The sequence below is a fragment of the Streptomyces sp. JNUCC 63 genome (assembly GCF_054366325.1).
The window spans coordinates 8,310,351-8,421,595 of record NZ_CM135963.1; the positions used below are offsets into that span (position 1 = coordinate 8,310,351).

Consider the following 111,245-nt stretch of genomic DNA (forward strand, 5'->3'; position numbering starts at 1 on the left):
TGGCGTGACGGTGACCTGCGTGTTCCTGGGTCGCTCGCCGCCCTTCCCCGGTGTTCCCCGCCGGTCGCCGCTCGGTCGGGCAGGCAAAGGGCACGATGCCCACCGGGGCTATTCGTAGACCCGAGCGGCAGTCAGGGCACGGGCGAAGAATGTCCAGTCACCTTCAGGCGGCAGGTCGTGCCCGAAGTTCCGGTACCACCCCGGAGACGCAACGCCCCAGGCTTCTAGGGTGCGTTTCAGAAGTGGATCTTTACACATCAAGATCCACTTCTGAAACGCACCCTAGTCGAGGGACCGAAACCCTGGCTTCCTAATGCTGTTGTCAAGCTGCCGCAGTCGTCGGTGGCGCCACTTCGTAGCACCGTCGGTCACGGATCAGGGCCCAGATGACGTTGACGCGTCGACGGGCGAGGGCGAGCACGGCCTGGACATGCTTCTTCCCTTCAGCGCGTTTGCGGTCGTAGAACTTCCGCGAGTTCGGGTCGTAGCGGACGCTGACCAGCGCAGAGGTGTAGAAGACGCGCTGGAGCCGTCGGTGATGGACGAGCGGCCGGTGCAGGTTGCCGCTGACCTTGCCCGAATCGCGTGGTCGGGGGGGCGACGCCGGCGAATGCCGCCAGGGCGTCCGGGGAGTCGAACTCGTCCAGGCTGCCGCCGACAGCGGCCAGGAACTCGGCACCCAGCACGGTGCCGATGCCGGGGACGCTCAGGATGATGTCGGCGAGCTCGTGCTCGCGAAACCGGCCCTCGATGAGCTTGTCCATCTCGGCGATCTGCTCGTTGAGGGCCATCACCTCCTCGGCCAGGGTGTGGACCAGCTTCGCGATGGTCTTCTCCCCGGGAATGGCGGTGTGCTGGCGCTCGGCGGCCTCGACCGCAGCCTCGGCCAGGGCTCTGGCATTGCGGACCTTGCGGTTGGCCAGCCACTTCGTCAGCCTCACGGTTCCCGCCCGGCGGATCGCGGCCGGGGTCTGGTAGCCGGTCAGCAGCTTGAGCGGTCCGGTGTTGGTGACCTCCAGGGCCCGTTCCAGGGCCGGGAACATGCTCAGCAGGGTGCCGCGCAGGCGGTTGACCACGCGGGTGCGGTCCTCGACGAGGTCGGCCCGGCGTCCGGTCAGCAGTTTGAGTTCGACGGCGGCTTCGTCGCCGGGGCGGATGGGCCGCAGGTCACGGCGCATCCTGGCCTGGTCGGCGATGACGTAGGCGTCGCGGGCGTCGGTCTTGCCCTCGCCGCGGTAGCCGTCGGATGCCCGGTTCACCAGCCGGCCGGGCATGTAGAGGACCTCCTGGCCGTGGTTGACCAGCAAGGCGGCAGCAACGCGGGCTCTCCGCCGGTCATATCGATGGCCCACGTGACCTCACGGCCGTCCGCCAGATCCAGGACGTCACCAATGAGCTTCAGCAGCTCGGGCTCGTCGTTGGCCACCCGCCGCGACAACAGCGTCTTGCCGTCCGCGTCCAGAACAAGGCCGTGATGGTGGCCCTTGCCGCTGTCGATCCCCGCCCATATCCGGCTCATCGTGCTCCTGACGTGCGTGTTCGTACTGCTCGTGCCACGGACGACTTCGCCGGCATTGCTCTGCACAGCGACTTGTTCGCACTTCCTAATCGGCGGCCGAGTCGTCGTGGGGCGCTGGGCGGCGAAGCCAGGGAAGCCACGAGACGGCAGCCGCCTGATAGCCACACCCAGCACCCCTGGGCGACCCAACCCTACGAATGGCTCGATCAACCCGATCAAGAAGGTAGAGCCGCCTGATGCCCCGCATCCCCGACCCCGACGAGGACGACCGCGATGACCCCGGACGCGCGGCCTGCGGCGGGCCTGGTCATCGCAGGGATGTCAGTGGCATGAGGTTGACTGCCGGCCGTGGGAACCAATGCATTCGTCGACAGCGTCTGGCGCCTCATCAACGGGAATCCCCCCAATCTGGATGAACCCGTCATCCTGAAGGCCCCGCAGGGCACGGACCTGCACGAACTCGTCGCGGAAATCGGCCAGTGGGCGGGGCAGCACCGGAACCTGGCAGCGGGTGGGTTCGTCGATCCGTCGCTCACCGAACGCACCGGCCTGCCTCTGGCCGAGCCCTTCGGGGCTGGGGAATTGCTGGAGATGCGGGGCTGGGGCTACCGGAACCGCTGGGTCGGGTGCGGCCTGGTCGCGTCCCCGGACGGCCCACGGGCTGTCGCCGTGATCACCCACCGCGAGGACCCGGCGGCTGCCGGTTTCCCGCAAGGCGCGTCCTGGGCCGAGAAGCTGCGCATCGTCACCGGCTGGGAACCGATACCCAAGCCGCGCGTGGACTGGCCCGCCATCGAGGCCGACCTCGGCACACGGCTACCCAGCGACTACAAGGAGGTCGTCGACCTGTTCGGCGCGGGCAGCTTCGACGAGTACTTCGAGCTCGCCGTGCCCGGCGGCCCCGGCGCCGACCGCAACCCGTGGAAAAGGTACGGCTACGGCCCCGACCTGGCATCCGGCGGACTCGTGCCTTGGGGCTGGTCAGAATACGAGCTCGGACTCATGTGGTCGACGGGCGCGACCGATCCTGACGAGTGGACCGTGGTCACGCAGTCGGAAGGCGACGACGAGCAGCAATTCGATTGCGGAGCTGGTGAGTTCATCCTGCGCATGCTCACAGATGTGCAGTTGGGATACCCCATGAGTCACGCCTCCGGGCACTTCTTCGTGAGCTATGGCCCGCTGCACTCCTGACAGCGATCCCGAGCCGGGTGTTGTTCCGGGATCGGCGGGGCGAACTATCCACAAGATTTGACTATTGCTCCCCAGTGCCCGCTGACATGAGAAGCCGTCCACATACCTTTCGACAGGTATGCAGACGGCTCTCAGTTGGCCACACCTCGTCTACGCCTGGATCCACCGCCTCAGCGCCTCGACCGTGTCCTCCGGCGTCGTGTTGAAGCACAGCCGGATCCCGGGTGCCGCCTCGGTGAGGAGGTTGACCAGCCGCTCGAACAACAGGGTGTTCCCCGGCAGCATCCGCACGCCACCACCGATCATCGCCAAGCCGAACGCGTGCTCCTGGAGCTGCTCCCGGACAGTCGCCTCGGCGCGGTCCGGAGAGATGTCGATCAGGCACGGAACAGCATCGAACCCCGCTTCGCGCAGCGTCGCGTTCGCCGCCTCGATCCGGGCAGTGAGCACCGCCTCGTCGACACCGTCGGGCATCCGGCTGTAGTCGAGCGCACTCGGGTGCAGACCGATGGACAGTACCTTCGTGTCGCCCGGCAGGGGAGTCGAGGTCGTCGGTCGGCCCATGGACGGTGTCCTCTCTGCTCACGTCACGCTGATCTTCCCGGTGTATCACGGAAGTTGGGCAGAGGGCCCGCTCGGTTCGAAATCGGTAGACGATCTCGGCTGGCTCCCGAGCGCAGCTCAGATCCACAGATCCTGACAATTGCTCTACTCCACTGGCTGAACTCAGCTTGCGGCCTCGGGCGCGAGTAGGTTCGAAGAGAACAGTGGCGCTCTACACCGACGGCCTGGTCGAGGTCCGTGACCAGGCCCTCGACACCCGGCTGGAGACGCTGCTCGGCCGGCTGGCCGGGCCCCAGCTCCCTCTGGAGGACAGCTGCGACCTGCCGCTGGACGCTTTGTACCATTCCGACGCCCACGACGACGTCGCGCTGCTGATCGCCCGCGTCCGCCAGGCCTCCCTCCAGTGAGCGCCACGGACAGGGCGTGCCCTCCGAGGCTTCTGTGAGGCTTCTGGCGGAGGCGACTCGGTCCGGCACGCGGCTCCGGACGAACCGGCGAATGCCCAGCTCAGGGGGCGCAGGGGTGGGGACAACCCCCTGATATGGAGGGGGCTCGGCCCCCCACGAGGCCTACGGCCGACAGGCTGGTGGCGGTGGGACGGCCGTAGCCAGACTCGCCTGCATGACGATTTCCTCCGATGCCACGGTCACGACCGCCCCGGCCGCCGTGCGGCCCCGCAGACCCCGCCCCGACGCCGGCAGCGACTTCGCCCGGCTGTCGCAGCGCATCACCGAGGCGGGTCTACTGCGACGGCGCCCCGGTTACTACACGGTGCGGCTCGGTCTGGTGACCGGACTGCTGGCGGCGGGCTGGGCGGCCTTCGTCGCGTTGGGCGACACCTGGTGGCAGCTGGCGGTCGCCGCCTTCATGGCCCTGATGTTCGGCCAGGTCGCTTTGGTGGCTCATGACTTGGCGCACCGGCAGGTGTTCCCAAAGCGCCGCGCGAGCGCGATCTGGGGCCGGCTCTTCGGCAACCTCGGCATCGGCATGAGTTACGGCTGGTGGATGAACAAGCACACCCGCCACCACGCCAACCCCAACCACGAGGAACTCGACCCCGATGTCGCCCCGGACATCCTGGTGTGGTCCACCGAGCAGGCCCGCAACAGCAATGGTCTGGCCCGATTCATCGGCGGCCACCAGGCGTTCTTGTTCTTCCCGCTGCTGACGCTGGAGGGCTTCAACCTGCACGTGGCGAGCGTGCGGGCGCTGCGCTCACCGTCGATGAAGAGCCGCCTGCTGGAGGGCACACTGCTTTTCCTGCACATGGCGGCCTACTTGTCCGCGCTGTTCCTGGTGCTCTCCCCCGGCAAGGCCGTGGCGTTCCTCGCCGTGCACCAGTGCCTGTTCGGTGTGTATCTCGGCTGCACGTTCGCCCCGAACCACAAGGGCATGCCCACCTTCACCGGCGACGACCGCCCCGACTTCCTGCGCCGCCAGGTACTCACCTCCCGCAACGTGCGGGGCGGCCGGCTCACCGACGTGATGCTCGGCGGGCTCAACTACCAGATCGAGCACCACCTGTTCCCGAGCATGCCCACTCCTCATCTACGGCGGGCCCAGGTCGTCGTACGCGCGTACTGCGCCGAAATCGACGTGCCGTACCACGAAACCAGCCTGATCCAGTCCTACCGCGAGGCACTCACCCACCTGCACCGAGTGGGCGAGCCCATCAGACGTCAACGCAAGGCATCGTGACGGCAGGACGACACGCGGCGCCGCGGGCACGGGCACCCCTGTGTCGACCAGGACTGAACCCGCCTACCCGTCGTCAGCACCGCTCCGCCTGCGCCGCCGCAGCGGTGCTGTCACCCACATCGTCAGCCCGACAAGGGACACGATCACCGCCCCTCCGACGACGGTGGGAACGGCCGCCATGAGAAAAAGGGTGAGCAGCATTTCAGCCCACGTCGGATCCTCACCCATCGTACTCCCACCTTGCGCCATGATCGTCATGACGCCGACGAGCAGCGATCAGTTCCCGAGGCCTCCGGCCGTCCGCCGTACGTGGGAGGCCGGAGGCCTTTCCACTCACGGCAGAGAGCAAGACATTCGTCCGTTGAGTAATAGTCAAGATCTGTGGATCGTTGAAGTTATCGTCTGATGCCCTGGTGCCATCGGATCTCGCCTTCGTGCCATTGGTCGGTGGGCGTGAGCCCGGCGGCAGTGGCGACGGCGGCGGATGCCCGATGTTCGGGGTGGATGTGGGCGATGACGGTGTGCACGGGCTGCCGGCTGAGCCAGGCGACGAGCCCTCGGGCTGCTTCGGTGGCGATGCCTCTTTGCTGCCACGGGGCCCCACCACCCAGGCGATCTCGGCGAGGAGGCCGTGGCCGGAGGGGTCGACCGTCGCCTGGACCGTGCCCGTCAGGCAGGACTCGTCACGGAGCCGGATCACCCAGTTCAGCCAGAACACGGCCGGGTCGGGAGAGCCTGCGGTCATGCGCTGGTAGCGCGAGCGCAGGGCTTGCGGGGTGTCCGGAGTGCCGCCGATGAAGGTGTGCAGGGCCGGATCGGACAGCACGGCGGCCATCTCCTCGGCGTGCTCGACGCCCAGCGGCAGCAGGTCCAGCCGCCTGGTGCTGATGGCCTGGGCTGCGATGGTGCTCACGCCGCGACCGCCTCGGTGCATTCGACGAGGTGGCCGCGTTCGAAGCGGGCTCCGGCACGGACGAGGGCGACAAGATGGGGCGCGTTCACCGCCCGCCACCGTTGCTGGGCGGACTCGACGAGTTTGAAGACCATGGCCAGGGCGGCGGTGCGCGAGCCGGCGCCGCGGGTGACCTTGGTCCGCAGCCGGACCGTGGCGAACGTGGACTCGATCGGATTCGTGGTCCGCAGATGGATCCAGTGCTCGGCCGGAAAGTCGTAGAACGTCAGCAGCTCGGCCTGGTCGTCGGTGATCCTCTTGACGGTCTTGGGGAACTTCGCGCCGTAGAGCTGCACGAACGTTGTGATCGCCGCCTCGGCGTGCTGCTTGCCCTCGGCGTTGTAGATGTCCTGGATGGCCTTCTTCGCGCCGGGCTGCGCGGACTTCGGCATGGAGTCGAGGACGCTTGCGGTTTTGCGAACCCAGCACCTTTGCTCGCGGGTGGTGGGGAACACCTCGGCCAGCGCCTTCCAGAAACCCAGGGCGCCGTCGCCGACCGCGAGGACCGGGGCGCGCATGCCCCGGCGGGCACAGTCCCGCAGCAGGTCAGCCCACGACTCGCCCGATTCACGGTAGCCGTCCTTGAGGACGACCAGCTCCTTGGAGCCATCGGCGCGGACCCCGATGAGCACCAGAACGCAGGCTCTGGCTTCCTCCAGGCGGACGTTGAGGTGGATGCCGTCGGCCCACACGTAGACGTAGTCGACCTCCGTGAGGTCGCGGTCCATGAAGGCGGCGTGGTCGGCCTGCCACTGCTGGGTCAGCCGGGTGACCGTGGCCGGGGAGAGCCCGGCGGAGGAGCCGAGGAACTGCTCCAGGGCGGGCACAAAGTCGCCGGAGGACAAGCCGTGCAGGTAGAGCAGTGGCAGCACCTCGCTGATCTTCGGGGACTTGCGGCACCACGGCGGCAGGATCGCAGAGGAGAACCGCTTGCGCTCGCCCGTGGCCTCGTCGACGCGCTTGTCGTTCACCCGTGGCGCCTTCACCTCGACCACGCCGGCCGCGGTGGTGACCTGGCGGGCTGGTGATAGCCGTTGCGGACCACCAGGCGGCGCCCCTTGTCGTCGCGCTCATCGGCCAACTCGGCTATATAGGCGTTGACTTCGGCCTCCAGCGCGGCGGCCGGCATCCGCCGTGCGCCTTCCCGGACGATCTCATCCAGCAGCGAACTGCCGCTTGGCGTGCTGCCGTCCTCGTTGACTACCGTAAGCACGGGCGTGCCTTCCCGACCGACGCGGCAACGTCGGCCTTGCTCGATGACCTATCGATCGATCCATCGGGAAGGTGCACCTCCTTCCGTCAGGAGTGATCCACAGGTACTGAGCATTGCTCCGCGGCCACTGCGGGCAGCGCACTGGCGGGGCGTGCCGGTGGAGGTGCTGGCGGCACGGATGCGGCTGTCGTCCGGCTGGGTGCGGCAGGTACTGAACGGGCGCAAGCCGGCCGTGGAGGAGGCGGCGTAGCCCCGCGTGCCGGACAAGGTGACGCGCGCCCGGCGAAACAGCAGAGGCCCTCACCCGGTTGGGCGGGGGCCTCTGCCCACTTCTCGTGGCCTGGCTCGCTCACTGTGCGCCTTGAACAGCTCGACGATTCCATCCAGCTCGTCGGGTTCGGCTCGATCGACGAGGATCTTGGCGACGGCTTCCCCGTCGTTGTAGGGCATCACAGCGTAGGTGACGTCCGGGGCGTTCGTAGTGCATGTCGTCGCTGATGAAGGCGATACCGCGCATGCCCGCTCAACGTTGCAGCGGGCCGCCCGTCACGCGGCGTTAGGCCGTTCGGCGAGCGGCGGCCGGATGGTCTCGAGGTGTAGCAGCGGGGCGGAACCGTCCGGCCGCCTTCTCGATCAGCGGGGCTCGGTCACGGTGCCTCACGGAGCTTGAAGCGAGCCGCAAGCTGATCGGCTTGGCGCACGCATAATTCCGAATCTGCATTGATCTCGGAGCCGCTGAACCGGATGAGCCGCCATCCGTGGAGATCAAGCTCGCGCTGGTACGCGACGGCCGCGGCTGGAACACCTGCCGCCTGGGCCACTGACCGGCACGGCCGGGTTCAACTGGCTGCGCAAGGCTGTGACCTGCTGTGGTCGGGGCCATGGTCGGGGTTTCGGGGCTGTGGTCGGCCCTGTGGTCGGGGTGGTGGGCAGCGGCTGCGCCAGGGCGTGTAGTGGCTGCGCGGGGTGTCTACAGCCGGGAGTGGCTCCAGCTCACGGTGCCGCCGGGGTCCCGGACCGGGCGCCACACGGGCTCGGCAGGGCCGCCTTGCAGCACGTCGACCAGCGGCGCCGCCAGGACGGGGACGTGTCGCGCAGGAAGCCGGCCAGCGCCGGGTCCGGCGATACTGGGCTGCTTTGAGGTCGTCGCCCTGGACGACGCCCTCGTCCGCGGCCGGCGGCGGTGTGCCGCCGGCCGCGGACGAGGGCCGGGGGCGGCCGGGAGGCGTGTTGCCGGGCCGGTGTCTCATTGCGGTGGGCGCCGGCCCGGGTCGGTTGCTTCCGGCGCCTTTGTGTTCAGCGGGTGCCGCCGTCGGGGTGCAGGACGACCTTGGTCCATCCGTTGTCACGGGCGTCGAAGTGCTGGTAGGCCTCGGGGGCCCGGTCCAGGGGGAGTTCGTGGGAGACGATCCAGGACGGTGTGGCCTTGCCCTGCTGGATCAGTTTGCACAGCTGGCGGTTGTAGTCCTTGATGTTGGCCTGCCCGTTGCCGACCGACTGGCCCTTGAACCAGAACAGGCCGTAGTCGAAGGCGAATTCACCCTGCTTGTACAGCTTGTCGGGGCTGCCGGGGTCCTGGGGGATGAACATGCCGACCACGCCGATGGTGCCGGTGAACTTCACCGACTCCACCAGGCTGTTCAGCGTCATGTTGGGGTGCTCATGGCCCTGGGGGTCGTGGGCCTGGTAGCCCACGCACTCGCAGCCCCGGTCCGCCCCGAGCCCGTTTGTGTGCTCGTTGACCTGGTCGACGGGCGAGGTCTTGGAGTCGTCGATGGCAATCGCCCCGATCTGCTCGGCCAGCGCGAGGCGGTCCGGGTGGCGGTCCACGACCATGACCTTGGATGCGCTCTTGAGGTTCGCCGACAGTGCGGCCATCAGGCCGACCGGACCGGCACCGTAGATCACCACGGTGTCGCCGGGCCGTACCCTGGCGAGCTCCGTGCAGTGCCAACCGGTGGGGAAGACGTCGGAGAGCATCACGTAGTCGGTCTGCCGCTCCCGGGCCTCTTCCGGCAGGACCAGGCAGTTGTGGTCACGGTAGGGCACCCTGAGCAGTTCGGCCTGCCCGCCGCTGTACGGACCCATATAGGCGAAGCCGTAGGCGGCACCGGCCGTCTTCGGGTTGTCGGCAGTGGTCAGGCAGAATGCGGTCAGCCCCTGCTCGCAGTTCTGGCAGAAGCCGCAGCTGATGTTGAACGGCAGGCAGACCAGGTCCCCGACCCTGACCTTGTCGACCCCGGAGCCGACCTCGGTCACCTCTCCGAGGTTCTCGTGGCCGAAGATCCGTCCTTGTTCGAAGTCGGTGCGGCCCTCGTACATGTGCAGGTCCGAACCGCAGATGTTGGTGCTGGTGATCCTCACCAGCACATCGGTGGGCCGTTCGATGCGCGCGTCGGGGACATCCTTCACGCTGACGGTGTGCGGTCCTTCATAGTGCTGCGTTCCTCAAGGTGGGCGTATGTTCGGTAGGGGGCGTGGGCAGGAGGGCGCCATGCCGAAGTTTCTGTATGCGCGACCGCCGGCCGATCCGGTCGAGGAGCGGAAGGTCCGCAAGCTGGCGGGGGCCCGGCATGCGCCGGGCGACTGGATCCTGCGGGCCCGGATGATCGAGGCCAGCTGGCGGGGGCTGCACACCACGGCGATCGCCGCCGAGCTGGGCTGCCACCCGCAGACGGTGCGGGAACGGCTGGCGCGGTTCAACGCCGAGGGCCTGGACGGGCTCGGCGACCGGCCGATCAGCGGGCGCCCGCGCCGGCTGACCGAGGCCGAGCGTTCGGCGATCATTGCCCTGGCCCGCGGCGACCCGCCCGGGCGCCCGGTGCCCGGCCCCGACGGCGCCCTTCAGGCCGCCGACGAGGCCGGGGCGCCGACCTGGACGCTGGATACGCTCACCGCGGCCGCCCGGGAGCGCGGTATCGACGTGCACCGCAGCCAGGTGCGCAGGATCCTGCTGGCCGAGCAGGTGCGCTGGCGCCGTACCCACTCCTGGGCGACCAGCAAGGACCCCGACTTCGCCCCAAAAGAACGGCGGTCGTCGGGCTCTACACCGACCCGCCGCCGTGCTCCACGGTGATCTGCGCCGACGAGCTCGGTCCGGTCATCCCGCGCACCTTCGCCCCCGCGCCGGGCTGGTCCGTGGGCGGGCACCGGATCAAGGCGCCGCTGGAGTACGCCCGTGGCCGGGAGAAGACCTGGGTGTACGGGGGCCTGCGCATCCGCGACGGCCAGGAGGTGACCTTCTGCGCGCCGCGGCGCAACACCGCCGGCTGGCTCCACCTGCTGCAGGAGATCGCCCGGGCCAACCCGCGGGGCCAGGTCTACGTCGTCGCCGACAATCTCTCCAGCCACACCAGCGGCCCCGTCCGCAGGTGGCTGAGGAAGCATCCGAGGGTCCATCAGGTCTTCATCCCCGTCGGCGCGTGCTGGCTGAACCTGGCCGAGGGGTGGTGGCGGATCTTCCGCAAGACCGCGCTGGCCGGGCAGACCTTCGCCGATCCCGACGAGATCGACCAGGCCACGGCCCTGGCCACCGCCCAGCTCAACGCCCGTGCCAAACCATGGGTTTGGGGACGCTCCCCGCCACCGCACCGCCGACTACGCCGGAAGTTCGTCTACCGGCTTTGAGGAACGCAGCAATAGACAACGGCCTTCATGGCTTCCCCTTGGATTGCTTCGCCGCACGATGGCCGGCATGCAGGTGCTGCGTGTGGGATCGGGGCACCCTGGTATGACTCAGGTGGCGGGAGACCCGCGCGCGGGCTCGTCCCGCTCGGGCGCCGGAAGAGTTCTGTGCCCCGTAACGCCCTCGGCCTTCGGTGACCACTGCCGCGCCACCGCTCTTCCACCCTCCCACCTCCATCAGGCCTGTCAACCTGTGGACGGAGCGCCCCGGGGGAGCCTGTCTGTGGGAGGCCCGGGAAGAAAGAGGCCCACTCGTGGCGGGGCGCCCCTGCCTGGTCTGCGCGGACGGAGCCGGGAAGCACGCGCCACCCTCCACGCCCGGTGTCAGTGCCCGGTGGTGGTGCGGGCGCGGGTCAGGGCGGCGAGCGGGTCGGGGTGGCGAGCGGGTCGGGGTGGGCGGGGGCGCAGGGCCGCCGGTCGGTGCGGCCCGCGAGGGCTTCGCGGGCGTAGGGGTGCCAGCGGCCGTCGGGGCCGTAGCGGAGGGATGCCTTCGGCGTCCGGGGCCAGGCGGTTGTACCGGGTCCTGACCGGCACCGGCTCGTCGGACTCCGCGAGCGCGGTGCGGGGCGCGGTGTGGGCGGTCGTGAACAACGTGGAGATCGCTTACACCCCCGACCCTCAACCATGGGGCCCTCGGGACAGCCCGGTGACCGGGCCTCGGCCGTGGTCTGTCCGCGGCTGCTCTCCGGCTTCGTCCCCGGCGGGCGGGCATCCGGTCTCCGGTCGCGGGCTCCCCGAGAGAGCGGCGGCGACCCCCTGTCGGCCTGCCGCCGCGGCCGCCCGGCCGGGCGGCCGCCGACGGTTGATCGTGCCACCAGGGACGTAGCGCCGCCGCCACTCCTCCTGCCCGGCCAGCCGGCGCCGTGCGACCGGCACCGGCGTGTAGTGGTACAGGCGGGCGTAGGCGCTGACCTTGGCGGCCAGGCGCTCGGGGCCCGTGGTGGCCTGGTCGACCTCCACGAACGCCCGCAGCATCGCCCCGCCGGCGCCGCCGTCACGGCCGCGCCGGTTACCGGGACTCTTGCAGAAAGCCCCGGCGTTCACGCCGGGGATGAATGCATCTCAAGACTGCTCTGACGTGCACCTTGGAGCGGGCGTTTTTGCTGCTCGATGTACTGGCGGACGATCGCCAATGGTGCTCCGCCGCACGATGCGGAGAAATACGAGGGCGACCACAGGTGCCCGTGCATGATGGCGCGATTGATCTGGCCGGTGAACTCCTGCCGTATCCGGCGAGCGGAGACACCCTTGAGACTGTTGACCAGCTTCGAGACGGCGACCTTGGGCGGGTAGTGCACCAGGAGGTGGACGTGATCGCGTTCGCCGTTGAACTCCTTCAGTTCCGCCTCGAAGTCCTCGCACACCTTCCGCATGATCTCTTCGCAGCGTGTCAGCATCTCGTCGTTGAACACCCCGCGCCGGTACTTCGTCACGAAGACCAAGTGCACATGCATCGCCGAAACAACGTGTCTGCCACGCCTGTAGTCGTTCTGTCCATCCATGAGACCAATCGTAGTAAAGTCTTGGGTGTGCAGCTCCGCTACAACTACCGGACCTACCCGGACGCCTCCCAGCGCCGTGCGCTGGCCCAGGCGTTCGGATGCGCCCGCGTGGTGTGGAACGACTGCCTGCGCGACCGCAAGGAAGCGCACGCGGCGGGACTGCCGTACGTGAAGTCGGCGGAGTTGTCCCGGCTGCGCATCACCCAGGCCAGGCGCACCGAGGAACGGGCCTGGCTCGCCGATGTGTCAGCGGTCGTCCTGCAGCAGTCCCTGCGGGACCTGGACACCGCCTACAAGAACTTCTTCGACTCGATCAAGGGCAAGCGACAGGGCCGCAAGGTCGGCCCTCCCCGCTACAAATCGAAGAAGGACACCCGGCAGTCGATCCGCCTCAACACCAACGCCTTCTCCCTCCAGGACGACGGCACGGTGTATGTGGCCAAGGTCGGCAACCTCAAGGTCAAGTGGTCCCGCCGGCTGCCGGCCGCGCCCACGTCCCTGACCGTCACCAAAGACAGCGCCGGCCGGTACTTCCTCAGCTTCGTCGTGGACACCGAGCCGGACATCCTCCCCGAGGCGGAGACGGAAGCCGGTATCGACCTCGGCCTGTCCGCCTTCGCCGTCCTGTCCGACGGCCACAAGATCGACAGCCCCCGCTTCCTGCGCCGGGCCGAGAAGAAACTCAAGCGCCTCCAGCGGGGCCTGTCCCGCAAAACCAAGGGATCGAAGAACCGGGCCAGGGCCCGCATCAAGGTCGCACGCCAGCACGCCAAGGTGGCCAACCGGCGCCGGGACTGGCACCACAAGGCTTCCACACAGATCATCCGCGATAACCAAGCGGTGTACGTGGAAGACCTCGCGGTGTCCGGCCTCGGTCGCACCCGGCTCGCCAAGTCCGTGCACGACGCGGGATGGTCCGCGTTCGTCGGCATGCTTCAGTACAAGGCGGTCAAGCACGGCCGCACCTTCGCCAAGGTGGGCCGGACCTTCCCGTCCTCTCAGGTCTGTTCGGCCTGCGGCTTCAGGGACGGTCCCAAGCCTCTGCACGTCAGGGAGTGGACGTGTGGCGAGTGTGGCACCGTGCACGACCGCGACCACAACGCAGCCCGCAACGTCCTGTTCGAAGGACGCCGAATCGTCGCCGCCGGACGGGTGGAGACGCTAAACGCCTGTGGAGTGCCGGTAAGACGGGCACACGTGCCCGCACAGCGCGTTGAAGCAGGAAGCCCCCGGAAGGGTCAGACGACCCGGGCCGGAATCCCTGGACTTTAGGCCAGGGAGCACGTCAATGGTCCTCGTCCGTGTCCTTGGACACGGCGCAGGTGGTGTCCTGCTCGGGGAGTGTGCCGGTGGCCAGATAGCCGGCGACGGTGTCGTCGACGCACCGATTACCACTGGGGTAGACGGCGTGGCCGGTCCCGCCTGCCGCCGTGAGCATCCGGGAGCCGTGCAGTGCCTTGTGCATGGCCTGCCCCTGGGGTAGCGGAGTGAAGCTGTCGAACTCGTTCTGCACGATGAGTGCGGAAAGGCGGTTGTTCACCTTCGTGGCCGGCTCCAAGGACCGGTCCCAGAAGGCGCACGGTTTGACGTTCGAGACGATGTCGCCTGTCAGCGGGTAGTGGCGCAGGCTCTCGGCGACGTCCTTGCGGTACTGCTCCGGCTCATGGGGCCACGCGGCGGAGTTGTCGTTGCACACCACAGCCGCGAAGCTCGCGGCGGAGTTGTCGAAAGGAACGTCCGTGCGTGCACTCGCGTCGCTCGGGGTGGCGACGGCTGTGCCGGAGGCCGCCTTGCCGGATGCCGCCTTCCTCAGTTCCACCACTGTCCTGGCGGTCAGTTCCGGTTCGTCGACGTGCAGTGCGCCGCGGATCTCGTCGGGGCCGTAACGGGTGCCGTCCAGCTCGACGGGCTCCTGACGTGCCTGCTCGACCAGGTCCCAGAACGTCTGCGCGACCTTCTCCGCAGTGGTGCCGAGCCCGTACGTCTCGTGGCGCGCCGCGGTCCATACCGCCCACCGGTCGAAGGCACGGTCCGCCTCTTCCGCCCATGACTGGATCATGCCTCGCCAGACATGGTTCGGGTCGACCGCGCTGTCGAGGACGAACCGGTCGGTGTGTCGGGGGAACATCTGGGCGTAGACGGCGCCCAGGTAGGTGCTGTAGGAGTACCCCAGGTAGGAGATCTTCTGCTCGCCCAGGACCGTGCGCAGCAGGTCCAGGTCGCGAGCGGTGTTGCGGGTCGTGATGTGCGGCAGGTTGCTGCCGCCGTTCTTCCGGCATGTGTCGGCGAAGTCGCGGGCCCAGGCGACATCCTGGTCGAAAGTTCTCTCGTGGTAGGGCCGCATCCACTCCTGGTCCGCGTCGGGCGTCAGGCCGCAACTGAGGGGAGCGGACCGGCCGACACCTCGTGGGTCGAAACCGATGAGGTCGTATTGCTCGGTGGCGAGTTCCGGCAGGGTGGCCGACATCGTCAGCGGCCTGCTGAGGCCGGATTCTCCAGGCCCTCCGGGGTTGGAGAGGAGCACGCCGTGCCGGCGGCCCGGTGCTGTGGCGGCGATCCTGGAGACCGCTATGCCGATCTGGTCTCCTTCGGCGTCTTGGTAGTCCAACGGCACCTGGAGCGTGGCGCAGCGGAAGGTGTCGGGTTTGTCGGGGGCGCAGCGCTTCCAGTTCAGCTTCTGGCCGGTGAGCCTCGCCGGGAGGGCGGTGGTCGTGCCGGCGCCGGTTGAGGTCTGCTGTGCGGTGGCGGGAGGGGCGACGGCCGGTACTGTCGGAACAAGGGGCAGGGCGGTGACCGCGGAGAGTGCGACGGCGGGAAGACGGTGTGTCATGGGAGGGATCATTCCTTTCCAGAACGGGACAGCCGATGGGCCCGTATGAGGTGGCGGTGGTGTGCGAGCCGGCTGTTGCCGGTGCGGGGGGCGGGCACTGGGAGGGTGGGCATCCGGTGTGGATGAGCGCCGTACCAGCGGCGGGTGGCGGTGAAGCCGAGTGCGAGACACACGAGACCGCCGACGGCATCGAGCCAGAAGTGGTTGCCGGTGGCGATGATTACGAGGAATGTGACAAGGGGGTACAGCGTCCCGAGGGTCTTGGCCCAGGAGGAGCGCGCCAGGAGCACCAGGACGCTGCCGCACCAGGCCGACCAGCCGATGTGCATGGACGGCATGGCCGCGTACTGGTTGGTCACTGCCGCCATGTCGCCGGATGCCAGGGAGCCCCAGGTGCCATGGGCGATGACGGTGTCGACGAACTCGGCGCCGTGGAAGAGCCGGGGCGGAGCGAGCGGGATGAAGTAGTAGCCGATGAGCGCGGTGGCCGTGGTCAGGAAGAGTGCGGTACGGACGGCCGCGTACCGTCCGGGTTGTGTGCGGTAGACCCACACGAGGACGCCGAGGGTGACGATGAAGTGAAGCGTGGCGTAGTAGTAGTTCATCGGCACGATGAGCCAGGTGATGCCGTTGAGCGCGTGGTTCACCGATGTCTCGAAGGCGAGGCCGAGTGAGTTCTGGAGGTCCCACACCCACTGGGAGTTGCGCTGAGCGGCCGTTGCCTGCTCGGGGACGGCGTTGCGGATCAGGGAGTAGATCCAGTAGCTGACCGCGATGAGCGCGACCTCCTGCAGGAGGTGGGGCCGGCGCGTCGTTCGCGCCCTCCTGAGCAGGGCGCGTACGACGGACGGTGCGGCGGTGCCCGGCGTCCCTGTGGTGACGAGGCCCTCCGTCCGGCTGTGCGGGCCATCCGGTGCGCCCGGCTTGTCACCTGGTGCGTGCCGGGCCTTCTTCCGGCCGAGAGGTGCCCCTGGGCACGCGTCGAGCGGTGCGTCGGAGTGGCGGTGTGCGTCCGCCGTCGTGTTACTGGGCATTGATCGCCCGCAGCATGTTCAGACGGGTCGCCCGCCGCGCGGGCCAGACCGCCGCCAGGACCCCTACCGTCAGGGCGAGCAGGAGGAACAGGCCGGTCAGGTGCCAGGGCAGCACGGTCTGGTACGTCGTCAGCGAGGACCGGGCGAGGCTGCCGCACGCCCAGGCGAGGAAGATTCCGGTGCCGATGCCCAGGACCGCGCCGAACAGGGAGATCACCACCGACTCCAGGCGCACCATCTGCTTGATGCCCCGGTTGTCGAGGCCGATCGCGCGCAGCAGTCCGATCTCCCGGGTGCGCTCGATGACCGACATCGCCAGGGTGTTGATGACGCCGAGTACGGCGATGACGACGGCCATGCCGAGCAGTCCGTACATCATGTTGAGCATGACGGCGATGGTGTCGGACTCCGCCTTGGTCAACTGTTCCTGGTTCTGCACCTGCAGCAGCGGACTGTTGCCGAGGGCCTGACGGATGTCCTGGTCGAGGCCGCCGGTGTTCCGGCCGGACGCGGCCTTGACCAGAATGCTGTCGAGCTTTCCGCCTTTGGTATGCGGAAGGATGTCGCCCATGGTGCCCAGGGCGTCGCCGACGACGCGGGTGTATTGGTAGACGCCGGCGACGGTGAGTTGTCTGTGCTGATCGTCGGGGAGCAGCATGCCTTCGAAGGTGTCGCCTTGTGACAGGCCCTTCTGCTCAGCCAGTTTGTCGGAGAGCAGGACCTTTCCGGGGGCGAGGTCCTTGAGCGAGCCGCTGCTGAATCGCAGGTCGGAGACCTTACTGAGCTGTTGCGGGTCCGCGCCGGTGATGCTGGTGAACGTGCCGTCCACTTCCAGCCCCGCGGAGGCGACGGATGCCTTTGCGGCGACGCCCGGGACTCCTGCGACCTTTGCGCCGAGTGCGGGATCGAGGCCTTCGAAAGCGGTGTTGGTCACCTTGTAGTCCGCGGTCATACCGCGGACCGCCTCGTCCTTGAGAGCGGCGTCCATGGAGTGGCCTGCCACGCTCAAGGCGGTGATCAGGGTGAGGCCGATCATCAGGGCCGAGGCGGTGGCGGCGGTGCGGCGCGGGTTGTGCAGCGCGTTCTCTTTGGCGAGCTTGCCGCTGACGCCGAAGGGCCGGGTGGTGAGCGCGCCGGCGAGCCGGACCAGTGGCCGGGACAGCAGCGGTGCGAGCACGATCATGCCCGTCAACGTGAGCACCGAGCCGAGCACGGCGGCCATGAGGTTGTCGTCGGCCCCGTCCTTCTGCGTGGAGACGTACAGCAGGATGAGGACACCCGCAGTGGTGAACAGCGCGCCGTGGCTGTTGCGGAGCACCATGCTGCGCTGTCGCGGCGTCTGGTCGACGTTGCTCAGCGCCTCGACCGGGGCGACCTTCGCGGCGTTGCGGGACGGCAGCCAGGCGGCCAGTACGGTCACGCCGACGCCGGTCACCAGGGACCACACGAGAGCGCTCGTGGAGATCACGAGGGGGCCGGCCGGCAGGCCCGCGCCGCTCGTGTTGAGAAGCGGCCTCAGAACGGTCGCGATACCCAGGCCGAGTACGAACCCGGCCGCGGAGGAGACGAGTCCGAGAAGCCCGGCCTCGATGAGAACCGCGCGGACGACCTGGCGACGCGAGGCCCCTACCGCGCGGAGCAGGGCGGTCTCCCGGCCGCGCTGCGCGACCAGCATGGTGAAGGTGTTGGCGATGAGGAAAGCGCCGACGAAGAGCGCGATCCCGGCGAAGACCATGAGTATCCAGGTGAATTCCTTGGTGCCCTCGGCGATTTCCTCCGCCTGGTCGCGGGCGAGTTGCGCTCCGTCGGTGACCGTGACGCCCGAGGTGGGCAGCAGTTCGCGGATCTTGTGGGTGAGCGCCCGGTTGTCGGTGCCGGGCGCCGAACCGATGGCCAGCTCGTCGACCTGGCCCGCCTGCAGGAAGAGCTGCTGTGCGGTCTTGGTGTCGAAGAGCGCGAGGCTGCCACCCGCGGTCACGCGGGGGTCATCGGTGTCGACGATGCCGACGAGCTTTTTGGACAGGGCGGGGCCGTCGATGGCGAAGCGGACGGTGTCACCGAGGGCGTAGCCGGCCTTCTCGGCGGTACGGCGGTCCAGAGCGATCTCTGCGCCGCCGCTGGGAACGCGTCCGGCACGGAGGGGGAAACGGCTGTCCTCTCCGCCGTGCCGGGTGTCCGGCACGTAGTTGGTCGCCAGGTTCTCCCAGCCGGTCTCGGCGTTCAACGGCCGGCCGTCCTTGGCGGCCAGGGTCACGCTGCCGTTGACGATGGGGCGCACGGACGTGACACCGGGGACAGCACGGACCTTGTCGACGACAGCGCTGGTGAGCGCCGTGGACCGGTCGTCGTCCGCCTCTGTGCCGGAGGAGGCCGGCTCGGACTCGGCCTGTACGGATACGTCGACGTCCTTGAGATTCCTGGTATAGGCGCCGCGGTAGGCACTGACGACGCTGTCGCTGAAGACGAGCGTGCCGGAGATGAAGGCGACGCCGAGCATGACCGCGAGAACCGTCATGCTCAGCCGGGTTTTGTGCGCGAAGACATTGCGCAGAGCTGTACGCAGCATAGGAAGTAAGTCCTGGAGAAGTGGCGGACGGCCGGACGGGGAGCGGGACGGACGGCTCAGTTCGCGGGCGCCTTGACGTCGAAGCGCCGCATCCGGTCCAGGACGTTCTCGGCGGTCGGTGTGAGGAGTTCATCGGTGATCCGACCGTCGGCGAGGAACACCACACGGTCGGCATAGGCGGCGGCCATCGGGTCGTGGGTGACCATCACGACGGTCTGGTGCATCTCCCGCACCGAATACCGCAGAAAGTCGAGGACCTCGGAGCCGGAGCGTGAGTCCAGGTTGCCGGTCGGTTCGTCCGCGAAAATGATCTCTGGTCGGGACGCGAGGGCGCGGGCCACAGCGACGCGTTGCTGCTGGCCGCCGGAGAGCTGAGAGGGGCGGTGGCTCAGTCGCCCGGAGAGGCCGACGGTCGCGACGACGGTGTCCAGCCACTGCTGATCGGGCCTGTTGCCCGCGATGGCCAGTGGCAGTGTGATGTTCTCCAGCGCCGTCAGCGTGGGCAGCAGGTTGAATGCCTGGAAGACGAAGCCGATGCTGTCCCGGCGCAACCGGGTGAGCTGCCGGTCGTTCAGGCCGGACAGCTCGGTGTCGCCGATCCTCACGGAGCCTGTGGAGACCGAGTCGAGGCCTGCCATGCAGTGCATCAGAGTCGACTTGCCGGAGCCGGACGGCCCCATGATCGCAGTGAACCGGCCGCGCCCGAATTCCACCGAGACCGAGTCCAGGGCGACGACCCGGGTCTCACCCTGCCCGTAGATCTTGCTCAGCCCTGTGGCCCGGGCGGCGGGGCCGGAGAAGGAGTGGGCGGGGGCGGATGCCTGCGTCGGCATGGCGGCTCCAGAAGAACGAGGAAGCGAGTGTGCGACTGCTTCTCATCCTCGATGCGCCGGACTGCCGTACCGTCGGCCTCAGGGTGTGGATCAGGCGCCTGTCGAATGTCGGGTGCGCAGGTGCGCGTACTACCCAGGGAGGGCGGCCGTCTCTGTCGTTCGGCAGAGACGGTAGGCGGAACCGCAGGTCAGGAGAGCAGACCCGACTGGTAGGCCAGGACCGCAGCCTGGACCCGGCTGTCGGTGCCCGTCTTCTCCAGGATGGCGCTGACGTGGGACTTCACCGTACCCACGCCGATGCCCAGGCGACGTCCGATCTCCAGGTTGGCGAGGCCCTGGCCCAGCAGCGCCAGGACGTCGCGTTCCCGTCCGGTGAGCGCGGCGAGCCGCTGTTCGGGGCCGGTATCGGATGCCGGCTGCGAGCCTCCCCTTCCCCCGGGCCTGCTGGAATCGCCGTGGAGCATGCGCTCGATGACGGAGCCGGTGACACCGGGGGAGAGGACCGCATCGCCTGCGGCGGCGGCTCGTACCGCGCTGATCAGCTCCTGCGGGCCTTCGTCCTTGAGCAGAAAACCGGTGGCGCCGGACCGGAGGGCACGCATGACGTTCTCCTCGTCGCCGAACGTGGTGAGCATGACGACCTGCGGCCGGGGACGGAGTGGGAGGAGTCGCTCGATCGCGGCGAGCCCGTCGAGCACCGGCATCCGGATGTCGATCAACGCCACGTCGGGACAGGCCTCGGTGGCGACGCGCACGGCCTCCTCGCCGTTCGCCGCCTCACCGACCACCTCGATTCCCTCGGCATGACGCAGGATCAGCCGGACACCGTGCCGGATCATCTCCTCGTCGTCAGCGAGCAGCACTCGGATCGGGCGGCTGCCGGAAGGGGGAATCTCAGTCATGTGAACTCTCATGCGACGCCTGCGACATCACCGGCACGGTGAAGCGATCGATGGCGGCCAACGTGTCGCCACGGAAACAGTAACGGGTGATCCTGAGATGCCCGGCGCCCTCCTCGGGCCACCGGACAGCGGACTTCGCCGTCCCCGAAGCCTTGCTCGACGGTGCGAAATCCTCGCCGTCCGACACCGGGGGGGTGCCTCTATGGGGTTCGTCAACCCTGTCGTGCCGGGTTTGAGGTGATTCGCCGGGGTGGGGTTCATGTGGCGAGGACGGTGGTCCTGGGATCGCGGGGTTCGTAGAAGGTGCCGTCGCGGAGCATGGCGAACAGGACGCTGATGCGGTGGCGGGCGAGGCGGAGGAGGGTCTGGGTGTGGGTCTTCCCGCGGGCTCGCTGGCGGTCGTAGTAGGTGCGGGAGGCGGGATCGGCGTTCATGCAGGCGAAGGCGGAGAGGAACATGGCCCGTTTGAGCTGCCGGTTGCCGCCTCGGGGTGCGTGTTCGCCGTGGATCGAGGTCCCCGAAGACTTCGTGGCCGGGGCGAGGCCGGCGTAGGAGGCGAGGTGGGCGGCGGTGGGGAAGCTGGTGCCGTCGCCGACGGTGACCAGCAGCACGGCGGCGGTCCTGACGCCGACGCCGGGCATCGAGGTCAGGACCGGGGAAAGAGGGTGTGCCTCCAGCAGGGCATTGATCTGGGCTTCCAGGGCCCGTCGCTGTTCGTGGACGGCTCCCAGCGAACGGGCCAGAGACGGGATCACGATGTCGAGGGTGCCGGTCCCGGGCACGATGACGGTCTGCTCGTCGAGGGCGTCGAAGACGTCGTCAATCAGCCGGACGGCCATGCGCGGGGCCTTGGGGCGGATGGCCTCGACGAGTCTGCGGCGGCCGGCTTTGCGCAGGGCGGCCGGGGAACCGTAACGCTCCAGGAGCCAGGTGACGGCCTGGTGGTCGAGGCGGGGGCCCAGGACGCGCTCCAGGCTGGGGTGGAACTGGGTGAGCAGGCCGCGTATCCGGTTGGAGGTGCGGGTGGCCTCGGCCGCGAGGTCCTGGTCGAAGCCGACGAGCACGGTCAGCTCGGCGGTGATCTCGTCGGTCAGCTCCAGCGAGCGCAGGGTGTGCGGCATGGTGCGGGCCGCGTCCGCGATGACCGCGGCGTCCTTCGCGTCGGTCTTCGCCTCGCCCGGGTACAGGTCGGCGATCCGGCGCATCGCCAGTCCGGGCAGGTAGGCGACCTTGCAGCCGGCGTCGCGGGCGACCGTGAGCGGGAGGGCGCCGATGGAAGCGGGCTGGTCCACGATCACCAGCACGGTGCCGAACTTGGCGATCAGTTTGTCGAAGACCGCCCGCAGTTTCGGCTCACTGTTGGGCATGGCCTTGTCGAAGACCTTCTTGCCGGCCGGGGTGAGCCCGTGCCCGTGGTGGGCGCTCTTCCCGACGTCCATGCCGAGGAAGACGCCCACGTTGCCGGTGTCGAACATCGCACCCTTCCAGGGGAGTTGACTTCGTCTGACCTCGGCTTCGGTGTCGTACGCGCGCATCCACGTTATGCAGACCTGCCGCCCGCGAGCTGCCCGGCATTGCGCCGGACCGGACGGTGGCCGGACCTCTCATCAGCGTCTCCGACGGCACCTCCCGGGCCCGGTGACACCACCCCCCAGGTCATCCGATCGACAGGGGGACACAGTCATGCCGGGCCCGGAGGCCAGCGGCCCTCTTGCAGGACCGCGAAAAACATAACGGGGTAGATACAGCTCGTCGCAGACTTCGGGCGGGCCGGCTCCCGGCCCGTCGCCGCCGCACGAACTTCCGTGGCGTCTCCAAAAATGGCGAGCTCCACCTTTTCGCGGGACATCCCGATCCGAGGCTGCTCCTGGACATCGGGGGTGTCGGGCTGCGGCTGCAAGCTGCTGACCAGGACGAGGCCAAGCAGCATCAGCCCGCCCACACCCGCGAGACCGAGGATTCCGGCCAGGGCGCTCACCACAGCGCGCAGGACGACGGCCGGGCGGCCGGAGCCCGCTTCGGCCGGCGCTTCGGCCGGTGAGGCGCCCGCGTCGGAGAGGACCGCTCCCGGGTTCGGCCGCGTCGGCATGCCCGCCGTCACCGCGAAGCCTCCGGCCGGCGTCGGGCCCGCCTTCAGAGTGCCGCCGAGCAGGCCCACCCGCTCCCGCAGCCCGACGAGGCCGCGCCCCGAACCCAGGCCGGCCGCGGCCTCCGGTGCCACGGGCGGAGGCTCGTTGCGCACGAGCACGTCCACACGGTCGTCGGTGTGCGTGACCGTCACGGTGACCTGCGCCCCGGTGGCGTACCGGTGCACATTGGTCAGTGACTCGCGCACCACACGGTGTACCGCACGCCGGACCTGGGCCGGGCGCTCATTCAGGTCGGGGCCGTCCCAAGTGAGATCGACCGGTATGCCGCCCCGGCGTGATTCCTCGGCCAACGCCTCGACATCGGGCCGGGTACCTGTGGCGTCGGTCAGGGCACCGGCGCCGGTGTCCCGCCCCAACGGGCCCAGGATCCCCAGCACTTCCCGGAGCTCACGCATCGCCTCTCCGGCGGCCTGGCGCACCAGCGACGCCTCGTCGCGCAGTTCGGGTGACTCCTTCTGCAGTGCCATCTCCAGGCCGCCCGAGTGCAGCGAGACCAGGCTGAGACGGTGGCCGACCAAGTCGTGCATCTCGGCGGCGATCCGGGACCGCTCATGAATCCGGGACTCGCTGTCGGCAAGCCGGTGGGCCGCCTCCGCGGCGGCGGCGCGTTCGCGCAGCGCCCACAGCAGCCGCTCCCGCTGTCTCTTCGAGATGCCGACGAGCCCCGGCACGACCAGCGTGGTGGCGGCGAGCACGCCTCCCACAGCGAGTCCGAACCTGTGACTGCCGAGCCCGATGAGCGGGGCGAAAACGGCGCCGGACAGCATCGTCGGAATCGCTGACGCCAGCAGCACAGCGGTCCGGTGCCGGTGGACCACCCACCTCCTAATGATGTTGTCAAGCCGCAGCAGTGACAGGGAGGTTGCTTTGGTAGCACTGTCCGTCACGGATGAGAGCCCACAGGACGTTCACGCGTCGCCGGGCCAGGGCGAGGACGGCCTGGGTGTGCCGCTTGCCTTCGGCGCGCTTGCGTTCGTAGAAACGACGCGACTGGTCGCAGCTGCGGATACTGATCAGCGCGGAGGTGTAGAAGACGCGTTGCAGCCCACGGTGATAGCGCTTGGGCCGGTGCAGGTTGCCGCTGATGTTGCCCGAGTCCCGGGGGACCGGAGCGACTCCGGCAAGGCTGGCCAAGCGGTCAGCGGTGCCGTAGCGGCTCATGTCGCCGGCGGTGGCGGCGAGGAACTCGGCGCCCAACAGCGGGCCGATGCCGGGCATGCTGGAGATCACTTCGGCGAGTTCGTGGTCGCGAAACCGGGCCGCAATGAGCTTGTCGATCTCGGTGATCTGCTCGTTGAGGCTCATCGCCTCCTTGGCTAGGGTGTGGATCACCTGCGCCGTGATCTTCTCCCCGGGGACGGCGGTGTGCTGGCGCTCAGCCGCTTCCAGGGCGACCTCGGCCAGGACTTCGGGACTGCGGGCGTTGCGGTTCCGCAGCCAGGTCTCCAGGCGCCTGCGGCCGGTTCGGCGCAGAGCGGCCGGCGTCTGATAGCCGGTCAGCAGAATCAGCGGCCCGACGTTGCCCAGGTCGAGGACTCGCTCCAAGGCCGGGAAGATGCTGGTGAGTTGGCCGCGCAGGCGGTTGATCCGACGGGTGCGGTCGGCGTTCAGGTCGGCCCGACGACTGGTGAGGATCCGCAGTTCGATGGCGTGCTCGTCGTCCGGCTTCAGGACGGTCAGGTCCCGGCGCATCCGGGCCTGGTCGGCGATGACGGTGGCGTCCTTCGCGTCGGTCTTGCCCATGCCCCGGTAGCCGGCCGAAGCCCGGTTAACCGCCAGGCCGGGTATGTAGACGAGGTGCTGGCCGTGGTTGAGCAAGAGGCTGATCCACAGTGCGGCCATGCCGTCGGCGACGTCGACCGCCCAGACCACGTCCTCGTCGAGGGCCAGCACATCGGCGAGCAGGGCCAGCAGCTCCGGCTCGTCGTTCAAGACCCGTCGCGACAGCAACCGTGCTCCCTCCGCGTTGAGGACCACGCAGTGGTGATGGGTCTTGCCGATGTCCGTACCCGCCCAGATCTGGGCCACCTGTTCCTCCGGTCGTTCGATGACGCTCTGTTCTCCCGGACGACCTCGCCGGCGTGGTCCTACTCAGCGATCCGCTCGGAGGCGTTCGCAGCTCCTAATCAGCGGCCGAGTCGTCGTGAGACACCGGGCGGCCAGGTGGATGGAACCATCGAGGGCAACCGCTTGGAAGCCATACCCGGTGTCTCTGGGTCTCTGGACCTTACGACGGCCCGTCCAACCCACGAACAAGGTAGGACCGCTTGGCGGTGGTGTACGCGATCACGGCAGCCGGCAACCCGGCGGCGCACAGCAGGCCCAGGACGGAGGCCACGCCCAGCAGGCTCACGACGGGGTAGCGACGGCGGACGGCGAACAGGGCGAGAACGACAGCACCGAGAGCAAACTGCATTCCACCGGGGAACGAGTCGTACAGGTCTCGCACGACCTGCTGGGTGAGGATCATCAGAAGCCCGCCACCGGCCACTTCCGCGAGCGCACGCCGTATTCCTCGGCTCTGCTCGCCGGGGGCCGCGAAAGGACTGCGGGAGGTGAGGGTCATCAGTCGATTGTGGGGGGAGAAGGTGCGTCCGCCACACCGTCCCCGGACGGTGTGGGGCCGGGACCAAGACCCGGGTGGTGCGGTTGTCGGCGAGCTCCGAGGTGTTCTTCTGGGCGATGGCCAGGCCGTCCGCGTGGGCGCGGGCGGACAGCAGCTTGATGAAGGCCTGTGCGTGGTCCGCGGTCAGGCGCTTCCCGGAGCGGGTGTAGCTGTCGTAGTTGTCGGGCTCGACGGCCTGGAAGCCCTTGTCCCGGCAGCTGTCGATCAGGGCCCCGATCTTGACGGCGATCCGCTCGCGCTTGGCGTCGGTGCTGATGTCGAGGAGGGCCTCTCCCCAGTCCTTGTCGTAGACGACCTTGCCCGCGGAGTCGCGCAGCAGCAGGTCCGAGGCCCATTCGCCCTCGGCTCCCGGCTGGGCCTGGAAGGCGTTGACATAGCAGATGTTGTACAGGCCCGCCGCCGGGGAGGCGGTGTGGTCACAGGTGACCACCGTGACTCCGGCCGGCGGGGTGTGGGCGTCTCCGAATCCCCCGGATCCACCACACCGGCCACAACGCCCAGTCAAGAAGCACCCAGAAAACCTGCACAATACGCAGATCAGAATCACCAACCCCAAAGGTGAAAAACATCCGGAAAGCCACCGCTTCGCTCCCCACCGGTGTACAGCGCCGCACACCCCCTGCCAGGCCGGCGCCCGCCGCGAGGCGGCGGCACGTCACGCCCTGCGTTCGGTCATGGAACGCCAGGTCACCGCACAGATTGCCTGCTCACCACCGGCGAACCAGCCCCCCCGGGGGTCATCCGCCATGTGCCAAGGAGTCGAGGTAGGCGGCCAGGCGCTGCTGCCACCCGGCGTGCCCTGTCGGACCGGGTGGCCCCCGATGTACGGGCCGACGAGGACGTGCCGCAGGTCCGGGGCAGCCGCGGCCAACTGGCCCGTGTCTTCGGCAACCTCCTGGACAACGCCCAGCGGCACACCGCCACCGCGATCACCGTGACCCTGGTCCGCGCGGGCGACGACGTCGTGCCCACCGTCGCCGACGACGGCCACGGCATCGCGCTCGCCGACCGCCCCCGGGTCTTCGAGCGCTTCGTCCGCCTCGACGAGGCGCGCAGCCGCGACGACGGCGGGGCCGGCCTCGGGCTGGCCATCGCACGGGACGTCGTACGCAACCACGGCGGGGACCTCACCGTCACCGGGGCGCCCGGAGGTGGCGCCGCCTTCCTGGTCACCCTGCCGCGGGCACCGCTCGGCGCCGGCGGCGGCCACACCTGACCGCGCCCCGCGCCGCCGCCGGACGCCCGCCGGCCCGGCCCGGCCCGGGGGCGGCGCAAATCGGTCGCGACGGCTTTGATATCGTCACGGTGTCGGACCGCCCAGCACCGTCGCGGTTCGCGGAACCATGGCATTCCCAGCCGGTAACACGTGCCTTCGAACCGTCAGCCCGGACCCAGTCGGCAGGACCACGCGCGTCCGAGGCGGGGCATGCTCTCCCGTCCAGAGGCAGACCGTCATGCGCAAGTCCCGGGCCGGCTCCCCCCGTGCCACCGTGCCCCTCTCCGTCGTCATCGCCGCGGCCTCCCTCGCCGCCGCCGCCGGCTGCTCCGGCACCGCCGGCACCGACGCCGACGCGGGCACCTCCCCGAAGACCTCGGCGGCGAAGGTGTCCGCGCCGCCCGTCCACGCCGGCATCGACTACCAACTCGGCGGCGCCTACACCCCGCCGAAGGGCGTCTCCGTGGTCTCCCGCGACCACACGGCGTCACCCGCCGCGGGCCTGTACAACATCTGCTATGTCAACGCGTTCCAGGCCCAGCCCGACGCGGAGGGGGAATGGGACGCCGACCTCCTGCTGCGGGATGGCTCCGGGAAGGTCGTCATGGACGAGGACTGGGGCGAGGCGATGCTCGACATCGGCACCCCGGGCAAGCGCGCGCGGATCGCCGAGAAGGTGGATGACTGGATCGACGCCTGCGCCGACAAGGGATTCGACGCCGTCGAGCCGGACAACTACGACAGCTACACCCGCGCCCCGCACGGACTGCTGACCGCCGCCGACGCCGAGGCGTTCCAGACCCTGCTCGCCCGCCACGCGCACGCCCGGCACCTCGCCATCGCTCAGAAGAACACCCTCGAACTCGCCAAGGACAGCAAGCGGGTCGGCCTCGACTTCGCGGTGGTGGAGGAATGCGGACAGTACGACGAATGCGGGTCCTACGTCGACGCGTTCGGCGACCACGTCATCGTCATCGAGTACACCGAGAGGGGCATGAAGAGGGCCTGCGCGGGCTGGGGCGACCGGATCAGCGTCGTCCGGCGGGACCTCGACGTCGTCCCGGTCGGCCACGACGGCTACGTGCGCGGGACCTGCGACCACTACTGACGACGGTTCTCAGGGGCGAGCTGGTCAGCAGGCCGAGTGCGCGCCAGGAGGGGGAGTCCGGTTCGGTGGTGTAGACGCACAGGCTGGTGTCGGGGTCCGTACCGCTTCAAAATGGCTTCACGGCTTCTGAACTGCGTCGGTCTCGGGTGGTCAGCTTGCCGGGCGGTACTCGTTGATGAGGCCGGCGACGGCTTGTCGGCGTTGGATTCGGGCCGTGGGGAAGGGGATGACCTTCGGGTCGTCGAGGGGAGCAAGCTGATCTCGGCCTTGGTGAGGCCGATGTCGGTTGAAGTGGGTCGCGTACTCGTGGAGGATCTTCTCGGCGTGGCCGTGGCCGTAGATCAGGAACCGGTCGGTGCACTCCTCCCGTGCGGAGCGGACGAAGCGTTCGGCGTGCGGGTTGCAGTCCGGGCTCCTCGGCGGGATCTTGGCAACGGTGATGTCCTCGCTGACGAAGACGGCGTCGAAGGCGGCAGTGAACTTCGCATCTCGGTCGCGGATCAGGTGGGTGAAGTCCGAGACTCGGTCGTCGAGTTGCCACAGGAGCTGTCTGGCCTGCCGGGTGGCCCGGGCGGCGGTGGGGTGGGCGGTGACGCCGAGGATGTGGACGGTGCGGGTGCGGACCTCCATGACGAACAGGGCGTACAGCCGCTGCAGGCCGATGGTGTCCACATGGAAAAAGTCGGTCGCGAGCAGGCCGTGGGCCTGGGTCTTGAGGAATGCGGTCCACTCTCGGCCGGCTGGTTGTCGTCGCGGTGCCGGGCCGAGGCCGGCTTCGCGCAGGACGCGGCGGATGGTCGCGGCGCTGACCTTGTGGCCAAGTCGGCGCAGCTCGCCGTGGACGCGGCGTGCGCCCCAGCGGGGGTCCTCGGTGCCAAGCCTGATGATCAGGTCGCGTAGCTCGTCGGGTATCGGTGGTCGACCCGGCGAGGGCGGCTGGCTCCATTTCTCCCTGACCAGCCGCTGATGCCAGGTCAGCAGGGTGCGCGGGGAGACGATCCGGTGCCCGCCCAGCAATCGGGGCAGCAGCCGGGCGAGTGCGGCAAGCAGTGCGCGGTCCGGCCAGGTGGGCTTCGGTGCGGCGACCTGGCGGCGGAGCACGGCGACCTCGTGCCGCAAGATCAATATCTCGACGTTCTTTGCGGCGGAGGATCGGCCCAGCAGGGCGAGCCACGCGAAGATCCGCGTAGCGAACAGGTAGATCATCCGTACGAGCACGAGACCCGATCATGCCGGATGGTCGTCCGGCCGGGCGCATCACCCGAGGTCAGCCGCTGTGAAGGGGTTTTGCAGCACTACGGGGCCAGTACCGCCAGCGCCTGCGGGTCTCGGTTGCCATGTGACCCAGCTTCATGGGCTCGGCCTGGAGGTTCCGGGGCGCGCAGTTCTCGCGGCTCATGAGCGTGGGCAGGTCTCATGGCTGCTTGGCTCTCACCGAGCCATGAGCGTGGGGGACCGGCTGATCGACCGGTACGAATAGGGTCAGGTGCCCAGGTCGTGATACATGACGTGCAGTCCGACCGGACCCAGCGTCGGATGCCGAAACGCACCCGGGACGGTGCCGATGATGGTGAACCCGAGGCGCTCGTACAGTCTGACGGCGGGCGTGTTCGAGGCCGCGACCGCGTTGAACTGGACGCCGGCAAAGCCGCAGGTCGAGGCCCAGTTGAGCAGATACTCGCCCAGTGCTTGACCGACACCTTGGCCGCGCGCTTCAGAGGCCACCATGAAGTTGCCGCTAGCGATGTGGGAACCGGGACCGGGCCGATTGGGATACATGTTCGAGGTGCCAAGCACTCGCTGGTCCTCTACGGCCACCACGACGTGTCCCGGGGACGGTACCACCCACATGTCGTGTGCCTGCGCTTCAGTCTGGAGGGGGTCGTAACAGAAGGTATCTCCCTTACGGACAATCTGCTCGATGATCGGCCAGACCTGCGGCCAGTCATGTTCCTCGAACGCCCGGATTTCCATCCGCCGTAGGCTAGCGACGGCGTTCAGCCCTTTCGATCGAATTTTTCTGTGGCGAAGCAATGGCTGCTCGCGATCACTGACAAGTTCATCAGCGGGTTGTGGCCGAGGCCATGCCGGGCCAGGGCCGGCCGGAGACCTACCCGTGGCACCTGACCCTGGAAGTGGCCGCGTCAGCCGTCAGCCGGCGCGATCACCGTGGGCCATGAGCTGCCCTCGGACAGGTTACTTGGCCTGCCCCCGTGCCGGCGGAGACCCGGGGGTTGCCGTGCTCGCTCTGGGAGCGGCAGCTCCTTCAGTGTTCGCGACGGACCATGGCCAACGGTCTCTCGCTGTGACGGTCGGCCTGGTAGCCGTATGGCTGCTCGGTCTGACAGTGACGGCCCTGCGCTGCCCGTTGTTGTGGCGAACGACCAAGTCCACCCGGCACCCGGACATCCCGCCGGGTCCACCTACCGGAACCGCGCCGTGAGCCGTTGCACGGATGGCTGAGAACTTGCCGCTACTCGACGTCGGGGACTGGGGCGATGCCTGTCGGGCAGGACGCCCCCAGTTCGTCTCAAACGAGGTACTTAGCTTGACCCCCGTCCCAGCCGATCGCCGCCGCCCGCGTCTACATCCGTCATCGCCCGTCCCGCTCCCGCATCCCTTCGGTGCGGCGCCGTCCTTCAGGTGCCGCGCGTAGGAGCCGGAGCAGCAGCCGAGGCCCCCGACCAGAGCACCGGCCACGACGGCCCGACCACGGTCACGAAGCGACAACACCCCCGCCGACCGGGCCGACAACCCAGCCGACAACCCCTCCCACAACACACCGCACCCCGGCCGCGCGTTGGCGTAGGAACCGCAGGTCACCACACCACAGTGGCCGTGGCCGGCAGGCCGACATTCCCCTCTGCACACCCCCGCGCTCGCCCCGGAACAGAAAAAGAACAGGTGACAGGGGACGGCGGGCGGAACGGGCGGGCGTGCCGCCGGGGGATCGGGGCGCGCCTGGCGTCCCTTGCGCGTCGGCGGCCGCCTCCGCGCAGCGCCGGGCGCCCCGGCGCATCGAGAGCCGGGGCAGGGGGCCGGCGGGCGCGGTGTCAGGGCGCAGCGCCCGCCGGCCCGGTGTCCTCTTGCTCGAGCAGGGTGCGGGCTTCGGTGACGGCGCGCCGCCCACCTCGCGCGACACCGCCGTGTTCACGCGCGAGGTGGGCGGCGAGCCCGCAGCGGTATCCGCCGGCCTCGCGCAGCGCTTCGAGAGCGAGTGCGACGGCCTGGTCGCGTAGTTCGCGCCCGGTCCCTGCCCAGCAGAGCGGTGTCCACGTCCTCGCGTCGTGCGGCCCAGAACGCCTCGATGGCCTGCTGGTCGAAGTAGTGCGTGTGACCCACCGTGCGCGCCACCTCCGGATGATGTTGCTCTGCGGGCTGTTCATGGCGCTGAGCGTACCAGCGGGCGACCGTTGCAGCCGACGCCCCGGTCAGATTCCTGATCCACGCCCGGCTGACCACCCACCGCCCCTCATGCACTCGACCCGGTGCGGCCCCTTGCGCCGACCTCGCCGCCCACGACCGCATCGCCGGCTTTCTGCCGCCCAAAGTCCTCGCCCGCGTGGCGCTGCTGTCCGCGCTCACCCATCTTGCCGCCGACATCGACGCCACCCAGATCATCGGCAACATCTCTTGCGCGATCTCCTGCGGCATCTGCTGCAGGATTTCTTGCGGCATCTCTTGCGCGAGTCTTCCCGCCGGTCTCGCAGCGCCGCAGGTCACCAGGCCTAAAACGGTGTGGTCGGCGAGCCGATCACCGTACGCCCGCAGCGGCTGGCAGCGCGGCCTCCCTGGAGTCGCTCCCAGATCCGCAGGGGTTTGTCCTGTGCTGCCGCGGCGAGCCGGCCGTCCGCGAGGTCCCCGACGAAGCGGAGTTCCTCGGCCGGGCAGGTGATCAGGTCGAGGTGGGTGGCGGCGACGTCCCACCCTGACCCCGAAGCGCCGAAGTCAGTAAGCGTGCAGGGATGCTGCGAACCGATGTTGCGCGGGCGTGCAACCCGCCGTGAGTGTTTGGGAGTACCTACGAGCGGATGTCCAAGCCGCGGCCACCGCTCCTGGTGGTCGCGGCAGGTCGGCACGCGGGCCCAGCGCGCCGGCCGTCGAGGACCGCCCGGCGTGGTGTCGGGCGGCAGCTTTGAAGGAGAAAAGCTCCGTGGCTCTCAGTTTTGCCAGGAAGGCAGCCATAGCGGCCGTCGCGGTCGCCGCGCTCGGAGGGATCTCGTTCGGTGCCTCCGCGGTCGCGACGGCGTCGGGCCCGACCGCCCACCCGGTGTCCGCACCCGTCTCCGTCGTTGCCAAGCGGTCTGCTTCCGCTCACCAGCAGGTGCCACAGGTGGTCACGCAGGTGATCGGCAAGGGCCGGGTGGACGGGCACCGTTGGTCGGTGGCGTTGGAGTTCCACCGGACGCTGCCCCAGGGCTACGCCCTGCCCACGCTTCCCGACGGGACCACGGCGCCGGGCACATCGCTGTTGTGCCAGCGCATGTTCATCGGCGGCGTCCGCATCGACCACCAAGGCGGCCCCTGGGCCGACTGCCAGCCCGTCACCGGCACACACGACCCCCGCCCCTCAGGGGGAATGGGGCTGTGGGGCTTGCACGACAAGGGCCTCAGCGGCAGCCGGCTGATGGTGTCCAACCCCGAGGCGAACGTCGCCTACGGCGTGGTCTCCCTCTCCGACGGCACCCGGGTGAAGGCCACCACGGTCACCGTCCCCGGCACCACCTACCGCGCCTGGGCCGCACCCATCCCGAACGGACAGACCATCACCGCGGTCGACCAGTACGACGCCCACCACCACCGCCTCAGCCACGACACCAACTGGCGCTGACCACCCAGACGAAGGACGGGCACCTCCTACCGTGCAGCCAAGTGACCGCAGGGCCGCGGACAACGGACCGGACTCGGAGTTCACCCGGTTCGTCGCCGCCCGCTGGCGGGCCCTGACCCACACCGCGTACCTGCTCACCGGCGACTTCCACGAGGCGGAAGACCTGGTGCAGACGACGCTGGCGAAGGTGTACCCGCACTGGCAGCGACTGGAGCCAGAGCGCGCCGAACACTACGTTCGGCGTGCACTGGTCAACACCAACCGCAGCCGGCATCGCCGCCGCAGGATCACCCACCTCCTTCTCCCATCACTGCCCGACACCCGCCCCACCCACGACGACGGGGCGGGTGTCGGGAGCGTGGACGTGTACGACGCCCTGGCCCGCGAGCTCGCCGACCTGCCCGAGCGACAGCGGGCGGTCGTAGTGCTGCGCTACTGCGAGGACCTGTCCGTCGAGGAAGTGGCAGACGTCCTTGGCTGTTCAGTCGGCACCGTGAAGAGCCAGGCGTCCCGGGCCTTGGCCAAACTGCGCAGCCGTTCGACTCTCGCCCGCAACTACCTACCCAGCCGCCCTGCAGAGGCACGATGACTCCCGACCACGACCAAGAAGACTGGCTACGCGCCGCCTTCGCCCGGTCACGCGACGCCTACCCCTCGTCCCAGGCCCCCGTCGACCAGATCCTGACCGCCGCGCGCGCCCGCAGGAAACGCCGCCGGGCCGCGGCTGCCGTGGCCAGTGCCACCTGCGTCCTCGCCCTCGGCCTGGCAATTCCGTTCCCAAAGCCACTGCCTAGTGCCGTCGGCCCTGCCCGCCAGCCCTCGCCCGCAGCGAGCCCCACCTTCACCCCAACTCCCAGCACGGTCAGTGTCCGGGTGGCCGAGGGGACGACAGACGGGCACCGTTGGTCGGTGGCGTTGGAGTTCCACCGGACGCTGCCCCAGGGCTACGCCCTGCCCACGCTTCCCGACGGGACCACGGCGCCGGGCACATCGCTGTTGTGCCAGCGCATGTTCATCGGCGGCGTCCGCATCGACCACCAAGGCGGCCCCTGGGCGGACTGCCAGCCCGTCACCGGCACACACGACCCCCGCCCCTCAGGGGGAATGGGGCTGTGGGGCTTGCACGACAAGGGCCTCAGCGGCAGCCGGCTGATGGTGTCCAACCCCGAGGCGAACGTCGCCTACGGCGTGGTCTCCCTCTCCGACGGCACCCGGGTGAAGGCCACCACGGTCACCGTCCCCGGCACCACCTACCGCGCCTGGGCCGCACCCATCCCGAACGGACAGACCATCACCGCGGTCGACCAGTACGACGCCCACCACCACCGCCTCAGCCACGACACCAACTGGCGCTGAGGTCGTCTGTGTTCTGCCGGCATCCTGGGCAGCCTTCGTGTGGTACGCAAAGCAGCAGCAGTAGATCCCAGGAAAGCCGGTCCTTGGTTATCTACCCCAGGGGTGTTCCGTCGAATCGAGCACCCTGGCCGACCGTCACGTGGCCCTTGCCGCCGACGCGGGGGTGTTCACACCTGCGGCTCGTGTGAGCTTGGTGCCTGCCAGCCGCGCGCTTGGAGGTGCGGCGATGGCCGGTCCGCGGCGGTGTGTGCTGCTGCGGGGTGTGGTGGCGGGCCATGCCGTGCCGGCCATCGCCTGCGGCATCCGGCCCGCAGGGGGCCGTCGAGCCCATGCCGGGTGCCGCGCTGTGGGGGCGGTGGGCGCCGGGGTGTGCACCGCCGGTTTCTACCTTCGGGGACTGCGTTGGGTGGCCTGTTCGAGGATGCGTCGGCGTGTCCAGCGTCGGCGGCCGCCCTTCTCGGTGAGTGCGTCGGGGGTTTGCAGCAGGGGCAGGTTGCCCTGGGAGAGGCTGCTGGAGAAGGAGTTGACGCTCTTGAAGCCGAGCAGGGCGGCCGCCTGTGTGGCGCCCAGGAGTTCGTCGGGGTCGCCGTCGGCGGGAACGTCGGGGAGGGCGGGGGCGGTGCGCTGGGTGCCGGTGCGTTTGCCGCGGCCGGGGCGGGTGGCCATCCAGTCCAGCAGCGTCTGCACCCGCCACAGCTGCCGCCGGTAGGGGTTGGCGGGGGTGCCGAGTTCCTCGACGGCGTCCGGGTCGGGGAAGTACCCGGGGTGGTCGCGCACATAGGTGGTGACCTGGTTGGGGTTCTTGTAGCCCAGGAACCTCGAGGCCTCCGCCGCGTTCAGCAGGTCCTCCGGATCGCGCTGGGGCGGCGTGTGCGTGCGCAGCCGGGCGCCCTGGCGGTTGGCGAACCAGGCGGTGACCTCGGCGTGGTCCCACAGGCGGGCGCGGCCGCGCGTGCCGGCGATCTCGGGGAAGCCGTTTGCGGCGCGGTCGTTGTAGAGCATGCTGATCCGCGCGGGGGAGAGGTCCTGCTCGGCCGCGATCTCGGCAGCGTCGGCCAGGCGCGGCTCACGGCGCGGGGTCATGGCGCACATCCGTCCTGTGGGGAGGAGAGCCGGCCTGCCCGGCCCCTACTTCTTATAATGGCAGGAGTTTGGGGGCGCGGCCCAGCCCGCCCGGCCGGGTTTTCCGGGCGGCGGGCTGTCTTCTCACGTCTCCGGGATGAGGCAGACACCGCGGCGGGCGGCGTCCTCGGCCATGTCCGAGTAGGCCATGGCGGCCGGGGTGAGCTCCCACTCGGCCAGGGTCAGCAGCAGGAGCAGCTCGCCGCGGTCCAGGCAAGCGTCGCCGGGCAGGACGGCCGCGGCCGTCGCCGCGACGAGGCCGGCGGTGGGCAGGTCGCCGAAGCGCGCTGTGACGGCCTGGCGCAGGTCCTCGAGGCCCTGCTGGTACAGCTCGTTGGCCTCGCGCAGGAGCGGCAGCAGGTCGGCGTCGTGGCTGGCCGGTGCGGCGGCGGCGAGGTCGAGGAGGCGCTGGGTGGTCGTCATCATGAGCAGTATGCCTCCCTGGGGGCGGTGAGAAAGAGGGGGCGGAAGGTGGTGGCCGGCTGCAGCCGTCACAGGCGGAGGCGTGGTGGGCGGCGAGGCCGGCCGCCTTGCGGGGCGGCTGCTGCAGGGCGCGGCGGACCCGCTGCTCCAGCAGGTCCATGTCGGGGCCGTCGTCGGGGTAGATGATGCCGGGCTCAGGCGCGGGGGGCCGGCGGCCGGCCTCGATCAGGTCGGTGATGCGCCAGTCGGTGCGGAAGGTGTCGCCCCGGCCGTGTTCGACCAGCGCATACGGGTCGGCGAGCCTGGGGCGCCGGGCGATGGCCGGCAGCAGGTCACGCTTCGAGGCGAGCACGCACAGCGAGCAGGAGCAGCTTTTCCGAACGGTGGGTCGCTACTGCGGCAGTTCTTCCGGTTTTCGTTGGGCGGCTGCGGTGAGCTGGTCGGCCAGGGTTTTGAGGGCCTGTCGTAGCTCGTCGGGGTGGTGGATGGTGAAGGGCCATTCCAGGGAGGCGAGCAGGTGTGCCATGCCGTCCAGCCGTTCCGCCCGTGCGTGCATGAGGACGCCGGTGGGCTGGGCGGTGAGGGTGACGGCTGAGCGGGGCAGCCGGCGGGCGATCGCATCGAGGGGGCCGTGGATCGTCACCTCGACCTGCCAGCGGTAGGGCCCCTTTGCCAGGGTCGAGGCCAGGTGGGTGACGGGGTCGAAGCCGTCCGGGGCGGTGAAGCGGTGGGTTCGGGGGGTGACGGAGGCGATGCGGTCGATGCGGAAGGTCCGCAGGCTGGCGCGGAGGTGGTCGTGGCCGACGACGTACCAGCGGCCGGTGTGGAAGACCACGCCGTAGGGGTCGATGTCGCGTTCGGTGCGCTCCTGGCGCCAGGACTGGTGGCTGATGCCGACGGTCGTGCGGGCGCGGGAGGCCTGGGCCAGGGCCAGCAGGACGCCGGTTCCGGGTGCCTGCCCGATGACGGCGTTGGCGGTGAACGAGAGGGTCTCCCGCATGGCGGCCAGCGGTTCGCGCAGGGCGTGCGGGAGCACCCGCTCGATCTTGGCCAAGGCACCGGCACTGGCCGGCGCGGCCGTGCCCATGCCCAGACGTTCCGCGGCCAGCAGGCCCAGGACGACGGCGAGAGCCTCGTCGTTGGTGAGGACCAGGGGCGGCATCCGGTAACCGCGGGCCAGTCGGTAGCCGCCGTAGCGGCCGCGTTCGGCCTCCACGGGGATGCCCAGTTCCCGCAGGTGGGCGATGTACCGGCGCACCGTGCGGACGTCGGTGCCCAGGCGGTCGGCCAGCTGCGCCCCGGTGAGCTGGGCGTGTGACTGGAGGAGTTCCAGCAGGGTCAGCACACGGGTCAGGGGATGCGACATGGATGACTCGGCATTTCAGGGCGGGATCTGTCCTGTATTGACTCTACGCTCCCCGCAGGACCTCACTTCTGGGAGATCACATGGCCACCTTCGTACTCGTTCCCGGCGCCTGGCTCGGGGCGTGGGCCTGGGAAGACACCGCCCGCGCTCTGCGGGAGCGCGGCCACAGGGCGCTGCCGCTGACGCTGACGGGTTTGGCCGAGCGCGCCGACCAGGGCGGACCCCTGACGGACCTGGACACGCACATCGCGGATATCACCGAATTCGTTGGGCGAAACGATCTGCGCGGCGTCACGCTGGTCGCCCACAGCTATGCGGCTGTCCCGGTGACCGGGGCAGCCGGACGTCTCGGCGACCGGCTGGAGCGCGTGGTCTATGTGGACAGCGCCCCGTTCGCCGTGGGCATGTGCATGCTGGACCTCATGCCACCAAAGGCAGCGGACCAGCTGCATCACCAGGTTGCCGCATCCGGCGACGGGTGGCGGCTGCCGATGCCGCCCTTCGAGGTCGTGGGCCTGTCCAGCAGCCTTGACGGGCTCGATGAGGGCCGGCGGGACGTTCTGCGCGCGCGTGCCACCCCTCAGCCGTTCGGCACCTACACTCAGCGCCTTGCCGGCCCGGCCGAGCTCGGTTCCGGTGTGGACCGTGTCCTGGTTGCCTGCCATGACTTCACGGGCCTGCTGGATGCCGGGGTGCCGATGCTGGCCTTCCTGAACCAGCCGCCGTGGCGGCGCTTCGACCTGCCCACCGGACACTGGCCGATGCTGTCGGCGCCCGCCGAACTCGCCGGCATCCTCGATGCGGCCGCCTCCTGACCGTGCAGGGACCATCCCCGCGGGTGCGGGGAGCAGCTGCACGAGGTGCGGATCGACTGCCTTCGCGAGGGACCATTCCCCGCGGGTGCGGGGTTACCGACGAAATACGGTTCGTGAGGTGACGGAAAGCCGGTCCCTGACCGTGCGAGCGTGCTGGAGTTCCCGGGTGTTCAATGACAGTGGGGGGGCGATAGATACCCGGAACCACGGAATCTGTCGTTTCCGCTGACTGGAGCCACAAAACGGGCGTTCCAGAAGTAGGCGATCCCAATGAACTTCGTATGCGGAAAGATCCTCTGCACAGCGGCCGGAGCGGAAGGACTCTTCCCGTGGTTCGCCATCATGTTCGCGATTCTGTTTGTGGCCCTCGTGGTCATGCTGCTGAAGACCAGGCACCGTTGACCTTCGCGGGACCCGCAGGAGCTGCTGCTTTGGTGTGTCCGCGCGCGGGTCCTGGTAGATGTGGTGGGTGGCTTCGTTCATCTTCAGTGACAGCGTTTGTCGACGAGTTCGAGCAGCAGTTGGCGATCACTGGAGCGATGAATGTTCACGAGTTTTGGTTCTGGCTCAACTTCTGTGGTGCGGTCACACAGTGTTCTCTGACGCAGGCCGGTGAGATGATCACTTCCCCATCTGTAGTTGGGAGTTGGCCGCAAAATGAGCAGTTGGTCATCAAAGGTGTGTAAGGTCTTGCAAGCGTCAGGCTGGACACCTGGACGGAAGGTGGACACGGGCCGCTGGCGAGTTATGTTCGAGCGCACCGGCTTGTCGATGCACGACGCTGCGGAGAGGTTTTTGCGCGAGTTCGGCGGTTTGACGGTGAACATCAGCGGGCCAGGGGTCAGCCGCGCGCGTGAGCCGTTCGAGCTGGATCCAGCGCTGGCATGGGACAGCGAGGAAGACCGGTTTCTGGAGTGGGGCGAGTCGATAGGTCGTCGGCTCTTTCCGCTTGGTGAGCTTGATCACGGCCGATTCTTCTTGGCTATCGACGAGGTAAGCGAGATCTACCTGGTCGAGACCTGGATAGCCAGCTTCGGACCGATGCCGCGAGCCCTCGAAAACTTGATTCTCGGCGTGGCTCCTAGCGTGATCGATGACGGGTACGAACCAAAGGAGTGAGACGAGACCCGCCAGTCACTTGTAGAGCAGGACACGCTTGCGCAGGAGAGAGAAGCCCGCGCGGCCGAACATCTGGCGCTTGAGCATCTTGATCCGGTTGACATGCCCTTCAACCGGACCCGAGTTCCAGGGCAAAGTGAGCCCGGCGATGACGGCGTCGCGGTCGCGGTCGATGCCTGCGGCGAGGGTGTGGAGGCTGGGCAGGTCGTCCTGCCGGACCGCGGCGAGCCATTCCGGCAGGCACTCACCCTTGCGGTCCGTGAGCATGGTCGCGAAAGACCGGACGTGAGAGGTGAGCGCGTCGAGTTCGGGGCAGTGCGTCCGGACGGTCTTGAGCTGGAGCTGCTCGGTCTCGGTGAGGTTTTCGGGGCGGCGGAGGATCCATCCGGTGACGGCCCGGGGCGAGGGCGCCCTGGCCGTCACCGGCCGCGGCGAGGTGCGCTTCTCATGCAGGTAGGCGCGAACGCGCTGGTAGCTGCCCCTGTAGCCGAGCGGAACAATCTCCTCCCACAGTTTCCAGTCGTTGGTGCAGCCCTTGCTCCAGCGGTCGTCAAGGTAGGTCTTGTACTCGTCGAGAACGGAGGGCCGGTTCTGCCACTGGCCCGTGAAGAGCTCTTCCGCGGTCTTGGCGTCGGCGAGCTGCTTGACGGTGCGGTAGGTCATGCCGAGCTGCCGCTGGATCGAGCGTCGGCTGTGCCCGGCCTCCAGCAGGGTGCGGACGGCGGCGTGCCGGGCCCGGGTGCGGTCGGCGAACCGATGCCCTCGCGGCCACGGCGAGCCGGACGGGTCCGCAGCCGGGGCGGGCTCGGACTCGGGTGCAGGAGCCGTGGGGACGAGGACGTGCAGTGGGCGACGCTCCGCTCGGCGGCCTCGCTGAGGTTGTGCCACAGGTGCCACCGGTCCGCGACCTGGATGGCCTGCGGGGCCCCGGCGGCGGCGCCTTCGGCGAAGAATGGGGCCCGGTCCCGGCACACGATCTCGACGCTGGACCGTTGGGCAAGCCAGGCGGCCAGGCTGGAGGCCTCCCGGTCGGGCAGCAGATCGAGGGGCTGGCGGGTTTCGACGTCCACGAGGACGGTGCCGTAGTGGCGGCCCTTGCGGGTGGCGTACTCGTCGACGCCGACCACGCGCGGCGTTGGTGCCTCCGGCTCGGGAAGGGCGTCGACCAGGCGCAGGACCGTGCTCGGGCTGACGGGCATCCCGACAATGCGGGACAAGCGGGCGCCGGCCCGGCCGGCCAGGGCGAGACCGACTGCGGCCAGGGTGGAGCGCTGCCGCTCGGTGCGCTGGCCGTGCCTGCGGGTCAGGCCGGGTATCTGCTCGACGAAGGTGCGTCGCGGGCACGAGGAGTTCTGACAGGTGAACCGGCGGACCTGCAGCCGCAGGACAACGCTTCGTCCGGCGGCGGGTACGTCAGCGGGAAACCGCAGGTAGGAGCCGTGAACCCGCCTTGACCATGTCCCACAACCCGGACACGCGGCGCCGTTCGCCGTGCACTGCACGTCAACGCGCACTATCTCGATGCTCACGTCCACCGACCGCACCACGACGTCCGCGATCGACGGGAACAACAGCTCCTTCAGCTGGAGCACGGCCTCTTCCACGGCCCCGAACTATCAGCCCACCACTTTGGCCACTAATTGTTTCCGGGCAACTTCCCGAGCCGCAATGAGGGCACCAGTCGTCACTCAGCGTGCGCGGTCCACAGAAGTTGAGCCAGAACCCGAGTTTTGACGGCGCTTCACGTCAGTGATCTTGACCTGCGGTCCATCCCGAGCAGATGTGTCCGTCGCCTGGCAGCCTCATCCGAAGCGGAGCCTGGCAGGAAGTCTGTCTCTGTCACCTGAGAGGAGACAGCCGGGCCGTATGTGGTCTGCCGCCCCGCGCATGCCCGTGGCGGGCGTCGCCCGCTTGGTCAAGCGGGCGGTGGGACCAGGACCGCGATGTCGCCGCCGAACCCCACCACCAGCTGCCCGTCGGGCGCCATGGTCACTGCGGTCACCTCCGAAGGGAACACCAAATCCGAGCCCACCTGGTGGTGGGAGACAAGGTCCCACATTCGTACCGTCCGGTCGTCGCCGCCGGTGACCACGAGCGGCCGGCCGTCGACCACGGCCGTGGCGACGGCCCACACCGGACCGGTGTGGCCGGTTAGGGGTGCACGACCCATCGCTCCCGTGCGCGTGGCCACATCCCACACCTGAATCCGGCCGTCCCAGCTGCTGGTGACGACGACCAAGCGGCCGTCCACCACGGCGGCGGTCAGCGACACCCGCTGGCGGCTGCCTCCAGTCGGAGGCAGAACCTGGCCCTCGTGGCGACGATCCGTCAGGTCCCATACGTGGGCAGTGCTGTCGTCGTGCAGAGTGATGGCCTTAGAGGTCCTAACAGAGTGCTCGTACGCGCCGGTACAGGATGAGGCAGGTAGCGAGCTGCAGGAAGGCCTCGTGGATGTCGTCGCGGTGCTCCCAGCGGATCCTGAGGTGGCGAAAGCCGTGCAGCCAGGCGAACCCGCGTTCAACTACCCAGCGGTGGATGCCCAGTCCGGATCCATGGGGCTGTCCGCGGCGGGCGATGACCGGGGTGATGCCCAGGGTGCGAACCTTGCGGCGGTAGCGGTCGTGGTCGTAGCCGCGGTCCGCGTACAGCCGCCGGGGCCGGTGCCGGGGCCGCCCGCGGCGCCCCCGCACCTCGGGGACCGCCTGCAGCAGCGGGACCAGCTGGGTGACGTCGTTGCGGTTGCCGCCGGTGAGCGTCACCGCCAGGGGAGTGCCGCGCCCGTCGCAGATCAGGTGGTGCTTCGAGCCCGGCCGGGCGCGGTCGACCGGACTCGGGCCCGTTTTGGGCCGCCCCGCAGGGCACGCACGTGGGAGGAGTCGATCGCGGCCCGGGAGAAGTCCAGCTGGTCGGCGCCGTGCAGCTTCGCCAGCAGGACCTCCTGCAACTGGTGCCAGACACCGGCCTCGTTCCAGTCCCGCAGCCGGCGCCAGCAGGTCATCCCGGAGCCGAAACCCAGCTCCTGCGGCAGCCACTCCCACTGGATATTGGTGTGCAGCACGAACAGGATGCCCTGCAGCACACGGCGGTCGTCCAGCCGCTTGCGGCCTGGATGATCGGAGCGGCGTTCGATCTTCGGCAGCAGCGGCTCGATCAGCGCCCACAGGGCGTCGTCGATCTCCCAGGGTTTGGGGCGAGACATCGCGCACCTCCTGGCCAGAGCGGATCCGCACCAGAATCTCCAGGTTAGCGCAAATGTTCCATTTTGTTAGAACCTCTTAGGGTGGCCATCCACCACGGCCGTCACCACCGCCCCCACAGCGCCGACGCGGCCCGTCGAGGGATCCCCCGCGAGGGCACCCAAGGGCTCGCCCGTGGCCGGGTCCCACATCTGCAGCCGCGGAGCGCTTCCGCCGGTGAGGACCACGGAACGACCGTCCACCACGGCCGTTGCTGCCGTCCACGCCCCGCCGACGAGTCCCGCCAGGGGCCGGCGTCCGGTCAGGTCCCACGACTGCGCCAGCGCGTACGGATCGGCGACAACGGCAACGGGGCGGCCGTCCACCATCGCCGTCACCACCGCCCACACCGAGCCGCGGGCGGGCAGGGCGTCGCCCATCTGCTCACCGGTTGCCAGGTCCCGAACCAGCACGGCTTCGTCGTCGCCGCCGGTGACGGCGACCGCGCGCCCGTTGACCACCGCCGTCGCGGCCGACCGCACCCAGTCGGCATGGCCGACCGCCCTGACGGCCCCACCGATCAGGCCGCCGGTGGCCCATTCCACCCGCCACCCCATCCCCGCGACCGCCGCCCGTGTCGCGGCCAGCTCGTCGCGGGCACCGTCCTCATGAACCGGGTCTGTCATGATCGGGAGGCTAACCGCTCCTCTCTCGGAGGAGATCCTGCGTGCCGTCAGTCGGATCCAACCTCACTGGTTGCCGCCTGAGCTGCAGCCTCTCACCAAGCAGCCGTCGCCTGTCGTATCCGGACCGGCGCCATCGGCGTCACCCACTGTCTTCCCGGCCCCGCAGCCTGAAGCGGTGTGGTCGGGGTGCTGACATCTCCCCTTTGGGCCTCCTCAGCCGCCTCATGGGAGCTGCCGGGTCGGAGAGACTCGGTTCCGTAGCCGCCAGGAAGACGGGAAGGGGTGGGCCGGGTGTCTGGCCGGGACCGTCACCAGATTCGTGCGGTCCGGTTCTTGTCCGGCCGGCCCGGAGCGTCTCGTAAGAGTCGATCGCTCGCCGCGGTCGATTGCCTGCCTGATCCCGATGTGTAGGGTGGGCACCAGGCAGGGAAGCGGGTGCTCAGGGGCAGGTATGGACGTGATCGTGGTCGGCCTGGGGGCGATGGGCAGTGCCGCGGTCCATCAACTCGCGCGGCGCGGGGTCGACGTGCTGGGCATCGACCGCTACAGCCCGCCGCACACCTTCGGTTCCAGCCACGGCGAGACACGGATCACCCGCCGGCTGACTCTGGAGGGCGCTGAGTACGCGCCGCTGGCGGTGCGCTCCCACGAGTGGTGGCGACGCATCGAGGCGGAGACCGGCGTGTCGGTGCTCACCGCGTGCGGCGTACTGAACCTGGCCGACCAGGCCGCCGACGCGGGGGCGTTCGCCGTCCACGAGCGGGCTGCGGCCGCCTACGGCATCGACTACGAGCTGCTGGACGCCGCCGCGCTGCGGGACCGCTTTCCGCAGTTCCGCGTGGAGGACACCCGCGTGGGCCTGCTGGAGCCCGGCGGCGGCTTCGTCCGTCCCGAGGCCGCGATCAGCGCCCAACTGGAGCTGGCAGAGCGGTACGGCGCGCAGCTGCACCGCGGGGAGCGGGTCCTCGCGGTCGAGGCCGCGGCGTCGGCCGTCACCGTCCGCACCGACGCGGCCACGTACACGGCCGACCAGGTCGTGCTGTGCGCGGGAGGCTGGCTGGCGGGCCTGCTCGACGATCCCGGCCTTGCCCGGCTCTTCGGTGTCTACCGTCAGGTCCTGCACTGGTTCGAGATCGAGGGCTCCAGGCAGGACTTCACCCCCGGGCGTTTCCCCACCTTCATCTGGGACGGGGTGAGCCGGGCGGATGAGTATTTCTACGGCTTCCCCTCCGTTGACGGCGCGACGGTCAAGGTGGCCACCGGACAGCTCGACCACCGCACCCCCGACCCGGACGCGCTCGATCGCACCGTCGCCCCGGACGAGGCGGCCGGCTTCCACCAGGCCATGATCAGCGGCCGGCTGCCGGGGGTATCCGCTCGCGCCGCGCGATCACAGGTGTGCATGTACACCGTCACGCCGGACGGAGCGTTCGTCATCGACCGCCTGCCGGGCCGTGAGCGCGTACTGGTCGCCTCTCCCTGCTCCGGCCACGGCTTCAAGCACTCTGCGGCGATCGGCGAGGCGCTCGCCGAACTGGTCACGGACGGCGCCACCACCCTCGACCTCACACCTTTCGCGCTCGGCCGCTTCACCCGGTAGGTCGGCCGGCGGCCGCGGTCATAGCCGGCCTCCGACGCCCGGCGAGTGGTTGAGGGAGGTCGGGAGTTCGGACTGGACGGTGCCGGGGACGGCGGGTGCGCTTTTGGACGGGTTCTTCACCTCGTCCTCGAACATGTTCGCGAGGCTGTCGCGGGAGTTGTACAGCCCGAGCGCGATCACCATCAGCAGCAGGGCGCCGATCCCCGCCTTCAACGAGAATTTTTGGATCATGATGACGACGACAACGAGCACGACCAGACCGGCCTGCAGCCCCTTGGTCGCCCACTCCTTGAACATGGTGATCCAGGAGTCGCCGAGGTCGTTGAGCTGCCCGGCGAGCACCAGGCTGTGCATCGTGTTCACCGGGCACCCCCGTCCCGAGCAGCCCCGGACTGAAGCGCGGCGACTTCCCACCGGCCCGAACGGGACGTGAGCGTGAGCTCGTACGCCAGCGGCCACCGGCCGCCGGTGTCCCGGGCTTCCACCCGGGCCAGGACGCGCACCTTCGTGCCGTCGGCCGGCACGTGTTCGGCGGCCGCGGCCTCCTCGATCGCGGACACCTGCTGGACGGTGACCGCCGTGTACGGGGCGGGGGAGACGGCGGTGAGCTTCACCCCCGGCGCGAGGTAGCGGTCGACCTCGCCGGCACCGGTCAGGTATGCATCGAGGAACTCCCCGACGGCGGAGGACAGATCACCCTCCGGGAGGGTCACGCCGTACGCCGACTTCGGCACCTCGGCCCGGGCGGGGCCGGCCACCACGCCAGGCGCACCGGTCACCGTGAACGAGGCCCCCGCCCGGTCGGCGGCCACCGGGACGGCGTAGTAGCGCACCGATCCGTCGGCGTACTGCGCAGCCACCGTCACCGACCACGCGCCGCCGTCGCGCTGCGCACTGCGCACCGCCGTCACGGACCGCGGCGCCGACTGCGCACCCGCTGCCGGGTCGGGCAGGTCGACCTCCGGCGCGAGTGACTGCGCAAGCCGCGCCTGCGCACTCGTCGCGTCGTCCGCGCTGCTGCGCAGCCAGACGCTGAGGAACAGCTTTGCATAGCCACCCGGGTCGGCGGCAGCTGCGGTGCGCACGACCGTGGGCTTGGCCGGGGTGGCTGCCTGGACCGTGGCCGGGGTGGAGGTGATGGCGACGCACAGGGCGACGGGGCCGGCCGCGATGGCGGTCAACACCGCCACACGCGAGAGCCGGACGCGGCGCCGCATCGACTCCAGCCGGGCACCGGCCGCCATCGGAGCAGCAGCCTCGCTCTGTGAGGCCTGCTTGCCAGGAGACATGGTCAAACTCCCAGGTCAGAACGGATGTTGCTGACCTTGAGGAAACCCGCCGGCCCCGACCCGACCACCGACCACGAGACCCCGACCATGGTCACGATGGGGACACGAAGTCCGTGGTCGGGGCCATGGTCGGCCCGACCACGACCCCGACCACGGCAGCTAGAAGGCCGCGTTGCCGGATCGTGACCGATGGTCGGGGCTGGTGGCCGTCAGCCTGGTCGGGGTCGGCGGATGAGCTGACGGCATGGAACGCACGTACGCCTCCGCCCCCGTGCCCACCGGCCGGCCCGCCCCGGCGGGCACGGTGCGCTGCCGTGGCCACCGTACGCCACCCAGGACGGCACGATGAGCGGCTTCGGATCCGGTGTCCGCCGCGGCGTGATGGCGGCCGATCAGTTCACGCAGATCGCCAACGGGTTGTTCCGCGACAGCCGCATCTCGTACCGGGCGAAGGGCTTGTTCGGCTACATCAGCACCCACCGCAACGGATGGCTGGTGACCATCGCCGCCCTCGTCGCCCTGGGCCCCGACGGGCGAGACGCGGTGCGGGCAGGACTGAACGAGCTGGAGAAGTCCGGCTACCTCGTGCGCGATCGCGTGCGCCGCCCCAACGGCACCCTCGGAGAGATCGTCTACAGCATCACCGATCGCTCCGCCGCCCCGGACGTCCCGCCGATCGACCCAGCATCCACCTTCCGGAAGCCCGGCAGCGACGCCGACTTCAGCGCGGGCATCCGCCGCGGGATCATGGCGGGAGACCAGTTCACGCAGATCGCCAACGCGCTGTTTAGGGACAGCCGGATCTCCTTCAAGGCGAAGGGACTGTTCGGCTACATCAGCACCCATCGGGACGGCTGGCAGATCACCATCGCCAACCTGGCCCGACACGGCCGCGAACGCATCGACGCCGTGACCACCGGCCTGGAGGAACTGGAGCATCACGGATTCCTGCTGCGCGAGCGCGACCGCAACCCCGACGGCACGCTCGGGCAGGCCCTGTACTTCATCACCGACCTGCCCACCCTGCAAAACCCCAGCTCACAACCAGAGTCGGATTATCCAGGATTGGCTGAGCCAGTGTTGGCTGATCCCGGCACTAAGAACACCATCGTTAAGAGGTCGCGCGGATAGGTGCGGTTGGGGACACCGGCAACAGGACGGGCACAGGTTCTGGTGATCATGGAGTTGCGACGCTCTGTGATCACTGAGGAGACCTGTGCCCGCGCTGCCATCATGGCTCACCGAACCGCTCTGGGACCAATTCGCGGCCCTGCTGCCCGAGCGGCCGGAGTACCACCCGGACCATCCACTTGGCTGCCACCGCCGACGTATCAGCGACCGGATCGTCTTCGACAAGATGCTGCAGCTCCTGCGCTTCGGCTGCTCCTACCAGGCGATCGCCGACACAACCTGCTCGGCCACCACGATCCGCAACCGCCGCGACGAGTGGATACAACTGGGCGTCTTCACCCGGCTCAAGCAGATCGCGCTGGAGTCCTACGACCGGATCGTGGGACTCGTCCTCGACCAGATCGCCGTGGACGGCTCTATCACCAAGGCTCCCGGAGGCGGCGAGGTGGCCGGGCGTTCCCCGGTCGACCGCGGCAAACAGGGCTTGAAACGCTCGGGCATGACGGACGGATACGGCATTCCGCTGGGCCGGGTCCTGGCCGGCGCCAACCGCCACGACTCCCCGCTGCTCGCCCCGACCCTGGACCGCCTGGACGACCTCGGACCGCTGCCCGACGACATCACCGTCCATCTGGACGCCGGCTACGACTCGGACAAGACCCGCGCTGTGCTCGACGATCGCGGCTTCCACGGCCGTATCGCGCACAAAGGCGAGAAGGCACCCATCCAGGCCAGTCGGCGGTGGCACGTGGAACGTACCCACGCCTGGCAGAACGCCTTCCACCGGCTCGCCCGCTGCTACGAGCGGCGCGCCACCGTCGTCGACGCCTTCTTCGACCTCGCCGACGCGGTTATCACCGTGCGCAGCCTGATCCGGCAGGCATGGGCGACTCACCGCTGGGACGAACGCCCAAACCGCCGACCATGACAGCACCCTCATCCGCGCCGCATCTAAACGTCGCGCACCGCGAGCAGTTCGACCGCTGCCCCAGACGACTCCAGCAGTGGTGCAGCGGCAGAACGCCGGGGATCCGCCCGGTAGGCAGCGAGATCCTCGCTGGTGGGAAAGGCTATGAGGTGGGCCTCGACCTGATCGTCCAGAGTGCGCAGTCGGCGCTCAAGACGCCCTCCATACTCGGCAAGGAGGGGCAGGACAGCGCTCTCATAAGCGTCGAAGGTGCCCAAGCCGCCTTCAGGTAGCCGCGCGAGCATCAAGTAGGTGACGGCCATGGCTCCCTCATAGCGGTCTGTAACCGGTGATCTTCTGAGCCTAGCTGGCGTACACGCCTTCAACGCCGCCCCAGCGGCCGTCTATCTGCGCGACCTCTAAGAAGACCAACAAGAAGAAGACCAACCCCCTCCGTCCGTGCGACCGCGGCGACGCCGTGCGCACGAACGCATGGACGGCCCCCTCGCACGCGACAACGTCGCCGAAGCCGCCGCCTGCGGCAGACGAGGTGCACGCGGGTATCCGGCTGCTGCTTCAGATCGGGGCGAGCCGTCCCGAACTGCTGCTGACCGGACCGGCGCTGACCGATCAAGGCCGCGTGGCGACCGTGATGCTGGAGGCCGGCTGGAGCGCCGAGCAGCTGCGCCACGTCATCACCGGCCGACCGCTGCCGAACCCGGTGCGCACCTCCATCGGCGCGATCATCGCCGCCCGGCTCCGCGCCGCCCAGGCCTATCCGCCGTCCGGCACTGCCGCCACCCGCCACGACGTGGCCCCACTGGACGAACCGTTCGCGGAGGCGACCAGGGAGCGGTCATCGACAGCGGCCGCCGCCCGTTCCGTGGTTCTGGATCACTTTCCGTGCCGGGGCCACGCAGGGTCACCACAATCGCGATCATGAACGGCCGTGGGTGATGTGTTCCTCCAGGATCTGTGGTTCCACCGGGTCGGACGAAGCCACAGCTCGCAGCCGGTGAAGCCATTCTGGAGAGCTACGACCGGGTCGCGAACACGGCCACCCGCCCGGGCCCCGCCAGTCCGACGCGGCCCCGGCGCCGCTCCGTGTCCCCCTGCCTCCACGGACCGCATCACCCCACCCCGGGCCGTCCCGAGCGAAACAGAGATGCTGGAGTACGATTCCCGTTCGATTCATCGAACGGCTCTGGAAGGACGGGCCTTGAGTGCCCAACTGAGAGAAACCGCAGTGCAGTTGGCAGGCATGCTCTGGCGTCGGCACACCGTGTACCGGGACCGGGCCGGGGGTGTGGTCATCCGGGGAGAGCATGTGCAGCGCTGGATCAGTCTCGCCCCCTCGGGGCGCAGGGACGAAATCCTGCTCCGTGCGGGCCGTATCCTCGACGGCGGCACCACCGCTCCGGCGCGTTCGGAGACGGTCGTGCCGCTCTGTGCCGGCACCGGCGAGCTCGCCACGGCCTGCCGCCGCCTGCTCGCCGAGACCGCCGCCGACGCCGCACCGCCCGCCCCGGCGGCTCCCGGCCGGACCAGGCGGTCCGAGGAACCGAAACGGCCCGGGCGGAAGGGGAAACGGATGATCCTCGCCTCCTGGACGATCCTCGCCTGTGTGGTCGGCGTCGTCGCCCTGTACGCCTACAGCACAGCGACGACCGGCACGCGCTGAGGAAAGCCCGCAGGAGAGCCTGCTCTCTCACGCGCCCCAGAGCGTGACGTACACCGGGGGCCGGAATCGGGAGGGCGGGACGCCCGCGCCGGGTGCGCGCATGATGCGGGTCGCTGCGGGCGTGTGCAGGAAGCGCAGGAACGCGTCGGTGGCCGGGGAACGATGCTCGGCCTGCAGGACGGTGGCGTGCCATGTGGCATCCGATGGCGTGGCCGGAGTCTCCAGTACGCGCAGCTCGTCACGCCGGATGCGGGGCGACACCAGATGGGCCAACGCTGGTGCCACCCCCGCGCCCTCGGCGGCAGCCGCCCAGGTCGCGGCCTGGTTGGGGAACACCCACACGTGTCCTTCGGCCACTCCGAGCCGACGTAGCAGCCGCCCGGAGTCCGCGTCCGGATCGGTCCCGGAGGAATCGACCAGCCACGACCACTGCGGCGGCGGACCGGGCGGCCGCGGCGACCCGGCGCCGATCACCACGACCAGCTGGGTGCGGAACAGTGGCTCGCTGACCAGTTCGCCCCCATGATTGGCGCCGAGATACGGCCCGAGCGCGATGTCGGCCAGCCGGTTCTCGACCAGCACACGTATCTCGTTGCTGGCGACCACCCCGAAGGAGGTCTCGGCCCTGCGTCCTGAGCGGTCGGCGAAAGCCTCCACGAGCGAGGGGAGCACGAACTCGGCCAGCGTGCTCGTGGCGACGACCCGCAGCTCGTCGCGCGCACCCCGTGCCGCCCGTACCGCCGCCTCGGCATCCGCGCTCAGCGCGACCATCTGCGACGCGACCGGCAGCAGCCGCGCGCCCGCGGGCGTCAGACGCATCCCACCGCCGCCGGTGCGCCGGATGAGCGGATCGCTGTAGTGGGCGCGCAGCGCGGTGAGCGCCTGCGACACGGCGGACTCGCTCACGCCCAGGGCTCGCGCCGCGGCGCCGACCGAACCGAGCCGGGCGACCAGCACGAAGGTGCTGAGCTGTGTGACGGTCATTACCTGATTTTCCTGCGTTCGGACGGATAAGTGAATGCTTATCGACCCATTGCATGGCCGGTGCGGAAGGGCGCAGCCTGAAGGGCACAGCGCTTCGGGAGGGCCCGATGCAGGTTCCAGCTGCCTTCCAGTACGAGACGGCCACCAGCGTTGAGCACGCGATCGAGCTGCTCACACGCTACGGCCCCGAGGCCCGGGTGGTGGCGGGCGGACACAGCCTGCTGCCGATGATGAAGCTGCGGCTGGCTCAGCCCGAAGCCCTGATCGACATCAACGGCCTCGGCGAGCTGGCGCTGATCCGGGTGGACGGGCACGACCTGGCCGTCGGAGCGATGGTCCGCCACGCGGAGCTGCTCGCCTCGCCGGTCGTCGGCGAGCACTTCCCCATCCTGCGGGACGCGGAACGGGTCATCGCCGATCCGCTCGTACGCAACCGCGGCACCGTGGGCGGCTCGCTGTGCCAGGCCGATCCGTCGGAGGACCTGTCCGCGGCGTTCTCGGCACTGCGGGCGACTCTTGTCGCTCAGGGCCTCGGCGGCAGGCGCACCATCGGGATCAGGGAGTTCTTCCTCGGTCCGTACGAGACCGCGCTGAACGAAGCGGAGCTCCTGGTGGAGATCCGCGTGCCCATCCGTTCGCACGCCAGCGCCTACCGCAAGGTCGAGCGCCGGGTCGGCGACTGGGCGGTCGTCGCCGCGGGAGCGGTGCTGGAGATCTCCGACGGGGTCATCACCGAGGCCGGGATCGGGCTGACCGCGGTGGGTGCCCCACGGTTCGTGTCCGAGCAGGCCGAGGACCTCCTGCGCGGCGGACGGCCGGACGACGAGGGCTTCGCGGAGGCAGGCCGGATCGCCGCGCAGGAGTGCAGGCCGACGGCCGACCAGCGCGGCCCGGTCGACTACAAGCGGCATCTGGCCGGGGAGCTCACCACGCGGGCGCTGCGCGTCGCCGCCGCACGTGCCCAGGGGCAGGAGGCGTGACATGCGGATCACCGTGACCGTGAACGGTGAGCAGCGCACGAGGGACGTGGAGCCCAGGCTGCTGCTCGTGCACTTCCTGCGCGACGAACTCGGGCTCACCGGTACCCACTGGGGCTGTGACACCTCCAACTGCGGGGTGTGCGCCGTCTGGCTGGACGGGACGCCGGTCAAGTCCTGCACCGTGCTCGCGGTGATGGCCGACGGCCATGAGGTGCGGACCGTCGAGGGACTGGCGCACGGGACCGAACTCGACCCGGTGCAACAGGGATTCATCGCCTGCCACGGGCTGCAGTGCGGCTTCTGCACGCCGGGGATGATGATGACCGCCCGCTGGCTGCTCGACCACAACACGGATCCGTCCGAGGAGGACATCCGGGAGGCCATCTCCGGACAGATGTGCCGCTGCACCGGTTACGAGAACATCGTGCGTTCCATCCGCTGGGCTGCCGAGCATGGAGGCGGGGCGCGGACCTCGGACGCGGCCACCGAACCGGCGCCCGGCCGCGAGGAGGTGCGGGCATGACGACCGTCGAGGAACGGCCGGTCGGTTTCGGACGGATGCCCCGCAAGGAGGACGCGCGGTTCGTCCGCGGCCACGGGACCTACGTCGACGACGTACGGCTGCCCGGGATGCTGTACGGCGCGATCCTGCGCAGCCCGCTGGCGCACGCCCGGATCGTGTCCGTCGACACCAGCGCCGCCGAGGCGCACCCGAAAGTCAAGGCCGTGATCACCGGGGAGACCCTGGCCGGTCTCGGGCTGGCGTGGATGCCCACGCTCTCGTACGACACGCAGGCGGTGCTCGCCACCGACAAGGTGCGCTTCCAGGGCCAGGAGGTCGCCTTCGTCGTCGCCGAGGACCGCTACGCCGCCCAGGACGCCCTCGAGCTGATCGACGTGGAGTACGAACCGCTCCCCGCGGTCGTCGATGCCCGCCGGGCGCTCGACCCGGACGCGCCGGTGATCCGCGACGACAAGGACCAGCAGAGGGACAACCACATCTTCGACTGGTCGGCGGGCGACAAGGAGCGAACCGACGAGGTCTTCGCGGCCGCCGACGTCGTGGTGGAGCAGGACATGCTCTACCCGCGGGTGCACCCGGCGCCGCTGGAGACCTGCGGCACCGTGGCGGACATGGACGCCATCACCGGGAAGCTGACGGTGTGGTCCACCACCCAGGCCCCGCACGCCCACCGCACGATCTACGCGATGGTGGCCGGCATCCCGGAGCACAAGATTCGGATCATCTCCCCGGACATCGGGGGCGGCTTCGGCAACAAGGTCGGCATCTACCCCGGTTACGTGTGCGCGGTCGTCGGCTCGATCGTCACCGGCAAGCCGGTGAAGTGGGTGGAGGACCGCTCGGAGAACCTCATGAGCACCTCCTTCGCTCGTGACTACCACATGCACGGCGAGATCGCGGCGACGAAGGACGGGAAGATCCTGGGCCTGCGCGTCCATGTCATCGCCGATCACGGCGCGTTCAACGCCACCGCACAGCCGACGCAGTTCCCGGCCGGCTTCTTCGGCGTCTTCACCGGCTCGTACGACCTGGCCGCCGCGCACTGCGCCGTGACCGGCGTCTACACCAACAAGGCCCCCGGCGGCGTCGCCTACGCCTGCTCGTTCCGCGTCACCGAAGCCGCGTACCTGGTCGAGCGGATGGTCGACGTGCTCGCGGGCAGGCTCGGCACGGACCCGGCCGAGCTGCGGATGCGCAACCTGCTGCGGCCCGGGCAGTTCCCGTACAAGACACAGACGGGGTGGGAGTACGACTCCGGCGACTACCCGCGCGCCCTGCGGCTGGCCATGGACATCGCGCACTACGAGGACCTGCGCCGGGAGCAGGCCGAAAAACGCCGGCGCGGCGAGCTGATGGGCATCGGGGTCAGCTTCTTCACCGAGGCTGTCGGCGCGGGCCCGCGCAAGCACATGGACATCCTGGGACTGGGCATGGCCGACGGTGCCGAGCTGCGGGTCCACCCGACCGGCAAGGCCGTCCTGCGCATCTCCGTGCAGACCCAGGGGCAGGGCCACGAGACGACGTTCGCGCAGATCGTCGCCGAAGAACTGGGCATCCCGCCCGAGGACGTCGAGGTAGTGCACGGCGACACCGACCAGACCCCGTTCGGGCTCGGCACCTACGGATCCCGCTCGACGCCGGTGTCCGGAGCCGCGGCCGCGATGGTCGCCCGCAAGGTACGCGAACGCGCGAAGATCGTCGCCTCCGCGATGCTCGAAGTGAGCCCGGACGACCTGGAATGGGAGAAGGGCCGCTGGTACGTCACGGGCGACCCCGACCAAGGACGGACCATGGCCGAGATCGCGCTCGCCGCACACTCCAACCTGGAACTCCCGGAGGGCGTCGAGGGCCACCTGGACGCGACCTGTGTCTACAACCCGCCGAACCTGACCTTCCCGTTCGGCGCATACATATGCGTCGCCGACGTGGACGCGGACACCGGCCAGGTGAAGGTCCGCCGGTTCATCGCCGTGGACGACTGCGGCAACCGGATCAACCCCATGATCGTCGAGGGTCAGGTGCACGGCGGACTCGCCGACGGCCTCGGCATGGCGCTCATGCAGGTGATCGCCTTTGACGAGGACGGCAACTGCCTCGGCGGGTCGTTCATGGACTACCTCCTGCCCACCTCGGTCGAATGCCCCTCGTGGGAGCTCGGCGAGACCGTCACCCCCTCCCCGCACCACCCCCTCGGAGCCAAGGGCGTCGGCGAGTCCGCCACGGTGGGCTCGCCCGCCGCGGTGGTCAACGCCGTGGTCGACGCGCTGAAGCCGCTTGGCGTACGCCATGTCGACATGCCGCTGACGCCCGCCGCGGTGTGGCGGGCCGCCCAGGGTCGGCCGCTGCGCACCGACATGGCCATCACCTGAGGCCCCGTGATGACGAACACCGAACTGCTGACCCGCGCGGACGCGCTCCGGCACGGCCGTACCCCGTTCGTCCTGGCCACCGTCGTCCACGCGGAACGGCCCACGAGCGCCAAGCCCGGGGACAGTGCACTGGTGCTGCCCGACGGCACCGTCGAGGGCTTCGTGGGCGGCAGCTGCGCCGAGACGACGGTGCAACTGCAGGGCCTGCGCGTGCTGCAGACCGGCGAGTCGCTGCTGCTGAGAATCACGCCCGGCGCGGACACTGGCACTGAAGGCCCGCAGGAGCCTGTCGAAGGCCTGGTCACGGTGGCCAATCCCTGCCTGTCGGGCGGGACGCTCGACATCTTCCTGGAGGCCAATCTCCCGCCGGCGCTGGCGTACGTCTACGGACACGCCCCCATCGCCCGCGCTCTGCTTGACCTCGGTCGTGTGCTCGGCCTCGACGCCCGACCGGCCTCGCCCGGGGAGCCGCTGCCGCCCGATCTGGACGTCGTCGTCATCGCCACGCACGGCCGCGACGAGGAGACCGTACTGATCGAGGCCGCACGCGCCGGGGTCCCATACATCGGGCTCGTGGCCAGCCCGAAGCGCGGCGCGGCGGTGCTCACCGCACTGGGTCTCACCGAGGAACAACGCGCGCGCATTCACACCCCGGCCGGGCTGGACATCGGCGCGCGGACCCCGGCGGAGATCGCGCTGTCGGTGTACGCCGAGATCATCGCACTGCGGCCGCAGGCGGCCCGAGCCGCGCGCCCCGGAGCCGAATCCGCCGCGCCGCAGACCGTGGCCGAGGACGTGGATCCCGTGTGCGGGATGACCGTGGCGATCACGCCCGACACCCTCTGGCTGGACCGGGCCGGCAGCAGGGTGTACTTCTGCGGGCCGGGGTGCCGGCACGCCTTCGCCGACGACCCCTCCCGTTACGCGCATGTCTGACCTCGACCCCCTCGTACCCGATGTCCCCGCCCTGCGCTCGCGTCTCGACACAGTCGGCTACCTGGCCGACGACGCCCTGGTCACGGCGCTGCTGCTGGCCGTGCGCATGCGGCAGCCGATCCTGCTGGAGGGCGAGCCCGGCGTCGGCAAGACCGAGGCGGCCCGCGCGCTCGCCGCCGTGCTCGACACCCCACTGATCCGGCTGCAGTGCTACGAGGGACTGTCCTCGGCCGAGGCCCTCTACGAGTGGAACTACCCACGGCAACTACTGGCCATCCGGCTGGCCGAGTCCCGCGGGGAGCCCCTGCGGGACGCCGATCTGTTCACCGAGGACTACCTGCTGCCACGGCCGCTGCTCGCCGCGATCTGCCATCCGGGACCGCGGCCGGCGGTGCTGCTCATCGACGAGGTGGACCGCGCCGACGACGAGTTCGAGGCGTTCCTGCTGGAACTGCTCGCGGATGCCGCGGTCACCATCCCCGAACTCGGCACCCGGACGGCTGTGGTGCCGCCGGTGGCGGTCCTGACCTCCAACCGCACCCGTGATCTGCACGACGCGCTCAAACGCCGCTGCCTCTACCACTGGATCGACTACCCGGACACCGCACGAGTCGCCGCGATCATCCGCAGACGGGTACCGGAGTCGGCCGAGTGGCTGGCCGAACGCGTGGCGCGCGGAGTGGCGCGCCTGCGTGCCCGCCAGGAACTCACCAAGCCGCCCGGCATCGCCGAGGCCATCGACTGGGCGGGCGCGCTGCACACGCTGGGCTTCTCCGTTCTCGACGCCGACGCCGCCGACCGCACCCTGGGGGCGGTCCTCAAGTACGCCGAGGACCTGGAGGCCGTGCGCCGGGCCGGACTGGCGGAGCTGGTCGACGCGGAGGCCCGCTCCGATGCCTGACCTGCCTGAACTGGCCGCCTCGTTCACCGCCGCCCTGCACGACGCGGGGATCGCGGTGGGCCCCGACCGTACCCGGAGCTTCGCTCGGGCACTCACCCTGCTGGCACCGTCGACGACGCGCGAACTGCGGCACTGCGCGCTCGCCACCCTGGTGTCCGCCCCCGAGCAGATCGAGCTGTTCGACGAGGTCTTCCGCGAGGTCTTCGGCGACCCGGCCGACCGCGGGGCACAGCGCGGGCAACCCGGCGATCCGCCCCGATCGCTCCCGAACACCGTCCCCGGCACCCGGAAGGACACCGCGGACGGACGAGGCCGGGATGCCGACGCACAGCCGCGGATGGCTCCCGTGCCCCTCGCCGCCAGTCCGCTCGACCGTCTCGCGGGGCGCGACTTCGCGGACCTGTCCGCCGAGGAACTGGCGCGGCTCTCCGAGGTGATGCGCACCCTCGTGCTTCGCACTCCGACCCGGCCGTCCCGCCGGCGCCGCACAGCGCACCACGGTGCGCGCATCGACGTGCGCCGCACCCTCTCCGCCAGCCGGCGCACCGGCGGGTACCCGCTGCGGCTACGCCGCTTCGCGCCCCGCGCCCGCCCCCGCGACCTCATCGTGCTCTGCGACATCTCCGGATCGATGGAGCCCTATGCCCGCGCGATGCTCCAACTGCTCTACTGTGCCGCCCGCGCCACCCATGCCGAGGTCTTCACCTTCGCCACCCGGCTCACACGCCTCACGCCCGTCCTCCGGCGGGGCGGACCGGACGACGCCCTGGCACGGGCCGGACGGGCGGCTCCGGACTGGTCCGGGGGCACCCGGATAGCGGACTGCCTGGCGGAGTTCAACGAGCGGTTCGGCCGACGCGGCATGGCGCACGGCGCCGTGGTCACCCTCATCTCCGACGGCTGGGACACCGGCGCGCCCGCCGACCTCGCCACCCACATGGCACGGCTGTCCCGGGTCGCCTACCGCGTCGTATGGGTCAACCCGCGCACGGCAAGCCCGCGCTACCGTCCGCTCGTGGCCGGCATGGCTGCGGCACTGCCCTACTGCGACGCCGTCGTCAGCGCCCACAACCTCGCGGCCCTGGACGACTTCACCGCCGCCCTGCGCGCCCGGCGCCGCCGTCGATGACCCTGCCCGTCTCGTGCCCTTGCTCGGCCTGGTGGCCGGACAGCCGAGCACCGCTGTGGCGATCGTCACGAGGGTCTTTGAGGGCCGTTGCGTACGCTGATCTCCACCGTTCGTGAGGGGGCCGCCCGGGGCGAGGTCGATCCCGAGCACCCCTCACCGACGTCTGTCGCGCCGTCAGGAAAGTCGGCATCGGTCAGCATGAGTCCCGCGAAACCTGGGACGTGCTACCCGGGCACGCGACTGCCTGTAGGGTGTGGAAACAGCCCTTGACCTGCAAAAACGCAGGCAGGGAGCCTGATCTTGGGAGTGTCCAAGATCTAGCATCCGGACGTTTGCGCAGGTCAGGTGCATGGTGGCGCCCACCCAGGTCGGCAAAGGGCCAGCATGTGTCTCGGTGGGTGCGTTTCTTGTTGAGTGAGGTCGGTGAGAGCGCCGTGTCTGGCGTGGTGACCGTCTCGTTGCGGTAGCTGGGTTGATCAGCTGGCGTGAGGGGCAGGTCGGATGAGCTGCGACGAGGTGCTGCGGCTGCTGCGGGAGCGGGAGGCGGAGCGGATCACGGCTCTGCTGACGACGTGCGAGCGGGAGCCGGCCCGTATCACGACGGCGTGCCAGGTCGTGGGTGAACTGCCGTGCAGCGAGCCGGTGCCGGCCGCGCCTGCGGCTGTGGCCTCTGCCGTGGTCCCGGCTGCGCGCCGGGGTGGATGTCCGCCGGATGCTGAGGCTCGGGAGCAACTGCTTGCGGTGCTGGCGCGGTATGCGGGTCCGGTGCGCTGTCGGCAGGTGGTGGAGGATCTCGGCCTGGAGATGACGGTCCGCCAGGTGGAGGTGATCCGGCACCGGTTGAAGAAGGCCGTGGCCGCGGGGCTGATGGTGCAGACCCCGAACGGGTTGTTCACCCTGGCGCGTGGCACCGTCGCGGCGGGCGGGTGAGGGTGGGGCAGGAGGAAGGTCTTCTCCTCGTTGGCCGGGTTGATCCTGTGCCGCTCGAAAATACGATTCGGTGCTGTGAGCTGCGGCGGGGCCGTTCGGTCAGGCGGTCCTCTGGTACTGGTTGATCAGGCCGGCGAGGAGGGGTTGCCGTCGGATTCGGTGGGCCTGGAGGTCGGTGACGGTGGCTGGGGCGGGTGGTTTGGTGCTGTCCGGGGGCAGTTGCCGCCGGGACTGGTGGGGGCGGTGCTGGTTGTAGTGCCGGATGTACTCGGCCAGGACCGCTTGGGCGTGGGCTTCGTTCACGATCAGGATGTGGTCGAGGAGCTCGCGCCGGAGGGTGCCCACGGCTCTCTCGCAGATCGCGTTCGCTCTCGGTGCCTGCGGCGGGCTGAGCAGGATCTGCACGTCGTCGGCCTGGAAGACGGCGTCGAAGACGTCGTGTACTTCGCGTCCCGGTCCCGCAGCAGAAAGCGCAGCGAGTCCATCCGGCACCCCGACGTCATGGCGGGATTCCTCGCCTGCCGGACGGTCCACTGCGCGGTGGGGTGGGCGGTGACGCCGGCGAGGTGTAGCCGGCGAGTGCCGCGCTCGATGAAGATCAGGGCGTGCAGGCGCCCCGGCGCCACGGTGTCGAGGCGCGGGAAGTCGGCGGCGATGATGCCGTGGGCCTGGGTGGTGCGGAACTGGCGCCAGGTGGGGCCGGAGCGATGCGGGGCGGGGTCAACTCCCGCGGGCTGCGGGATCTCCCCTGCGGTGGACGGGGCGATGGAGTAGCCGAGGCGGGCGAGCTCGCCTTTGTATGCGGCGGTGGCCCCGGGTGCTGTTCTCGTGCGCCAGACGCAGGATGAGCTGCCTGACGGTGGGCGCGGTCGGGGGCCGTCCCGGGCGGCGGCGCTCGGTGAATGCCCACTTCCGAAAGACCAGGCGTCGGTGCCGGGCCGGCCACGTGGCCGGCGTGACCGCGAAGACCTGACGCCGGCGCTCCCGCGGGACCGGCCGGGAAAGGACGGTCGGCCAGATCCGGTCGGCGCACTCATGGCGGACCCGAGCGATCCGGCGGCGCAGCACCGCGTTCTCGTGCCGCAGCGCCGGCACCTCCGCGTCCTTGGCCACCCGGCTGCGCAGCACGGCGGCGGGCACCCTGATCAGATTCCGGACCGGTGCGGTGACGATCGACAGCGGCATCGAAGGATCATCCCAGGCGCCGTGGAGGCCGTTGCCCCACACGGAGAAGCTGCAGGCCAAACCCAGAATCGTATTTCCGAGCGGGACAGGAAGAAGTCGACGGCGATGATCCCTTCGGCCTGGTTGGTGAGGAACTCCCTCCACGTCGGGCCGACGCGGCGTGGGGCCGGGCCGATGCCCGCCGCGTGGAGGATCTCCCATACTGTGGAGACTCGATGGGATGACCGAGCCGGGCCAGCGCGCCCTGGATCCGCCTATGCCCCCACTTCGCGTTCTCCCGAGCGAGCTGCAGGACCAGCTTCTTGAGTGCTGCCTTGGTCGGTGGCCGTCCGGTGCGGGCGCGCCGGGCGCTGTGGTCCCACTTCGCGGCGATGAACCCGCGGTGCCAGGCCAGCAGGGTCCCGGGCGTGACCGGGAAGACCTCGTGCCGGCGGCGGCGGGGCATCAGGCTGGAGAGTGCAGCCAGCCAGAACCGATCTGCGGGTTCGTAGCGGACCGGGCCGGCGATCTGACGCCGTAGCACCGCATTCTCATGGCGGAGCACGAGTAACTCGGCGTCTTCGGAGGTGTCGCGGCGCAGCAGCACACCGGGGGCGGACAGCAGCTTGCGGACTACCTTGTACAGCATCGAGAGGATCACGGCGGACATGGTCCCAGCCGAGACCGCTCTACCGTCCCGACCTGCGGCGATGACTTTACGAGCCCCACAGGATCGTGTCCAGGCCTTTGCTGTCCGGCAGGGCGGAACAGGTGGTCGTGACGTTGGTGATCAGGTTCGGGCGGGTCGGCCGGTCGCCGTCGGCCTGTGGGTGGCAGGTCTCCGAGACGTGGACGACCGCATTGCAATAGGTAACCCGGGGTGGGGTCGGAACCGGTGGACGGGATCGAGTGCCGGATGGTGATCCGGTCGGCGCCGATGCGGACTTCCCTGACCACCGCGCGCAGGACGCGCTGGCGTTCGAGGACCGACGCGGTCCGGGCGTTCTCACGCAGCCGGGCGAGGAACCCCTCCAGGTTGTCGGCGAGCCTGAGGTAGGCCTGCTGGTCGACGAGCTGGGCGGCCAGGGCCTCCAGCCGGCCCTGCAGGTTCTGTCGCTGCGCGCGCAGCGCGGGCATCCGTGTCCTCGACGCCCCCACCACCAGGCAGCTCCACCCGCGCTGACCCCGTGTACTGCAGCGAATCTCCCAGCGCACGGTCGACAGGGCAAGACCCCCCGTCACACCGGGCCGCTCCGGCAGGGCGCGCCCGACGCACCCTGCGCTGGTAAGCCGGTAACTGCCCGATGACGTACGGATGGTGTCCATGGGCAGTGGACGCCCGGTGACGCCGGTGGAGCCGATGAGTACCTCGTCCTCCGGAATGCCCGGAATCTCGGCGACATGGCGGACGGCCCGGCCGCCCGCCCACCCGAGTCCACCGACTCCGCCGCGACCTCGGGCTGACGACCGTAGCCGCAGCCTGATCTCGACTTCGCCACCAGAGTCAGTGATCAGTACTTCGCCGGGATCGGGCGCCGTGCGGGCCGGGACTGGAGCTCAAGCACAAGGTGTGGTTCGTGCGCAAGTCGGCTGGGGGAATTCCGCCCGGCGGCCGGGCCGGTGGCTCAGAACTGCAAGAATGGCCGGGTCAGCCGTTTGGCGTACGGCGGCGCTATACAGGTGTGTCCCGACGCGTACGCCTCCGACGAGTGGGAAGCCCTCAGTCATGACCGCCCAGCGCAGCTCCGGGGAGCGCACTGCCTTCGTCCACCAGCTCAAGGTCGCTCTGGTGGGGATGAGACCTCCGGTGTGGCGGCGGCTGGTGGTGCCTTCGGACATCACCCTGGGCTCACTGCACGATGTGATCCAGGTGGCGTTCGGCTGGGAGGACATGCACCTGCACGCCTTCGAGGACCGCTCCGGTGGGCGGTACGCCCCTCCGGAGGACCTCGACATCCCGGTCTTCGACGAGGAGGAGGCCGCCCTCGCGGATGTCCTGCCGGGCACCGGCGACCGCATGGACTACACATACGATTTCGGCGACGACTGGCTGCACCGGATCACGGTGGAGGCGGTGCGCTCTCCCGCGGAGGGCGAGGGGAAGCACGCCGTGTGCGCGGGTGGGCGCAGGGCCATGCCCGACGCGGAGGACCTCGGCGGTGTGTGGGAGCTGGCCGGGCTGCTGGAGCGGTACGCGGACGGGGAGCGGCCGAGCCCCGCGGCCGTCCGGCACGGCGGTGAGGAGTGGGTGGAGTACGACGACGGCCTGCACGACGAGGTGCTGGCGGGCCTGTACGAGGAGGGCTTCGACCCGGCCGCCTTCGACCCCGCCGAGCTCACCGGGGAGCTCGCGCAGGTGCCGCTGCGTCGGGCGGTGGGCACAAAGCGGAAGAGGCACGGCGGGCCGGGCGGGCGCCAGGCTCCGCCGGGGATGTACCGGTGCGAGTGCGGTGGTCTGCACCCGCTGCCCGGAGGCGCGTGGCCGCTCGCCGAAGACGACGAGCCGGACGACGAGGTGTCGCTGTCCGATGTCCTGGGCGCCGTGGGCCTGCGGTTGCCGGCCGTGCGGCTGCCCGGTGAGGCGGAGCTGGCCCGCGCGGTGCACGAGGTGCCCGCCTTCATGGCGGCGGTGCGGCTCGGGCACTGGTGCGGCGGCGGTCGGGAGCTGACCCCGACGGGGGTGCTGCGGCCGAAGCTCGCCCGGCAGGCCGTGGAGGAGGCCGAGCTGTGGCGCGTCGACCCCTACGGGTGGGGTGATGCCGAGGAGCGGGCCGCGCGGCTGGCGAAGGTCCGCAGCGCGGCTGACATGGAGCCGCTGGCTCTGCCCTGGGACTGGGCGCTGAACTGTGGCTTCGTCGAGGTGGAGGGCAACCGGGCGTACGCCGGCGACGAACTGCCGGACCGGGACGACGACGCGGCGCTGCTGGCTGTCTGGCAGGAAGCGGTGGCGGGCGCGGCGGTCGAACTCTCCCTCTCCTTCCCCGCGTTGGACGAGTTGCTGGGCGGGCTGCAGCCGCTGCGGGAGCTGGCCGAGGAAGCCCCGCCGCTGGTGTTCTTGATGCTGATCGCGGCGTACGGGCTGCCCGACGGGGAGTGGCTGGACGTCGACGGCTTCCTCACCGACGGCATGGAAGGGCTGTCCGAAGGCCCGGTCCGGCGGCTGGTCTCGGTGCTCCTCATCGACCAGTACCACGACACCGCCGGGACTCTGGAGCTGTTCGGCGCCGCCGAACGCGAGGGCCACGAACCTCCGCCGGCGGACGCCGTGCTCGCCCTGCTGCTTGACGGGCCCGACGGCGGCACGCGGGGCACGCCGCCCGCCGGCCGCTTCCGGCTCACCGCGCTGGGCCGCTCCGGCCTGCGCGCGCTGCTGGTGGCGGCAGGTGCCCAGGCACCGGTGATCGGCTCGTTCGCCCAGGCGGACGCCCGCGAACTGCTGGCCGTGCTCGGCTCGTATCCCTCCGAGACAGACGTGGCGGCGGAGGTGGCGGGCTGGCTGGCGGCTCGTTCCGCGGTGGACGCGGCTGTCCAGGTGGTGGACGCCTGCGACGGTACGGAGCCGGCCGACGCCCTGCGCCGGCTTCAGGCCCCGCGGGTGCTGGCCGCAGTACTGGAGGCAGAGCGCACCGGGCGGGCGAAGACGGTACTGCGCAAGGCCGCCCTCTCGAAGGTCACCGGCTGTGCTCACGCAGCGGCTTCCATGTTGCGCCGGATCGGCGAGCCTGCCGAGGGAGAGGCCGCGTGGGGCCTGGAGTGGATGCTGGTGGACGGCGCGCTGCCGTTCGCCGGGGCGGGGGAGCAGCTGCTGCGCGAACGGCTGCTGGCAGGCCCCGAGGAGGACAGGCGTCCGCTCGATCAGCTGGCCGAACACGCCGATGACCTGTGGCGGGCCGACCACCCGCACGCCGGCGAGGTGCTCGGCGCGCTGGCCGATGCCGTCAAGCCCGTCGACAAGGCCCTGGCCAAGCGACTGCGGAAGGCCGCGTTCAAGGCGGGGAGCGCCAAGTGAGTCTGCTCGTGAGGGGGACCAGTGCCGAAGCCGCACCGCTCGCCGATCCCGCTGCCACCGCCTGGGCCCGCGAGCACCTCGCCGGCGGCGGTTGGGCGGCCGTGTTCGTCCCTGCCGAGCCGGGACAGCCTGCCCGGCTCGGCCGTCTGATGCTCTACCGGTCCGCCGCCGACGCCCGCCGCGTGCCTGCCCAGGCCGCCGCGCCGGAGGCAGTGGAGCGGGTTCGGCTGGAGCTGGTCCTGCCGCACGGCGCCGGGGTGCGCACCCGCACCGTCGAAGGGTGGGCCCTCGGCCCAGGCGCCGCGCTCGCCCTCCTGCTCGACCTGCCCGGGAGCGGTGTCCATCCGTCGCTCGTCGCATGGGCAGCCGTCGCACGCCTCGCCCTTCGGTTGCTGGGCGAGGAACGCCTGTATCCGGCGCTGACCTCCGACACGTACACCACCTGGCGTTTCGGGCCGCCCGGTGCGAGGGGCAAGCGGGACCTGGACGCGCTGGCCGCCGCCCTGCCGCCGTACGCCCACAACCTTCCCGCGCCCCCGGCGGACGACAAGACCGTACGAATCGCCGAACCGGCCGCTCTGGTACGGGAGTTCTGCGACGCGCTCGCGGATGCCCTGCCGCGCACTCCGGCCGCCGGCCGGGCCGTGCCCGGCAACCCTTACGCCGACCGTGCGACCGCCCTGCATCCGCGCCTGGCCCAGTGGGCGGCCGAAACCGCGGCCGAGCGGACCGCACGGATCAGTGTGGAACTGCGGGTCGATCCCCCGGCCGGGCGGCGCCGCGCCTTCCACGCGGTGCTGCAGCTGCGGACCGCGGCCGATCCGTCCCTGGTCCTGGACGCTGCCGAGTTGTGGGCCGATCCGGTTCGCGCACAGCATCTGCTCGGTCCGCGCGCGGAGGCAGAGGCGCTGCTCGCGCTGCGCCGCGCCGCCCGTGCCTGGCAACCGCTGACCCGCCTGCTCGCCGAGGCCGCCCCCGGCACGCTGCGGCTCGACGACGAGGAGGCCATGGAGTTGCTGGGGGACGCCACCGACGCGCTGCGATCGGCGGGCGTGCGGGTGCACTGGCCGCGTGAGCTGGTCAAGTCCCTCGAAGCGCGGGCAGAGATCGGGGCGGCCACCGCACCCGGCGCGACCGTGGACACCCTGCTGGGCCGCGACGCCCTGCTCGACTTCTCCTGGCATGTCGCGCTCGGCGGCGAGAAGCTCACCGAGGCCGAGCTCGACCAACTCGCCGAGGCCCGCCGCCCGCTGGTCAAGCTGCGCGACCAGTGGGTGGTCGCCGATCCGAAGCTGGTGGCCCGCCTCAAGCGGCGGCGCGGCCGCGAACTCGCCCCGCTGGACGCACTCCAGGCGGTGCTGACCGGAGAAGTGGAATGGGACGGTGAGCGCGTCGCGGTGGAGGCGGCCGGTGCCTTCGGCGAGCTGGTCGCCCGGCTGCGCGCCCCCGAGGGCCGCGCCACCGTCCGGGCACCGGAGGGTCTGACCGCCACCCTGCGCGGCTATCAGCAGCGGGGCCTGGCCTGGCTGGCGGACATGACCCGCCTGGCCCTCGGCGGCGTCCTCGCCGACGACATGGGCCTCGGCAAGACCGTCACGCTGCTCGCCCTCCACCTGCACCGCCAGGAGCAGCCCGACACCGCGGGTCCCACCCTCGTGGTCTGCCCGGCCTCGCTGCTCGGCAACTGGCAGCGCGAGGCCGCCCGCTTCGCCCCCGCCGTGCCGGTACGCCGCTACCACGGCGGCGAGCGCACCCTGGACCACCTCGCCGGGAACGAACTCGTCCTGGTCACCTACGGTGTGCTGCGTCGCGACCGGGAGCGGCTCGCCGCCGTGAAGTGGTCGCTCGTCGCCGCCGACGAGGCCCAGCACGTCAAGAACCCGTACGCCACCACCGCCCGCGAACTGCGCGCCCTGCCCGCCCGCGCCCGCGTCGCGCTCACCGGCACCCCGGTGGAGAACAACCTCTCCGAGCTGTGGGCCCTGCTCGACTGGACCACACCCGGCCTGCTCGGCCCGCTGTCCGCCTTCCGTGACCGTTTCGCCAGAGCCATCGAGCGCGGCGCGCTGGGCATGGACGACGACGCGGAGACCGCCGAACAGGCCCGGCAGGCCGCCGAGCAACTCACCCGTCTCACCCGCCCGTTCCTGCTGCGCCGCCGCAAGTCCGACCCAGGGATCGCCCCCGAGTTGCCGGCCAAGACCGAGACCGACCACCCCGTCGCCCTCACCCGTGAGCAGGCCGCCCTGTACGAGGCGCAGGTGCGCGAGGCCATGGCCCGGATCGAGAAGGCGGACGGCATCGCCCGCCGCGGCCTGGTACTCAAACTCCTCACCGCGCTCAAACAGATCTGCAACCACCCCGCCCACTACCTGAGCGAGACCGGCCCGCTGCCCGGCCGCTCCGGCAAGCTGGAACTCCTCGACGAACTGCTCGACACGGTGGTCGCCGAAGGCGAGGGCGCCCTGGTCTTCACCCAGTACACGCAGATGGGCAAGCTCCTTCAGCGGCACTTCGCCGACCGCGGCGTCCGCGCCCGCTACCTGCACGGCGCCACCGCCGTCCCTCGGCGCGAAGAGATGGTCGCCGCCTTCCAACAGGGCGAGTTCCCCGTCTTCCTGCTCTCCCTGAAGGCCGCCGGCACCGGCCTCAACCTCACCCGCGCCACCCACGTGATCCACTACGACCGCTGGTGGAACCCCGCCGTCGAGGACCAGGCCACCGACCGTGCCTACCGCATCGGCCAGGACCGCCCCGTCCAGGTCCACCGGCTCACCACGCAGGGCACGGTCGAGGACAGGGTCGCCCGCCTGCTCGGCGCCAAGCGCGCCCTCGCGGACCAGGTCATCGCCTCCGGTGAGGCCGCCCTGACCGAACTCTCCGACGCCGACCTCGCTGAACTCGTCGCACTCTCCAAGGAGTTCGAGGCATGACCCCCGCCCGCAAGGCACCCCGTACCGGCAGTCGCGCCTTCGCCGCCACCTGGTGGGGGCAGGCCTGGGTGGACGCTCTGGAGGCCTCCACCCTCGACTCCGGCCGCCTCTCCCGCGGCCGCACCTACGCCCGCAAGGGCATGGTCGGCCCGGTCACCGTCACCCCCGGTGTGCTGCGCGCCGAGGTCGAGGGCAGCGCCCCCTGGCCGTACGACGCCGCGGTGCACCTGCGCGTCCTGACCGACGCCCAGTGGGACACCCTCCTCGACGCCATCGCCGCCCGGGCCGGCCGCACCGCCGCCCTCCTCGACGGCGAGATGCCCGCCGACCTCGTCGACGACGCCCGCACCGCCGGCGTTCCCCTGCTGCCGGAGGCGAGCGAACTCGACCCCGAGTGCTCCTGCCCCGACTGGGGCTATCCCTGCAAGCACGCCGCCGCCCTGTGCTACGCCACCGCCGCCCACCTCGACGACGACCCCTTCTGGCTCTTCACCCTCCGCGGCCGCACCAAGGACGTCGTCCTCGCCGCGCTGCGCACCCGCCGCCAGGCCCGCACAGGCGCCGCGCCAGAAACCGGCGGCACACCCCGCGGCCGGGGCGTGCCCGCCCGCGACGCGTTCGCCTCCTTCAGCGGCGTCTTCACCCCGCCCGCCCGGGAGGTCGAGGGAGCCGAGGGTGCGCCCGCCGACCCCGGGTCGGCACCCGAGCCCGAGCCGACGCCCTCCCCCCTCACGACCACGCCCCCGCCCGACGTCCCCTTCACCCTCGACGACCTCGAAACCCTCACCCGGGACACCGCTCAGCGCGCCCGTGCCCTTGCCGCCGGGCACACCGCCTCCCTCACCTGCACCCCACTCGACGACGCCGTACGCCTCGCCGCGAGCGGTGTCGGCGAGCACTGGTTCCACCAGCTCGTACGCGCCACCGGCCTGCCTCCGCTCGACTTCGCCCTCCTGGTCCGCGCTCAGCGCCACGGCGGCCCCGCCGGCGTCGCCGTCGCCCGCGCGCCCCTCACCCCCGACGCCGCTGCCATGGCCGCCGCCCGCACCGCCCTCTGCGACCCCGACAACCCCGACAACGCCGACAACACAGAGACCGAGGACGACACCGCGGGCACCGTGCGGGTACGCGTCTGGCGCAACCGTCTCACCGCCGATGACGAGGGCATCCAGATCCGCCTCGGCCCCGACAACCGATGGCATCCCTACACCCGCGAAGGCCGCGGCTCCACCACCCGATGGTGGCCCTGCGCCCCCGCCACGGCCGACCCCGTCGCCGCCCTCGTCGCAGCCCGTACCGCCGCCACGCGGAACTGACGGATTAAGCTGGCCGGGGCGCCCGAAGGAGGACACGATGACGACCGCATGGGACGCGCTCCCGCCCTGGATGCTGCCGCCTCGGCCGAGTGGTTGGGAGGCCGACGACCTCGACAACGCACCCGACCTCCCACGACACACCGAGCTGATCGATGGAGCGCTGATCTTCATGATGTCCCCGCAGCGGTCCTGGCACGCCCGCGTCGTCACCCGGCTTACGACCGCACTGGACGATCAAGCTCCCGAGGGATTCGTGATCGATCGGGAGATGACGGTCAAGCTGAACGAGAAGAACCGGCCCGAGCCTGACGTCCTCGCTGTCACGGTCCCATACGAACCGAACCGTACGTGCTACCTCTCCGACCAGGTCGCCCTCGCCGTCGAAGTCGTCTCAGACGAGTCCGCCGACCGCGACCGGTCGCTGAAGCCGTTCAAGTACGCGCAGGCGGGTATTCGGCACTACTGGCGTGTCGAGGAGGAAAACGGCCTCCCCGTCATCCACACGTACGAGCTGGACGACACCACCCGCGCCTACGTAGCCACCGGCATTAGCCGCGATCGCATGAAGACCGCGGTCCCTTTCGACATCGACATCGACTTGCCCCGTCTCGTCCGCTGACCACAATGCCGTTTAGCCCTGGGTATTCAGCGGAGTTGGGCTTCTGACGCCCGCGCCTCTGAGGCAGTCCGGGATCACCCTCCGCGAGCGTTCCCCAAGATCTGTGCCAGAAATGTTGACACACCCTGCCCTGGTGACAGGTCGCTGGAGTAGGTGTACGCGGAGCTTCAGCGGGCGCGACGTGGGCGCCACCGCTGGCAGGTGCATCAGATGATGTGATCGGCGTGGAGAGCCAGCCAGGCGATGACTCGGTCCTCGGTGGTGGTGACCGACAGACCGGTGAGCTCCTCGACCCGGGCCATGCGCTGGCGCAACGTGTGCCGGTGGATTCCGAGCTCCGACGAAGCAGCCTCCCAGTTGTTGTTCTCGCTGAGGAAGACCCGCAGGGAGCGGAGCGTAGGGAGGGGAGTTGGGGTCTCTTGCCACGTGTGGATGGCTGCGGGTGCCGAAAACCCCCGTCCATGGCCTGCGACGTGCAGGTTCTCGTGAACCGCCGTTGGCCGCAGGACGGGTGTGTCAGGCTGACCAATCGTGCTGCTGCGACTGCCCTACCTCGCCGTGTCGAGCGTGTTCGCCTTCATCCGGCTGCTGCCGATGAGCGATGTCGACAAGGACATCGAGATATTGACGCTGCGCCACCAACTGGCGGTCCTGCAGCGGCAGATCGACAGGCCCCGGGTCACCCCGGCGGACCGTGCTCTCCTTGCCGCACTCCTCCACCGGTTGCCTCGCGCCCGGCTGCGGCAGCTCCACCTGATCGTCTCCCCTGCGACGATCCTCCGGTGGCACCGCGACCTCATGCGCCGTCGCCACGCCGATGTCTCCCGACGTAAGCGTCCCGGCAGACCGCCCACCCGTCGCTCTATCCAGGCTCTCGTCCTGCGCCTGGCCCGGGAGAACGGCGGGTGGGGCTACAGACGGTGCGGGTGCCGAAAACCCCGTCCATGGCCTGCGACGTGCAGGTTCTCGTGAACCGCCGTTGGCCGCAGGACGGGTGTGTCAGGCTGACCAATCGTGCTGCTGCGACTGCCCTACCTCGCCGTGTCGAGCGTGTTCGCCTTCATCCGGCTGCTGCCGATGAGCGATGTCGACAAGGACATCGAGATATTGACGCTGCGCCACCAACTGGCGGTCCTGCAGCGGCAGACCGACAGGCCCCGGGTCACCCCGGCGGACCGTGCTCTCCTTGCCGCACTCCTCCACCGGTTGCCTCGCGCCCGGCTGCGGCAGCTCTACCTGATCGTCTCCCCTGCGACGATCCTCCGGTGGCACCGCGACCTCATGCGCCGTCGCCACGCCGATGTCTCCTGGCGTAAGCGTCCCGGCAGACCGCCCACCCGTCGCTCTATCCAGGCTCTCGTCCTGCGCCTGGCCCGGGAGAACGGCGGATGGGGCTACAGACGGATCCATGGCGAGCTCGCCGTGCCGGGCATCAAGGTCGCGCCCTCGACCGTGTGGGAGATTCTGCGCACGCATGGGATCCAGCCCGCACCCGAGCGCGACCGCCAGACCTGGGCTGCCTTCCTGCGCGGCCAGGCCCACGCGATCCTGGCCTGCGACTTCTTCACCGCCACCACCCTGAGCGGCGCGACCGTGTACGTCTTCGCCGTCATCGAGCACGCCGACCGCCGCATCCGCATCCTTGGTGCGACGGTGTGCGTGCCGACAATCGCATCCGTGTTGGTCAGGGGCATGTTGGTGGTCGCGGGTGAGGTCGTCGAGGCGGTTGCGGCGGTGTATGCCGCGGCAGGTGACTTGCTCGAGTTTGAGATCGGGGGTCGTGGAGCGCGCTTGGCGGCGGTCAGGAGGGGTCGGCGGGTGGCCCTGGTTGTAGTGGATCTCGTGATCATGCACGGGGTGTCCGCGGTGCATAGCACCGCGGTATAGCCATTGCTATACTCGGGGCGTGGATGGCGAGTGGGAGATCTTCATCGTCGACGAGGTGCGCGAGTGGATCGACAGCCTCGACGATGCGGCGCATGCGCGGGTCGTCCAGGCCCTGGACGCGCTGGCCGAGGGAGGCCCCGGGCTGGGGCGCCCACTCGTGGACACCATCTATGGTTCCTCGATGGCGAACCTGAAGGAGCTGCGCCCGGGGACGGTGCGGATCCTGTTCGCGTTCGACCCCTGGCGCTCCAGCATCCTCCTGGTGGCGGGGGACAAGGCGGGGCGGTGGACGGAGTGGTACCGGGAGGCGATTCCGCTCGCTGAGCAGCGCTACGAGACCTACGTGAAGGAACGCTCCGAAGAGGAAGGAGGAGGCTCATGAGCGGCTACGTGCGGTGGCGGGACATCCGCTCCGAGCATGTCGCCCGCGCCGGCGGTGAGGAGGCTGTGCGGGCGGGCAAGGAGGAGCTCCTGGCCGAGGTGACCGGGCGACGCTTGGCAGAGCTGCGCCGGGCCCGGGGGCTGACGCAGCAGCAGGTGGCCGAACGGATGGGGGTGACCAAGGGGCGTGTTTCGCAGATCGAGCGGGGGAACATCTCCGGCCAGGACGTGCTCGCGCGCTTTGCGGCGGCTCTGGGGGGGCGTCTGCACCAGGCGATCTACTTCGACGACGGGGATATCGCCGCCATCGCGTGAGCGGAGTGCTTGCCGATAACCTCATCCGCCCAGGTGGGAGCTGGCGTGCGGCTAGGGATGTCGACTGCCGCTGGTCTCTCCGGAGACCGGCAAGGGCCGGTGAAGCAGGAACCCTGTCCTTGCCGAAAACCTCATCCGTGCCGGTGGGAGGAGGTGGACGGCCTTCGCGATCGACGCCCACTCCAGGACGCTTCTTGCGCTGAAGCCGATCAGCCCGGCAACGTGATCGCCCATGCTGCTGCGACTGGCCTTGCCCTTGCCGAAAATCTCGCCCATGCAGGTCAGGCCGCATGGTGGTACTCGTGGAGGGTGCCGCCGAGGCGATCGCGGCGGCGTATGTCGAGGCGGGCGATCTCGTCCGGATCAGTGATCGGCGTGGGCAATGGATACAGCGGGCGGGCATTCGCGATGCCCTGATGCGGCCGGTGGGAGTTGTAGAACTGTTCGAACGCGCGCAAGGCGTGGAGCAGATGCCGCTGATTCCAGATCAACGTGCGGTCCAGCAGCTCGCCCCGGCAGCTCTGCACCCACCGCTCCATAATCGAGTTCATTCTCGGCATCCGGACGCCGCTGAGCACCACCTGGATGCCCGCGTCGTTCAGGACAGTGTCGAAGAGCTCGGGGAACTTGCCGTCCCGGTCCCGGATGAGGTAACGCACCCGGCACCCAACGTCCTCCAGGTCCATGACGAGATTCCTCGCGGCCTGAGCCACCCAGGACGCGGTCGGATGCGCCGTGGCGCCCAGGACATGGATCCGGCGGTTGGCATGCTCGATCGCGGCGAACACGTACAAGCGGGCCCCGGACAGGGTGACGGTTTCGAAAAAGTCGCAGGCCAGCAGGGCGTCGGCCTGGGAGCGCAGGAAGCCAGCCCAGGTACTGGAAGCTCGTTGGGGTGCCGGTTCGATCCCGGCCTCCTTCAAGATCTCCCATACCGTGGACGCGGCCACCTTCACCCCGAGCACGAGTAGTTCGCCATGCACCCTCCGGTAGCCCCAGTTGGGATTCTCCCTGGTCAGGCGCAGGACCAGCACGCGGATCGAGCGCACGGTGCGCGGCCGGCCGCCGCGCTTGGGCCGGGACCGTGCGGCGTGTCGGCGGACGATCAGGTCGCGGTGCCAGCGCAGGACCGTGTCCGGCCGGACCAGCAGTCGCACCCGGCGCAGCACTTCCCTTGGCAGACCGTGGAGCAGCGACGCCAGGAACGCCCGGTCGCCGGCGTCGAACCGGACCCGCTGCCCGTCCAGATGCCGCTCCAGGACGGCAATCTGATGACGCAGGGCCAGGATCTCGACATCCTTCTCCCGGTCGCTCATCGGCAGCAGTCGCAGCATCGCGAAGGCGTTCGTCATACCCAGGTACACCAGTCTCAACAGCACGGCCGATCATCATGCCGCCTCCACCGTCCCCCGAGCGAGAGCGCCGACGCGGGTGACCACGGTCGGCGCCGAAACCCACTCCCACCTGCATGGATGAGGTTATCGGCAGGGGCAAGGCCGCGGCCTTGCGCGGAGTCGACCGAGCGCTTCGCCCGACAGCCGACACCACCCGAGATACCCGGCCAGGTCTGGATCAACGACCCAGCCAAACGAGCGCAACTCGAACCACAAAGCTCATAGCGATGTAAACGTCTCATTTGACTTGACAACTACCGTTGTAGCGTTCTTACCGGGTCACCAGTCCTGCTGCGTGTTCACGCGGCTCTGGAGTTGCACGGTCAGCTCGTGGTCCTCGCCCAACACACGTTGGGCGTCGGCCAGGGCCTCCCTGTAGTACGCGAGCGCGCTGTCGAAGTCGCCGGCTCTCCGATAGGCGCCGCCGAGGGTGCCCCGGGAGGTGATTGAATGCGGATGATCGCGGCCCAGGACGTGGACGCGATCCTGAAGGACCGCGTGCAGGAGGGGGATCGCCGTGTCCAGGTCGCCGGCTTCCGCGAGGGCGCAGGCGAGGTTGTTGCGCGCCATCAGCGTGTCGGGGTTGTTCGAGCCCAGGACCCTTGTGCGGTCGCGAAGGACTTCCTCGTACAGGGCTATGGCCTTATCCGTGGCTCCAACCGCGTGGTAGCAGCTGGCGAGATTGTTGAGGGAGGTCAGAATGTCCGGGTGGTCAGTGCTCAGGACGCGCCGCCGGTCGGCGAGGACCGCTTCGGCCAGCGGGATCGCCCGCTCCCCGTCGCCGGCGTCCTGATACATGAGGGCGAGGTCGCTGCGGGAGGTCAAAGTGTCCGGGTGGTCCGGCCCCAGCACCCGTGCGCGGTCGTCGGCCGTCTTCTTGTACAGCTCCGTCGCCCGCTCCAGGTCGCCCAGTGACCTATAGGATGACGCCAGGTTGTTGCCGGTGCTGAGGGTCTGCGGGTGGTCCGGGCCGAGCACCCGTTTCATGTCCTCGATGAGTTCGGTGTACAGCAAGATCGCCAGGTCCGGTTGGCCTGCCTCGCCATGCGCGTACGCGAGGTTGTTGCGCGCGGTCAGCGTTTTCGGGTGATCTCGGCCCCGAACGTCCTCGTGATCGGCCAGGACCTTGATGTACAGCGGGATCGCCAGGTCCGGCCGGCCCGCCGAATCGAAGGCGTGGGCCAGGTTGTTGCGCGCCAGCAGGGTGCACGGGTGGTTACGGCCGAACACCCGCTCGGAGTCGTCAAGCGCCTGGCCGAGCTGCTCGATCGCCAGGTCGATTCTGCCCGCTGTCTCGTAGGCGCTGGCGAGGCAGACCCGGGACGTGTGGGTCTCCGGGTGGTCCGGGCCCAGCACGTCTCGGCGATCGGCGAAGGCCGTCTCGAATAGCGGGATTGCGTGCGCCAGGTCCCCGGACTCCTCGTAGGCCGAGGCGAGTGCGACGCGCATGGTCAGGGTTAAAGGATGCTTCGGTCCGAAGTCCCGTGCGCGGGCTTGCAGGGCGTGCACCAGGTAGGGTACCGCGCGGTGCTGCTGGCTCTGCTGGATCAGGTAGATGGCCGTGTTCATGAACAGGGCGTCCGCGAGAGGGAACGGATCCTCGTCGGCCGATTCCGCGAACAGTGCGTCGATGTGGGGCAGCAGCAGGCGCCAGGTGGCCGTGTCCGCCAGGGCATCCTCTGCGGGGAAGGCGGCGGACAGCAGTGCGACGGCGTTGGTCCACCCTTCGCGGACGGCCTCGGGGCTGCGATGCGGGTTCCCGGCTTCCGGCGTGCGGGTGACGGCCTGTACGAGGCGGTGCACCGAGATCCGGGCGCCGGCAGGGTCCCCGTCGTCGTTCTTCAGGGTGATCATGCTATAGGCGTTCAGTCGACCGACGGCGCGGTTCGCCGCGGCCTGGTCGGGCATCGGGTCCAGCAGGCGTCGCGGGATCCCGGTCGGCGCGAGCCATGCCAGAGCCTGCAGGAGTTCCACCGCGACCGGTTCCTGCTCGGCCAGACGGTCCAGCGTCACCGACCAGACTGCGGAAACGGTTCGGTCCCGGGCCGTGCCGTTCGCGGCGTCGCGCAGCGTGTTGGCGCGGTCGTTGGCCAGTAGATTGAGATATTTGCGGGCCTCGGTGCCGGTCTCCTCCAGATAGGCGCCGGCCTGATCCAGAGCCAGCGGCAGGTGTCCCAGCGCACGGCACAGCTCCTCGGCTGCGGCGTCGTCGAGCTCGGCACCTGCCCCGCGCAGCACTTCTGCGGCCGCCTCCGGCGCCAGCGTGCCCACGGCCAAGGTTTGGATTCCGCGCCAGCCGGTCGCCAGCCTTGTGGTGATCAGGAACCGGCCCTCGGGCAGTCGGGCCAGCAGGGGGGTGATGTGGCTTCGGTCGTTGACGTTGTCCAGGATCAGCAGCCACCCGCGATGCGCGCCCAGCCAGGCCGTGGCCCAAGCGGCCGCCAATGGCGGGGCGGTCTCCGCCCAGCGCGCGTCAAGCCGGGCGGCGAGACCCGCGAGGCCAGCCTCGATCTCGTCCGGGTTCTCCGCGCTCAGCCAGTGGATCAGGGCGTGGTCGCCCCGGTGGACGTCGGCGTAGTGGTTGGCCAGCGTCGACTTGCCCACGCCACCGAGCCCGGTCAGCGCCCTGACGATCAGGCCCGGGCCCGCAGCCTCCGACAGCGCCGCGTGTAGCTCGGCGATCTCCGCCTCACGTCCCACAACCGGCACCCCTGCCACGTGAGCCGGGGACAGCGAGACCAGCAGCGACGGAAACCCGGTGTCGACGGGGCTCGGTGGCGGCCCGTCGAAGATCACCAGAACGTTGGTGGCGTCGTCCCCGGTGGAGATAATGCCGTAGTTGTCTGCTCCGAGGGTCACGGCGCGAGCCGCGGCTCCCTCCGACTCGGTCATCCAGGGTTCGCGATGCTGTTGCGGCTGTTGTCTCCCAGCGACACGATGCCGTGGTTGGTCGTCATCCGCACCGACCGGTCCCCGGAGACCGTCGCTGGGCCGACGCCCGACTCGGCGAGCAGCGCAGCCAGGTCGCCGGCCAGACCATCCTCGCGACCGAGGGCCTTCTCGACCTTGGCTCGCAGTACGGCTGTGTAGTCCTCGTCCTCCGGATCGTCGGCAACTGCCAGGACCGCTCTGGAGATCTGCGCGTCGGAGTCGGGATTTCGCCGCAGCCGCTCCAGCAGCCGCCGCCCCAGTCGTACTGTGGCCTGTTCCGCAGCTACCTCGCCCTGGCCGAGAACGTTCCGACCGTAGGTCGCCGCAGCGGCGCTCACGGCCGCGACCACTCCGTCAATCATCGAGCTGTCCATCGAACCCCCCAATGGCCTCGGACACCGGCAGCACGCCGTGGTCGGAATATTAATGAAGAGCCCCGGCGGGAGGGGCGTTTTGGTGATTCCGGCGTCGGCCTGTTCCCGCCGGTTTTCGGGCCGGGGAGGGCGTGCAGTGCCTGGTGACCCGGTCCGGAGACTCGCTCACAATAATTGTGGTTGGCGGCGATGAGATGGCGTCCCGCCGGATGGTGTAGGGGATCAAGGCGCCGGAATCCGCAGGCCGGGAACGGTGACCGTGCCGGATCGGGTGCGCAACCCCGCCCGAGCGCGTCACCTTGAGCGCCGCCGCCTCCACGGAGATCGTCGGGGCTTCGTAGCGGAATGCGCCGCCCTTGATCCCTTACACCACGGCGTGGGACACGACCAGATGCGGGCGCGGGACTGCGTTCAGGACTACCCATGCTTCTACCCCGCCGGTTACGCCGTGGATGTGGTCATCCCTCTCATCAACGTTCACCAGGCGGAGAACTGGCGGCCCAACGGGGACGCCCCTTGGGGCTGGACCTTGTCTGCTGGCACTTGGGTCGCCACCGGGCTGGGCTGGGCCCTGTCTACCCTTGCCGTTGCCGGATACACCGGCCTGATCCGCAAAGATTGACCCTCGAACGCCTGGTCCTCGCAATTGCTTGCCCTTGCGGCAGATCCGGGTCCCGAGAGACAAACCAAGCCCAGCAGAGCCCCCTACCGACCGGTTACTTGTCCCCTGGTGTCTGAGGTAGGAGCACTGAGCCACGTAACCCGCCCACCGTGGCCGTGCCCTGGAAGCGTCCAGGAACCGATCGGTAGTTGAACAGAGGCCTCGCTCGCTCCTGCCGACTGCAGAGTGTGTGCAACAAGGGTGTTCAGCAGCACGGTGAGCTGGTCACGGATGAAGTTGCCCCGGTTTGATGGACAACCTTTCGCTTTGGGACACTGGGTCCCGCAAGGAGGAGTTCATCGTGCCGAGGACGCGTCCGGCCTACCCGCCGGAGTTCCGTCGCCAGATAGTCGAGCTGGTTCGAGCCGGCCGGTCGCCGGAGGAGCTGGCGAAGGAGTTCGAGCCGTCCGCGCAGACCATCCGGACCTGGGCCAACCAGGACCGCGTGGACGCCGGGGAACGCCCGGGACTGACCAGCGACGAAAGGGAGGAGCTCGCCCAACTCCGCCGTGAGGTGAAGCAGCTGCGCGAGGAAATGTCGGCGTACGGACTTTTCTCCCCGGTTGCGTACGGACGAATGTCCCCAGCTCTGACCGCGGGCAGCGGCAGTGCGGCAGAGGATCTCAATTGAGATCGATGCCCCGACCAGGGACACTCGCGCGATGAGCCACAGCACATCGTCTGAACCGATCGAGCGAGGATGGGACGAGCCCTGGTATCGGGTCCGCATGGAGGACTTCCAGGCGTCGTTCCTGCCGAGCGACGGTGAGGACTTGGACGAGGTCTGCAACGTCGATGTCTTCGTGACTCTGAAGGATGGATCTCGTTGGACCGCGACCGTGTTCACCGTCGCGGAAGTCGAGCGCCTGATGAAACTCTGGGCAGGGACCGACGAGGCTCTCGGGGGCCGGTACTTCTGGGTCTCGGGCGGCCTGATCGTCAGGGATCCTGGCATCGACAACATGACCGGCGTGATCGCCGGACTGGTCGAGAACGGCGAGTTCTCCGAGATCTTTCAGCAGGTGATCAACGACTGATCAAGTGCTGGGCCGCCGGAAACGACGTGGGGCGTCAGGCCACGTCTGTGTCCCGCTCGATGGCCTTGAGGCGGTTCTTGAGCCGGTAGCTGGGGCCGTTGATGGAGATCACTTCGCAGTGGTGGAGGAGGCGGTCGAGGATGGCGGTGGCGAGGACCTCGTCGCCGAAGACCTGGCCCCATTCGCTGAAGGTCTTGTTCGAGGTCAGGATGATCGAGCCCTTCTCGTAGCGCTTGGAGATGACCTGGAAGACCAGATTTGCCTCGGCTCGTTCGAGGGGCTGGTAGCCGACCTCGTCGATCACCAGGACGCTGGGCCGCAGGTAGGTGCCGAGCTTGTTCGTCAGACGGCCGGCGGCTTCGGCGGCTTTGAGGTTGCGGACCATGTCGTCGAGGCTGGTGAAGTAGATCGAGTAGCCGGCCCGGCAGGCCGCGACCGCAAGAGCGACGGCGATGTGCGTCTTGCCGACCCCGGGCGGCCCGAGCAGGGCGGCGTTCGCCTTTCCGTCGACGAACGAGAGGGTGGCGAGGTCCTTGACCTTGCGCGGGTCGAGGTCGGGCTGGAAGGAGAAGTCGTATTCGTCGAGCGTCTTGTGGTGCGGCAGCCGGGAGAGCCGCAGGCCCTGGCGGAAGCGGCGGTCGTCGCGGACGGCCAGTTCCTCGGAGAGGACCAGGTCGAGGAAGTCGAGGTAGCCCATCTTCCCTTCGTCGGCCCGCCGGGTGTACTCGTTGATCGTTTCGGCCAGGTGGGGCAGGCCGAGCTTGCCGGCCGTGTTGCGGATGCGGGTGGAGACCAGCTCGCTCAAGACGTTTCCCTCGTGCTCGGACGGGTGGTGAAGGGACGGGTGCCGGTCAGCTCGTCATAGACCGACAGCGGCCGGCGGCCGACCTCGATGCGGGTGGCCGCGGCCCGGTTCAGCAGGGCCTGCAAGGGTCCCGTCTCCTCGCCCAGAGGACGCTCCTGGCGGGGCCGGGGCGGGACATCGCCGGTCGTGGTGCGGCGTCCCTTGCCGGTGGGCAGACCGTCCCAGTGGGCCTCTTCGACGACGCGGGCCCCGCGGCCGATCGCCCGCGGGTGGGTGGCCAGCAGCGTCTCGCCACTTGAGTCAGCGATGGTGGAGTGCAGCAGGACCTGCGATTTCGTGGCCCTGATCTCCACCAGCTGACGCGGTCGGACCCTGCGGGCGGGCACTGAGTAGAGGTTGCCGCCGAAGGCGACCAGGCAGTCCTTGCCGACCGGCCGCAGATGTCGTTCGGCCACCAGATACGGAGTCGAAGGCAGCGGCTTGAGGGCCATGTGATCGCGGGCCGCCCGCTCTCCGATGATCTGCTGGTGAGTCCTGTGGGCCTGAGCCCGCCGCTGAGGGACCCAGGTGCTGAAGGCGGCGTCCATCTCCTCGACGGAGGAGAAGGACCGGCCGGACAGGACGTGGTCGCGGACGATGAGGACCTGCCGTTCGACGCGTCCCTTGCCGGTAGGGCGGTAGGCGGCCAGGACGTCGATGTCGAAGTCGTAATGGCCGGCGAACCCGACCGCTTCCGGATGCAGCGGGACCGCCTCACCCGGAGCGACGTGTCGGCGGACGACCGTCTTGGTCCGGTCGTAGACGATCGTCATCGGCACCCCGCCGAAATGGGCGAAGGCCCGGCGGTGGCAGTCGAAGAACGTCTGCAGGTCCTGGCTGGTGGTGAAGCAGCAGAACGGGTCGCGCGAGTACGACAGCGTCATGTGGAACGAGTAGACCTTCGGGATGCCCATGTGGGCGAGGATCTTGCCCTCGTCGCCCCAGTCCACCTGGGCCTGGGCGCCCGGGATAACCTCGAACCGACGGTGCATGCCGGCGAGTTCCTTCGGCGTGATGCCGAGTTCCTCGGCGATCCGAGGCCGAGCTTCCTGAACGTAGAGCTTGACGCGCTGATAGTTGCCGGTGAACCCGTACTCCGCCACCAGCCGCCCGTGGATCACCGCGGCCTTCATCAGGATCTCGGCCCGCAGCATCGAATCGACCAACGGCGCGAACTCGTCGATCACCCTCGCCCGCGACCGCCCGTTCGGCGACCGCCGTGGCGGGGTCGCCGGCCCCGGTGCCGACAGATACTTGCGGACCGTCTTCCGGTCCAGCCCCGTCTCCCGGGCCACCTCCGACAGGCTGATCGCCCCGGACTCCAACAGACCCCGGAAGCGACGCAATTCCAACCAACGATGCGGATCCAGGACCACCGCCGACCGCCTCCCGCCGCCTCTCACCGACCAAGCAGCAGAGTGTCGAGCAGCAGGTCTCAACGCATCAGCAACTGTCCCTTTTCATCCGTACGCGGGTGGGGACGTTCACGTGTACGCCGACAGGAAAAGGAGATCCTCCGCAAGGCCACGGTTTTCTTCGTCCGGGAGACCAGCCGGTGATCTGCTACCGGCTGATCGACGAGAACAGGGCACACCACGACGTCTCCCTCATGGCCCGGCTGCTGGGTGTGTCGCGGCAGGGCTACTACTCCTGGCGCGACCGCTGCCCGTCCCGCAGACGGCGCGAGGACGCCGAGATCACCGAGAAGATCCGCGGGCACCACGAGCGGTCCCACGGCACCTACGGCGCCCCGCGCATCCACGCCGACCTGCGCGAGATCGACGGCCTGAAGGTGGGCCGCAAGCGTGTCGCTCGCCTGATGCGCCAGGCCGGGCTGGTCGGCGTGCACCGCCGCACCGGCAGGGCATCACTGACCCGCCAGGACCGACGGGCCCAGCCGGCTCCCGACCTGATCGGCCGGGACTTCACCGCCAGCGCGCCGAACCTGCGCTGGACCGCCGACATCACCTACGTGCCCACCGACGAGGGCTGGCTCTACCTCGCCGTGATCATGGATCTGTTCTCCCGCCGCATCGTCGGCTGGGCGATGGCCGACCACATGCGAACCGAGCTGGTCACCGATGCCCTCGCCATGGCAGTCACGGCCCGCAGACCCCGCCCCGGCCTCGTGCACCACAGCGACAGTGAGTATGTGGAGTGCTGGATGTCCCCGGGCTTCCTGGCCCGCACAGCGACGGACGCGCGAGGATACCGGTGCCGGGATGCCCCGCGGCCTCCTGACCCGCACTCCGACCGACCGCGCTGTCCTTCCTCGGATCTGTCGGTGGCCCGGGGCATCCCGGCGAGGCACCCGCCTCGCCGACGGCCGTGACCTGAGGAGAGCCTGGCCAGAGGCGTCCCATCACTGTCGTGTCCGCCGCCTTCGACGAGCCCGTGCCGACCCCGGAACCAGTCGGACACAACCGTTCGGAGGCCGACATGGCCAGCATCCCACTCACGTCCCCTCTCGTCATCGGGGGCGTCGACACCCACAAGGACCTGCACGTCGGCGCGGTCGTCGACACCGACGACCGCGTCCTGGGCACCGCCTCCTTCTCCACCACCCGGGCCGGCTACCGGGCCCTGCTCGCCTGGATGCGCACCTTCGGGGACGTGCGGCGCATCGGGGTGGAGGGCACCGGCTCCTACGGCGCCGGGCTCCTGCGCCACCTGGACCAGGCCGGCGTCCAGGTCCTCGAGGTCGACCGGCCCGACCGCTCGGACCGCCGTCGCCGGGGCAAGGACGACACCCTCGACGCGGAGAACGCCGCCCACGCGGCCCTGGCCGAACGGCGCACGGTCACTCCCAAGACCCGCACCGGCATGGTCGAGTCGCTGCGGGTGCTGCGGGTGGCCCGCAGCACGGCGGTCAAGTCCCGCCGCGTCGCCCTGCAGATGCTGCGCTGCCAGATCGTCTCCGCCCCCGAGGAACTGCGCGACCAGGTCCGCAACCTGACCCGGATGCAGCTGATCCGCACCTGCGCGGCCTGGCGGCCGGACGAGAGTGCCTTCCGCGATCCGGTCGCCGCCACCCGGATCGCGCTGAAATCCCTGGCCCGGCGCTACCTCGAACTCGACGACGAGGTCGCCGACCTGGACGAGATGGTCGCCCCGCTGGTCCGCGAGCTCGCTCCCGGCCTGCTGGCGGCGGTCGGGTTCGGCATCGAGAACACCGCCCAACTGCTGGTCACTGCGGGCGACAACCCCGACCGCTGCAGCAGCGAGGCCCGCTTCGCCAAGCTCTGCGGAGTGGCCCCGCTGCCGGCCTCCTCGGGCCTGCACCAGCGCCACCGGCTCAACCGCGGCGGTGACCGGCAGGCGAACTCCGCCCTGCACCTGGCCGTGGTCACCCGCATGCGCGTCGACGACCGGACGCGCAAGTACGTGGAGCGCCGGACGGCCGGGGGAAAGTCGAAGATGGAGATCATCCGCTGTCTCAAGCGGTACACCGCCCGCGAGGCGTACTACCTGATCAAACAGGACGCCAGTCGGCGGGCCACCACCGGACGCCGCACCTACCGGACCGCCCGATAGCCAGCCCCTCCCGGGCCGGAGGCCGGTGCTGTCCAGGGTGGGCGAAGCCCATCGCGCAGCGACGCCGCAGGCGCCCTTGACAGCCCAGCCCGGCCCGGCATCCTTCAGGCTCGGGCGCTCCCGGCAATGGGCCGATCCCAGGAGGTTGACACACAGGAGAGCATCAAGGGCTCCCAATACACGAGTCTGACGTTCAGTCAGCGATGCGAGGAAGCAGGCATCCGGCCCTCCACCGGCCGCACCGGATCGTGCTTCAACGCCGTCACCGAGAGCTTCTTCGCCTCCCTGGAAACCGAACTCATCGACCGGACCGCCTTCCCCACCCGACACCACGCCGAGCAGGCCCTCTTCGCCTACATCGAAGGCTTCTACAATCCCCGGCGCCGCCATTCGGCGAACGGCCAGCTCAGCCCGGCCGAGTACGAACGTCGTCACGCCGCGAAGACACCACATAGAGTGCTCTACGCAGCCGCATAGCGCGCAAGCCCATCAGTGTCTGTCAGACCGGGGCAACTCCACCGGCACGGGTGAGCGCCAAGCGCTACTACTACCGGGGAACACGTATCCCGACAGGGCCTGTCCAGTGAACGGTGTTTCTGGAGTTGATAGGGATTCAGTGGCGGGCGGCGGAGAGCCGTCCGTCGAAGGTGATCTCGAAGGCGTTGAGGGCGGCCTTCCAGCGCTGTGACCAGCGTTTGCGGCCCTGCCCGGTGGGGTCCAGGCTCATGATGGCCATGTAGACGCACTTGAGAGCGGCCTGCTCGTTCGGGAAGTGCCCGCGGGCGCGGACGGCCTTGCGGATGCGCGCGTTCACCGACTCGATGGCGTTGGTCGTGCAGACAACTCGCCTTATCTCGGTGTCGAATTGAAGGAAGGGGACGAACTCGGCCCAGGCGTTCTCCCACAGCTTCACGATCGCGGGGTACTTGCTGCCCCAGGCGTCGCAGAACTCCAGGAACTTCTCCTCGGCGACGTCCTGGGTCGGGGCGGTGTAGACGGGCTTGAGCGCCTTCGAGATCTTGTCCCAGTCCTGGCGGGCCGCGTAGCGGAACGAGGCCCGCAGCAGGTGAACGACGCACGTTTGGGTGATCGCCTGCGGCCAGACCGCCTCGATCGCGTCGGGCAGGCCCTTCAGCCCGTCGCAGACGACCATGCAGACGTCTTCCGTGCCCCTGTTCTTGATCTCGGTGAGGACCTGGAGCCAGTACTTGGCGCCCTCGCCGCCGTCGCCGGCCCACAGGCCGAGGATCTCGCGGGTGCCCTCGACGGTGACCGCGAGCACGACGTAGATCGGACGGTTGGCGACCTGGCCGTCCCGCAGCTTTACGTGCACACAGTCGATGAACAGAACCGGATAGACCGGGTCGAGCGGGCGGCTCTGCCATTCGTGCATGCCGTCGATCACCTTGTCGGTGATCGTGGAGATCGTGGTCTTCGACACCTCGGCGCCGTAGACCTCCTTCAGGTGGGCGGAGATCTCGCCGTGGGTCAGGCCGCGGGCGGACAGCGACAGGACCATCTCGTCGACGCCGGTCAGCCGGCGCTGCCGCTTCTTGACGATCTGCGGCTCGAACGAGCCCGCCCGATCGCGCGGGACGTCGATCTCGACCGGGCCGACATCGGTGAGCACGGTCTTGGAGCGGGTGCCGTTGCGGGTGTTGCCGCCGGCCGTCTTCTCGTGCTTCTCGTGCCCGAGGTGGTCGGTGATCTCGCCCTCGAGGGCGGACTCGAGGATCTTCTTCGTGAGCTGCTGCAGCAGTCCGCCCTCGCCGGTCAGCTTGATCCCGCCCGCCTTGGCCCGGTCCACCAGCCGGCTGATCAACTGGTCGTCCAGCGCGTCAGGCTTCAGCCCCGCCGGCCGTACTTCCTCCACGGCCTCAGCCGACACGGTCACGTCTGTCATCAGGTGTCACTTCCTGTTCGAAGATCCACCGTTGACCGTACAGACCCTCCCGACACCGTGGCCGAGCACAGCGTGAAGTGAACACGAGCCCAAGGGACTTGTGGAGAGCCCGGTGCGCTTAGCGGTGCACGCCGGGTTCGGGAGGCGACCCGGAGAAACGGGCTGGTCGCGAGGCCAGAACCGCGCTCCGGGTCGACCTCACTGCCGTATCCCCGGCCAGGCGTGATGCGTGCTCATCCCGTGAGACCGAGTTCGCGTAGGGCGTCGGCGGGGTGGTTGCGGTAGTGGTCGTGGGCGGCGGCGTTGTTGGTCCATCCGGCGAGGTGGGCGAGGCTGATCGCCAGGCTGCGGAAGGTCGCCAGCGCGCGGGGCAGGTTGCCGGTGCGGGCCCGGCAGGCGTCCTCGCCGAAGGTCACATCTCGTACGAAGTGCTGGGCCTCGATGGCCCATTGGCCGCGTACGCAGCGGGCGAGGGTGGCCGCGTCGGCGGTCTGGGCGGGGGCGGTGGTGATGCCGAGTTCGGCGTCCGCGTGGATCTTCCCGTCGCCGCGGCCTGTGGTGTATCGCTCCACGAGCAGGGCTCGGGTGGCGTGGGGGAAGTTCACTTGTCCCGGGGCCAGGGGCTGGACGCGGACGATGCGGATCTCGTGACGGCCGCTGTTGGTCTCCTCGGTGCGGACCACGGTGATGTGCGGGTTGGTGCGCTCGTCCCAGTCGAGCGCGTCGAGCTGGGCGAACAGGGTGGAGCGGTTCTCCTTGACCGGGAAGAGCCCGAAGGCGCCGCGGGAGTGCAGATAGTGGGCGTGGTCGGCGACGGTGTGCAGGGCATCGGCGGTGACGATCGCGCCGGTGATGTCGGCGATCAGGTCCAGGGCGGCAGGGAAGTGAAGGGTCTCGTGCGGCTTGTGGCGCATTTCGCGCTGGGCGAGCATCACCCCGGGATCGACCTGGTAGACGCCGAGCAGATGCAGCTGCAGGCCCGCCTCGTCGCGGGCGCCGCGGACCGTCTTGCCGTCGGCGGCCAGCTGCAGCACGGGCGGCTCGCCGGCGATGCCCGCGAGCGGGTCGGCCGCGTGGGCCTGCACGAAGGCGCCGACAGCCGCATCCAGTGCATCGGCGTCGACCCGGGCGAGCGTGCGGGTGAGGGTAGTGGCCACCGGCAGCCGGCCGGGGTCGCCGCCGGGGACCTCGAGCGCGGCCAGGACGCCGGCGCCCTGGCCATTCGCCCAGCGGATCACACCGCGCACCGAGCGCACCCCGCACAGCGTGGCGCAGGCGAGAAGGCCGAGCAGCATCGGCCAGGCGTGCGTGACCAGGTGCGGCGTGCGTGGGTCGGGCACCGCCCGGACCGCCTCCAGCAGCGACGGGAGTCGTTCCGGCGTGCACAACTCCTCGCCGATGAGGTCGAGTTGCTCGGCGAGTTGGCGGGAGGCGGGCAGGGTCGGGCAGGATGGCATGCGGGCGCGGCCTTCACGATCATGCTGAGTGGTATCAACGTGATCATGGACGGTCGCGCCCTTCGCCGTTCACCCAGCCCCTGTCCAAGACCCGAGCACGCATCACGCCTGTATCCCCGGCTCAGCCGGGAGGAATTGGAGGGAGGTTCCTGGGTTCGATGGCTTACCTGACGCCGAAAGGCTTAACTCGATTTCAACGCCAGCTGGACCGCTTCCTCACGGAACTCCGGCGAGTACGGACTTGGACGTGCCACTTGCTTCTTCCCTCGATTCCTTACATGACAACCCTATTGGGTCCCTGTCCGGGATCTTCGGGGCCCCTCACGGGGCCGTCGCTGGGGGAAAGGAACGTGTGTGGAGCCGCCTTCGAGTAGCGCGATCGCCAGCATGCCGGTCCGGAGCGGGCGTCCGCCAGCGACGTCGCGGGCGGATCTGGAACGGTTTGGTTTTGAGCTGTTCGCGCGGCGGGGGTTTGAGGACACCACGGTCAACGACATTGCCAGGGCAGCTGGCATCGGCCGACGGACCTTTTTCCGCTACTTCTCGTCGAAGAACGACCTGGTGTGGGGCGACTTCGAGGAGCATCTGGTCAGGTTTCGCGAGCTGTTGGATGCGGCGGACCCGAGCACTCCGGTGATGGACGCGCTGCGGGAGGCCGTCGTCGAGTTCAACCGGTTCGACGCCGCCGTGGTGCCGTGGCATCGGCAGCGCATGGAGCTCATCCTGACCGTGCCCACCCTCCAGGCCGATGCCACACTGCGGTACGCCTCCTGGCGGGCGATCGTCACCGAGTTCGTGGCGCGGCGCACGGGTCTGTCGCCTTCGGATGATCGCATCCCGCCAGGTGGTGTAGCCGATCAAGTACTCGGAATGCGCAGGTCACCGCCGCATCGACGCGGTTCAGGGGCCGCCAATGGCGCTGACAGCAGGTCAACCGCGCGCGATGCGGGAGCCGTGTCCCATGGGGTGGCCGGCGTGCGGCTTACCGGAACGCGTCGAGCAAGGTCGCTTACACCACGAGGCGGGACACGACCCTTCGGACGTGTTGCCCCGGCTCTTTGGGTGCACCGTGCTTGCCACGGCGATCGCTGCGTATGAACACTGGCTGGCCGAGGAGGAAGCCAGCTTGAGTGACCTGCTCGACCTGGCCATGCGGCAGCTGGCCGACGGCCTCGGCACGGTGTAGCCGGGGGCTACGGGGCCGCGGGTTCCTGGAGCCCGGTAAGGGCGGTGACGTGGAAGGCGAGCGGCCGGACCCCGATGTGCGTCTTGTGGCCCTGGGCACGGAGTATGAAGAACTTCCTGCGGAGACGGTCTGACCACGCGCGCACTCCAGCCATGCCACGGCCGTCCAGGAAGACGGCGCCCTCCGGCATGCAGTGCCCATACCAGACCAGCGAAGCGGTCTCCCTCCTTCGCGGTGAGCTGCCGGCAGGCTCAGCTCCACGCCTTGCCGGGCACCGAACAGGCTCAGCCGGGGCGGTCGACGAGGAAGGGGGCAGGTGGTCGATGAGTGCTGCACGCTCAAGGACACCAGCGTGGTCATGGAAGGTCGTGGCGGATGGCGTAGGCGATGAGTTCGCCGATCAGGACAGCGGTCGCCGCAGGTCCTCGCTGCGGGGTGTCCGGCAGGATCGAGGTGTCGGCGACGCGCAGGGCCCGCACGCCGTGGACGCGCCCGAACTGGTCGACGGCGCCACGTCCGGGATCGTCTGCGGGCCCCATCGGCACTGTGCCGCAGGTGTGCTGGGCGGTGCCGAGGTGTTCGCGAATCCAGCGGTCCAGGGCTCGGTCGTCGTCCAGGACCCCGGGACCGGGGTCGAGCAGGCCGTGGGAGATGTCGGCGAACGGTGGGGTGTCGATCAGGGCCGCGGTGACGCGGACGACCTCGCGCAGGCGGCGGAAGTCGTCGGCAGTGCTGAGGAAGTTGTAGTCGGTGTCCGGTGGTATGTCGGGGTCGGCTGACCGGATGCGCAGGCGGCCGGTCGGCCGGGGTGCCTGGGCGGACGCGAGGAATGACAGGGGTGCTCCGGGGACGCTCACGGCACCGCTGACGAGTCCCGCCATGGGGACCAGGGACTGGAGGATTTCCAGGTCTCCTGGGGTGCCGGGTCCGTCGAACCCGCCTGCCACGCAGGTGAGGTGGAGGCAGCCGCCGAGCCAGGACTCGGCCGGCTCGCCCAGGTCTTCGCGGGGCGTCCAGTCCAGGACGACTTGCGGGTGGTCGCTGAAGCGGGCGCCGACGGCGGGGGCGTCGCGGACGACGGGTATGCCGAGTCGTTCGAGGTCGGCGCGTGGTCCGATACCCGAGAGTTGCAGCAGATGCGGGGTGGAGAGGGCGCCGGTGCTGAGTACGACGCTGCCGGCTTCGACGGTGGCGCGTCCGCCGTCGCGTTCGACGACGACGCCGGTGGCACGGCCGTCCTCGATGACGACCCGGCGGGCCTGCCAGCCGCCGAGGACGGTGAGATTGGGGCGGTCGAGAACCTCGGGCGGCAGATAGTTGAGCCCGGTGTTGTGACGTACCCCGTCGATCGCGTTGGACGGTACAGGACCGAAGCCGGGCGGTGCCTGGTCGTTCTTGTCGGAGTCGGCGAGGAAACCGAGGTGGTGGGCGGCGTCGCGGAAGGCCACGGCGGCCGGATGCTCGATGCAGCTGCGCCGGATCCGCATCGGCCCCTGACCGCCGTGCAGTTCGCTCGGACCGAAGTCGAGATCGTTCTCCAGAGTGCGCAGGAGCGGCAGCATTTCGTCGTAGGCCCAGGCTGGATTGCCTGCTGCGGCCCAGCGGTCGAAGTCCTCACGCCGGGCCCGTACGAAGTAGCCGCCGTTGACGGTGGTCGAACCGCCGAGGACGCGTCCGCGCGTGACCAGCCACGGCCGCTGAGGTGTGAGACGTACCGGATGAGCCGTTGTGGCGGGATGGTTCGGCTGTGCACCCGGAACCAGTCGGGCGTCCAGCAGGGCGGGGCCGAATCCGCCCTTGCCGCGCGGTATGGGTCCCGCGTCCAGGAGCAGCACGTTCCGGTCGGAATCCTCGGTCAGTCGCGCCGCGAGTACCGCACCGGAGGCTCCGGCACCGACCACGACGACATCCGGTCGGCGGCTCACGAAAGCCGTGCCGCGGCGATGTGGAAGGAAAGGCGGACCTGTTCCATGGGCACGGGATCTTAAGTCGTTCCCGGCGGCGGAGCGCAAGCCCCGCGATCGTCGCGAGACGGACTTCAGCGACTGCCGCTGCACGGGCATCGTTTGGGTTTTCGCAGTTCGGACGGGGTGGCAGACGGGCGCGCACACGGTTCTTGCCGCAGTCCGTGAAATTGCCGCCGACAGACACCTTCCTTTTGGCACCCCATGTCAATATTCTCGCCGGTGTCTGAACGACGGGGTCGGCGATGCTCCTGATCCCGAGCGGGCTCGGCTGTCCTGCCCGCAGTCCGCTCCACGCACGCGGATCGTGCGCACCCAGGTGTCCACGATTACTTCCATCCGCGTACCCCAAGATCGGCATTCACCAGCACACTTCCGTACTCCGAGGGAGAACCGCATGAACGAGTTCAACTCCGCCGAGGCCGAGCAGAACCACGCCGACGAGATCACGTCCCCCGATGCGCTCATCGAGGGCGACGCCCTGATCGAGGAGGTCTCGATCGACGGCATGTGCGGCGTCTACTAGGCCGCGCACATGGCCACATTGAACCTGGACCGTGCCTGGGACCTGCATTCGCAGGTCTCGGTACGGCCGGAACCCTTCGGTGCGCTGCTGTACCACTTCGGTACCCGCAAGCTCTCCTTCCTCAAGGACCGCCGCCTGCTCGCGGTCGTCCAGGCGCTCGCAACGGCCCCCACCGCGCGAGCGGCCTGCCTGGCCGCCGGCGTCGACGACCGGGACGTGCCCCGGTACGGGCAGGCCCTGGCCGCACTCGTCCAGTCGTCGATGGTCGTCGAAAGGGCAACTCCATGACCACAACTCCGCAGATGTCGAGGCCCGCGCCGGCTGCGTCGCGCCTGGTGGACCTCTTCGAGTACGGCCTGGACGCGCCGATCTGCCTGACCTGGGAACTCACCTACGCCTGCAACCTGTCCTGCGCGCACTGCCTGTCCAGTTCCGGTCGGCGCGACCCGCGCGAGCTGAGCACGGCGGAGGCCAAGGCCGTCATCGACGAGCTGGAGGCCATGCAGGTCTTCTACGTCAACATCGGCGGAGGTGAGCCCACAGTCCGCCCCGACTTCTTCGAACTGATCGACTACGCCACCGCCCACCACGTCGGTGTCAAGTTCTCCACGAACGGCGTGCGGATCACGCCCGAGGTCGCCCGGCGGCTGGCCGGCAACGACTACGTGGACGTCCAGATCTCGCTGGACGGGGCGACGGCCGAGGTCAACGACGCGGTGCGCGGCCCGGGTTCGTACGACACGGCGCTGCGCGCGCTGCGCAACCTGGCCGATGCCGGAATGAAGAACTTCAAGCTCTCCGTCGTGTGCACCCGCCACAACATCCCGCAGATGGACGAGTTCAAGGCCCTCGCCGACCGCTACGGTGCGCAGCTGCGGCTGACCCGGCTGCGCCCCTCCGGACGTGGCGCGGATGTGTGGGACGAACTGCATCCGCTGCCGGGGCAGCAGCGGCAGCTGTACGACTGGCTGGTGGCCCACGGCGACAGTGTGCTCACGGGTGACTCCTTCTTCCACCTGTCGGCGTACGGGAAGGCGTTGCCGGGGCTGAACCTGTGCGGGGCCGGACGCGTGGTGTGTCTGATCGATCCGGTCGGGGACGTGTACGCGTGCCCGTTCGCGATCCACGACGAGTTTCTCGCCGGGAACATTCGCCGGCCGGGCGGCTTCGCCGGGGTGTGGCGGGAGTCGGAGCTGTTCCGGAGCCTGCGCGAGCCGCAGAGCAGTGGGGCGTGCGCCTCGTGCGCGTTCTACGACACCTGCAAGGGCGGCTGTATGGCGGCGAAGTTCTTCACCGGGCTGCCGCTGGACGGCCCCGATCCCGAATGCGTTCAGGGGTATGGCGAGCAGCTGCTGGCTCAACGCCCGAAGGACCGCGGCCACCTTCCGAAGCCGTCCGGCGACCACTCGCACTGCACCGCGCCCAAGCGGCGCCCCGGCACTGTGGATCTGGTGCTGACGCGCCGCCCGGACCTGGACCGGCCGCCGGTCAGCGCCTGCGCCGAGGACCCACTGGCCGGCACGAGCTTCGCCTAGCGCGGCACACCCGCGGCGCTGTCGTCACCCAGGCCGCCCGCCACTGCCCCCGCACACCCCTTACCGAGAAAGAGCCGCATCATGGGCCGTAATCCCTGGTTCGAGACCGTCGCGGAGGCTCAGCGCCGCGCCAAGAAGTATCTGCCGAGCACCGTCTACGGGGCGCTGGTGGCCGGCTCGGAACGGGGCCGTACCCTCGACGACAACACCGGCGCCTTCGCCGAACTCGGCTTCGCCCCACGCGTCGTGGGCCACCACGCACAGCGGGACCTTTCCACGACCGTGCTCGGGGTGGAGTCCGCGATCCCGGTGGTGATCTCGCCGACCGGCGTGCAGGCCGTCCACCCCGACGGCGAGGTCGCGGTCGCCCGCGCCGCGGCGAACCGGGGCGTGATCATGGGCCTGAGCTCCTTCGCCAGCAAGCCGGTCGAAGAGGTCGCCGAGGCCAATCCGAACACCTTCTACCAGATGTACTGGACCGGCACCAGGGATGCCATGGCGCAGCGCATGGAACGTGCGCGGGCCGCGGGGGCGAAGGCGCTGATCGCCACGCTGGACTGGTCCTTCTCCCATGGCCGCGACTGGGGCAGCCCGGCCATCCCGGAGAAGATCGACCTCAAGACGATGGTCAAGCTGGCGCCGAACGTCCTGCCCCACCCGCGCTGGCTGTGGACGTATCTCAAGTCCGGCCGGATCCCGGACCTGACCACGCCGAACCTCCAGCCGCCCGGAGGGAAGGCGCCCACGTTCTTCGGCGCTTACGGCGAGTGGATGCAGACGACGCCGCCCACGTGGGAGGACGTCAAGTGGATGCGTGCGGAGTGGGGCGGTCCGTTCCTGCTCAAGGGCGTGTCCCGGGTCGACGACGCCAAGCGGGCCGTCGACGTCGGCGTGTCCGGCATATCGGTGTCGAACCACGGCGGCAACAACCTGGACACCACGCCGGCGTCCATCCGCCTGCTGCCCTCCATCGTCGAGGCGGTCGGCGACGAGATCGAGGTCCTCCTCGACGGCGGTGTCCGCCGCGGCGGCGATGTGGCGAAGGCACTGGCCCTGGGCGCGCGTGCGGTCCTGATCGGCCGCGCCTACCTGTGGGGCCTGGCCGCGAACGGGCAGGCGGGCGTGGAGAACGTCCTGGACATCCTGCGCGGCGGACTCGACTCCGCCGTACTCGGCCTCGGGCACTCCTCGGTCCACGAGTTGTCGCCGGACGACCTGGTCGTCCCGGACGGCTTCACGCGTACGGCCGGCACTCCGCGTACCGCCGGCTCCGTGAGCTAGCAATGCCGTCACACCGGAAACCGCCGGAAGAGTCGAGGCACTTGGCACGCTCGGTATGGCCGGCCGTCCCAGCAGACGCGCTGGTGCTGGTCCCCGTCGGCTCGACCGAGCAACACGGGCCGCACCTGCCGTTGAACACCGACAGCGTCATCGCCCAGTCCGTGGCGCAGGTGACGGCGGAGCGGCTGACGGCCGACCGAGCGGACCGCCCCGTGCTGTCGGCACCGACCATCGCCTACGGCGCCAGCGGCGAGCACGGGGACTTCCCGGGAACGGTTTCCATCGGGCACGACGCGCTGCGCGTCGTCCTGGTGGAGACCGTGCGGTCGCTGTCCCTGTGGGCAGGCCGCATCGTCTTCGTCAACGGCCATGGAGGGAACGTCCCCACACTGGACGCGGCCGTCGGCCAACTCCGCGACGAGGGCCACGACGTGGCGTGGCTCGGCTGCGAGACACCGGGCAGTGACGCGCACGCAGGCCGTACGGAGACCTCCGTGATGCTGCACCTGGCACCCGGCGACGTCCTTCTTCCCGAAGCGGTCGTCGGCGACACCCGCCCTCTGGCGGTCCTCATGCCGGAGCTGATGACCCGTGGCGTCCGTGCCGTTTCCCCCTCCGGAGTCCTCGGAGACCCGACCGGCGCCACGGCCGATGAGGGCCGCGCCTTGTTCGAGTCGATGGCGACCACCGCCGTACGCCGGATCGCCGCAGGCCGAACGGACACCCGGGGCCGGCTCACCGACCCCGCGTCCCCCCGCACACCGCCTTGCGCTCCGGCCTCACGCACCCCCGCACCACCCGCTCCTCGCACGAAAGCGGCGCGTCCATGACACTTCCGCACGGCTTTGTGGTCGTCCTCGACCGGCACGCCCGTGTGCTCGACGACGGCCGGGCCCTCCTCGGTGGAAACCCGACCCGGCTGCTCCGGCTCAGCCCCCGAGCGCGACCGCTGCTGACCGGGCGTACGGTGCGCGTGCGGGACGCGGCAAGCGCGGTCCTCGCCGACCGCCTGCTGGAGGCCGGCCTGGCCCACCCGGTTGTCCGAGCCCTGCCGTGGCACCCCGCACACGGCAACGGCCACGATCCGAACTGCACGTATGTGATCCCGGTACGCGACCGCCCCCGCGAACTCGCCCGACTTCTGGAAAGCATCCCTGCGGGCAGCCCGGTCATCGTCGTGGACGACGCCTCACGTCGTCCCGACCTGGTCACCGCCGTCGCCGCACAGCACGGCGCACGCCTGGTTCCGCTGGCGGTGAACGTGGGACCGGCGGGTGCCCGCAACGCGGGGCTCCGTCTCGTCACCACCCCCTATGTGGCCTTCATCGACTCCGACATCGTGCTGACGGCCGATACCGTGTCCACCTTGCTGCGGCACTTCGCCGACCCCCAGGTCGCCATGGCGGTACCCAGAATCACGGGGCTGGCCACCAGCGAAGCATCCGGCTGGCTCGGCCGCTACGAGAGCACCCGGTCATCCCTCGACCTGGGGGCACATCCGGCCGCTGTCCGTCCGGGCACGCCGGTCTCCTGGGCACCCAGCGCCTGCGTGGTCGCGCAGGTCGACGTACTCACCAAGAGCGGCGGCTTCGACGAACGCATGCGCGTCGGGGAAGACGTCGACCTGTGCTGGCGCCTGGTCCGGGACGGCTGGCGCATCCGGTACGAGCCATCCGTGGAAGCCGCTCACGAGCATCGGGCGGGCCTGGGCGACTGGTTCACGCGGAAGGCCGTCTACGGCACCGGCGCCCACCCCCTCGCCCAGCGCCATCCCCGGAACATCGCCCCCGCCGTGCTCGCCCCATGGAGCACCGCACTGGTACTCGCCCTGCTCGCCCAGCGCCGCTGGTCCATCCCCGTCGCCGGATCCATCTGGGCCGTCGCCACCGCCCGCATCGCCGGGAAGCTGAAAGACACCGACCATCCGGTCCGTCACGCCACACGGCTCACCGCCGGCGGCGCCGTGTCCGCCCTGGCCCAGGGATCGGCGCTGCTCACCCGCCACTGGTGGCCACTCACCGCCATCGGCTGCCTGGCCTCACGCCGCATGCGCCGCGCCACAGCCCTGGCGGCCATCACCGACATCGCGCTCGAATACCGCCGCGACACGACCTGCCTCGACCCGATCCGCTACGGCATCGCCCGCCGCCTCGACGACCTCGCCTACGGAACCGGCGTCTGGATCTCCGCCCTCAAGGGACGCTCCACAGCCGCCCTGCGCCCCCGCATGGTCCTGAGCCCCAGGTCGCCGCAACGGCAGCCCGCGCGGAAGGCTCTTCTCCCGTGGGTGAAGGGCGGAGGGGCGCGGCGCAAGGCCTGACAGTACGCCGGCTCACATCGGCTGACTCCGGCTCGCGAGCAGGTCAGGCTCGGTAAGCTCGCCCTGCCGGGCTTACCTCCCGTCGGTGGCCGGGAGACACCACCAGGTCCCGACCGCGGCCGCCACGGCGGCGGCCGGGACGCAGGGCGAGGCGTGGGCGGTCATGGGACGCCTTCGGGAGGGGCCACCCAGCTGAGAGAATGACAGCGGTTGCCGGATGTAAAAATGCCGGGCGGAACGTGGCCAGAGGGGAAGAGTCGGGATGGTTGCGTCACATCCGACCACGAGGGCAGGCTCACCCAGGGCGCGGGTCGGACGGCCGTCCGCTACGTCGCGTGACCGGCTCGAGGGCCTGGCGTTCGAGCTGTTCGCGAGCAAGGGATTCGAGCAGACCACCATCGACGACATCGCGGCAGCGGCCGGGATCAGCCGCCGTACCTTCTTCCGGTACCACGCGTCGAAGAACGACCTGGTGTGGGGCGACTTCGACGGCCAACTGGTGCGCCTGCGCGAACTGCTCGCCGCCTGTCCGCGGGAAGTTCCGATGATGGACGCCCTGCGCGAGGCGGTGGTCTCCTTCAACCGGTTCAACCCGGCCGACGTGCCCTGGCATCGCCGGCGCATGGAACTCATCCTGCGCGTACCGGCACTCCAAGCCGACTCCACGCTCCGGTACGCGTCCTGGCGGCGCGTCGTCGCCGCCTTCATCGCTGACCGGACCGGCCAGCCACAGGACGCGCTGCTGCCGCGTCAGGTCGGGTACGCCACCCTGGCCACCTGCATCGCGGCCTACGAGCAGTGGCTCGCCGACCAGAGCGCTGACCTGACCGAGCTGCTGGACACCGCCATGCGGGAACTCCAAGGCGGCTTCGGCGGCCACGAGCCGGCGGGCGGCTCCGCCGGTGGTGCAGCAGTCGCCAGGTCCGGTCGTGCAGGACAAGCCCCGACGTCCTGAGCAGAATCACAGGAAGCTTCGCGCTTCGCTGCGGTGAGTCGAGTCGATTTCGACGTCCCACCCACCGAGCGCAGATCGTCTCCGTCGGCGCTTCCCGGTCGACACGCCACCCGCCCGCATCACTCTCGACCAACGCCAGAAACATCATGGCCAGGGTCTACCAGCTACCCCTGACAGGGCGCTGGTCGACGTCAGCCTGAAGTTGGAATGGGCTCACTGTCACCAGATACAGGAACTCGCTATTGCCCACCGGCAAATATGTGATGTTCCCGATGTACTTGGCGTTCGGTACGTCGGTGGTGAAGTCGCGCCGCAACAGATCCGGCACGGGCGTAGCGGACGGCTCGGGCATCGTGGTGACCTGGCGTCTGCGCAGCCGCAGTCCAGCGATCCCCGTCTCTCGTATCACGCGTTCGACGCGCTTCTGAGGTTGGCTTCTCGGGGTGACATCGATCTCTACGGCGGCGCGAGGGCCAGTCCGGTCTCGGCGATGAACCCGTCGAGGAGCTCGGGCCGGTACTGCATCTTCTTCAACCGGGTCCGGGCGAAGGCCGCGAGCTGGTCGGTGGTGCACGCTGCCAGGTTGCCCAGACTCCCCTTCAGGTTCGCCCACACGCCCTCATCCGGATTCAACTCCGGGCTGTACGGCGGGAAGTGGAACACCGTCAGCCAGGATCGTGCGGCGAGCAGGTCACGCATCGCGCGGTCGGTGTGCTGCGTGGAGTTGTCCCATACCAGCACGATTTCCGCACCGAGCTCGGCGTGCGCCGCGTCCAGAAGCGCCGCGAGGTCCGGCTCCTTGAAGCCCTTCTTCTCCTTTTTCCGCCCGGCGTGCTGAACCAGCATCCGGTAGATCAGCCGGGTGCGGGTGCCGGGCTTGGTGCACAGCATCGAGGCCAGGGAGATCCGCCCGGAGCCCTTGCCGCTGACCCTGACCACCGGCGGATGGCCGCGTCGGGACCAGGTACGCGCCTTGGGCGGCCTGATGCTCTGCCCTGCTTCGTCCTCGAAGCACAGCCAGGCATCCCGGTTCCTCACGGTTTTCCCACGCGGGGCCAGGCCTCCTTGACCCAGGTCGCTACGGCCTGCTCGTCGCGTTCGGCGGCCCGGTGCACGGGGCTCTGCACGGTCCAGCCCATCTGGTGCAGGATGCGCGAGACATGCTTGAGGCTGAACCGGACGTGGAACCGGCGGGCGATCACGGTCGCCACGCGGGCCAGGGTCCAGCGCTGGTCCTCGGTCCAGCCGTGAGCGGCGGGACCGCGGTCCAGCTCCGCTTCCAGCCAGGCCCGCCACTGCGGTCGCATCCGGCTGGGGAAGCCGCTGGGCCCCTTGGAGGCAAGGCTGTCCGGTCCTTTCTCGCGCCAGCGTGCGTGCCAGGCGTAGGCCGACTTCCGGGAGACCCTCAACCGCTTGGCCACCTCGGGCGGCGGGACCCCCTGGGCGAACATCTCGGCGGCCTCGAACCGCAGCCGCTCCCGCTGGGCACGTTGCTTCGCGGTCAGGCCGCCACCATCGGGGTACCGCATACCTCCGGAATACACCCATATACACTATTCGTCACCCCGAGAAGCCAAACTCAGTTGCGTGTGAATCTGACTGAGCAGTCGCGGTGGCGGTAGAGGAAGGTACGGTCGACGCCCGCGCGGCGGGCGATCGCAGCGACGCTGGCCTCGGAGCCGTCCTTCGCGACCTTCGCCAAGTACCACGACGGAATCATGCTCATGGGTGACCTGGTCGTCACCAAGGACGAACTACCTAAGGTCACCGACGCGCTGCAGGCCGCCGGGATCGAACAGACCGCCCTGCACAAGCACCTGCTGCAGCAGTCCCCGGCGATCTGGTGGGCACACGTCCACGCCATGGGCAACCCGGTCACCCTGGCCAAGGGCCTGAAGTCCGCACTCGTCGCCACCGCCACCCCGCCCGCCTCGCCGCCCCCGGCCACCCAGCCGTCCATCGCCCTGGACACCGCCGGCATCGACAAGGCGCTCGGCCGCAAGGGCACCGCCGACGGCGGCATCTGCAAGTTCTCCATCGCCCGCAAGGACACCGTCACCGACGGCACGCACGTGCTGCCGCCCGCGCTCGGCATCACCACCGGCATCAACTTCCAGCCCCTGGGGGGCAACAAGGCGGCCATCAACGGCGACTTCGTCATGACCGCCCCCGAGGTGCAGAAGGTCATCCAGGCGCTGCGCAGGGGAGGCATCGACATCGTCGAGGTCCACAACCACCTGCTGGACGACCAGCCGCGCCTGTTCTACCTGCACTTCTGGGCCACCGGCGACGGCACACGCCTCGCCAAGGCCATCCGCCCGGCCCTCGACGCGACCGCGCTGGCCCCCATGTCGTGATCGGCTGGGGCCAGATCGTCTACGGCGCCGTGCTGTCGGCCGTCGTCGCCGCCGTCCTGATCGCCCTTCCCCGGGGCCGCAGCCGTGCCGCCGTCGCGACCGGTGCGCTGGCTGCGGCCGTCGGGCCCCTGGCCTGGAACGGGATCCTGCGTGCCGCCCACGGAGATCAGTTCTTCACCGACGCACCCGTGATCGTCTTCCCCGTCAGCCGGCAGGACACCGGCTCCGGCGTCTTCACCCTGGCCGCCGCCTCCCTCGGCTACGGCCTGGGCCCGCTGCGCACCGAGCCTGCCCGCCGCACCAGCCTGTACGCGCTGCTGGCCGCCGTTGCGGCCCTGCTCGTCGACGTCTACCTGTACTGACCAACTGATCGCCAACGTGGCGGATGGCAGAGCCGCACCGGAGGAGTGGAACGGATTGGCGCACAAACCCGCTGGCATCGCCGCGCACCTCCCAGAGGTCCAGCGGCGGAGAACGAACAGACGTCCGGCGACGAGTCGGCGCCGTGCCGATCAGACCGACGCTCGCATTGCTGCCGCCAACCGGGCTGAGCGTCACGGTCGTCGCGCGTTACCGGCGAACCACGACGGCCCCCGACCGCCGGGCGCGGACGTCGGGGGCCGTCTGGCACCTCCGTGAGCGGAGCGCGGTCAGACCTGTGCGATCAGGGCGTAGCGTTCGTCGGTCACCTGGCCGCCCCACAGAGCGGCATCGGCGCTGAGCGGTTCGATGCGCAGGTCGCTGACGAGCGGGCGCACCGCGTCGGCCAGGTCGTCGGCGGCGATGCCCCGGTGCCACGGCAGTGTGTCGGCGCCGACGACGTACGGAACTCCGCTCTGCCCTGCCTCGCGCCAGCGGCCCTCGATCAGGACGAGGAGGCCGCCGGGGCGGATGCGGCCGACCCACTCGTTCAAGGCGGCGTGCGGGTCGGGCAGGGTCCACACCAGGTGGCGGGAGAGCAGGACGTCGAACTGCTCCTGGCCGGTGGGCGGCAGGCGGCGTCGCCGACCAGGAACCAGCCCTGCAGGCCGGCGGCCGTGAGCTTGGCCCGGGCCTGCTCGACCATCCGCGGAGCCAGGTCCACGCCGGTGACCCGGTGCCCGGCCTCGGCGATCAGCTCGCAGAGCGATCCGGTGCCGCAGCCGATGTCCAGCACCTCCACCGGGTGGGGCGGGAGCCAGGCGGTCAGGAGGTTCGCCCACGCGGAGCGGGTGTCCGCGGCGCGCAGGCCGTGGTCCGGCTCGTCGTCGAAGTCGTCGGCGGCGGCGTCCCAGTAGGCGGTGATGGCAGCAGCAGGGTGTGTCATCCGGTGATCCTTTCAGCCGCCACCGACAATCGCCCGGGGCCGATCGCCGTGGTGGGCGAGGGCGGCGTGCGGGTCCTGGCCGCCGGCGGGGGCATGGTCGGTGTGGACGGTCGCGGACGTCAGCCTGGGGACCGCGTGGATGAGGGCGTGTTCGGCGGCGACGGCCAGCTCGTGGGCCTTCACGACGGTCAGGCGCGCGTCGACGACGATGTCGGCCTCGGCCCGCAGAGCGTGGCCGATCCACCGCATCCGCACCTGCCCGATGTCCAGCACTCCCCCCACGCCGCGCAGCGCTCTTTCCGCGGCGTCGACCAGGGCCGGGTCGACGCTGTCCATCAGGCGCCGGTAGACCTCACGGGCGGCATCCTTGAGGACCAGCAGAATGGCGGCGGTGATCAGCAGACCGACGACCGGGTCCGCCATCGGCCGGCCGAGCGCGGCCCCGCCGGCGCCCAGCAGGACGGCCAGGGAGGTGAAGCCGTCGGTGCGGGCGTGCAGCCCGTCCGCGACCAGCGCAGCAGAACCGATCCTCTTACCCGTGCGGATGCGGTAGCGGGCCACCCACTCGTTGCCGACGAACCCGGTCAGCGCCGCCGCGGAGACGGCCCACAGGTGGGTGATGTCGCGGGGGTTGAGCAACCGGTCGACGGCCACCCCGGCGGCCAGGGCCGCGGACGCGGCGATGGTCGCCACGATGAGGATGCCGGCCAGGTCCTCGGCACGGCCGTAGCCGTAGGTGTAGCGGCGGTTCGCCGCCCGGCGCCCGAGCACGAACGCGATCCCGAGCGGCACGGCGGTCAGCGCGTCGGCGGCGTTGTGGATGGTGTCGCCGAGCAGCGCCACCGACCCGGACAGGACGACGATCACGGCCTGGACGACGGTGGTGAGCCCCAGGGCGGCCAGGGAGATCCACAGCGTGCGCATCCCCTCCCGGGAGGTCTCCATCGCCGCGTCGACCCTGTCACCGGCCTCGTGACTGTGCGGCCGGGCCAGGTGGGCGAACCGGTGCCGCACCCGGGCCGGCCGCGACCCCCCGTGCCGGTGCTCCGCGCTCGCGTGCCCATGCCCATGCCCGTGCCCGTGACCGTGGTGGTGGCCGCGTGTACGGGTGTGCTGATTCCCCTCCATGCACCTCACCGTGGCACACGGATTCGATTGCAGCTACAGCCGTCATACGCCGCCTGACCAGGTGCGATGCCCTCGCAACAGCGCCTTTGGAGCAGCTGGTCAACGGCTGGCGCGTCCCCGCCCGGCGTGACCAGTGCCTCACGGCGTTTCCAAGGCACCGAGCAGCTCGGCAACCAAGATCATCTCTTGGCGCCAACGGTTGTTCCAGTCCCACGGCCGTCGTGTAGGGTCTCGCCGCTCGTGGCATGTCGATCTTGCGTGACCTGGGCGTTCTTGGCTGTCTCACGGCCTTGTCACCCATGATCAGTCTCAAATCCGTGGCATTTCCTTGCGAGGGCGAGGTCGAGATCAGGCGGCTTGCCCGGGTTGGCCGAGTACACCACGCTGAGCCCCGAGCACGAGGACTACCGGCGAGTTCAGATCGCGCACCGATGAGTTTCCCGCGCCGCGCCGGTCTGTACGCGTGAGACCGACTCACGGAAGGCTGGCGCCATGCGGAAACTGATCTACGGCATGAACCTGACCCTGGACGGCTACATCGCCGCGCCCGGCGACGACATCGGCTGGAGCGTGCCGAGCGACGAGCTGTTCCAGTTTTGGTCCGACCAGTTGCAGGCGACCGACCTGACGCTGTACGGGCGCAAGCTGTGGCAGACGATGAGCTCCTACTGGCCGACCGGCGACCAGCAGCCCAATGCCACCCCGGCGGAGATCGAGTTCGCGCGCCGCTGGCGGGACATGTCGAAGGTGGTGTTCTCCTCGACGATCGACAAGGTCGACTGGAACACCCGCCTGGTCACCGGCGACGCGGTCGCCGAGATTACCCGGCTCAAGGCCGAGGACGGCGGCCCGATGGACATCGGCGGCGCGACGCTCGCCGGGGCGGCCATGCGGGCCGGGCTGATCGACGAGTACGTGCTGGCTACCGCGCCGGTCCTGGTGGGCGGCGGCACGCCGTTCTTCACCGCGCTGGACAACTGGGTGAACCTGAACCTGGTGGAGACGCGGACGTTTCCCGGCGGCGTGGTCCTGACCAGGTACGAGACGAGGCGCTGAGCAGCTTCCCGCTGTCTCACGGCTTGGATGGGTGTTTCCTCTCACCGTCGTGGCATTTCCTCAGCCGGGATCGTCTGGGCGGCTGCGGCGACGCGTTTCCCGAATCGGGTCAGCTTCATGGCCCTGCCGCGCTCTGCCCGCTCGAAGAGGGGCTGTCCGAGGTCCTCTTCGAGACGGTTGATCTGGGTCACCAGAGCGGACCACGAAATCTGAGACCCTACACGTCGAAACCGCAAGAACCCGGCGGGGTATTCGCGGAGGTATTCATGGGTGCATACTATGGGCATGGCTGACACCACTGTGAAGATCGACTCGGAGACCCGTGACCGGTTCGCAGCCCTCGCCGCGGCGCGCGGCATGAGCGTGCGTGCGTACCTGGCCGAGCTGGCCATCGAGGAGGAGAACCAGGCCAAGCTGGGCCGGGCGACCGAAGCCTTCCGTGCGGCCGTCCGGCGACCTGGCTTCGCCGAGGCATTCGACCGTGACTTCGGCGGTCTGCCCGCCCCCGTCCACCACCGGGCGGCCTGAGGGTGGACCTGCACGTTGACATCCGGTGGCTCCTGGACCGGCAAGAGGAGCTGCTCGGCAAGGACCTGGGCGTCAGCGACTACTCGGCCCTGGTAGCCGCAGTGGCCCGGCACCGGGTGAACACCCCCCACTTGGACGAGAGTTCGCCGGACGCCTACTGGCGGGCCGCGGCCCTGATGGAGCAGATCGTGCTGCTGCGGCCGCTGCCGGCACGCAACGAGTTCTACGCCTACGGCGTGACCGTGGCCTACATTCAGGCCTCCGGGGAGACCGTGGACGCCGGCTACGAGCAGTGGCGCGACCTGATCACTGACATTCGAGCCCTGCGCATAACCGTCTACGACATCGCCGACCGACTCCGGTCATGGCGTTAGACCCGCAGGACGATTGTCCGGCTGCGGTCCCGCCGAAACAACCGGAACAGGCGGCTCTACTGAGAGCCGCCGCGTACGAGCTTCACGAGCAAGTCGGTGCCGCGCAGGTCGGAGGGGGTGTTGTCAAGTGGCTGTTGTGGTAGGCGAGTTGATGTGTGCTGGAGGTGCGTTCGGCCGGGCCGGGGGCATCCTGGTCAGGCGGCCGTGAGGGCTTTGGTGACGGTCTTCCGGATGCGGAACCGTTCGGTCATCCCGATGCGGTAGCCACTCGCTGTGATCAGATGGCACCGGGCCGGGAGTGGCCGGAGAGCCGGCTGAAGGCGGCACGGAACCTTCCGGGCCGCTTTGCTGGAGCGGAAGCCCTGCATGGCGCGCTCGCGCCGCCTCGTGGGCTGATGACTGTTCGCGGCCCTGTTGTTCAAGTACGTCGAACCGCGGTGCCCGACCGGCGGCATGACCGCGCGGTGGGCGGCACCGTAGCTGCGGAGCCTGTCCGTGACGATCACGCGGGGTACGTACTCGAGGTCCTTGAGAAGCTTGCGAAAGAAGCGCCCGGCTGCGGCCGTATCGCGGCGGTCCTGGACGAGAATGACGTCCGTGTCCTTGGTGGTGCCGAGCGGGCGCATGCTGCGGACGGCGCGGTAGGCGCCCAGGACGGTGTCCAGGGCTTGCCCGGGTATTCACCACACGTTCGTGCCCAGCAGCCCGGCGGCCCCGCGCAGCCGTGGTCTTCCGGTGTCGGGCCGGGCTGTGCGCGGCGTTGCTGGGTTCAGGTGGCCGCGCCGGTCAGGGCGAGGAATTCGCTGCGGGACCGGGCGTCGGAGCGCAGCAGGCCGAGCAGGGTGGAGGTCATGGTGCTGGAGCCGGTGGCCTGGACGCCGCGCAGGGTCATGCAGGTGTGCTCGGCCTCGATCACCACCCCGACGCCCTTGGGTTCCAGGTGGTTCTGCAGCCAGTCGGCGACCTGTTTGGTCAGGCGTTCCTGGACCTGCGGCCGGCAGGCGAAGTGCTCGACGACACGGGCCAGCTTCGACAGGCCCAGGATCCGGGCGCCGGGCAGGTAGCCGACGTGGGCGGTGCCGACGAACGGCAGCAGATGGTGCTCGCAGACGCTTCGGACCGGAATGCGGCGGGCCAGGACGAGTTCGTCGTAGCCCTCGTCGTTGGGGAAGGTGGTCAGGTCGAAGGGGCGCGGGCTGAACAGTTCGGCGTACGCGCGGGCCATCCGGCCCGGTGTGCCGCGCAGGCTCTCCGAGGCGGTGGAGATGCCGAGTGCGTCGAGGAACCGGCTGGCCGCGGCTTCCGCGGCGGCCGGGTCGATGCCTCCGGGCTCGTGGACCACCCGCAGGGCGGGCCGTGCGGGTGCCGTTCCCTCCCTGTCGTGCGGGTCCGTTCGGGCGGTGCCGCGGTGCGGGCGCTCGGTCATGTCGGCCGCCGCCGATGCCCAGGGCGGTGAGCAGGACCAGGGCGAGGGTGACCGCGGCGAGCAGGCCGTGTGCCGGCACCACCGTGAGCGGGAAGTGCCGTTCGGCGGGGACGGCCCCCTCGGCTCCTGGAGCGGTTGCGGCCGCCGGTGCCGGCCCGGCGGTGGCGCGGTCGCGGTGGACGGGGACCCATCGGGCCAGCATCACGAATCCCAGCAGGGCGACCGGCAGCAGCAGGCCGAACGCGGTCCAGGCCAGGGCGGTCTTGTCGGCCACGACATAGATGATCCAGACGATGAGGCCGATCGCGGCCAGGGCGAAGTGCCCGAAGACGGCCGGTGCGGGCAGACGGCTGGTGCCGGATCGCTGCTGCCGGATCCCGCCGCGTCGGATCCAGGTGCCGAGCAGGTAGAAGCCGCCGAGGGCGGTGACCACCCAGGTGATCAGTGCGGCGATGTCCATGGGGAACTCCCGAGTGATGAGCATGCCGGAGGCAGCCGGACGGCACCGGCCGCCGCGGGGGAGGGGGCGGGCCGGGTCACACGACGGAGCGGGCGCCCCTCGCGCCGCGGCCGGGCGTGTATCCCTCGGCCTGGGTGCTCTCGTCGGCGACCCGCACGCCGTAGCGGTAGGCGAGCCTGCCGCCCAGGAATCCCGAGACGCCCAGGACCGCCAGGCTGACCGCGGACAGCACGAGCTGGCCGAGGCCGACCCTCCCGCCATTGGTGTAGGTGCTGTACCGCCACAGAAAGTTGCCCGCGTAGGCGGCGGTGACCAGCAGGTTCAGCGCCATGTGGACCAGGGCGGTGCGAAAGGCCGGGGTGCCGGCGGGAATGGCGAACAGGTCGAGGAACCCGGCGATCGCCGCCAGCAGGGCTCCGATCACGCCTGTGGCGATCAACCACTGCGAGCCCTGGGTCAGAAAGCCCGGACGGTGCACGAGGTGGGAAGCGATGTCGAACACCAGGCCGGCCACCCAGGCACCGATCGGCACGGTCACCAGGATCGGGTGGAACGGGTGGCCGTACGGGCCGGCGAGCGAGGCGCTGACCGGGCGCTTCGCCTGAAGCTGAGACTCACGGGCCATCGCAACCTCCCACTGATTCCACCAATCAGTCTTGGTCTTATTGAGGGGCGACGTCAAGAGGCGCAGCAGAGCGCGGCTAGGAGAACACTTGCGCCCACGCAGATGGGAGCTACCGTGGTCTTGTGGCTTCCGACCCGACCCGGCAGCAGGCCGACGCGGTGAACACCGCCCTCGACTCCGTCGGCGTGCTGAGCGAGGACTCACGGCGGCGCATGTTCGCCTTCGTCCGGCGCGCCGGCCGCGCCGTCACCCGCGACGAGGCCGCCGCCAGCGTCGGCATCTCGCGCAAGCTCGCCGCCTTCCACCTCGACAAGCTCGTCGACGCCGGCCTGCTGCGCGCCCGCTACGAATCGCCCGGCGGGATCCGCAGGGTCGGCAGGCGGCCGAAGGTGTACGAACCCACCGACGCCCAGATCACCATCAGCATCCCCGAGCGGCGCCACGAGCTCCTGGCGGACCTGCTGCTGGACGCCGTTCTGACCGAGGGCGCCGACGAGAACGCCGCGCAGGCAGCCGTGCGGTCCGCCGAGCGGCGGGGCCGGCGGCTGGGCGAGGCCGCACGGGAGGAGACCCGGCCGGGCCGGCTGGGCCCCGAGCGCGGACTGACCGTCTGCGAGCAACTGCTGGACCGGTACGGCTACGAGCCGGTCCGGGAGACCCCCACCCGGCTGCGGCTGCGCAACTGCCCCTTCCACCCGCTGGCCGCGAAGGCCCCCGACCTGGTGTGCGGCATGAACCAGGCCCTCCTCGGCGGCTTCCTCGAAGGCCTCCGGGTCAACGGAGTCCAGGCCGTCCTGGCCCCCGAGCCCGGCGAGTGCTGCGTCCGGCTCGAGCCCGGCGGCACCGATGGCGATGACCCCATGGCGCGCGACCGCTGACCGGACGCCGCCCTGCCCGCGCGGGCCGCCGCCCGGGCCCGACCCTGCCCGCCGCGCAAGGCCCGGGTGAGAAGGGGCGCGCTCCGCGACCCTGCGCAGGGCTCGCTCACCCGTGACCGTCGCTCGGCGCCTGTCTGCCGAGCTGGGGGAAAACACCCGTTCCGGCATTCCAACCGGAGCATTGCCATGTTGACCAAGCGCATCCTGAATCGTCCTGCTTCCTCCACCGAAGCGGCAGCGCCTGCGGCCGCCGCGCCGGTCGTGACTGCCGCCGACTGCGGTCTGCTGCTCATCCGCTTGACCTTCGGGCTGCTGATGGCCGGCCACGGCGCCCAGAAACTCTTCGGGCTCTTCGGGGGTGGCGGGCTGACCGCGACCGGCAAGGGCTTTGCGGCCCTGGGCTACCACCCGGGAAAGCTGTTCGCCGCGATCGGAGGCCTGTCCGAGATGCTGGGCGGCCTCGGCCTGGCCCTCGGCCTGCTCACGCCGCTCGCGGCCGCCGCACTGATCGGCGTGATGATCAATGCGATGGCCACGGTCACCGGCGCCCACGGCCTGTGGGAGACCGACGGCGGCGTGGAGTACAGCGTGTGCATCGCCGTCGTCGCCCTGGCCGTCGCTGCCATCGGTCCGGGCCGGCTGGCTGTCGACCGTTTCTTCCGCTGGGGTGTCGGCGGCTGGAAAGAGGCCGCCTTCGCCCTCGGCCTGGGCGGCGTCGCCGCTGCGATCACCCTGAGTCTCTAGACCAAGAGCAGCCGGCCCACCAGGTGAGCCGACGCCTGCTGCGCGGGGACCCCTTCTTCGGTACGGGGTCCCCGGGCCTTGGGGGCGTCGGCTCACCGTGTATCGTTGACGGCTGCGAAGGGGAGTAGTCCCGCAATACCGCTGGTCGACACGCTGGACAGGGCGCCTGTCCCGGCCACCGGGCCTCGGCAACTGCCGTGGTGGACGAGACCTTCGGCCAACGCATGACCTGCGCCCGCACCGACCGTGCGGGCGGCTCCGTCGTGCCGGGCCGAGAAGGTTCCCCGTCGCCCGCCTGGGTGTCGTACGAGCTCGCGGCCCGGCCCCAGCAGAAAGCACTTCGATGACCTTCGACCCCCTGGCGATCATCACCGCCTTCGGGCTGATCTTCCTCGCCGAACTCCCCGACAAGACGATGTTCGCCTCGCTGGCCATGGGCACCCGCATGCGGCCCCTGTACGTGTGGTTCGGCACCTCCACCGCGTTCCTCGTCCACGTCGCCATCGCCGTCGGCGCCGGCAGTCTCCTCGGCCTGCTGCCCGACCTGGCCGTCAAACTCGTCTCGGCCGCCCTGTTCGCCTTCGGCGCCTTCGTTCTCCTGCGCAGCGGAAGCGACGACGGGGACGACGAAGCCGGCACCAGGACCGTCACCGGCTTCTGGCCCGTCTACACCACCGCCTTCACGGCCGTCTTCATCAGCGAATGGGGCGACCTCACCCAGATCACCACCGCCAACCTCGCCGCCACCAACGGCTGGCTCCCCACCGCCGTCGGCTCCGCCGCCGCCCTGATGTCCGTCTCCGCCCTCGCCCTCCTCGTCGGCCGGTTCATCGCCAAGCGCGTACCCCTGAAGACCGTGCAGCGCATCGGCGGCGCCTGCATGGCCGCACTGGCCATCTGGACCCTCATCGAGGCCTTCACCGGCTGACCCGGCCGGCCGGTGCCCCACCGGGACACGCGGTGCGGCCCCGACGGCGGACAACGGACAAGAGTCAGATCCTGTCCGTGACTTCGGCTCACCGGTTCACCGAGGCCGCTCTCTCCAGGCCACGAGGGAGATCGGCTTCGACGGCGTCCACCGGTACGAGGACTTCCAGAGGCCGCTGGACCAGCGGCGGATCCACATCGAACAGATCCACCCGGAGAGGGGCGCGGAGGCCTGCGCGGCCCGGACGGGGAGGCGGGACCGGCACGCCTGCTGGTCTTCTACGACACGGGGGGCGCGCCCGCGATGGGCGCGCCCCCCTTGGGTTTCTGCGGCGACCGCTCCTAGCGCACGACGATCACGACGGGGCCGTGGTCGAAGTCGTGATCGAAGTCGTGGTGGAAGCGGTGGTGGAAGCGGAACCCGTCGTGGTCGAAGTCGTGATCGAAGCGGTGGTGGAAGCGGAACCCGCCGTGGTCGAAGTCGCGATCGAAGCGGAACCCGCCGTGGTCGAAGCAGCGCCAGTCGTCGCCGAAGCACCGGCTGGTGGTCACATGGGTGTGCACGGCTGGGGCTGCTGCCGCGGCCGTGCCGGCTGCGCCGATCGCGGCGCCGCCGGCCATCAAAACGGCGGCCGACGTCGCGACGAGACGCCTGGCGCCTTTTGCTCGCATGGTGAATGCACTTGTCCTTCTGCCGCGTCGGCCCGTGTGGGGCCGGGCCGGCGCGGTCTTGGCGGCACGAAAGGGGTGACCGCGGCCGCGAGGGAGCGGCACGGTCGGGGGCGTCGCCCCGCGTGTTCGAGGAGCACGTCTGGCCTCCAGGATCCTCGCTGCACGGGAACCAGCCGACCAGGGATGTAGCCCCGGGGTGCAGTTGTACTTCGGTTACGTAAGCGGCGCCCTTTTGGATTGCCGTTTTGGCGAAAAAACCGTGTGGCACGGCCTGCCGGAATGCCGTCGGAGACTCGGCGTGACGGCGGCACCGATGCCGCCGAGGCCGAGGACCACGGCGGCCTCTCCTCGATCCTTCCTTTGCAGCGGTCGCTGCCGGGACATCACGGTGCTCCGGGTCACCGTGACCGGCTGAGATCCCTGTCGGGTCCGGGGCGGTCCGGGGGGCCGATGTGGTCGCCGGCCGTGGCCCGGCTGGGGGGGGCGAAGGCGACGGGGGTGTTCAGGGCGAGGAAGTTCTTCCCCTCTGCCGTTCGGGCGCGCAGGTGGATGCGGTGCCTGGCCACCGGCACCGCCCGGGGGATCTGCAGGTCCCAGGTCTGCCGCCACGGCCCGGCCGGCGGCCGGGGGTCGCCCGACAGGCGCGTGCCCATGCGGGTCAGTAGATCGGGCAGCCGGTAGCTCTTGTCCAGTATTTTCAGCGGGCCGATCTTCATGATCACCCGGTAGGTGACCCGGGTCAGGTCGACCGTCTCCCTGAGGTGGCCGTCCAGCTCCCAGCGGAGTCGGTGTCCCAGGCGCGGCGCTGCGGGGGTCAGGGTGAGGTCGAGGATGTCCAGGACGTAGCCGGCGTCGCTCGCGTCCTCCACCGGGTGATTGCTCATGTCGCTCATCCCGTGGGGTGGTGGGCGGGGGAGGGTCGCGTGGCTCGTCGCTCCGTCCCGGGCCCGTGCGCTTGCGGTCCCGGGCCGGGTGGGCGGCGTGCGTTTTCGTCACCCGGTCGGGCCCGCCCGGTCGCCGCGCAGGAGGCCGGTGGCCGTTGCCCGGGAACGACGCCAACGGCCGGTGTACCAGCGGGAATCCGTCGGCGGGCGAGCCGGTGAGGCAGGGGGGCGTCGGCGCGGCCGGGCCCGCGGCGCCTTCGGTCCGGTTTAGCATGGCGGGGCAGGCGCGTGGACCGTCGGGCGGTGGCCGGGGGCGGGCGCCACGGGCGGGGTGCCCGCAGGGGTGGGGGCTGAGACCGGAACCCCGGCCCGATTACGGCGGGCCGGGGTTCTCCATGGTTTGCCTCACGCGGCCGGCTCAGTCGTCGAACCCGTCGAACCCGTCGAACCCGTCGAACTTGTTGAACTCGTCGAAGTCGAACTTGTCGTGGTGGCGCTTGATGACGCGGAAGCTGCCCACCACTCCGTTCTTGACCTTGACGCCGTCCTCCATCTCCTCGTGGTGCTTCTTGTGGTGCTCTCCCTTCTCGTGCTCGCCCTTCTCGAAGTTCTCGTCCTCGTCCTTGAACTTCGGGCGGACGTTGTTGGCCTCGCTGTGGGGGCCGACGGTGGCGATGGGGGCGCCGTTGTCGCAGGTCGCCCCGCGGAAGAACTCGACGGTCCGCTTGCTGTCGTTGCGGATGTTGAAGCTCTTGGCGCCCAGGCCGCTCACCACGGTGATGCAGCCGTCCGGGCGGGCGGAGAACGACCGCTCGTTGATGAAAATCCGGCCCACCCTGTGGTGGCGGCGCTCCTTCTTCTCGTGGCCGCGCTCGCCGCGCTCGTTGCCCCCGTTGCCCTTTCCGCCTTCGTCACCCATGGGCGCCTGGGCGGGAACGGGCGCCTGCTGGACAACGGCCGGGGCCGCCTGGGGCGCCGGGGCGGCCGTGGCGTAGGTGATGCCGGTCGCGGTCAGGGCCGCGGCGGCCGCGACGCCCGCGGTGATGGCGGAGGAACGGGTCATGATCATGCCGTTTTTACTCCTGTCTCTGAGCCTGAGAGGCCGGCTTTGACGGCCGGCGTGTGATTGAACGTACCGACGCCCCCCAGAGCCGTCATTTCGGGCATATCGGCAGGGTCGGCGCCGGGGAGCCGAACGGGGTACTCCCCAGCTGCTGATGGGGCGTCAAATAGCCCAATGGAACAGGAGAATCGATGATCGATTAGGCCTTCAAGGTGATCTCTGACGCCTGCTCACCCATGCGGCAGCGAGTCGCCTGGAACTGCCGGCGCGATGGGCTCCGGCATACCGGGGCAGGCGGGTCACCGACCGGACCACGGCAGCCACCCTGCCCCGCCGGGGCCTTGCGCCCATGCCGTCCGCCATCCGGCGCTAACCAGGACGCCGTACTGCGGTCAGGGAGTGAAACCCTCAGCCCGGGCCCACGACGACCACCTCACCCGGCCGGCCTGCCTGCACAGGATTTCTGAATTCACGTGAGGCCTGCTCAGCGCGCGGGCACCGGTGCCGGTCAGGCCGCCACGCAGCTGACAAGCTCGCCCGCGGTCCACACTGTTGCGCGCCATGACCTTCATGATCGTCGCCTCGCCCTGTGCGGTCGTGCCGGCCACCATGCCGCCGCTGCTGTCCGCCATCGCCAACGCCGCACGCCACGGCGTGCTGGTGAAGTCCGCCGTGGTCATGGAACGCCTCGGGCAGGTGGACGCGGTCGCCCTGGACAAGACCGGCACGCTCACCGGGGCACCCCGCGGGTGACCGACATCCGCCCGCCGGCCGCCTCCGGCCCGACCGGGGACGAGCTGCTGCGGCCGGCGGCGGCGGCCGAGCACCCCAGCGAGCACCCGCCGGCCCGCGCGATCGTGGACGCCGCCCGCGCCCGGAACCTGGACATCCCGCTGGTGGAGACCCCGTGGACGTAGGCCTCCGTGACGACCGTGTGGAGGGCCTAGGCGATGCGGCGCCGGCGTTTCAGCAGGCTGGGGGAGAAGCTCCCGGCCCGCAGTGTCGGGATCGCGAGTTCCAGGTCGCCGGCCTGTGTGGTCACCGTCTTGTCCCGGTGCCCGTTGCGGTAGGCGGTGCGGGCGTCGGTGCGTTCGCCCCACTCGGCGCCGATCCGGGCGGTGGCCTCGGCCTCGATCAGCTCCGGCAGCGGCCGCTCGGCGACTTCGCGGACGAGTTCAAGACCATCTACCGAACGCAGTGACTCAAGCAGGCGAATAGGCCATGCCGGGACAAGGCCACCGTGCGCCCCCTTGGTTCGAACTGGCCGTTCACCAAGGACAGTTGCACGGTGGCCCTGTCCCGTTTTCAGGGAGCATTCACCGGCAGTCGATGCACGCGAGGGTACGCAAGCGGCGCACTTCCCGGCCAAGACCAGCTACACCACACCGTGGGACGCCATCCGCGGTCGCCGCTGCGGCCTTCCGGCGGGGCGATCACATCGTGCGGGCGTCGCTGGGCGGGCCGGGCGTCGAGGACGCGAGGCCCCGGTGGCCATCCGCCTGCGGTGCGGCTTCTCGCCCGGTGCCGGGCGGGTGCGTCAGGCGTTCGGCGCGGGATCATCGATCACGCGCGTGGGTGTGCTCGATGCGGACGGGCCCACGTCCGTGGGCCGGCGGGTGCCTACGCGTGGCACACGCCGTGGTTGACCATCTGGGTGTGGCGTGCGACCACCGGGCGCGCGCTCTTGGCCAGGGACTTCACCAGCGGGTTGGTGCCCGAGGCGATCTGCTTGTCGATGAGTGCGAGGGTCTGCACGTGGGCGGGGTACTGGGCCTTGAGCCACGCGGCATCGTAGGCGGGCGTCCCGGCGAGGGACTTGAGGTGGGCGGTCTGCCTCAGCTGCGCGCCCGTCTGCCCGGACGGCAGGGCCACGCCGAGTTGTGCCGCGGTCTTGACGACACCGGCATCGAGGGCGCGGTGGTCGCGGATGAAGTCGGCGCCGACCCGTTTGACGCAGGCGGTGGTCGCGGCGCTTTGGGCCTGCTGACTGGTCGTGATCTCCCACAGGTTTCCCTGGTGGGCCGCGGTCAGGAGCTGCCTGTCCAGGGGGGAGACCGCCGACGGCGAGGACGACGACGAAGCGAGGGCCGGGAACGACGCGGCGCCCGTGACGCACAGGGTGGCGGCGCAGACGGCGGCAAAGCGGACACGGGATCGAGTCGTGTACATGAGTCCTCCACGGGTCGCACGTGCAAGCCTCGGCGAAGACCCCTTCCTCATTGCTCGAAGCGTGAGAAGCCGTACCTGTGCCATGGTCCACCCGGTTGAGGTCCCCGGCAACCGAGGACCCGGGCGCCGCTGTCGGCTTCGGTGGGTGGTCGGGCGTCGATCCTCGGCGGCCGGCCGGACGACCTTTGGCACACCTGCATCACCACATGGTCGACCGCAGGGATGCCCGCGCCTGAGGCGCCACGGCGAGGCTTCGCCCTTGGCCTTGGCGAGCTGT

103 protein-coding genes and 12 pseudogenes are annotated in these 111,245 nt (G+C 69.9%); 57 read left to right on the forward strand and 58 right to left on the reverse strand.

Translation table 11 applies throughout. The features are described from left to right. Window positions 1-108: 108 nt before the first annotated feature. The gene (locus ACX25U_RS38745; RefSeq protein ID WP_454387056.1) at window positions 109-258 is read right to left on the reverse strand and encodes a DUF7660 family protein; all 150 of its coding nucleotides are present in this window, start codon (window positions 256-258) and stop codon (window positions 109-111) included. Window positions 259-322: 64 nt separating this feature from the next. After that, a pseudogene (locus tag ACX25U_RS38750) lies at window positions 323-1,519 on the reverse strand (IS110 family RNA-guided transposase). A gap of 348 nt (window positions 1,520-1,867) precedes the next feature. On the opposite strand from ACX25U_RS38750, the gene ACX25U_RS38755 reads away from it, so the two are divergent. Then, window positions 1,868-2,713, forward strand: coding sequence for a hypothetical protein (locus tag ACX25U_RS38755; protein ID WP_454387058.1), 846 nt, complete (start codon window positions 1,868-1,870; stop codon window positions 2,711-2,713). A 150-nt stretch (window positions 2,714-2,863) separates the two neighbouring features. Here the strand turns inward: ACX25U_RS38755 and ACX25U_RS38760 are convergent, their stop codons facing one another. After that, the gene (locus ACX25U_RS38760) at window positions 2,864-3,277 is read right to left on the reverse strand and encodes a hypothetical protein (protein ID WP_454387060.1); all 414 of its coding nucleotides are present in this window, start codon (window positions 3,275-3,277) and stop codon (window positions 2,864-2,866) included. Window positions 3,278-3,480: 203 nt separating this feature from the next. Here ACX25U_RS38760 and ACX25U_RS38765 point away from each other — a divergent pair, with 203 nt between their 5' ends. Together ACX25U_RS38765 and ACX25U_RS38770 are read left to right on the forward strand one after the other, a co-directional pair. After that, window positions 3,481-3,684, forward strand: a complete 204-nt coding sequence (locus tag ACX25U_RS38765) for a SpoIIE family protein phosphatase (RefSeq protein ID WP_454387061.1) — start codon at window positions 3,481-3,483, stop codon at window positions 3,682-3,684. A gap of 214 nt (window positions 3,685-3,898) precedes the next feature. Next, window positions 3,899-4,975 carry a fatty acid desaturase family protein gene (locus tag ACX25U_RS38770; protein ID WP_454387063.1) on the forward strand — a complete coding sequence of 359 codons (1,077 nt, stop codon included), beginning with the start codon at window positions 3,899-3,901 and terminating at the stop codon, window positions 4,973-4,975. 395 nt (window positions 4,976-5,370) lie between these two features. Here the strand turns inward: ACX25U_RS38770 and ACX25U_RS38775 are convergent. The 3 genes and pseudogenes from ACX25U_RS38775 to ACX25U_RS38785 all read right to left on the reverse strand — a co-directional run bounded on the left by ACX25U_RS38775 (window position 5,371) and on the right by ACX25U_RS38785 (window position 9,552). Next, a pseudogene (locus ACX25U_RS38775) lies at window positions 5,371-5,909 on the reverse strand (GNAT family N-acetyltransferase). Further along, window positions 5,885-7,140 (reverse strand): annotated as a pseudogene (locus ACX25U_RS38780) (IS256 family transposase). Before ACX25U_RS38780 ends, ACX25U_RS38775 begins: the two co-directional pseudogenes overlap by 25 nt. Window positions 7,141-8,436: 1,296 nt before the next feature. After that, complete coding sequence (locus tag ACX25U_RS38785; RefSeq protein WP_454387065.1) at window positions 8,437-9,552, reverse strand: glutathione-independent formaldehyde dehydrogenase; 1,116 nt, start codon at window positions 9,550-9,552, stop codon at window positions 8,437-8,439. Window positions 9,553-9,634: 82 nt separating this feature from the next. On the opposite strand from ACX25U_RS38785, the gene ACX25U_RS38790 reads away from it, so the two are divergent. Further along, window positions 9,635-10,216, forward strand: coding sequence for a helix-turn-helix domain-containing protein (locus ACX25U_RS38790; RefSeq protein ID WP_454387067.1), 582 nt, complete (start codon window positions 9,635-9,637; stop codon window positions 10,214-10,216). Beyond that, window positions 10,213-10,767, forward strand: a complete 555-nt coding sequence (locus ACX25U_RS38795; protein ID WP_454387069.1) for a transposase — start codon at window positions 10,213-10,215, stop codon at window positions 10,765-10,767. Before ACX25U_RS38790 ends, ACX25U_RS38795 begins: the two co-directional genes overlap by 4 nt. Window positions 10,768-11,442: 675 nt before the next feature. Here ACX25U_RS38795 and ACX25U_RS38800 read toward each other — a convergent pair. Together ACX25U_RS38800 and tnpA are read right to left on the reverse strand one after the other, a co-directional pair. After that, on the reverse strand, window positions 11,443-11,868 hold the full coding sequence (locus ACX25U_RS38800; RefSeq protein WP_454387071.1) for a hypothetical protein: 426 nt from the start codon (window positions 11,866-11,868) through the stop codon (window positions 11,443-11,445). Beyond that, entirely contained in the window at window positions 11,865-12,326 is a 462-nt protein-coding gene (gene tnpA, locus ACX25U_RS38805; protein ID WP_454386451.1) for an IS200/IS605 family transposase, read from the reverse strand. Before tnpA ends, ACX25U_RS38800 begins: the two co-directional genes overlap by 4 nt. A 27-nt stretch (window positions 12,327-12,353) precedes the next feature. Here tnpA and ACX25U_RS38810 point away from each other — a divergent pair, with 27 nt between their 5' ends. After that, window positions 12,354-13,598 (forward strand): RNA-guided endonuclease InsQ/TnpB family protein, encoded by a 1,245-nt coding sequence (locus ACX25U_RS38810; RefSeq protein WP_454386380.1) that lies wholly within the window; start codon window positions 12,354-12,356, stop codon window positions 13,596-13,598. A 13-nt stretch (window positions 13,599-13,611) separates the two neighbouring features. On the opposite strand, the gene ACX25U_RS38815 is transcribed toward ACX25U_RS38810, so the two are convergent. The 11 genes and pseudogenes from ACX25U_RS38815 to ACX25U_RS38865 all read right to left on the reverse strand — a co-directional run. Continuing rightward, a complete protein-coding gene (locus tag ACX25U_RS38815) occupies window positions 13,612-15,156 on the reverse strand; it encodes an alpha/beta hydrolase (RefSeq protein WP_454387073.1) in 1,545 nt (514 codons plus the stop codon). 8 nt (window positions 15,157-15,164) lie between these two features. Then, on the reverse strand, window positions 15,165-16,190 hold the full coding sequence (locus tag ACX25U_RS38820; protein WP_454387075.1) for a phosphatase PAP2 family protein: 1,026 nt from the start codon (window positions 16,188-16,190) through the stop codon (window positions 15,165-15,167). Then, the gene (locus tag ACX25U_RS38825; RefSeq protein ID WP_454387077.1) at window positions 16,180-18,756 is read right to left on the reverse strand and encodes an ABC transporter permease; all 2,577 of its coding nucleotides are present in this window, start codon (window positions 18,754-18,756) and stop codon (window positions 16,180-16,182) included. The genes ACX25U_RS38820 and ACX25U_RS38825 overlap by 11 nt, the downstream gene beginning before the upstream one ends. Before the next feature lie 56 nt (window positions 18,757-18,812). After that, a complete protein-coding gene (locus tag ACX25U_RS38830; protein ID WP_454387078.1) occupies window positions 18,813-19,589 on the reverse strand; it encodes an ABC transporter ATP-binding protein in 777 nt (258 codons plus the stop codon). A 188-nt stretch (window positions 19,590-19,777) separates the two neighbouring features. Then, complete coding sequence (locus tag ACX25U_RS38835) at window positions 19,778-20,491, reverse strand: response regulator (protein ID WP_454387080.1); 714 nt, start codon at window positions 20,489-20,491, stop codon at window positions 19,778-19,780. Then, a complete protein-coding gene (locus ACX25U_RS38840; RefSeq protein ID WP_454387082.1) occupies window positions 20,484-20,678 on the reverse strand; it encodes a hypothetical protein in 195 nt (64 codons plus the stop codon). Before ACX25U_RS38840 ends, ACX25U_RS38835 begins: the two co-directional genes overlap by 8 nt. Window positions 20,679-20,748: 70 nt before the next feature. Further along, window positions 20,749-21,966, reverse strand: a complete 1,218-nt coding sequence (locus ACX25U_RS38845) for an IS110 family RNA-guided transposase (protein ID WP_454394707.1) — start codon at window positions 21,964-21,966, stop codon at window positions 20,749-20,751. A 206-nt stretch (window positions 21,967-22,172) separates the two neighbouring features. After that, window positions 22,173-23,459 (reverse strand): sensor histidine kinase, encoded by a 1,287-nt coding sequence (locus tag ACX25U_RS38850; RefSeq protein ID WP_454387083.1) that lies wholly within the window; start codon window positions 23,457-23,459, stop codon window positions 22,173-22,175. A 19-nt stretch (window positions 23,460-23,478) separates the two neighbouring features. Next, window positions 23,479-24,669 carry an IS110 family RNA-guided transposase gene (locus ACX25U_RS38855; protein ID WP_454386071.1) on the reverse strand — a complete coding sequence of 397 codons (1,191 nt, stop codon included), beginning with the start codon at window positions 24,667-24,669 and terminating at the stop codon, window positions 23,479-23,481. A gap of 199 nt (window positions 24,670-24,868) precedes the next feature. Continuing rightward, window positions 24,869-25,207: a hypothetical protein gene (locus tag ACX25U_RS38860; protein ID WP_454394859.1), complete on the reverse strand. Its 339-nt coding sequence runs from the start codon at window positions 25,205-25,207 to the stop codon at window positions 24,869-24,871. A 79-nt stretch (window positions 25,208-25,286) separates the two neighbouring features. Next, window positions 25,287-25,730: pseudogene (locus tag ACX25U_RS38865) on the reverse strand (endo alpha-1,4 polygalactosaminidase); the annotation flags it as partial. A 330-nt stretch (window positions 25,731-26,060) separates the two neighbouring features. On the opposite strand from ACX25U_RS38865, the pseudogene ACX25U_RS38870 reads away from it, so the two are divergent. Together ACX25U_RS38870 and ACX25U_RS38875 are read left to right on the forward strand one after the other, a co-directional pair. Further along, a pseudogene (locus ACX25U_RS38870) lies at window positions 26,061-26,483 on the forward strand (sensor histidine kinase); the annotation flags it as partial. Window positions 26,484-26,721: 238 nt separating this feature from the next. Then, complete coding sequence (locus tag ACX25U_RS38875) at window positions 26,722-27,591, forward strand: endo alpha-1,4 polygalactosaminidase (RefSeq protein ID WP_454387085.1); 870 nt, start codon at window positions 26,722-26,724, stop codon at window positions 27,589-27,591. Window positions 27,592-27,741: 150 nt separating this feature from the next. Here ACX25U_RS38875 and ACX25U_RS38880 read toward each other — a convergent pair whose 3' ends face one another. After that, window positions 27,742-28,809: an integrase core domain-containing protein gene (locus ACX25U_RS38880; protein ID WP_454387086.1), complete on the reverse strand. Its 1,068-nt coding sequence runs from the start codon at window positions 28,807-28,809 to the stop codon at window positions 27,742-27,744. Between the two features lie 264 nt (window positions 28,810-29,073). After that, on the reverse strand, window positions 29,074-29,565 hold the full coding sequence (locus ACX25U_RS38885; protein WP_454387088.1) for an N-acetyltransferase family protein: 492 nt from the start codon (window positions 29,563-29,565) through the stop codon (window positions 29,074-29,076). Window positions 29,566-30,677: 1,112 nt separating this feature from the next. On the opposite strand from ACX25U_RS38885, the gene ACX25U_RS38890 reads away from it, so the two are divergent. From ACX25U_RS38890 to ACX25U_RS38905, 4 genes are all read left to right on the forward strand, one after another. After that, window positions 30,678-30,830 carry a hypothetical protein gene (locus tag ACX25U_RS38890; RefSeq protein ID WP_454387089.1) on the forward strand — a complete coding sequence of 51 codons (153 nt, stop codon included), beginning with the start codon at window positions 30,678-30,680 and terminating at the stop codon, window positions 30,828-30,830. A 914-nt stretch (window positions 30,831-31,744) separates the two neighbouring features. Then, window positions 31,745-32,422, forward strand: a complete 678-nt coding sequence (locus ACX25U_RS38895; RefSeq protein ID WP_454387091.1) for a hypothetical protein — start codon at window positions 31,745-31,747, stop codon at window positions 32,420-32,422. A gap of 31 nt (window positions 32,423-32,453) precedes the next feature. Then, complete coding sequence (locus ACX25U_RS38900) at window positions 32,454-33,011, forward strand: SigE family RNA polymerase sigma factor (protein WP_454387093.1); 558 nt, start codon at window positions 32,454-32,456, stop codon at window positions 33,009-33,011. Beyond that, window positions 33,008-33,778 (forward strand): hypothetical protein, encoded by a 771-nt coding sequence (locus ACX25U_RS38905; RefSeq protein ID WP_454387095.1) that lies wholly within the window; start codon window positions 33,008-33,010, stop codon window positions 33,776-33,778. Before ACX25U_RS38900 ends, ACX25U_RS38905 begins: the two co-directional genes overlap by 4 nt. Before the next feature lie 384 nt (window positions 33,779-34,162). Here ACX25U_RS38905 and ACX25U_RS38910 read toward each other — a convergent pair whose 3' ends face one another. From ACX25U_RS38910 to ACX25U_RS38920, 3 genes are all read right to left on the reverse strand, one after another. Further along, on the reverse strand, window positions 34,163-34,861 hold the full coding sequence (locus tag ACX25U_RS38910; protein WP_454387096.1) for a hypothetical protein: 699 nt from the start codon (window positions 34,859-34,861) through the stop codon (window positions 34,163-34,165). Window positions 34,862-34,984: 123 nt separating this feature from the next. Beyond that, complete coding sequence (locus tag ACX25U_RS38915; protein WP_454387098.1) at window positions 34,985-35,326, reverse strand: hypothetical protein; 342 nt, start codon at window positions 35,324-35,326, stop codon at window positions 34,985-34,987. A gap of 388 nt (window positions 35,327-35,714) precedes the next feature. Further along, complete coding sequence (locus ACX25U_RS38920) at window positions 35,715-36,689, reverse strand: helix-turn-helix transcriptional regulator (protein ID WP_454387100.1); 975 nt, start codon at window positions 36,687-36,689, stop codon at window positions 35,715-35,717. Between the two features lie 80 nt (window positions 36,690-36,769). On the opposite strand from ACX25U_RS38920, the gene ACX25U_RS38925 reads away from it, so the two are divergent. Next, complete coding sequence (locus ACX25U_RS38925) at window positions 36,770-37,504, forward strand: alpha/beta fold hydrolase (protein ID WP_454387101.1); 735 nt, start codon at window positions 36,770-36,772, stop codon at window positions 37,502-37,504. A gap of 657 nt (window positions 37,505-38,161) precedes the next feature. Then, window positions 38,162-38,623 (forward strand): SUKH-3 domain-containing protein, encoded by a 462-nt coding sequence (locus ACX25U_RS38930; protein ID WP_454387103.1) that lies wholly within the window; start codon window positions 38,162-38,164, stop codon window positions 38,621-38,623. A 15-nt stretch (window positions 38,624-38,638) separates the two neighbouring features. Here the strand turns inward: ACX25U_RS38930 and ACX25U_RS38935 are convergent, their stop codons facing one another. The 5 genes from ACX25U_RS38935 to ACX25U_RS38955 all read right to left on the reverse strand — a co-directional run bounded on the left by ACX25U_RS38935 (window position 38,639) and on the right by ACX25U_RS38955 (window position 42,485). Next, window positions 38,639-39,286, reverse strand: coding sequence for a transposase (locus ACX25U_RS38935; RefSeq protein WP_454387105.1), 648 nt, complete (start codon window positions 39,284-39,286; stop codon window positions 38,639-38,641). Then, entirely contained in the window at window positions 39,283-40,227 is a 945-nt protein-coding gene (locus ACX25U_RS38940) for an ISL3 family transposase (RefSeq protein WP_454387107.1), read from the reverse strand. Before ACX25U_RS38940 ends, ACX25U_RS38935 begins: the two co-directional genes overlap by 4 nt. Before the next feature lie 311 nt (window positions 40,228-40,538). Continuing rightward, complete coding sequence (locus tag ACX25U_RS38945) at window positions 40,539-40,895, reverse strand: WD40 repeat domain-containing protein (RefSeq protein ID WP_454387109.1); 357 nt, start codon at window positions 40,893-40,895, stop codon at window positions 40,539-40,541. A 112-nt stretch (window positions 40,896-41,007) separates the two neighbouring features. Then, window positions 41,008-41,822 (reverse strand): IS5 family transposase gene (locus tag ACX25U_RS38950; protein WP_454382190.1). Its coding sequence is split into 2 segments (ribosomal slippage): window positions 41,008-41,465 and window positions 41,465-41,822, totalling 816 coding nucleotides; the frame shifts between segments, so codons are not numbered across the junction. Window positions 41,823-41,888: 66 nt separating this feature from the next. Further along, a complete protein-coding gene (locus tag ACX25U_RS38955; protein WP_454387111.1) occupies window positions 41,889-42,485 on the reverse strand; it encodes a hypothetical protein in 597 nt (198 codons plus the stop codon). A gap of 451 nt (window positions 42,486-42,936) precedes the next feature. Here ACX25U_RS38955 and solA point away from each other — a divergent pair, with 451 nt between their 5' ends. After that, window positions 42,937-44,085, forward strand: a complete 1,149-nt coding sequence (gene solA, locus ACX25U_RS38960) for an N-methyl-L-tryptophan oxidase (protein WP_454387113.1) — start codon at window positions 42,937-42,939, stop codon at window positions 44,083-44,085. Window positions 44,086-44,103: 18 nt separating this feature from the next. Here the strand turns inward: solA and ACX25U_RS38965 are convergent, their stop codons facing one another. Continuing rightward, the gene (locus ACX25U_RS38965; RefSeq protein ID WP_454387115.1) at window positions 44,104-44,448 is read right to left on the reverse strand and encodes a hypothetical protein; all 345 of its coding nucleotides are present in this window, start codon (window positions 44,446-44,448) and stop codon (window positions 44,104-44,106) included. Beyond that, entirely contained in the window at window positions 44,445-45,374 is a 930-nt protein-coding gene (locus ACX25U_RS38970; protein WP_454387117.1) for a conjugal transfer protein, read from the reverse strand. Before ACX25U_RS38970 ends, ACX25U_RS38965 begins: the two co-directional genes overlap by 4 nt. Window positions 45,375-45,719: 345 nt before the next feature. On the opposite strand from ACX25U_RS38970, the pseudogene ACX25U_RS38975 reads away from it, so the two are divergent. Beyond that, window positions 45,720-46,496: pseudogene (locus ACX25U_RS38975) on the forward strand (hypothetical protein); the annotation flags it as partial. A 94-nt stretch (window positions 46,497-46,590) separates the two neighbouring features. Further along, window positions 46,591-47,433 carry an IS5 family transposase gene (locus ACX25U_RS38980; protein ID WP_454387119.1) on the forward strand — a complete coding sequence of 281 codons (843 nt, stop codon included), beginning with the start codon at window positions 46,591-46,593 and terminating at the stop codon, window positions 47,431-47,433. Window positions 47,434-47,456: 23 nt separating this feature from the next. On the opposite strand, the gene ACX25U_RS38985 is transcribed toward ACX25U_RS38980, so the two are convergent. Then, window positions 47,457-47,735, reverse strand: a complete 279-nt coding sequence (locus tag ACX25U_RS38985; RefSeq protein WP_454387120.1) for a hypothetical protein — start codon at window positions 47,733-47,735, stop codon at window positions 47,457-47,459. Window positions 47,736-47,962: 227 nt separating this feature from the next. Between ACX25U_RS38985 and ACX25U_RS38990 the strand changes: the two genes are divergently transcribed. Next, window positions 47,963-48,355: a hypothetical protein gene (locus tag ACX25U_RS38990; protein WP_454387121.1), complete on the forward strand. Its 393-nt coding sequence runs from the start codon at window positions 47,963-47,965 to the stop codon at window positions 48,353-48,355. A 318-nt stretch (window positions 48,356-48,673) separates the two neighbouring features. Then, window positions 48,674-49,093 carry a hypothetical protein gene (locus ACX25U_RS38995; RefSeq protein ID WP_454387123.1) on the forward strand — a complete coding sequence of 140 codons (420 nt, stop codon included), beginning with the start codon at window positions 48,674-48,676 and terminating at the stop codon, window positions 49,091-49,093. Between the two features lie 27 nt (window positions 49,094-49,120). Here ACX25U_RS38995 and ACX25U_RS39000 read toward each other — a convergent pair whose 3' ends face one another. Next, window positions 49,121-50,077, reverse strand: coding sequence for a LysR family transcriptional regulator (locus ACX25U_RS39000; RefSeq protein WP_454387124.1), 957 nt, complete (start codon window positions 50,075-50,077; stop codon window positions 49,121-49,123). A 107-nt stretch (window positions 50,078-50,184) separates the two neighbouring features. On the opposite strand from ACX25U_RS39000, the gene ACX25U_RS39005 reads away from it, so the two are divergent. The 7 genes from ACX25U_RS39005 to ACX25U_RS39035 all read left to right on the forward strand — a co-directional run bounded on the left by ACX25U_RS39005 (window position 50,185) and on the right by ACX25U_RS39035 (window position 57,845). Further along, window positions 50,185-51,057, forward strand: coding sequence for an FAD binding domain-containing protein (locus ACX25U_RS39005; protein WP_454387125.1), 873 nt, complete (start codon window positions 50,185-50,187; stop codon window positions 51,055-51,057). A gap of 1 nt (window position 51,058) precedes the next feature. Then, complete coding sequence (locus tag ACX25U_RS39010) at window positions 51,059-51,580, forward strand: (2Fe-2S)-binding protein (protein ID WP_454387127.1); 522 nt, start codon at window positions 51,059-51,061, stop codon at window positions 51,578-51,580. Then, entirely contained in the window at window positions 51,577-53,949 is a 2,373-nt protein-coding gene (locus tag ACX25U_RS39015; protein ID WP_454387129.1) for an aerobic carbon-monoxide dehydrogenase large subunit, read from the forward strand. The genes ACX25U_RS39010 and ACX25U_RS39015 overlap by 4 nt, the downstream gene beginning before the upstream one ends. A 9-nt stretch (window positions 53,950-53,958) precedes the next feature. Next, entirely contained in the window at window positions 53,959-54,885 is a 927-nt protein-coding gene (locus tag ACX25U_RS39020; RefSeq protein ID WP_454387131.1) for an XdhC family protein, read from the forward strand. Next, window positions 54,878-55,786: an AAA family ATPase gene (locus ACX25U_RS39025; protein WP_454387133.1), complete on the forward strand. Its 909-nt coding sequence runs from the start codon at window positions 54,878-54,880 to the stop codon at window positions 55,784-55,786. Before ACX25U_RS39020 ends, ACX25U_RS39025 begins: the two co-directional genes overlap by 8 nt. After that, a complete protein-coding gene (locus ACX25U_RS39030) occupies window positions 55,779-56,915 on the forward strand; it encodes a vWA domain-containing protein (RefSeq protein ID WP_454387134.1) in 1,137 nt (378 codons plus the stop codon). The genes ACX25U_RS39025 and ACX25U_RS39030 overlap by 8 nt, the downstream gene beginning before the upstream one ends. 501 nt (window positions 56,916-57,416) lie before the next feature. After that, entirely contained in the window at window positions 57,417-57,845 is a 429-nt protein-coding gene (locus ACX25U_RS39035; protein ID WP_454387136.1) for a hypothetical protein, read from the forward strand. 99 nt (window positions 57,846-57,944) lie between these two features. Here the strand turns inward: ACX25U_RS39035 and ACX25U_RS39040 are convergent, their stop codons facing one another. The 3 genes from ACX25U_RS39040 to ACX25U_RS39050 all read right to left on the reverse strand — a co-directional run bounded on the left by ACX25U_RS39040 (window position 57,945) and on the right by ACX25U_RS39050 (window position 60,146). Beyond that, a complete protein-coding gene (locus tag ACX25U_RS39040; protein WP_454387137.1) occupies window positions 57,945-58,337 on the reverse strand; it encodes an integrase core domain-containing protein in 393 nt (130 codons plus the stop codon). A 228-nt stretch (window positions 58,338-58,565) separates the two neighbouring features. Next, on the reverse strand, window positions 58,566-59,030 hold the full coding sequence (locus ACX25U_RS39045) for an integrase (RefSeq protein WP_454387139.1): 465 nt from the start codon (window positions 59,028-59,030) through the stop codon (window positions 58,566-58,568). Between the two features lie 636 nt (window positions 59,031-59,666). Further along, window positions 59,667-60,146, reverse strand: coding sequence for a hypothetical protein (locus ACX25U_RS39050; RefSeq protein WP_454387140.1), 480 nt, complete (start codon window positions 60,144-60,146; stop codon window positions 59,667-59,669). 589 nt (window positions 60,147-60,735) lie between these two features. On the opposite strand from ACX25U_RS39050, the gene ACX25U_RS39055 reads away from it, so the two are divergent. Genes ACX25U_RS39055 through ACX25U_RS39070 form a run of 4 tightly spaced genes read left to right on the forward strand, consistent with a single transcriptional unit; the run spans window position 60,736 to window position 67,886 of the window. Further along, window positions 60,736-63,018, forward strand: coding sequence for a plasmid pRiA4b ORF-3 family protein (locus tag ACX25U_RS39055; protein WP_454387142.1), 2,283 nt, complete (start codon window positions 60,736-60,738; stop codon window positions 63,016-63,018). Beyond that, window positions 63,015-65,951 carry a DEAD/DEAH box helicase gene (locus ACX25U_RS39060; RefSeq protein ID WP_454387144.1) on the forward strand — a complete coding sequence of 979 codons (2,937 nt, stop codon included), beginning with the start codon at window positions 63,015-63,017 and terminating at the stop codon, window positions 65,949-65,951. Before ACX25U_RS39055 ends, ACX25U_RS39060 begins: the two co-directional genes overlap by 4 nt. Further along, on the forward strand, window positions 65,948-67,267 hold the full coding sequence (locus ACX25U_RS39065; RefSeq protein WP_454387146.1) for an SWIM zinc finger family protein: 1,320 nt from the start codon (window positions 65,948-65,950) through the stop codon (window positions 67,265-67,267). Before ACX25U_RS39060 ends, ACX25U_RS39065 begins: the two co-directional genes overlap by 4 nt. 37 nt (window positions 67,268-67,304) lie before the next feature. Further along, on the forward strand, window positions 67,305-67,886 hold the full coding sequence (locus ACX25U_RS39070) for a Uma2 family endonuclease (RefSeq protein WP_454387148.1): 582 nt from the start codon (window positions 67,305-67,307) through the stop codon (window positions 67,884-67,886). A gap of 206 nt (window positions 67,887-68,092) precedes the next feature. On the opposite strand, the gene ACX25U_RS39075 is transcribed toward ACX25U_RS39070, so the two are convergent. Continuing rightward, window positions 68,093-68,416 (reverse strand): helix-turn-helix domain-containing protein, encoded by a 324-nt coding sequence (locus ACX25U_RS39075; RefSeq protein WP_454394708.1) that lies wholly within the window; start codon window positions 68,414-68,416, stop codon window positions 68,093-68,095. Between the two features lies 1 nt (window position 68,417). Between ACX25U_RS39075 and ACX25U_RS39080 the strand changes: the two are divergent. From ACX25U_RS39080 to ACX25U_RS39095, 4 genes and pseudogenes are all read left to right on the forward strand, one after another. Beyond that, a pseudogene (locus ACX25U_RS39080) lies at window positions 68,418-68,807 on the forward strand (integrase); the annotation flags it as partial. A 93-nt stretch (window positions 68,808-68,900) separates the two neighbouring features. Then, entirely contained in the window at window positions 68,901-69,773 is an 873-nt protein-coding gene (locus ACX25U_RS39085) for a helix-turn-helix domain-containing protein (protein WP_454387150.1), read from the forward strand. Window positions 69,774-69,792: 19 nt separating this feature from the next. Continuing rightward, on the forward strand, window positions 69,793-70,155 hold the full coding sequence (locus tag ACX25U_RS39090; protein ID WP_454387152.1) for a type II toxin-antitoxin system RelE/ParE family toxin: 363 nt from the start codon (window positions 69,793-69,795) through the stop codon (window positions 70,153-70,155). Further along, window positions 70,152-70,469, forward strand: a complete 318-nt coding sequence (locus ACX25U_RS39095; protein ID WP_454387154.1) for a helix-turn-helix domain-containing protein — start codon at window positions 70,152-70,154, stop codon at window positions 70,467-70,469. The genes ACX25U_RS39090 and ACX25U_RS39095 overlap by 4 nt, the downstream gene beginning before the upstream one ends. A 281-nt stretch (window positions 70,470-70,750) precedes the next feature. On the opposite strand, the gene ACX25U_RS39100 is transcribed toward ACX25U_RS39095, so the two are convergent. The 3 genes from ACX25U_RS39100 to ACX25U_RS39110 all read right to left on the reverse strand — a co-directional run bounded on the left by ACX25U_RS39100 (window position 70,751) and on the right by ACX25U_RS39110 (window position 75,168). After that, entirely contained in the window at window positions 70,751-71,848 is a 1,098-nt protein-coding gene (locus ACX25U_RS39100; protein ID WP_454387156.1) for an integrase core domain-containing protein, read from the reverse strand. A 294-nt stretch (window positions 71,849-72,142) separates the two neighbouring features. Further along, entirely contained in the window at window positions 72,143-74,722 is a 2,580-nt protein-coding gene (locus tag ACX25U_RS39105; protein WP_454387158.1) for a tetratricopeptide repeat protein, read from the reverse strand. Between the two features lie 29 nt (window positions 74,723-74,751). Next, entirely contained in the window at window positions 74,752-75,168 is a 417-nt protein-coding gene (locus ACX25U_RS39110) for a hypothetical protein (protein ID WP_458633794.1), read from the reverse strand. Between the two features lie 962 nt (window positions 75,169-76,130). Here ACX25U_RS39110 and ACX25U_RS39115 point away from each other — a divergent pair. Next, window positions 76,131-76,460, forward strand: coding sequence for a transposase (locus ACX25U_RS39115; protein ID WP_454387161.1), 330 nt, complete (start codon window positions 76,131-76,133; stop codon window positions 76,458-76,460). Between the two features lie 31 nt (window positions 76,461-76,491). After that, window positions 76,492-76,866, forward strand: coding sequence for a hypothetical protein (locus ACX25U_RS39120; RefSeq protein WP_454387163.1), 375 nt, complete (start codon window positions 76,492-76,494; stop codon window positions 76,864-76,866). 34 nt (window positions 76,867-76,900) lie between these two features. On the opposite strand, the gene istB is transcribed toward ACX25U_RS39120, so the two are convergent. Continuing rightward, entirely contained in the window at window positions 76,901-77,671 is a 771-nt protein-coding gene (istB, locus tag ACX25U_RS39125) for an IS21-like element helper ATPase IstB (protein WP_454387165.1), read from the reverse strand. After that, complete coding sequence (gene istA, locus ACX25U_RS39130) at window positions 77,668-79,062, reverse strand: IS21 family transposase (RefSeq protein ID WP_454387167.1); 1,395 nt, start codon at window positions 79,060-79,062, stop codon at window positions 77,668-77,670. Before istA ends, istB begins: the two co-directional genes overlap by 4 nt. Window positions 79,063-79,265: 203 nt before the next feature. Here istA and ACX25U_RS39135 point away from each other — a divergent pair, with 203 nt between their 5' ends. The 3 genes from ACX25U_RS39135 (at window position 79,266) to ACX25U_RS39145 (ending at window position 81,721) form a co-directional block, all read left to right on the forward strand. Continuing rightward, window positions 79,266-80,042 (forward strand): IS3 family transposase, encoded by a 777-nt coding sequence (locus ACX25U_RS39135; protein WP_454387169.1) that lies wholly within the window; start codon window positions 79,266-79,268, stop codon window positions 80,040-80,042. Between the two features lie 107 nt (window positions 80,043-80,149). Beyond that, window positions 80,150-81,244: an IS110 family RNA-guided transposase gene (locus ACX25U_RS39140; protein ID WP_454386658.1), complete on the forward strand. Its 1,095-nt coding sequence runs from the start codon at window positions 80,150-80,152 to the stop codon at window positions 81,242-81,244. A gap of 126 nt (window positions 81,245-81,370) precedes the next feature. After that, entirely contained in the window at window positions 81,371-81,721 is a 351-nt protein-coding gene (locus ACX25U_RS39145; protein ID WP_454387170.1) for an IS3 family transposase, read from the forward strand. 136 nt (window positions 81,722-81,857) lie between these two features. Here the strand turns inward: ACX25U_RS39145 and ACX25U_RS39150 are convergent, their stop codons facing one another. Together ACX25U_RS39150 and ACX25U_RS39155 are read right to left on the reverse strand one after the other, a co-directional pair. Beyond that, entirely contained in the window at window positions 81,858-83,147 is a 1,290-nt protein-coding gene (locus ACX25U_RS39150; protein ID WP_454387172.1) for an IS256 family transposase, read from the reverse strand. 233 nt (window positions 83,148-83,380) lie between these two features. Further along, window positions 83,381-84,604 carry an ISAs1 family transposase gene (locus ACX25U_RS39155; RefSeq protein WP_454387174.1) on the reverse strand — a complete coding sequence of 408 codons (1,224 nt, stop codon included), beginning with the start codon at window positions 84,602-84,604 and terminating at the stop codon, window positions 83,381-83,383. A gap of 354 nt (window positions 84,605-84,958) precedes the next feature. On the opposite strand from ACX25U_RS39155, the gene ACX25U_RS39160 reads away from it, so the two are divergent. Together ACX25U_RS39160 and ACX25U_RS39165 are read left to right on the forward strand one after the other, a co-directional pair. Continuing rightward, window positions 84,959-85,702, forward strand: coding sequence for an acyl-CoA-like ligand-binding transcription factor (locus ACX25U_RS39160; RefSeq protein WP_454387176.1), 744 nt, complete (start codon window positions 84,959-84,961; stop codon window positions 85,700-85,702). Then, the gene (locus ACX25U_RS39165) at window positions 85,674-85,790 is read left to right on the forward strand and encodes an acyl-CoA-like ligand-binding transcription factor (RefSeq protein ID WP_454387178.1); all 117 of its coding nucleotides are present in this window, start codon (window positions 85,674-85,676) and stop codon (window positions 85,788-85,790) included. Before ACX25U_RS39160 ends, ACX25U_RS39165 begins: the two co-directional genes overlap by 29 nt. Window positions 85,791-86,146: 356 nt before the next feature. Here ACX25U_RS39165 and ACX25U_RS39170 read toward each other — a convergent pair whose 3' ends face one another. Next, a complete protein-coding gene (locus tag ACX25U_RS39170; RefSeq protein ID WP_454387180.1) occupies window positions 86,147-87,715 on the reverse strand; it encodes a GMC family oxidoreductase in 1,569 nt (522 codons plus the stop codon). A gap of 436 nt (window positions 87,716-88,151) precedes the next feature. Here ACX25U_RS39170 and mftA point away from each other — a divergent pair, with 436 nt between their 5' ends. The 7 genes from mftA to mftR all read left to right on the forward strand — a co-directional run bounded on the left by mftA (window position 88,152) and on the right by mftR (window position 94,371). Next, window positions 88,152-88,280 (forward strand): mycofactocin precursor MftA, encoded by a 129-nt coding sequence (mftA, locus tag ACX25U_RS39175; RefSeq protein ID WP_454387182.1) that lies wholly within the window; start codon window positions 88,152-88,154, stop codon window positions 88,278-88,280. 9 nt (window positions 88,281-88,289) lie between these two features. Continuing rightward, window positions 88,290-88,568: a mycofactocin biosynthesis chaperone MftB gene (gene mftB, locus ACX25U_RS39180; RefSeq protein ID WP_454387184.1), complete on the forward strand. Its 279-nt coding sequence runs from the start codon at window positions 88,290-88,292 to the stop codon at window positions 88,566-88,568. Next, window positions 88,565-89,815, forward strand: coding sequence for a mycofactocin radical SAM maturase (gene mftC, locus ACX25U_RS39185; protein ID WP_454387185.1), 1,251 nt, complete (start codon window positions 88,565-88,567; stop codon window positions 89,813-89,815). The genes mftB and mftC overlap by 4 nt, the downstream gene beginning before the upstream one ends. Window positions 89,816-89,896: 81 nt before the next feature. Beyond that, a complete protein-coding gene (gene mftD / locus ACX25U_RS39190; RefSeq protein WP_454387187.1) occupies window positions 89,897-91,096 on the forward strand; it encodes a pre-mycofactocin synthase MftD in 1,200 nt (399 codons plus the stop codon). 41 nt (window positions 91,097-91,137) lie between these two features. After that, complete coding sequence (gene mftE, locus ACX25U_RS39195; protein WP_454387188.1) at window positions 91,138-91,926, forward strand: mycofactocin biosynthesis peptidyl-dipeptidase MftE; 789 nt, start codon at window positions 91,138-91,140, stop codon at window positions 91,924-91,926. Next, the gene (gene mftF / locus ACX25U_RS39200) at window positions 91,923-93,416 is read left to right on the forward strand and encodes a mycofactocin biosynthesis glycosyltransferase MftF (protein WP_454387190.1); all 1,494 of its coding nucleotides are present in this window, start codon (window positions 91,923-91,925) and stop codon (window positions 93,414-93,416) included. Before mftE ends, mftF begins: the two co-directional genes overlap by 4 nt. Before the next feature lie 262 nt (window positions 93,417-93,678). Further along, window positions 93,679-94,371: a mycofactocin system transcriptional regulator gene (gene mftR, locus ACX25U_RS39205; RefSeq protein ID WP_454387192.1), complete on the forward strand. Its 693-nt coding sequence runs from the start codon at window positions 93,679-93,681 to the stop codon at window positions 94,369-94,371. A gap of 456 nt (window positions 94,372-94,827) precedes the next feature. Here the strand turns inward: mftR and ACX25U_RS39210 are convergent. Then, window positions 94,828-95,900, reverse strand: a protein-coding gene (locus ACX25U_RS39210) for an IS630 family transposase (RefSeq protein ID WP_454385098.1) whose coding sequence is annotated in 2 segments (ribosomal slippage) — window positions 94,828-95,417 and window positions 95,417-95,900 — 1,074 coding nt in all. Because the reading frame shifts where the segments join, the coding sequence is not laid out codon by codon here. 189 nt (window positions 95,901-96,089) lie between these two features. On the opposite strand from ACX25U_RS39210, the gene ACX25U_RS39215 reads away from it, so the two are divergent. Together ACX25U_RS39215 and ACX25U_RS39220 are read left to right on the forward strand one after the other, a co-directional pair. Further along, window positions 96,090-96,728, forward strand: coding sequence for a DUF1259 domain-containing protein (locus tag ACX25U_RS39215; protein WP_454387193.1), 639 nt, complete (start codon window positions 96,090-96,092; stop codon window positions 96,726-96,728). Continuing rightward, a complete protein-coding gene (locus ACX25U_RS39220; RefSeq protein WP_454387195.1) occupies window positions 96,725-97,090 on the forward strand; it encodes a hypothetical protein in 366 nt (121 codons plus the stop codon). The genes ACX25U_RS39215 and ACX25U_RS39220 overlap by 4 nt, the downstream gene beginning before the upstream one ends. Window positions 97,091-97,378: 288 nt before the next feature. Here the strand turns inward: ACX25U_RS39220 and ACX25U_RS39225 are convergent. After that, a pseudogene (locus ACX25U_RS39225) lies at window positions 97,379-98,034 on the reverse strand (class I SAM-dependent methyltransferase). Window positions 98,035-98,046: 12 nt separating this feature from the next. Beyond that, on the reverse strand, window positions 98,047-99,162 hold the full coding sequence (locus ACX25U_RS39230; RefSeq protein WP_454387197.1) for a cation diffusion facilitator family transporter: 1,116 nt from the start codon (window positions 99,160-99,162) through the stop codon (window positions 98,047-98,049). A 492-nt stretch (window positions 99,163-99,654) separates the two neighbouring features. Here ACX25U_RS39230 and ACX25U_RS39235 point away from each other — a divergent pair, with 492 nt between their 5' ends. Then, window positions 99,655-100,218: a dihydrofolate reductase family protein gene (locus ACX25U_RS39235; protein WP_383854095.1), complete on the forward strand. Its 564-nt coding sequence runs from the start codon at window positions 99,655-99,657 to the stop codon at window positions 100,216-100,218. A 41-nt stretch (window positions 100,219-100,259) separates the two neighbouring features. Here the strand turns inward: ACX25U_RS39235 and ACX25U_RS39240 are convergent, their stop codons facing one another. Next, window positions 100,260-100,610 (reverse strand): LysR family transcriptional regulator, encoded by a 351-nt coding sequence (locus tag ACX25U_RS39240; RefSeq protein ID WP_454387200.1) that lies wholly within the window; start codon window positions 100,608-100,610, stop codon window positions 100,260-100,262. Between ACX25U_RS39240 and ACX25U_RS39245 the strand changes: the two genes are divergently transcribed. Both ACX25U_RS39245 and ACX25U_RS39250 read left to right on the forward strand, forming a co-directional pair. Then, complete coding sequence (locus ACX25U_RS39245) at window positions 100,504-100,746, forward strand: antitoxin MazE7 (protein WP_454387202.1); 243 nt, start codon at window positions 100,504-100,506, stop codon at window positions 100,744-100,746. The two genes, ACX25U_RS39240 and ACX25U_RS39245, sit on opposite strands and share 107 nt — an antisense overlap. A gap of 2 nt (window positions 100,747-100,748) precedes the next feature. Beyond that, entirely contained in the window at window positions 100,749-101,120 is a 372-nt protein-coding gene (locus ACX25U_RS39250) for a toxin Doc (RefSeq protein WP_454387204.1), read from the forward strand. 194 nt (window positions 101,121-101,314) lie between these two features. Here the strand turns inward: ACX25U_RS39250 and ACX25U_RS39255 are convergent. The 3 genes and pseudogenes from ACX25U_RS39255 to ACX25U_RS39265 all read right to left on the reverse strand — a co-directional run. Beyond that, window positions 101,315-101,707, reverse strand: a pseudogene (locus ACX25U_RS39255) (DDE-type integrase/transposase/recombinase); the annotation flags it as partial. Between the two features lie 182 nt (window positions 101,708-101,889). After that, entirely contained in the window at window positions 101,890-102,546 is a 657-nt protein-coding gene (gene folE / locus ACX25U_RS39260; RefSeq protein WP_454387206.1) for a GTP cyclohydrolase I FolE, read from the reverse strand. A 536-nt stretch (window positions 102,547-103,082) separates the two neighbouring features. After that, on the reverse strand, window positions 103,083-103,631 hold the full coding sequence (locus ACX25U_RS39265; RefSeq protein ID WP_454387207.1) for a DUF2231 domain-containing protein: 549 nt from the start codon (window positions 103,629-103,631) through the stop codon (window positions 103,083-103,085). Between the two features lie 122 nt (window positions 103,632-103,753). Between ACX25U_RS39265 and ACX25U_RS39270 the strand changes: the two genes are divergently transcribed. The 3 genes from ACX25U_RS39270 to ACX25U_RS39280 all read left to right on the forward strand — a co-directional run bounded on the left by ACX25U_RS39270 (window position 103,754) and on the right by ACX25U_RS39280 (window position 106,181). Beyond that, complete coding sequence (locus ACX25U_RS39270) at window positions 103,754-104,509, forward strand: helix-turn-helix transcriptional regulator (RefSeq protein WP_454387209.1); 756 nt, start codon at window positions 103,754-103,756, stop codon at window positions 104,507-104,509. 186 nt (window positions 104,510-104,695) lie between these two features. Next, the gene (locus tag ACX25U_RS39275) at window positions 104,696-105,253 is read left to right on the forward strand and encodes a DoxX family protein (RefSeq protein ID WP_454387211.1); all 558 of its coding nucleotides are present in this window, start codon (window positions 104,696-104,698) and stop codon (window positions 105,251-105,253) included. Window positions 105,254-105,596: 343 nt separating this feature from the next. Beyond that, window positions 105,597-106,181 carry a TMEM165/GDT1 family protein gene (locus ACX25U_RS39280; RefSeq protein WP_454387212.1) on the forward strand — a complete coding sequence of 195 codons (585 nt, stop codon included), beginning with the start codon at window positions 105,597-105,599 and terminating at the stop codon, window positions 106,179-106,181. 341 nt (window positions 106,182-106,522) lie between these two features. Here ACX25U_RS39280 and ACX25U_RS39285 read toward each other — a convergent pair whose 3' ends face one another. The 3 genes from ACX25U_RS39285 to ACX25U_RS39295 all read right to left on the reverse strand — a co-directional run bounded on the left by ACX25U_RS39285 (window position 106,523) and on the right by ACX25U_RS39295 (window position 108,805). Further along, entirely contained in the window at window positions 106,523-106,852 is a 330-nt protein-coding gene (locus tag ACX25U_RS39285) for a hypothetical protein (protein WP_454387213.1), read from the reverse strand. Window positions 106,853-107,250: 398 nt separating this feature from the next. Next, window positions 107,251-107,736 carry a hypothetical protein gene (locus ACX25U_RS39290; RefSeq protein WP_454387215.1) on the reverse strand — a complete coding sequence of 162 codons (486 nt, stop codon included), beginning with the start codon at window positions 107,734-107,736 and terminating at the stop codon, window positions 107,251-107,253. Between the two features lie 418 nt (window positions 107,737-108,154). Further along, entirely contained in the window at window positions 108,155-108,805 is a 651-nt protein-coding gene (locus tag ACX25U_RS39295; RefSeq protein WP_454387217.1) for a hypothetical protein, read from the reverse strand. A gap of 540 nt (window positions 108,806-109,345) precedes the next feature. Between ACX25U_RS39295 and ACX25U_RS39300 the strand changes: the two are divergent. After that, window positions 109,346-109,692, forward strand: a pseudogene (locus ACX25U_RS39300) (HAD family hydrolase); the annotation flags it as partial. Window positions 109,693-109,745: 53 nt separating this feature from the next. Here ACX25U_RS39300 and ACX25U_RS39305 read toward each other — a convergent pair. The 3 genes and pseudogenes from ACX25U_RS39305 to ACX25U_RS39315 all read right to left on the reverse strand — a co-directional run. Then, window positions 109,746-110,015, reverse strand: a pseudogene (locus ACX25U_RS39305) (transposase); the annotation flags it as partial. Window positions 110,016-110,167: 152 nt separating this feature from the next. Then, window positions 110,168-110,336 (reverse strand): annotated as a pseudogene (locus tag ACX25U_RS39310) (ISKra4 family transposase); the annotation flags it as partial. Between the two features lie 83 nt (window positions 110,337-110,419). Beyond that, a complete protein-coding gene (locus tag ACX25U_RS39315; protein ID WP_454387219.1) occupies window positions 110,420-110,968 on the reverse strand; it encodes a DUF4142 domain-containing protein in 549 nt (182 codons plus the stop codon). Between the last annotated feature and the right edge of the window lie 277 nt (window positions 110,969-111,245).

What these genes read in the sequence shown, in the direction of transcription:
- ACX25U_RS38905 (WP_454387095.1), top strand. Translation starts at nt 33,008, where the DNA reads ATGACTCCCGACCACGACCAAGAAGACTGGCTACGCGCCGCCTTCGCC.
- ACX25U_RS39070 (WP_454387148.1), top strand. Translation starts at nt 67,305, where the DNA reads ATGACGACCGCATGGGACGCGCTCCCGCCCTGGATGCTGCCGCCTCGG.
- ACX25U_RS38820 (WP_454387075.1), bottom strand. Translation starts at nt 16,190, where the DNA reads ATGCCCAGTAACACGACGGCGGACGCACACCGCCACTCCGACGCACCG.
- ACX25U_RS39110 (WP_458633794.1), bottom strand. Translation starts at nt 75,168, where the DNA reads ATGGACAGCTCGATGATTGACGGAGTGGTCGCGGCCGTGAGCGCCGCT.
- ACX25U_RS39010 (WP_454387127.1), top strand. Translation starts at nt 51,059, where the DNA reads ATGCGGATCACCGTGACCGTGAACGGTGAGCAGCGCACGAGGGACGTG.
- ACX25U_RS39035 (WP_454387136.1), top strand. Translation starts at nt 57,417, where the DNA reads ATGAGCTGCGACGAGGTGCTGCGGCTGCTGCGGGAGCGGGAGGCGGAG.
- ACX25U_RS38835 (WP_454387080.1), bottom strand. Translation starts at nt 20,491, where the DNA reads ATGACTGAGATTCCCCCTTCCGGCAGCCGCCCGATCCGAGTGCTGCTC.
- ACX25U_RS39215 (WP_454387193.1), top strand. Translation starts at nt 96,090, where the DNA reads ATGCTCATGGGTGACCTGGTCGTCACCAAGGACGAACTACCTAAGGTC.
- ACX25U_RS38955 (WP_454387111.1), bottom strand. Translation starts at nt 42,485, where the DNA reads ATGACAGACCCGGTTCATGAGGACGGTGCCCGCGACGAGCTGGCCGCG.
- mftR (WP_454387192.1), top strand. Translation starts at nt 93,679, where the DNA reads ATGGTTGCGTCACATCCGACCACGAGGGCAGGCTCACCCAGGGCGCGG.
- ACX25U_RS38770 (WP_454387063.1), top strand. Translation starts at nt 3,899, where the DNA reads ATGACGATTTCCTCCGATGCCACGGTCACGACCGCCCCGGCCGCCGTG.
- ACX25U_RS38935 (WP_454387105.1), bottom strand. Translation starts at nt 39,286, where the DNA reads ATGACCTACCGCACCGTCAAGCAGCTCGCCGACGCCAAGACCGCGGAA.
- ACX25U_RS38920 (WP_454387100.1), bottom strand. Translation starts at nt 36,689, where the DNA reads ATGTCGCATCCCCTGACCCGTGTGCTGACCCTGCTGGAACTCCTCCAG.
- ACX25U_RS39065 (WP_454387146.1), top strand. Translation starts at nt 65,948, where the DNA reads ATGACCCCCGCCCGCAAGGCACCCCGTACCGGCAGTCGCGCCTTCGCC.
- mftC (WP_454387185.1), top strand. Translation starts at nt 88,565, where the DNA reads ATGACCACAACTCCGCAGATGTCGAGGCCCGCGCCGGCTGCGTCGCGC.
- ACX25U_RS39030 (WP_454387134.1), top strand. Translation starts at nt 55,779, where the DNA reads ATGCCTGACCTGCCTGAACTGGCCGCCTCGTTCACCGCCGCCCTGCAC.
- ACX25U_RS39295 (WP_454387217.1), bottom strand. Translation starts at nt 108,805, where the DNA reads ATGATCATGACCCGTTCCTCCGCCATCACCGCGGGCGTCGCGGCCGCC.
- ACX25U_RS38885 (WP_454387088.1), bottom strand. Translation starts at nt 29,565, where the DNA reads ATGGAAATCCGGGCGTTCGAGGAACATGACTGGCCGCAGGTCTGGCCG.
- ACX25U_RS38930 (WP_454387103.1), top strand. Translation starts at nt 38,162, where the DNA reads ATGAGCAGTTGGTCATCAAAGGTGTGTAAGGTCTTGCAAGCGTCAGGC.
- ACX25U_RS39240 (WP_454387200.1), bottom strand. Translation starts at nt 100,610, where the DNA reads ATGGCCAGCTCGGCCAGGTACGCACGCACGCTCATGCCGCGCGCCGCG.
- ACX25U_RS39285 (WP_454387213.1), bottom strand. Translation starts at nt 106,852, where the DNA reads ATGCGAGCAAAAGGCGCCAGGCGTCTCGTCGCGACGTCGGCCGCCGTT.
- ACX25U_RS38875 (WP_454387085.1), top strand. Translation starts at nt 26,722, where the DNA reads ATGCGCAAGTCCCGGGCCGGCTCCCCCCGTGCCACCGTGCCCCTCTCC.
- folE (WP_454387206.1), bottom strand. Translation starts at nt 102,546, where the DNA reads ATGACCGAGCGCCCGCACCGCGGCACCGCCCGAACGGACCCGCACGAC.
- ACX25U_RS39235 (WP_383854095.1), top strand. Translation starts at nt 99,655, where the DNA reads ATGCGGAAACTGATCTACGGCATGAACCTGACCCTGGACGGCTACATC.
- ACX25U_RS38745 (WP_454387056.1), bottom strand. Translation starts at nt 258, where the DNA reads ATGTGTAAAGATCCACTTCTGAAACGCACCCTAGAAGCCTGGGGCGTT.
- ACX25U_RS38910 (WP_454387096.1), bottom strand. Translation starts at nt 34,861, where the DNA reads ATGACCCCGCGCCGTGAGCCGCGCCTGGCCGACGCTGCCGAGATCGCG.
- ACX25U_RS38995 (WP_454387123.1), top strand. Translation starts at nt 48,674, where the DNA reads ATGCTCTGGCGTCGGCACACCGTGTACCGGGACCGGGCCGGGGGTGTG.
- ACX25U_RS39290 (WP_454387215.1), bottom strand. Translation starts at nt 107,736, where the DNA reads ATGAGCAATCACCCGGTGGAGGACGCGAGCGACGCCGGCTACGTCCTG.
- mftF (WP_454387190.1), top strand. Translation starts at nt 91,923, where the DNA reads ATGACACTTCCGCACGGCTTTGTGGTCGTCCTCGACCGGCACGCCCGT.
- ACX25U_RS38970 (WP_454387117.1), bottom strand. Translation starts at nt 45,374, where the DNA reads ATGTCTCCTGGCAAGCAGGCCTCACAGAGCGAGGCTGCTGCTCCGATG.
- ACX25U_RS38760 (WP_454387060.1), bottom strand. Translation starts at nt 3,277, where the DNA reads ATGGGCCGACCGACGACCTCGACTCCCCTGCCGGGCGACACGAAGGTA.
- ACX25U_RS38985 (WP_454387120.1), bottom strand. Translation starts at nt 47,735, where the DNA reads ATGGCCGTCACCTACTTGATGCTCGCGCGGCTACCTGAAGGCGGCTTG.
- ACX25U_RS39095 (WP_454387154.1), top strand. Translation starts at nt 70,152, where the DNA reads ATGAGCGGCTACGTGCGGTGGCGGGACATCCGCTCCGAGCATGTCGCC.
- ACX25U_RS39315 (WP_454387219.1), bottom strand. Translation starts at nt 110,968, where the DNA reads ATGTACACGACTCGATCCCGTGTCCGCTTTGCCGCCGTCTGCGCCGCC.
- ACX25U_RS38825 (WP_454387077.1), bottom strand. Translation starts at nt 18,756, where the DNA reads ATGCTGCGTACAGCTCTGCGCAATGTCTTCGCGCACAAAACCCGGCTG.
- ACX25U_RS39245 (WP_454387202.1), top strand. Translation starts at nt 100,504, where the DNA reads ATGGCTGACACCACTGTGAAGATCGACTCGGAGACCCGTGACCGGTTC.
- ACX25U_RS39120 (WP_454387163.1), top strand. Translation starts at nt 76,492, where the DNA reads ATGAGCCACAGCACATCGTCTGAACCGATCGAGCGAGGATGGGACGAG.
- ACX25U_RS38815 (WP_454387073.1), bottom strand. Translation starts at nt 15,156, where the DNA reads ATGACACACCGTCTTCCCGCCGTCGCACTCTCCGCGGTCACCGCCCTG.
- ACX25U_RS39280 (WP_454387212.1), top strand. Translation starts at nt 105,597, where the DNA reads ATGACCTTCGACCCCCTGGCGATCATCACCGCCTTCGGGCTGATCTTC.
- ACX25U_RS39025 (WP_454387133.1), top strand. Translation starts at nt 54,878, where the DNA reads ATGTCTGACCTCGACCCCCTCGTACCCGATGTCCCCGCCCTGCGCTCG.
- tnpA (WP_454386451.1), bottom strand. Translation starts at nt 12,326, where the DNA reads ATGGATGGACAGAACGACTACAGGCGTGGCAGACACGTTGTTTCGGCG.
- solA (WP_454387113.1), top strand. Translation starts at nt 42,937, where the DNA reads ATGGACGTGATCGTGGTCGGCCTGGGGGCGATGGGCAGTGCCGCGGTC.
- ACX25U_RS38830 (WP_454387078.1), bottom strand. Translation starts at nt 19,589, where the DNA reads ATGCCGACGCAGGCATCCGCCCCCGCCCACTCCTTCTCCGGCCCCGCC.
- ACX25U_RS39045 (WP_454387139.1), bottom strand. Translation starts at nt 59,030, where the DNA reads ATGCCGCTGTCGATCGTCACCGCACCGGTCCGGAATCTGATCAGGGTG.
- mftD (WP_454387187.1), top strand. Translation starts at nt 89,897, where the DNA reads ATGGGCCGTAATCCCTGGTTCGAGACCGTCGCGGAGGCTCAGCGCCGC.
- ACX25U_RS39155 (WP_454387174.1), bottom strand. Translation starts at nt 84,604, where the DNA reads ATGCCATCCTGCCCGACCCTGCCCGCCTCCCGCCAACTCGCCGAGCAA.
- ACX25U_RS38915 (WP_454387098.1), bottom strand. Translation starts at nt 35,326, where the DNA reads ATGATGACGACCACCCAGCGCCTCCTCGACCTCGCCGCCGCCGCACCG.
- ACX25U_RS39050 (WP_454387140.1), bottom strand. Translation starts at nt 60,146, where the DNA reads ATGCCCGCGCTGCGCGCGCAGCGACAGAACCTGCAGGGCCGGCTGGAG.
- ACX25U_RS38845 (WP_454394707.1), bottom strand. Translation starts at nt 21,966, where the DNA reads ATGTTCGACACCGGCAACGTGGGCGTCTTCCTCGGCATGGACGTCGGG.
- ACX25U_RS38790 (WP_454387067.1), top strand. Translation starts at nt 9,635, where the DNA reads ATGCCGAAGTTTCTGTATGCGCGACCGCCGGCCGATCCGGTCGAGGAG.
- ACX25U_RS39275 (WP_454387211.1), top strand. Translation starts at nt 104,696, where the DNA reads ATGTTGACCAAGCGCATCCTGAATCGTCCTGCTTCCTCCACCGAAGCG.
- mftB (WP_454387184.1), top strand. Translation starts at nt 88,290, where the DNA reads ATGGCCACATTGAACCTGGACCGTGCCTGGGACCTGCATTCGCAGGTC.
- ACX25U_RS38860 (WP_454394859.1), bottom strand. Translation starts at nt 25,207, where the DNA reads ATGACCCTCACCTCCCGCAGTCCTTTCGCGGCCCCCGGCGAGCAGAGC.
- ACX25U_RS39000 (WP_454387124.1), bottom strand. Translation starts at nt 50,077, where the DNA reads ATGACCGTCACACAGCTCAGCACCTTCGTGCTGGTCGCCCGGCTCGGT.
- ACX25U_RS39055 (WP_454387142.1), top strand. Translation starts at nt 60,736, where the DNA reads ATGACCGCCCAGCGCAGCTCCGGGGAGCGCACTGCCTTCGTCCACCAG.
- ACX25U_RS39265 (WP_454387207.1), bottom strand. Translation starts at nt 103,631, where the DNA reads ATGGCCCGTGAGTCTCAGCTTCAGGCGAAGCGCCCGGTCAGCGCCTCG.
- ACX25U_RS39015 (WP_454387129.1), top strand. Translation starts at nt 51,577, where the DNA reads ATGACGACCGTCGAGGAACGGCCGGTCGGTTTCGGACGGATGCCCCGC.
- ACX25U_RS39005 (WP_454387125.1), top strand. Translation starts at nt 50,185, where the DNA reads ATGCAGGTTCCAGCTGCCTTCCAGTACGAGACGGCCACCAGCGTTGAG.
- ACX25U_RS39020 (WP_454387131.1), top strand. Translation starts at nt 53,959, where the DNA reads ATGACGAACACCGAACTGCTGACCCGCGCGGACGCGCTCCGGCACGGC.
- ACX25U_RS39145 (WP_454387170.1), top strand. Translation starts at nt 81,371, where the DNA reads ATGGGCCGATCCCAGGAGGTTGACACACAGGAGAGCATCAAGGGCTCC.
- ACX25U_RS38925 (WP_454387101.1), top strand. Translation starts at nt 36,770, where the DNA reads ATGGCCACCTTCGTACTCGTTCCCGGCGCCTGGCTCGGGGCGTGGGCC.
- ACX25U_RS39150 (WP_454387172.1), bottom strand. Translation starts at nt 83,147, where the DNA reads ATGACAGACGTGACCGTGTCGGCTGAGGCCGTGGAGGAAGTACGGCCG.
- ACX25U_RS39230 (WP_454387197.1), bottom strand. Translation starts at nt 99,162, where the DNA reads ATGGAGGGGAATCAGCACACCCGTACACGCGGCCACCACCACGGTCAC.
- mftA (WP_454387182.1), top strand. Translation starts at nt 88,152, where the DNA reads ATGAACGAGTTCAACTCCGCCGAGGCCGAGCAGAACCACGCCGACGAG.
- ACX25U_RS39140 (WP_454386658.1), top strand. Translation starts at nt 80,150, where the DNA reads ATGGCCAGCATCCCACTCACGTCCCCTCTCGTCATCGGGGGCGTCGAC.